At 60.1% G+C, this 110610-nt stretch carries 113 protein-coding genes, 1 tRNA gene, 4 pseudogenes and 1 other annotated feature (1 of these 119 only partly in view); of the genes and pseudogenes, 59 read left to right on the forward strand and 59 right to left on the reverse strand.

Going from position 1 to position 110610, the window contains the following annotated elements; genetic code table 11:
• The coding region (locus WNZ15_RS15070; protein ID WP_342893824.1) for an XRE family transcriptional regulator at positions 1 to 303 on the forward strand (303 nt) is incomplete at its 5' end.
• A 130-nt stretch (positions 304 to 433) separates the two neighbouring features.
• On the opposite strand, the pseudogene WNZ15_RS15075 reads toward WNZ15_RS15070, so the two are convergent.
• Positions 434 to 1674: pseudogene (locus WNZ15_RS15075) on the reverse strand (site-specific integrase).
• 173 nt (positions 1675 to 1847) lie between these two features.
• Between WNZ15_RS15075 and WNZ15_RS15080 the strand changes: the two are divergent.
• Together WNZ15_RS15080 and WNZ15_RS15085 are read left to right on the forward strand one after the other, a co-directional pair.
• A complete protein-coding gene (locus WNZ15_RS15080) occupies positions 1848 to 2195 on the forward strand; it encodes a hypothetical protein (protein ID WP_342893825.1) in 348 nt (115 codons plus the stop codon).
• 41 nt (positions 2196 to 2236) lie between these two features.
• Complete coding sequence (locus WNZ15_RS15085; protein ID WP_342893826.1) at positions 2237 to 2995, forward strand: DUF1612 domain-containing protein; 759 nt, start codon at positions 2237 to 2239, stop codon at positions 2993 to 2995.
• 55 nt (positions 2996 to 3050) lie between these two features.
• On the opposite strand, the gene WNZ15_RS15090 is transcribed toward WNZ15_RS15085, so the two are convergent.
• From WNZ15_RS15090 to WNZ15_RS15110, 5 genes are all read right to left on the reverse strand, one after another.
• On the reverse strand, positions 3051 to 3440 hold the full coding sequence (locus WNZ15_RS15090) for a WGR domain-containing protein (protein WP_342893827.1): 390 nt from the start codon (positions 3438 to 3440) through the stop codon (positions 3051 to 3053).
• Position 3441: 1 nt separating this feature from the next.
• Entirely contained in the window at positions 3442 to 4083 is a 642-nt protein-coding gene (locus WNZ15_RS15095) for a LysE family translocator (RefSeq protein ID WP_342893828.1), read from the reverse strand.
• 188 nt (positions 4084 to 4271) lie between these two features.
• Complete coding sequence (locus tag WNZ15_RS15100; RefSeq protein ID WP_342893829.1) at positions 4272 to 5228, reverse strand: hypothetical protein; 957 nt, start codon at positions 5226 to 5228, stop codon at positions 4272 to 4274.
• A 233-nt stretch (positions 5229 to 5461) separates the two neighbouring features.
• The gene (locus WNZ15_RS15105) at positions 5462 to 6538 is read right to left on the reverse strand and encodes an iron-containing alcohol dehydrogenase (RefSeq protein ID WP_342893830.1); all 1077 of its coding nucleotides are present in this window, start codon (positions 6536 to 6538) and stop codon (positions 5462 to 5464) included.
• 11 nt (positions 6539 to 6549) lie between these two features.
• Positions 6550 to 7326: a phytanoyl-CoA dioxygenase family protein gene (locus WNZ15_RS15110; RefSeq protein WP_342893831.1), complete on the reverse strand. Its 777-nt coding sequence runs from the start codon at positions 7324 to 7326 to the stop codon at positions 6550 to 6552.
• 185 nt (positions 7327 to 7511) lie between these two features.
• Between WNZ15_RS15110 and WNZ15_RS15115 the strand changes: the two genes are divergently transcribed.
• From WNZ15_RS15115 to WNZ15_RS15130, 4 genes are read left to right on the forward strand one after another with little or no spacing between them, the layout of a single operon-like run.
• Positions 7512 to 8129: a CDP-alcohol phosphatidyltransferase family protein gene (locus WNZ15_RS15115; RefSeq protein WP_342894358.1), complete on the forward strand. Its 618-nt coding sequence runs from the start codon at positions 7512 to 7514 to the stop codon at positions 8127 to 8129.
• 9 nt (positions 8130 to 8138) lie between these two features.
• Positions 8139 to 9719 carry a radical SAM protein gene (locus WNZ15_RS15120; protein ID WP_342893832.1) on the forward strand — a complete coding sequence of 527 codons (1581 nt, stop codon included), beginning with the start codon at positions 8139 to 8141 and terminating at the stop codon, positions 9717 to 9719.
• Positions 9628 to 11031: an isocitrate lyase/phosphoenolpyruvate mutase family protein gene (locus tag WNZ15_RS15125; protein WP_342893833.1), complete on the forward strand. Its 1404-nt coding sequence runs from the start codon at positions 9628 to 9630 to the stop codon at positions 11029 to 11031. The genes WNZ15_RS15120 and WNZ15_RS15125 overlap by 92 nt, the downstream gene beginning before the upstream one ends.
• Before the next feature lies 1 nt (position 11032).
• Positions 11033 to 12145, forward strand: coding sequence for a thiamine pyrophosphate-dependent enzyme (locus tag WNZ15_RS15130; RefSeq protein ID WP_342893834.1), 1113 nt, complete (start codon positions 11033 to 11035; stop codon positions 12143 to 12145).
• Here the strand turns inward: WNZ15_RS15130 and WNZ15_RS15135 are convergent.
• From WNZ15_RS15135 to WNZ15_RS15145, 3 genes are all read right to left on the reverse strand, one after another.
• Entirely contained in the window at positions 12135 to 13424 is a 1290-nt protein-coding gene (locus tag WNZ15_RS15135; protein ID WP_342893835.1) for an ATP-grasp domain-containing protein, read from the reverse strand. The genes WNZ15_RS15130 and WNZ15_RS15135 overlap by 11 nt on opposite strands.
• A gap of 371 nt (positions 13425 to 13795) precedes the next feature.
• On the reverse strand, positions 13796 to 14770 hold the full coding sequence (locus WNZ15_RS15140) for an oligopeptide/dipeptide ABC transporter ATP-binding protein (protein ID WP_342893836.1): 975 nt from the start codon (positions 14768 to 14770) through the stop codon (positions 13796 to 13798).
• A complete protein-coding gene (locus WNZ15_RS15145) occupies positions 14767 to 15750 on the reverse strand; it encodes an ABC transporter ATP-binding protein (protein ID WP_342893837.1) in 984 nt (327 codons plus the stop codon). The genes WNZ15_RS15140 and WNZ15_RS15145 overlap by 4 nt, the downstream gene beginning before the upstream one ends.
• A 159-nt stretch (positions 15751 to 15909) precedes the next feature.
• On the opposite strand from WNZ15_RS15145, the gene WNZ15_RS15150 reads away from it, so the two are divergent.
• The 5 genes from WNZ15_RS15150 (at position 15910) to WNZ15_RS15170 (ending at position 21078) form a co-directional block, all read left to right on the forward strand.
• Entirely contained in the window at positions 15910 to 17421 is a 1512-nt protein-coding gene (locus WNZ15_RS15150; protein WP_342893838.1) for an ABC transporter substrate-binding protein, read from the forward strand.
• A gap of 90 nt (positions 17422 to 17511) precedes the next feature.
• Positions 17512 to 18465: an ABC transporter permease gene (locus WNZ15_RS15155; protein WP_342893839.1), complete on the forward strand. Its 954-nt coding sequence runs from the start codon at positions 17512 to 17514 to the stop codon at positions 18463 to 18465.
• Entirely contained in the window at positions 18462 to 19304 is an 843-nt protein-coding gene (locus WNZ15_RS15160) for an ABC transporter permease (protein ID WP_342893840.1), read from the forward strand. Before WNZ15_RS15155 ends, WNZ15_RS15160 begins: the two co-directional genes overlap by 4 nt.
• 105 nt (positions 19305 to 19409) lie before the next feature.
• Positions 19410 to 19646, forward strand: a complete 237-nt coding sequence (locus WNZ15_RS15165; protein ID WP_342893841.1) for a hypothetical protein — start codon at positions 19410 to 19412, stop codon at positions 19644 to 19646.
• Positions 19647 to 19734: 88 nt separating this feature from the next.
• Positions 19735 to 21078 (forward strand): ThiF family adenylyltransferase, encoded by a 1344-nt coding sequence (locus tag WNZ15_RS15170; RefSeq protein ID WP_342893842.1) that lies wholly within the window; start codon positions 19735 to 19737, stop codon positions 21076 to 21078.
• Positions 21079 to 21311: 233 nt separating this feature from the next.
• On the opposite strand, the gene WNZ15_RS15175 is transcribed toward WNZ15_RS15170, so the two are convergent.
• Positions 21312 to 22343: a hypothetical protein gene (locus WNZ15_RS15175; RefSeq protein ID WP_342893843.1), complete on the reverse strand. Its 1032-nt coding sequence runs from the start codon at positions 22341 to 22343 to the stop codon at positions 21312 to 21314.
• Between the two features lie 17 nt (positions 22344 to 22360).
• Complete coding sequence (locus tag WNZ15_RS15180) at positions 22361 to 23578, reverse strand: CoA transferase (RefSeq protein ID WP_342893844.1); 1218 nt, start codon at positions 23576 to 23578, stop codon at positions 22361 to 22363.
• Between the two features lie 35 nt (positions 23579 to 23613).
• Between WNZ15_RS15180 and WNZ15_RS15185 the strand changes: the two genes are divergently transcribed.
• Entirely contained in the window at positions 23614 to 23865 is a 252-nt protein-coding gene (locus WNZ15_RS15185) for a MoaD/ThiS family protein (RefSeq protein WP_342893845.1), read from the forward strand.
• On the opposite strand, the gene WNZ15_RS15190 is transcribed toward WNZ15_RS15185, so the two are convergent.
• From WNZ15_RS15190 to WNZ15_RS15220, 7 genes are all read right to left on the reverse strand, one after another.
• Positions 23862 to 24656 (reverse strand): HesA/MoeB/ThiF family protein, encoded by a 795-nt coding sequence (locus WNZ15_RS15190; protein ID WP_342893846.1) that lies wholly within the window; start codon positions 24654 to 24656, stop codon positions 23862 to 23864. The two genes, WNZ15_RS15185 and WNZ15_RS15190, sit on opposite strands and share 4 nt — an antisense overlap.
• Positions 24641 to 25096, reverse strand: coding sequence for a SufE family protein (locus WNZ15_RS15195; protein WP_342893847.1), 456 nt, complete (start codon positions 25094 to 25096; stop codon positions 24641 to 24643). The genes WNZ15_RS15190 and WNZ15_RS15195 overlap by 16 nt, the downstream gene beginning before the upstream one ends.
• Positions 25097 to 25116: 20 nt before the next feature.
• Entirely contained in the window at positions 25117 to 26241 is a 1125-nt protein-coding gene (locus WNZ15_RS15200; RefSeq protein WP_342893848.1) for an anhydro-N-acetylmuramic acid kinase, read from the reverse strand.
• A 24-nt stretch (positions 26242 to 26265) separates the two neighbouring features.
• Positions 26266 to 27243: a radical SAM/SPASM domain-containing protein gene (locus tag WNZ15_RS15205; RefSeq protein ID WP_342893849.1), complete on the reverse strand. Its 978-nt coding sequence runs from the start codon at positions 27241 to 27243 to the stop codon at positions 26266 to 26268.
• A 116-nt stretch (positions 27244 to 27359) separates the two neighbouring features.
• Positions 27360 to 28379: a DegT/DnrJ/EryC1/StrS family aminotransferase gene (locus tag WNZ15_RS15210; RefSeq protein WP_342893850.1), complete on the reverse strand. Its 1020-nt coding sequence runs from the start codon at positions 28377 to 28379 to the stop codon at positions 27360 to 27362.
• A complete protein-coding gene (locus WNZ15_RS15215; protein WP_342893851.1) occupies positions 28376 to 29575 on the reverse strand; it encodes a hypothetical protein in 1200 nt (399 codons plus the stop codon). Before WNZ15_RS15215 ends, WNZ15_RS15210 begins: the two co-directional genes overlap by 4 nt.
• Positions 29576 to 29989: 414 nt before the next feature.
• Complete coding sequence (locus WNZ15_RS15220; protein WP_342893852.1) at positions 29990 to 31054, reverse strand: N-acetylmuramic acid 6-phosphate etherase; 1065 nt, start codon at positions 31052 to 31054, stop codon at positions 29990 to 29992.
• 55 nt (positions 31055 to 31109) lie between these two features.
• Between WNZ15_RS15220 and murA the strand changes: the two genes are divergently transcribed.
• The 3 genes from murA to WNZ15_RS15235 are packed head-to-tail and all read left to right on the forward strand — an operon-like array spanning position 31110 to position 34099.
• Positions 31110 to 32369 (forward strand): UDP-N-acetylglucosamine 1-carboxyvinyltransferase, encoded by a 1260-nt coding sequence (gene murA, locus WNZ15_RS15225; RefSeq protein ID WP_342893853.1) that lies wholly within the window; start codon positions 31110 to 31112, stop codon positions 32367 to 32369.
• Between the two features lie 32 nt (positions 32370 to 32401).
• Entirely contained in the window at positions 32402 to 33262 is an 861-nt protein-coding gene (locus WNZ15_RS15230) for a BadF/BadG/BcrA/BcrD ATPase family protein (protein WP_342893854.1), read from the forward strand.
• Positions 33263 to 33304: 42 nt separating this feature from the next.
• Positions 33305 to 34099 carry a GntR family transcriptional regulator gene (locus tag WNZ15_RS15235; protein ID WP_342893855.1) on the forward strand — a complete coding sequence of 265 codons (795 nt, stop codon included), beginning with the start codon at positions 33305 to 33307 and terminating at the stop codon, positions 34097 to 34099.
• Positions 34100 to 34405: 306 nt separating this feature from the next.
• Here the strand turns inward: WNZ15_RS15235 and WNZ15_RS15240 are convergent.
• Positions 34406 to 34744 (reverse strand): annotated as a pseudogene (locus tag WNZ15_RS15240) (DDE-type integrase/transposase/recombinase); the annotation flags it as partial.
• A gap of 56 nt (positions 34745 to 34800) precedes the next feature.
• Between WNZ15_RS15240 and WNZ15_RS15245 the strand changes: the two are divergent.
• The 3 genes and pseudogenes from WNZ15_RS15245 to WNZ15_RS15255 all read left to right on the forward strand — a co-directional run bounded on the left by WNZ15_RS15245 (position 34801) and on the right by WNZ15_RS15255 (position 37711).
• Positions 34801 to 35980 (forward strand): annotated as a pseudogene (locus WNZ15_RS15245) (IS3 family transposase).
• Positions 35082 to 35198: a sequence feature (AL1L pseudoknot), on the forward strand. (Overlaps the previous pseudogene by 117 nt.)
• Positions 35981 to 36025: 45 nt before the next feature.
• Positions 36026 to 36265, forward strand: a pseudogene (locus WNZ15_RS15250) (transposase); the annotation flags it as partial.
• Positions 36266 to 36712: 447 nt separating this feature from the next.
• Positions 36713 to 37711: an aldo/keto reductase gene (locus WNZ15_RS15255; RefSeq protein ID WP_342893856.1), complete on the forward strand. Its 999-nt coding sequence runs from the start codon at positions 36713 to 36715 to the stop codon at positions 37709 to 37711.
• Positions 37712 to 37822: 111 nt separating this feature from the next.
• Here the strand turns inward: WNZ15_RS15255 and WNZ15_RS15260 are convergent, their stop codons facing one another.
• Both WNZ15_RS15260 and WNZ15_RS15265 read right to left on the reverse strand, forming a co-directional pair.
• Positions 37823 to 40003, reverse strand: a complete 2181-nt coding sequence (locus WNZ15_RS15260) for a glutamine synthetase III (RefSeq protein WP_342893857.1) — start codon at positions 40001 to 40003, stop codon at positions 37823 to 37825.
• A gap of 325 nt (positions 40004 to 40328) precedes the next feature.
• Complete coding sequence (locus WNZ15_RS15265; protein WP_342893858.1) at positions 40329 to 40616, reverse strand: DUF1330 domain-containing protein; 288 nt, start codon at positions 40614 to 40616, stop codon at positions 40329 to 40331.
• Between the two features lie 99 nt (positions 40617 to 40715).
• On the opposite strand from WNZ15_RS15265, the gene WNZ15_RS15270 reads away from it, so the two are divergent.
• Positions 40716 to 41606, forward strand: coding sequence for a LysR family transcriptional regulator (locus tag WNZ15_RS15270; RefSeq protein WP_342893859.1), 891 nt, complete (start codon positions 40716 to 40718; stop codon positions 41604 to 41606).
• Between the two features lie 28 nt (positions 41607 to 41634).
• Here WNZ15_RS15270 and WNZ15_RS15275 read toward each other — a convergent pair whose 3' ends face one another.
• The 5 genes from WNZ15_RS15275 to WNZ15_RS15295 all read right to left on the reverse strand — a co-directional run bounded on the left by WNZ15_RS15275 (position 41635) and on the right by WNZ15_RS15295 (position 44016).
• Entirely contained in the window at positions 41635 to 42087 is a 453-nt protein-coding gene (locus WNZ15_RS15275; RefSeq protein ID WP_342893860.1) for an isoprenylcysteine carboxylmethyltransferase family protein, read from the reverse strand.
• 6 nt (positions 42088 to 42093) lie between these two features.
• Entirely contained in the window at positions 42094 to 42438 is a 345-nt protein-coding gene (locus WNZ15_RS15280; RefSeq protein WP_342894359.1) for a nitrile hydratase accessory protein, read from the reverse strand.
• A 4-nt stretch (positions 42439 to 42442) separates the two neighbouring features.
• Positions 42443 to 43099, reverse strand: coding sequence for a nitrile hydratase subunit beta (gene nthB, locus WNZ15_RS15285; RefSeq protein WP_342893861.1), 657 nt, complete (start codon positions 43097 to 43099; stop codon positions 42443 to 42445).
• Positions 43096 to 43725 carry a nitrile hydratase subunit alpha gene (gene nthA, locus WNZ15_RS15290; protein ID WP_342893862.1) on the reverse strand — a complete coding sequence of 210 codons (630 nt, stop codon included), beginning with the start codon at positions 43723 to 43725 and terminating at the stop codon, positions 43096 to 43098. Before nthA ends, nthB begins: the two co-directional genes overlap by 4 nt.
• 93 nt (positions 43726 to 43818) lie before the next feature.
• Complete coding sequence (locus WNZ15_RS15295) at positions 43819 to 44016, reverse strand: hypothetical protein (RefSeq protein ID WP_342893863.1); 198 nt, start codon at positions 44014 to 44016, stop codon at positions 43819 to 43821.
• On the opposite strand from WNZ15_RS15295, the gene WNZ15_RS15300 reads away from it, so the two are divergent.
• Positions 44015 to 44506, forward strand: coding sequence for a hypothetical protein (locus tag WNZ15_RS15300; protein ID WP_342893864.1), 492 nt, complete (start codon positions 44015 to 44017; stop codon positions 44504 to 44506). The genes WNZ15_RS15295 and WNZ15_RS15300 overlap by 2 nt on opposite strands.
• Positions 44507 to 44889: 383 nt before the next feature.
• Positions 44890 to 45390 carry a peptide-methionine (S)-S-oxide reductase gene (locus WNZ15_RS15305; protein ID WP_342893865.1) on the forward strand — a complete coding sequence of 167 codons (501 nt, stop codon included), beginning with the start codon at positions 44890 to 44892 and terminating at the stop codon, positions 45388 to 45390.
• Between the two features lie 119 nt (positions 45391 to 45509).
• Here WNZ15_RS15305 and WNZ15_RS15310 read toward each other — a convergent pair whose 3' ends face one another.
• Genes WNZ15_RS15310 through WNZ15_RS15335 form a run of 6 tightly spaced genes read right to left on the reverse strand, consistent with a single transcriptional unit; the run spans position 45510 to position 51400 of the window.
• Positions 45510 to 45815, reverse strand: coding sequence for a DUF3088 domain-containing protein (locus tag WNZ15_RS15310; RefSeq protein ID WP_342893866.1), 306 nt, complete (start codon positions 45813 to 45815; stop codon positions 45510 to 45512).
• The gene (locus WNZ15_RS15315) at positions 45812 to 46606 is read right to left on the reverse strand and encodes a polysaccharide deacetylase family protein (protein WP_342893867.1); all 795 of its coding nucleotides are present in this window, start codon (positions 46604 to 46606) and stop codon (positions 45812 to 45814) included. Before WNZ15_RS15315 ends, WNZ15_RS15310 begins: the two co-directional genes overlap by 4 nt.
• Complete coding sequence (locus tag WNZ15_RS15320; RefSeq protein WP_342893868.1) at positions 46603 to 47757, reverse strand: glycosyltransferase; 1155 nt, start codon at positions 47755 to 47757, stop codon at positions 46603 to 46605. Before WNZ15_RS15320 ends, WNZ15_RS15315 begins: the two co-directional genes overlap by 4 nt.
• Entirely contained in the window at positions 47754 to 48881 is a 1128-nt protein-coding gene (locus WNZ15_RS15325) for a glycosyltransferase family 4 protein (RefSeq protein WP_342893869.1), read from the reverse strand. The genes WNZ15_RS15320 and WNZ15_RS15325 overlap by 4 nt, the downstream gene beginning before the upstream one ends.
• 41 nt (positions 48882 to 48922) lie before the next feature.
• Entirely contained in the window at positions 48923 to 50143 is a 1221-nt protein-coding gene (locus tag WNZ15_RS15330) for a glycosyltransferase family 4 protein (protein WP_342893870.1), read from the reverse strand.
• A gap of 42 nt (positions 50144 to 50185) precedes the next feature.
• Entirely contained in the window at positions 50186 to 51400 is a 1215-nt protein-coding gene (locus tag WNZ15_RS15335; protein ID WP_342893871.1) for a glycosyltransferase, read from the reverse strand.
• Between the two features lie 230 nt (positions 51401 to 51630).
• On the opposite strand from WNZ15_RS15335, the gene WNZ15_RS15340 reads away from it, so the two are divergent.
• From WNZ15_RS15340 to WNZ15_RS15370, 7 genes are all read left to right on the forward strand, one after another.
• Positions 51631 to 54213, forward strand: a complete 2583-nt coding sequence (locus tag WNZ15_RS15340; protein WP_342893872.1) for an ATP-binding cassette domain-containing protein — start codon at positions 51631 to 51633, stop codon at positions 54211 to 54213.
• Between the two features lie 99 nt (positions 54214 to 54312).
• Positions 54313 to 54771 (forward strand): Crp/Fnr family transcriptional regulator, encoded by a 459-nt coding sequence (locus WNZ15_RS15345; RefSeq protein WP_342893873.1) that lies wholly within the window; start codon positions 54313 to 54315, stop codon positions 54769 to 54771.
• A gap of 86 nt (positions 54772 to 54857) precedes the next feature.
• A complete protein-coding gene (locus WNZ15_RS15350; protein ID WP_342893874.1) occupies positions 54858 to 55682 on the forward strand; it encodes an MBL fold metallo-hydrolase in 825 nt (274 codons plus the stop codon).
• Between the two features lie 252 nt (positions 55683 to 55934).
• Entirely contained in the window at positions 55935 to 57563 is a 1629-nt protein-coding gene (locus WNZ15_RS15355; protein ID WP_342893875.1) for a PAN domain-containing protein, read from the forward strand.
• 471 nt (positions 57564 to 58034) lie between these two features.
• Positions 58035 to 59252, forward strand: coding sequence for a helix-turn-helix transcriptional regulator (locus WNZ15_RS15360; RefSeq protein WP_342893876.1), 1218 nt, complete (start codon positions 58035 to 58037; stop codon positions 59250 to 59252).
• Positions 59253 to 59352: 100 nt separating this feature from the next.
• Positions 59353 to 60771, forward strand: a complete 1419-nt coding sequence (locus tag WNZ15_RS15365; RefSeq protein ID WP_342893877.1) for an adenylate/guanylate cyclase domain-containing protein — start codon at positions 59353 to 59355, stop codon at positions 60769 to 60771.
• A 105-nt stretch (positions 60772 to 60876) separates the two neighbouring features.
• On the forward strand, positions 60877 to 61644 hold the full coding sequence (locus WNZ15_RS15370; RefSeq protein ID WP_342893878.1) for an SDR family NAD(P)-dependent oxidoreductase: 768 nt from the start codon (positions 60877 to 60879) through the stop codon (positions 61642 to 61644).
• Positions 61645 to 61704: 60 nt separating this feature from the next.
• On the opposite strand, the gene WNZ15_RS15375 is transcribed toward WNZ15_RS15370, so the two are convergent.
• Positions 61705 to 62094 carry a VOC family protein gene (locus WNZ15_RS15375; RefSeq protein WP_342893879.1) on the reverse strand — a complete coding sequence of 130 codons (390 nt, stop codon included), beginning with the start codon at positions 62092 to 62094 and terminating at the stop codon, positions 61705 to 61707.
• 87 nt (positions 62095 to 62181) lie between these two features.
• On the opposite strand from WNZ15_RS15375, the gene soxR reads away from it, so the two are divergent.
• The gene (soxR, locus tag WNZ15_RS15380; protein WP_342893880.1) at positions 62182 to 62655 is read left to right on the forward strand and encodes a redox-sensitive transcriptional activator SoxR; all 474 of its coding nucleotides are present in this window, start codon (positions 62182 to 62184) and stop codon (positions 62653 to 62655) included.
• 114 nt (positions 62656 to 62769) lie between these two features.
• On the opposite strand, the gene WNZ15_RS15385 is transcribed toward soxR, so the two are convergent.
• Positions 62770 to 63027 (reverse strand): YjhX family toxin, encoded by a 258-nt coding sequence (locus WNZ15_RS15385; protein WP_342893881.1) that lies wholly within the window; start codon positions 63025 to 63027, stop codon positions 62770 to 62772.
• A gap of 904 nt (positions 63028 to 63931) precedes the next feature.
• Between WNZ15_RS15385 and WNZ15_RS15390 the strand changes: the two genes are divergently transcribed.
• Entirely contained in the window at positions 63932 to 64234 is a 303-nt protein-coding gene (locus WNZ15_RS15390) for a phosphatidylglycerophosphatase (RefSeq protein WP_342893882.1), read from the forward strand.
• Positions 64235 to 64251: 17 nt separating this feature from the next.
• Here WNZ15_RS15390 and WNZ15_RS15395 read toward each other — a convergent pair whose 3' ends face one another.
• Both WNZ15_RS15395 and WNZ15_RS15400 read right to left on the reverse strand, forming a co-directional pair.
• Positions 64252 to 64494, reverse strand: a complete 243-nt coding sequence (locus WNZ15_RS15395) for a DUF6455 family protein (RefSeq protein ID WP_342894360.1) — start codon at positions 64492 to 64494, stop codon at positions 64252 to 64254.
• Between the two features lie 273 nt (positions 64495 to 64767).
• Positions 64768 to 64989 carry a hypothetical protein gene (locus WNZ15_RS15400; RefSeq protein ID WP_342893883.1) on the reverse strand — a complete coding sequence of 74 codons (222 nt, stop codon included), beginning with the start codon at positions 64987 to 64989 and terminating at the stop codon, positions 64768 to 64770.
• Positions 64990 to 65983: 994 nt separating this feature from the next.
• Here WNZ15_RS15400 and WNZ15_RS15405 point away from each other — a divergent pair.
• The 8 genes from WNZ15_RS15405 to WNZ15_RS15440 all read left to right on the forward strand — a co-directional run bounded on the left by WNZ15_RS15405 (position 65984) and on the right by WNZ15_RS15440 (position 74067).
• On the forward strand, positions 65984 to 67144 hold the full coding sequence (locus WNZ15_RS15405; protein WP_342893884.1) for a flagellar hook-length control protein FliK: 1161 nt from the start codon (positions 65984 to 65986) through the stop codon (positions 67142 to 67144).
• Positions 67145 to 67175: 31 nt separating this feature from the next.
• The gene (locus WNZ15_RS15410; protein ID WP_342893885.1) at positions 67176 to 67457 is read left to right on the forward strand and encodes an EscU/YscU/HrcU family type III secretion system export apparatus switch protein; all 282 of its coding nucleotides are present in this window, start codon (positions 67176 to 67178) and stop codon (positions 67455 to 67457) included.
• Positions 67458 to 67612: 155 nt separating this feature from the next.
• A complete protein-coding gene (gene gatB, locus WNZ15_RS15415; RefSeq protein WP_342893886.1) occupies positions 67613 to 69094 on the forward strand; it encodes an Asp-tRNA(Asn)/Glu-tRNA(Gln) amidotransferase subunit GatB in 1482 nt (493 codons plus the stop codon).
• A gap of 508 nt (positions 69095 to 69602) precedes the next feature.
• The gene (locus WNZ15_RS15420; RefSeq protein WP_342893887.1) at positions 69603 to 70283 is read left to right on the forward strand and encodes an amino acid ABC transporter permease; all 681 of its coding nucleotides are present in this window, start codon (positions 69603 to 69605) and stop codon (positions 70281 to 70283) included.
• Complete coding sequence (locus tag WNZ15_RS15425; RefSeq protein WP_342893888.1) at positions 70265 to 70990, forward strand: amino acid ABC transporter permease; 726 nt, start codon at positions 70265 to 70267, stop codon at positions 70988 to 70990. Before WNZ15_RS15420 ends, WNZ15_RS15425 begins: the two co-directional genes overlap by 19 nt.
• Before the next feature lie 41 nt (positions 70991 to 71031).
• A complete protein-coding gene (locus WNZ15_RS15430) occupies positions 71032 to 71820 on the forward strand; it encodes a transporter substrate-binding domain-containing protein (protein ID WP_342893889.1) in 789 nt (262 codons plus the stop codon).
• A 230-nt stretch (positions 71821 to 72050) separates the two neighbouring features.
• Positions 72051 to 73595: a glycosyltransferase family 39 protein gene (locus WNZ15_RS15435; RefSeq protein ID WP_342893890.1), complete on the forward strand. Its 1545-nt coding sequence runs from the start codon at positions 72051 to 72053 to the stop codon at positions 73593 to 73595.
• A 10-nt stretch (positions 73596 to 73605) separates the two neighbouring features.
• On the forward strand, positions 73606 to 74067 hold the full coding sequence (locus tag WNZ15_RS15440) for a GNAT family N-acetyltransferase (RefSeq protein ID WP_342893891.1): 462 nt from the start codon (positions 73606 to 73608) through the stop codon (positions 74065 to 74067).
• Positions 74068 to 74088: 21 nt separating this feature from the next.
• Here the strand turns inward: WNZ15_RS15440 and WNZ15_RS15445 are convergent, their stop codons facing one another.
• Positions 74089 to 74559 (reverse strand): DUF2147 domain-containing protein, encoded by a 471-nt coding sequence (locus WNZ15_RS15445; RefSeq protein ID WP_342893892.1) that lies wholly within the window; start codon positions 74557 to 74559, stop codon positions 74089 to 74091.
• Positions 74560 to 74677: 118 nt separating this feature from the next.
• The gene (locus tag WNZ15_RS15450; protein WP_342893893.1) at positions 74678 to 74857 is read right to left on the reverse strand and encodes a DUF2147 domain-containing protein; all 180 of its coding nucleotides are present in this window, start codon (positions 74855 to 74857) and stop codon (positions 74678 to 74680) included.
• Between the two features lie 471 nt (positions 74858 to 75328).
• On the opposite strand from WNZ15_RS15450, the gene WNZ15_RS15455 reads away from it, so the two are divergent.
• Positions 75329 to 75598, forward strand: coding sequence for a hypothetical protein (locus WNZ15_RS15455; protein WP_342893894.1), 270 nt, complete (start codon positions 75329 to 75331; stop codon positions 75596 to 75598).
• 120 nt (positions 75599 to 75718) lie between these two features.
• Here the strand turns inward: WNZ15_RS15455 and WNZ15_RS15460 are convergent, their stop codons facing one another.
• On the reverse strand, positions 75719 to 76378 hold the full coding sequence (locus tag WNZ15_RS15460) for a DUF930 domain-containing protein (RefSeq protein ID WP_342893895.1): 660 nt from the start codon (positions 76376 to 76378) through the stop codon (positions 75719 to 75721).
• Positions 76379 to 76701: 323 nt separating this feature from the next.
• Here WNZ15_RS15460 and WNZ15_RS15465 point away from each other — a divergent pair.
• Positions 76702 to 76791, forward strand: a tRNA-Ser gene (locus WNZ15_RS15465).
• 332 nt (positions 76792 to 77123) lie between these two features.
• On the opposite strand, the gene WNZ15_RS15470 is transcribed toward WNZ15_RS15465, so the two are convergent.
• Together WNZ15_RS15470 and WNZ15_RS15475 are read right to left on the reverse strand one after the other, a co-directional pair.
• Entirely contained in the window at positions 77124 to 77837 is a 714-nt protein-coding gene (locus tag WNZ15_RS15470) for an N-acyl homoserine lactonase family protein (RefSeq protein WP_342893896.1), read from the reverse strand.
• Positions 77838 to 77916: 79 nt separating this feature from the next.
• Entirely contained in the window at positions 77917 to 78732 is an 816-nt protein-coding gene (locus tag WNZ15_RS15475; protein WP_342893897.1) for a helix-turn-helix domain-containing protein, read from the reverse strand.
• Positions 78733 to 78947: 215 nt separating this feature from the next.
• On the opposite strand from WNZ15_RS15475, the gene WNZ15_RS15480 reads away from it, so the two are divergent.
• Complete coding sequence (locus tag WNZ15_RS15480; RefSeq protein WP_342893898.1) at positions 78948 to 79589, forward strand: LysE family translocator; 642 nt, start codon at positions 78948 to 78950, stop codon at positions 79587 to 79589.
• A 101-nt stretch (positions 79590 to 79690) separates the two neighbouring features.
• Here WNZ15_RS15480 and WNZ15_RS15485 read toward each other — a convergent pair whose 3' ends face one another.
• A complete protein-coding gene (locus tag WNZ15_RS15485) occupies positions 79691 to 80737 on the reverse strand; it encodes a hypothetical protein (protein WP_342893899.1) in 1047 nt (348 codons plus the stop codon).
• Between the two features lie 46 nt (positions 80738 to 80783).
• Positions 80784 to 81266, reverse strand: a complete 483-nt coding sequence (locus tag WNZ15_RS15490; RefSeq protein ID WP_342893900.1) for a type III secretion system chaperone — start codon at positions 81264 to 81266, stop codon at positions 80784 to 80786.
• 441 nt (positions 81267 to 81707) lie between these two features.
• Here WNZ15_RS15490 and WNZ15_RS15495 point away from each other — a divergent pair, with 441 nt between their 5' ends.
• Positions 81708 to 82193, forward strand: a complete 486-nt coding sequence (locus WNZ15_RS15495; protein WP_342893901.1) for a DUF992 domain-containing protein — start codon at positions 81708 to 81710, stop codon at positions 82191 to 82193.
• A gap of 681 nt (positions 82194 to 82874) precedes the next feature.
• Here the strand turns inward: WNZ15_RS15495 and WNZ15_RS15500 are convergent.
• On the reverse strand, positions 82875 to 83804 hold the full coding sequence (locus WNZ15_RS15500; RefSeq protein WP_342893902.1) for a PRC-barrel domain-containing protein: 930 nt from the start codon (positions 83802 to 83804) through the stop codon (positions 82875 to 82877).
• 120 nt (positions 83805 to 83924) lie between these two features.
• Positions 83925 to 84110, reverse strand: a complete 186-nt coding sequence (locus WNZ15_RS15505) for a PLD nuclease N-terminal domain-containing protein (protein ID WP_342893903.1) — start codon at positions 84108 to 84110, stop codon at positions 83925 to 83927.
• Between the two features lie 209 nt (positions 84111 to 84319).
• Between WNZ15_RS15505 and WNZ15_RS15510 the strand changes: the two genes are divergently transcribed.
• Positions 84320 to 84490 carry a DUF1328 domain-containing protein gene (locus tag WNZ15_RS15510; protein WP_342893904.1) on the forward strand — a complete coding sequence of 57 codons (171 nt, stop codon included), beginning with the start codon at positions 84320 to 84322 and terminating at the stop codon, positions 84488 to 84490.
• Positions 84491 to 84543: 53 nt separating this feature from the next.
• Here WNZ15_RS15510 and WNZ15_RS15515 read toward each other — a convergent pair whose 3' ends face one another.
• The 4 genes from WNZ15_RS15515 to WNZ15_RS15530 all read right to left on the reverse strand — a co-directional run bounded on the left by WNZ15_RS15515 (position 84544) and on the right by WNZ15_RS15530 (position 87661).
• The gene (locus tag WNZ15_RS15515) at positions 84544 to 85848 is read right to left on the reverse strand and encodes a DUF2254 domain-containing protein (RefSeq protein WP_342893905.1); all 1305 of its coding nucleotides are present in this window, start codon (positions 85846 to 85848) and stop codon (positions 84544 to 84546) included.
• 41 nt (positions 85849 to 85889) lie between these two features.
• The gene (locus tag WNZ15_RS15520; RefSeq protein ID WP_342893906.1) at positions 85890 to 86774 is read right to left on the reverse strand and encodes a formate/nitrite transporter family protein; all 885 of its coding nucleotides are present in this window, start codon (positions 86772 to 86774) and stop codon (positions 85890 to 85892) included.
• Positions 86775 to 86888: 114 nt separating this feature from the next.
• A complete protein-coding gene (locus WNZ15_RS15525; protein WP_342893907.1) occupies positions 86889 to 87443 on the reverse strand; it encodes a sigma-70 family RNA polymerase sigma factor in 555 nt (184 codons plus the stop codon).
• On the reverse strand, positions 87440 to 87661 hold the full coding sequence (locus WNZ15_RS15530) for a NepR family anti-sigma factor (protein WP_342893908.1): 222 nt from the start codon (positions 87659 to 87661) through the stop codon (positions 87440 to 87442). Before WNZ15_RS15530 ends, WNZ15_RS15525 begins: the two co-directional genes overlap by 4 nt.
• A 189-nt stretch (positions 87662 to 87850) precedes the next feature.
• On the opposite strand from WNZ15_RS15530, the gene WNZ15_RS15535 reads away from it, so the two are divergent.
• Positions 87851 to 88648, forward strand: a complete 798-nt coding sequence (locus tag WNZ15_RS15535) for a response regulator (protein WP_342893909.1) — start codon at positions 87851 to 87853, stop codon at positions 88646 to 88648.
• Positions 88649 to 88805: 157 nt separating this feature from the next.
• Here WNZ15_RS15535 and WNZ15_RS15540 read toward each other — a convergent pair whose 3' ends face one another.
• Complete coding sequence (locus WNZ15_RS15540) at positions 88806 to 89003, reverse strand: CsbD family protein (protein ID WP_342893910.1); 198 nt, start codon at positions 89001 to 89003, stop codon at positions 88806 to 88808.
• 157 nt (positions 89004 to 89160) lie between these two features.
• Between WNZ15_RS15540 and WNZ15_RS15545 the strand changes: the two genes are divergently transcribed.
• Positions 89161 to 90963, forward strand: a complete 1803-nt coding sequence (locus tag WNZ15_RS15545) for an HWE histidine kinase domain-containing protein (protein WP_342893911.1) — start codon at positions 89161 to 89163, stop codon at positions 90961 to 90963.
• Between the two features lie 121 nt (positions 90964 to 91084).
• Here WNZ15_RS15545 and WNZ15_RS15550 read toward each other — a convergent pair whose 3' ends face one another.
• From WNZ15_RS15550 to WNZ15_RS15560, 3 genes are all read right to left on the reverse strand, one after another.
• A complete protein-coding gene (locus tag WNZ15_RS15550) occupies positions 91085 to 91291 on the reverse strand; it encodes a hypothetical protein (protein ID WP_342893912.1) in 207 nt (68 codons plus the stop codon).
• A gap of 120 nt (positions 91292 to 91411) precedes the next feature.
• Positions 91412 to 91921 carry a DNA starvation/stationary phase protection protein gene (locus WNZ15_RS15555; protein ID WP_342893913.1) on the reverse strand — a complete coding sequence of 170 codons (510 nt, stop codon included), beginning with the start codon at positions 91919 to 91921 and terminating at the stop codon, positions 91412 to 91414.
• Between the two features lie 40 nt (positions 91922 to 91961).
• A complete protein-coding gene (locus WNZ15_RS15560) occupies positions 91962 to 92174 on the reverse strand; it encodes a hypothetical protein (RefSeq protein WP_342893914.1) in 213 nt (70 codons plus the stop codon).
• A gap of 651 nt (positions 92175 to 92825) precedes the next feature.
• Between WNZ15_RS15560 and WNZ15_RS15565 the strand changes: the two genes are divergently transcribed.
• The 3 genes from WNZ15_RS15565 to WNZ15_RS15575 are packed head-to-tail and all read left to right on the forward strand — an operon-like array spanning position 92826 to position 94711.
• Positions 92826 to 93161 carry a DUF883 domain-containing protein gene (locus tag WNZ15_RS15565; protein WP_342893915.1) on the forward strand — a complete coding sequence of 112 codons (336 nt, stop codon included), beginning with the start codon at positions 92826 to 92828 and terminating at the stop codon, positions 93159 to 93161.
• Positions 93161 to 93580: a hypothetical protein gene (locus WNZ15_RS15570; protein WP_342893916.1), complete on the forward strand. Its 420-nt coding sequence runs from the start codon at positions 93161 to 93163 to the stop codon at positions 93578 to 93580. Before WNZ15_RS15565 ends, WNZ15_RS15570 begins: the two co-directional genes overlap by 1 nt.
• Before the next feature lie 51 nt (positions 93581 to 93631).
• Positions 93632 to 94711: an AI-2E family transporter gene (locus WNZ15_RS15575; RefSeq protein ID WP_342893917.1), complete on the forward strand. Its 1080-nt coding sequence runs from the start codon at positions 93632 to 93634 to the stop codon at positions 94709 to 94711.
• 458 nt (positions 94712 to 95169) lie between these two features.
• Here WNZ15_RS15575 and WNZ15_RS15580 read toward each other — a convergent pair whose 3' ends face one another.
• On the reverse strand, positions 95170 to 95460 hold the full coding sequence (locus tag WNZ15_RS15580; RefSeq protein WP_342893918.1) for a hypothetical protein: 291 nt from the start codon (positions 95458 to 95460) through the stop codon (positions 95170 to 95172).
• A 190-nt stretch (positions 95461 to 95650) separates the two neighbouring features.
• Here WNZ15_RS15580 and WNZ15_RS15585 point away from each other — a divergent pair, with 190 nt between their 5' ends.
• Together WNZ15_RS15585 and WNZ15_RS15590 are read left to right on the forward strand one after the other, a co-directional pair.
• Complete coding sequence (locus WNZ15_RS15585; protein ID WP_342893919.1) at positions 95651 to 96628, forward strand: amidoligase family protein; 978 nt, start codon at positions 95651 to 95653, stop codon at positions 96626 to 96628.
• Entirely contained in the window at positions 96625 to 97350 is a 726-nt protein-coding gene (locus WNZ15_RS15590; RefSeq protein WP_342893920.1) for a gamma-glutamyl-gamma-aminobutyrate hydrolase family protein, read from the forward strand. The genes WNZ15_RS15585 and WNZ15_RS15590 overlap by 4 nt, the downstream gene beginning before the upstream one ends.
• An 82-nt stretch (positions 97351 to 97432) precedes the next feature.
• Here the strand turns inward: WNZ15_RS15590 and WNZ15_RS15595 are convergent, their stop codons facing one another.
• The 4 genes from WNZ15_RS15595 to WNZ15_RS15610 all read right to left on the reverse strand — a co-directional run bounded on the left by WNZ15_RS15595 (position 97433) and on the right by WNZ15_RS15610 (position 100516).
• The gene (locus WNZ15_RS15595) at positions 97433 to 98254 is read right to left on the reverse strand and encodes an amidohydrolase family protein (RefSeq protein ID WP_342893921.1); all 822 of its coding nucleotides are present in this window, start codon (positions 98252 to 98254) and stop codon (positions 97433 to 97435) included.
• Positions 98251 to 98682 (reverse strand): RbsD/FucU domain-containing protein, encoded by a 432-nt coding sequence (locus WNZ15_RS15600; RefSeq protein WP_342893922.1) that lies wholly within the window; start codon positions 98680 to 98682, stop codon positions 98251 to 98253. The genes WNZ15_RS15595 and WNZ15_RS15600 overlap by 4 nt, the downstream gene beginning before the upstream one ends.
• Entirely contained in the window at positions 98672 to 99724 is a 1053-nt protein-coding gene (locus tag WNZ15_RS15605; RefSeq protein WP_342893923.1) for an aldo/keto reductase, read from the reverse strand. The genes WNZ15_RS15600 and WNZ15_RS15605 overlap by 11 nt, the downstream gene beginning before the upstream one ends.
• A gap of 78 nt (positions 99725 to 99802) precedes the next feature.
• The gene (locus WNZ15_RS15610; protein WP_342893924.1) at positions 99803 to 100516 is read right to left on the reverse strand and encodes a GntR family transcriptional regulator; all 714 of its coding nucleotides are present in this window, start codon (positions 100514 to 100516) and stop codon (positions 99803 to 99805) included.
• Positions 100517 to 100623: 107 nt separating this feature from the next.
• On the opposite strand from WNZ15_RS15610, the gene WNZ15_RS15615 reads away from it, so the two are divergent.
• The 6 genes from WNZ15_RS15615 (at position 100624) to WNZ15_RS15640 (ending at position 107450) form a co-directional block, all read left to right on the forward strand.
• Positions 100624 to 102150 carry an altronate dehydratase family protein gene (locus WNZ15_RS15615; protein WP_342893925.1) on the forward strand — a complete coding sequence of 509 codons (1527 nt, stop codon included), beginning with the start codon at positions 100624 to 100626 and terminating at the stop codon, positions 102148 to 102150.
• A 42-nt stretch (positions 102151 to 102192) separates the two neighbouring features.
• Complete coding sequence (locus WNZ15_RS15620) at positions 102193 to 102948, forward strand: SDR family oxidoreductase (protein ID WP_342894361.1); 756 nt, start codon at positions 102193 to 102195, stop codon at positions 102946 to 102948.
• A 35-nt stretch (positions 102949 to 102983) separates the two neighbouring features.
• Positions 102984 to 104510 (forward strand): sugar ABC transporter ATP-binding protein, encoded by a 1527-nt coding sequence (locus tag WNZ15_RS15625; protein WP_342893926.1) that lies wholly within the window; start codon positions 102984 to 102986, stop codon positions 104508 to 104510.
• Positions 104507 to 105511: an ABC transporter permease gene (locus WNZ15_RS15630; protein WP_342893927.1), complete on the forward strand. Its 1005-nt coding sequence runs from the start codon at positions 104507 to 104509 to the stop codon at positions 105509 to 105511. The genes WNZ15_RS15625 and WNZ15_RS15630 overlap by 4 nt, the downstream gene beginning before the upstream one ends.
• Positions 105512 to 105583: 72 nt before the next feature.
• Positions 105584 to 106528 (forward strand): ABC transporter substrate-binding protein, encoded by a 945-nt coding sequence (locus WNZ15_RS15635; RefSeq protein WP_342893928.1) that lies wholly within the window; start codon positions 105584 to 105586, stop codon positions 106526 to 106528.
• A 67-nt stretch (positions 106529 to 106595) separates the two neighbouring features.
• Positions 106596 to 107450, forward strand: coding sequence for a fumarylacetoacetate hydrolase family protein (locus WNZ15_RS15640; RefSeq protein ID WP_342893929.1), 855 nt, complete (start codon positions 106596 to 106598; stop codon positions 107448 to 107450).
• A 314-nt stretch (positions 107451 to 107764) separates the two neighbouring features.
• Here WNZ15_RS15640 and WNZ15_RS15645 read toward each other — a convergent pair whose 3' ends face one another.
• On the reverse strand, positions 107765 to 108328 hold the full coding sequence (locus WNZ15_RS15645) for a PAS and helix-turn-helix domain-containing protein (protein WP_342893930.1): 564 nt from the start codon (positions 108326 to 108328) through the stop codon (positions 107765 to 107767).
• A 94-nt stretch (positions 108329 to 108422) separates the two neighbouring features.
• On the opposite strand from WNZ15_RS15645, the gene WNZ15_RS15650 reads away from it, so the two are divergent.
• On the forward strand, positions 108423 to 109748 hold the full coding sequence (locus WNZ15_RS15650; protein ID WP_342893931.1) for an acetylornithine deacetylase/succinyl-diaminopimelate desuccinylase family protein: 1326 nt from the start codon (positions 108423 to 108425) through the stop codon (positions 109746 to 109748).
• Positions 109735 to 110610: the 5' portion of an ABC transporter substrate-binding protein gene (locus tag WNZ15_RS15655; protein WP_342893932.1), read on the forward strand. Its footprint extends 609 nt past the window's final position; only the first 876 of its 1485 coding nucleotides appear in the window; its start codon is at positions 109735 to 109737; its stop codon lies beyond the right edge, outside the window. Before WNZ15_RS15650 ends, WNZ15_RS15655 begins: the two co-directional genes overlap by 14 nt.

Genomic DNA, 110610 nt, shown 5'->3' on the forward strand with positions numbered 1-110610 from the left:
GAAATTGCTCGTGCCCATCATGGCCTCCTTGCCTCAAATTTAGGAAAGAAGGCGTCTACAAATCTAGGGGCTATTCAAGCAAAAGAGCTCACACAAGTGCAACTCGCAAAGACGCTGGGAATTCGGCAAGCCACTGTTGCGCAGATGGAAAAGCGGAGCGATCTGATGCTGTCAACGTTGCGAAGCTACGTCGAGGCAATGGGCGGAAAGCTCAAGCTGTCGGTGGAATTTCCGAACCATGAAGCTTTGGTTCTCACTGGCTTGGGGGATACGGAAGACTTGAAAGCGGCAAAGGAAGCCTGACAAGTTTCATTTTGGTTGCTGAGCCGTGTGGAAAGTGTGCGCCCGCATATCTGCCTCGTCCCCGGCGGATGCACCCACCGGCCTATAAGCTCCTTGTCTGGTCGCATTGCAATCACACATCTTTATCCGCTCACCCCAGCATTCTGGCAGACCGCCTTCGGCTTCGGCCGGCATCATTGTAATAGGACGATGCCTGGGCGAGGGAGCGGTGGCGGGACTGCTGCATGGCATCCTGAATGGGAATCGCGCGGTTCGCGGCCTCTGTCAGGAAGCCGGAGCGCAAGCCATGGGCACTGAAGTCCTCAGGGTTCAGCCCGGCGCGGATACAGCGGGCCTTGACGATCGTATTAACCGACTGGGGTGTCAGATTTCTGGTCTTGACGTTGCCCCAGCGGTCGATCGCCCGGAACACGGGTCCTTCGGAAATTCGCGCCGCATCCAGCCAGATCTCGAGGGCCTCGACGGGCCGGCCGATCAAATGCACCGCGTTGTCGTGGGAAGAATCCTCCGTCTTGGTGCGGCCGAGCCGCAGGCTGGCGGCTGCAGCAGGTCGCTGCCCGGATCGTTCGGATCCGCGGGCAGGGGATCCTCCGAGGCGATCTGGGTCAGCCGCAAGCCGGACAATTCCGAGCGCCGCCGGCCGCCGGAGGCAAAGCCGACGAGCAGCAGTGCCTTGTCGCGCAAATCGACGAGGCAGGGCGCGGCATAGTCCATGCCGTCGCAAGTCGCCAAAAGGCGTTCCAGGAGATCGGCCGTCAGTGCCTTTCGGCTCTTTCTGGCTTTGGGCTGGTCGGCGACGCGGATGGCAAGGCGCAGGGCCGAGCGCACGTCGGGTGCGGAGAAGTCTCCTTGAACCCCGCGCCAGCGATGCAGCGTCGACCAGGAGGCCAGCCGCCTCTGCACCGTTGAGACAGCATGCGGGGGCCGGAGGCCCACCGTATTTTTTGGAATTCTGAGGAGCTTTTGGTCTTCCAGGGTGCCGGCAACGTCCTCGGGCATGCCGTGAGACGGGTCAGACCTTTTTTTGTCGGGGTCCCACAGGTGATGGGCAATGAACTTCAGGATCAACGGCACCGGGGCAGGCCAGGGGAGGTGCTCACCGGTTGCCGCAACGCACCAGCCTTCCAGATAGGAACAATCGGAGGTGAGGGCCTTGAGGGAATTTTCGCCGATGCCTTCGCTTGCCAGATGACGCAGAGTGGCGATGTCCTCCTCGCCGAGCAAGGCAGCCAGCTGGTCGGTGCGCTCCGGCCCGGCGAGCGCCGGCAGGATGGCAGCGAGCGCATCAAGGGATTCTATCTTTTCGTTCAGAGCCGCATCGCAAACGGCGCCCGGGTCGACCTCGGGGGCGATCAGGGGGCTTTCAGTCATGGGCTATCGGGCTCCTCCGGGAGTGTCATAGCCCGATTTTTAACATGCGGCATTCAAAACATCTAATCATCGATAATAGTTACTTATCATTGGCTAGAAAGGCACATGATGAGGTATCCAAGTAATGAATTTTTTCTGCTTGTTACTTATCGTTGTCGAAGTATCATCAGCCGATGTCAACACCTTATGACCTCCGCAAGCTCCTGAAGTCTCTCAGCTGGCTCGATCTCGCAGACCCGCTCGATCGCGCCGGCCGCGCCCTGGCGCGGGCTGACGAACGGCTGCGGCGCACGCCCTCGCTTAACGATGGCGTGCGCAGCCGCTCGCACCTGTTCGACACCTGCGCCTCCATGGCGCTCGACGGCGACCTGGTGCATTTGGAGGATCTGGTGCTGCACGACGCCGGCACCGACCGGCGCGCCCCGACCCACGAACTGACACGGGCAGCCAGACTTCTGGCGCTGCGTCGCCGCATCGACCGGCAGCCTCCGAAAAATTCCTCAGCCGCAATGGCCTTCTGATCCTGATCGGCCGGCAGGCGGACAGATTTGAGGATGAAGATATGCGGGTCCGCTTGGTGGGGCAGGGGAGGAAGCTCTCCACACAAGCGGAAGACGACGTGGAACAGGAAAAGAATTTGCTCGCCGAGATCGACACCGTCCTGGAACGCTCCCGGCAGCTGGCGCAAGGAACCGTCCCGGCGTCACACCTTTCGACGTCCCGAAATGCCGTCAATCCTCAATCTCACAACACGGAACTATCCGATCGGCACGACCACCTGGACGCCTGGCTAGCCGTCCTGACCGAGGCCGGAACGCTGAAATTACCACCGGTTTTGACTTCCGCGATATTGCTCGATGCTTGGCAGTTGCTGCAGCCGTTGGATGGATGGCCGGAACTCGGCCGCCTCCTGTCGGCCGCCTATCTGAAAATGGAGGTGGCGACGTCCCATCTGCCGGTCCTGTCCGCGGGCCTTCGAAAATCGCCGATCCGCTGGCGCCGAAAAGACCCGTTCCAGACACGTGTCTCCGGCCTCCTGATCGGTTTCGAAACCGCCGCCCGAGAAACCATGGACCAGTTGGATCGGCTATCGATTGCCCAGGGACAATTGGCACGACATTGCCAGTCTTGCCGAAGCCACTCCAGGCTTCCGGAGTTTGCTCAGATGTTCCTGGAAAGCCCCTTGGTGACCATTCCCATGGCCCGCCAGAACCTCGGCGTTACCGCCGCCGCCGTCGACCGCAAGATCCGGCAGCTCGGCACCGCGCTTCAGCGCGAGCTCACCGGCCGTAACAGATACAGGGCCTGGGGGATTCTGTAACGGGTCTCATGCGGTGGGGAGGTAGCGCCAATAGGCCTGGGACCAGGTCACCGTCTCAAGCCGGACGGTAGCTGCGCATGTGTTTTTGGGCTGCCAACTTATGCTGGTGTGCCTGCGCTGACAACGCATCCGCGAAGAGATCCAGGCGAGACCGGCCCAATGTTCCCACACGCCCCCAAGTCCGGCGCACAGCAAATTCGCCGAACAAGCTTGGCTCCACCGATAGGTGATAGTACCGGTTCATATTCCGGTCGGGATCCACGCGTTTGAGGAGAATAGAGGCGTCACCAGGTTGCATGGCACCAGTGTCGCGGATCTCCAAAAGGCGGTCCAATGAATGATTGGACTCGAAGTTCGCGAAAGGATTCAAAGAGTTGATAGAACCATATTTTCTCGACGAGATATATGCACAACGCAGCAACACTTTAATGACGCTGTTCTTCAATTTATTGCTTCGAAACAAGAACCCCCGCACCCAAGATCACGAAAGCTCCCCCGGTAAACCTTTCCAGCAACTGCCGTGCTTTTGGTCGTACCAACCTATGTCGCAAACTTGACGCAGCAACGGCATACGATCCGTGAACAACAAGTACGATCAGGAGAAGCGTTGCAAACAATACGGCGAATTGCGGTGCAAGCGTCGAAGAGCGATCCAGAAACTGCGGAAAAATGGCCGACAGGAACAGGACTGACTTTGGGTTCGAGGCGGACACTATAAAGGCCTGTCGCATCAGCGTGATGGGAGCAGGAGCCTTGCGGCGTGTCTCTGCGTTGCTCACGAAGTCCGAAATACTGGCCGACGCTAAGCTCCCTCGAATGATCTTGACGCCCATCAAAATCAAATACATTGCACCGACCGTTTTCATGATTGCGTAGAGCACTGGTTGAGCCTGCAGAATGGCTCCGATGCCAAGGGCAGCCAGGCAGGCCACCAGAAACAAGCAAACAAGGTTTCCCGCGACGGTCCATATCGCATTCTGCCAGCCATACCGAAGGCTATGCGTCATGACGATCAGCACATTGGGACCGGGAGAGATTGCCGCAACCAATACGGCGGCAACGTATAAGGGCCAAGTCTCAAGTGTCATCGAAATGATCCGGTTATGGCTTTTAGCTGGCCCGTTCCGGGCATGGGAAAGACAGGGTCGGCTTGGTTCGATGGACGCGCCCAACCTTCAAACCTATCCGGAAAATTCTTCTGGCCGTGACCCGTTTCTCAAGTCTTTGCAACCCGGCTGGGTTACCTGGCATTTGCCGCCCTGGCCCATTGTCAGGGTCAATTTGGCGGCATCGTCGACGGCTGCATCGATCTGCGTGGACGCGCATACATCATTGAAGCGATGAAGCCCGTGGCGAATATCACGGCGGTAGCCGGGTATCCGAACGTTTCGGCGATTGCTCCGCCGAGCAAACCTGCGGAGAACATGCCGATATTGATCATCAGGAACTGGAACGCGAACACTTCCGTCGACCTGTCATGATCGGCGGCTTGAACCACGGACGCCTGGAAAAACAGGAACACGTATTCAAAAACGAAAATGAGGATCGCGTAGACGACGAAGCCGGACAGCGGCTCCCAGGTTTGCGAAACCCCGATGAGCGCCAAAAAGACCACCGTGCTTGCCGGAAGCACAAACCGCGTCACCTCCAGTTTTCTGTCGATCAGCATATAGAACAGGGCGCCGGCAATGGTGACGGCTGCCACCAATGACTGAAGCAGACCGACCACGGATTCGTCGCCCGACCATTGATCGACAGGCAAGCCGACCCTCGCAACATTATGAAAGCCTTGCACGAGGGCGCAGACACCAAGCAGGCCCACGAGCGCCCTTGCCAGGGGAATGTTCGTCGTCACATGGGACCAGACACTCCTGAGTTGTGAGGCTGTGGACGAGGATGGTGGAATCGATGTCTTGAGATCTTCACGGGGAAGGGACGCCGTGACAAGCAGTGAGGCGAACAGGAACACCAGGGTGCAAAGCGGTAGCAAAACGCCTGAGAACCCGGCGAATGTCGTCGCGAACACCACACCTCCGAGCGCACCTCCGATGAACTGACCGGTGGCGCTGAACGAGTTGACTTGGCCGATTAGTCGCGGTCGGACAAACCGTTTGATGATTATCAGCCGTGCAATCTTGATGACCGACTCGGCGGTGCCCACGACAACGGCGAGGAAGAACGGACCATAGACATTCATATCCAACAGCAGGACGGCCTGAAATCCGATGATCACGCATAAGGCGAAGCCGACGATCTTTCGCGCTGCGTACAATTTGAACAACCGGTTGATGTAGCCGAAACCAAAGATCGGCCCGATCCATTGAAGGCTGAATATGGCGCTTGCCAGAAAGACGGATCCGTATTGCTGCATGACCGAGTAGCTGCACCAGACATATATCGAGACCGTGGCCGTGATGGTGAGCACGTTTATGAACCAGAGCTTGATTGCGACGGATCGGTCTCCCATCACCCCCCCCCCATCATTGCCGAAAGGTCCCCTGGAGTGATGGGGACCATGGCATTGCTCAAGCGCTCCATGTTGACAGCTTCCACCATCTCGGCCCCATGCAGCCGCCGGAGCTCGTCAAATCTTCCACGCAGCGTGCTGTCCACGCTGCTTACGAGGCCTTCCCACTTTTCCAAAGGTCTTCCATGACCAAACGAGGACAGGGTCGACTTGGCCGCCTCCTGCTCCTGCAGCCAACGCAAGTAAGGGCTCATGGTGGTGGCGACCGCTAGACCGTGCGGGACGCCGTACTTGCTTGAAAGCAAGTAGGACAAAGCATGCGGGACCGTCGTGCGCGTGATCGCGATGGCTCTGCCCGCCAGGTTGGCCGCCCTGACCATGCGCCGCTCGGCCACATCGTCTCCATCAATCGCACCGGGGAGCGCTGAACAGGACAGCATGAGTGAGCGGACGGCAAGCTGTTCGCTTTCGGCACAGCGTCGCTTCGAGAGCAGCGATTCAATCCCTTGGCAGACAGCATCCAGTCCCGCCGCAATTTTCACGTTGCGGCTGGCCGATTGACAAAATCTGTGGTCAAGAACTGCGACTTCAGGCAGGAGACGCGGCACGTCAACGGATTTCTTCGAACCACCGACATAGAGGACGGAAAAAGGCGTGGCTTCCGCGCCGGAGCCGAATGTCGTGGGCACCGCCAGCAAGGGAATTTTGCCGGTCGTGTCTTCGGCGCGCCGCACATGTAGCAGTAGCTCCTGATGCGTGCCGGCCCAAAGCGAAACCAGCTTGGCAAGATCCAGAACCTTGCCGCCGCCGACCGCAACGATGACCCCTGGCGTTTCTCCTTCGCACGCTCTGTGCCAGACTACATCATAGGCATCGGCCGTCGGCAGATCAGCCGTGATCTCGATGAACTCAACGTGCAATCCGGCATGATTGGCCAAAAAATCACGGGCAACCGACGCGGAAAACGACGTCCCGGTGATGATCACACATCGCCGATCGCGCGCGATGGCCGCGGCTTCATCGAGCATGGTCCATGGATTGGGGGCTCCCAAAACGAGTTTCTGACGGATTGTCATGGGGATTGCGACTAGAATGCGAATACGCGGAATTCAAACTCATTTCCGTTTCGCTTCTCGGCAAAACTGCGTTCTTTCTCGTCGTAATACGCGGACCGGATGTCTCCCTGCTTCACACGGGCGAACGTGAAGAGCAGGTGTACGGAATTCTGATCGCTCTGATTGTCCAGCGTCTTGTGCGGTGCCTCGCTGTCCAGCAACACCGCGTCCCCTTGTTCGGCCACGAGGGCGGTTGGCTTGAGCGCTTGAAAAACTTCTTCGCTCATACGACCTTTTTCATTGGAGAAGCGTCCGTCATTGTGTGCTCCGGAAACGACTTCGAACCCGCCGCGATATGGATCGGATGGATGCAGAAACAATCCGATCGAGACAAATCGATCGGCAAACTCCTCCCAGCCGGCAGCGGAATCCTGATGCGGCGCATAGCCCTTGCTGCCGGCGTAGCGGATGTTGACCTTGTCCTTGAAAAGCTGAACCGGGCCTCCCAGGAATGCTTCCGCATCCGCTACGATCCGTGCACCCAAGCCCGTCTTTTCTATCGTAGGTAGTGATTCCCACAGTCGTTCGATCCTCACCAGGCGCCGATCACCTTCATTGTCGGTTCCAAAAAAATACATGCATTTTTTGAATTTTTGGGGATTGTTCGACAAAATATCAATATCATTCAAAATAGATTTCGCTATTTCTCCATCAAAATAGTTTTTTAATTGAGTCCATCCAATATTTTTTGCATTTACAATTGATATTCCATCTGAGAATTTTTGATACTCTGCGGTATAGGCGGTCATTATGTTGTCTCCATACTATTTTTTTAGATAGATTTATTTTCTGTTGTCTTTGACCTGTTGGGCCCGCGGTCAAGCGTTGCCGAAATTTCGATTTATCAAACATGTAAAAAATATTGTTGCACTCGTCAATAAGTTGTGCTCGCTTAACGGGAGATTTTCATTTACAAAACCAAGGCGACATAACTTTGCCGGCTACATTCCTCACACGCTACGTCGACCGGGCGAACTCTCTGACCGCCGCGAATGCGGCTCTGGGTATACTTGCGATCAGCGCGGCTCTGGGAGGGTGGGTCTCCTTGGCGGCCACATTGATCGTCATTGCGGCAAGTCTCGACCACATCGATGGGTGGATCGCCCGGAGATACTGCGGCAATGACAGGGAAGCCCGACAGTTTGGAGGTCATCTCGATACGCTGGCGGATGTCGTCGATTTTTCACTTGCGCCGGTGATCCTGCTTCTGGCTGTTTCGGGCCTGACCTGGATCACGATTTCTGCTGCGGTGTTTTTCGTGCTGACCGGAATTGGGCGGCTCGCACATTTCGAAATCGTAGGGGCCGAGGGTGGTCGGCGATACATTGGTCTGCCCACAACATATGCCGCCTATCTCCTCTGCTTCCCCGTTGTCCTGACCGCGTTCGGTTTCCTGCCAGCGGAATTCCTGCCGGCTTTCTACGTGGTGGCCGGCGCATTGCAGATTGCGAATGCCACAATCATCAAGCCCCCCTATTTCATCACCGTGCTGTTTATGCCTGCAGCCTATCTCACGGCATTGGTCGTCGCGATATCACTGAAACAGGTTTGAGGAAGAAAAATGGTCGCCCGTGTCAATGACTTACGCCGCTTGTATGTCGATCCCAACGAAACTTCGAAGGTGAACTATACCGGGTTCCTGGAGAACACGACCAAACCGGAGCACCGAAAATATCAGCGTGTCATGCTGATTTCACCACCGGCCACCCTGTACAAGGGGGATCTGCCACGTTGCACATACCCGCTTGGTCCAGGCTATATTGCCGCGGTTCTCGAAAAGCATGGATATGACGTAGAGATCCTCGATTGCCTTGTCGAAGGCTATTACGAGTCCAGGCCCGTGGTCGACGACCCCAATTTTGTCACATACGGCATAAACCAGGATGAAATCGAACGGCGCATACGGGACTTCTCACCGGATGTGGTGGGTGTTTCGAGTATATTTTCCAACCAGTCGGACGCGGTCGCCGAGGTGTTTCGCGCAGCAAGGCGCGCTGCTCCCGATGCTGTCACGACAACTGGTGGTGCTCATGCCCGCTACTTTCCGCACAATTACATTGAGGATTTTGAACTGGACGCGGTGTTCCTGAGCGAATCCGAGGCTACGTTTCTGCAATACATGGAGCATCTGAACGGGAACCACCCGCTCGAGGCGATCGAGAGCATCATCGCAATCGATGCCGACAAGAACATGGTGGAAAGTTCGGGTATGGCGCTCATTCGCGACAAGCATCGCAACGCCAATGGGTTCTGGGCGGAAATCGACCACATTCCCTTTCCGGCCTGGCATCTCTACAACATGGAGGAGTATTTCCGGATCGGTGCCTATCAGTCGCCCTACACGGTCGGAGATCGTGTGGCGCAGATCTACACCAGCCGCGGCTGCACGGCAAAATGCACCTTCTGCACGACCACGAATTTCTGGGGCGGCAAGTTGCGGCGCCGGAGCCCGGAAAATGTCCTGGAAGAGCTTACGCAGCTCCAATCCGCTTATGGCATCAACGAGTTTCATATCCAGGACGACAACATCACCAATGACAAGAAACACGCCAAGTTTCTGTTTGAGCATCTGAAAGAGATGAATATGCCATGGTGCACGCCGCAGGGAACGGCGTTGTGGCGCATGGATGAAGAACTGCTTGAATTGATGGCGGAATCAGGATGTTACCAGGTCACCTTCGCCATCGAAAGCGGCGTGCAGCGCGTTCTCAACGATCTGATCAAGAAACCGCTGGATCTCGACAAAACGACACACCTGATCCGCCATGCGCGGTCTCTCGGCATGTCGACACACGGGTTCTTCATCATCGGCATGCCTCCAATGTTTGGCAATTCGGGAGAGACGGTGGAAGAAATGTGGGGGTCTTACCGGTTTGCCGAGGAAGCCGGATTCGACAGCGCCTCCTTTTTCACCGCGACGCCGATCGTCGGGTCCGTCCTCCTCTCGGAATGCCTGCGGCAGGATTTGATTGCCAAGGACACCCCACTTTACAGGATGTCCTACAAACAGGGGCTGATCGATGCGCCGGGCCTCTGGGAAGGCGCTGAAATTGCCGCTCTGGCCGCAAAATTCAACAAGGATTTCAACGCAACGAAAAAACGGGCCAGCGCCCGGAGAGATTGGACAGAATTACAATACTGAGGGAAACCAAGTGACTCAATCAATGGTCTACGTCGGAATGGTGGGCGACATGCTTCACGCCGGCCACATCAATATTGTCACCAAGGCCAGGGAACTCGGCCAAGTGATTGTCGGTGTCCTGACGGATGAGGCGGCCGCCAGCTACAAGCGCGTGCCGTTCATGAAGTACAAGGAGCGGGCGAAAGTCGTTGAAAACATTGCCGGCGTTGCCCGCGTGGTGCCTCAGGAAACCCTCAGCTACAAGCCGAACCTGCTTGAATACAAACCAAAATTCGTTGTTCACGGCGATGACTGGAAATTCGGAGACAAGGTATCCGTCGCGCGTCAGGAGGTTGTCGACACCCTGAAGGAATGGGGTGGGGAGTTGATTGAGGTACCTTATACGACGGGCGTGTCTTCGACGTTGTTTCATCAGGCGCTGGAAGAGCAGGGCGTCATGGCCAGAAACCGGCAGGCCCGGCTCCGCCATCTTTTCGAAGTCAAGGATTGCGTGCGGATCATTGAAGCGCATAGCGGTCTCGCCGCGCTGATTGCTTCCAGAACCAGAAGCTCGAACAAAACCTTTGATGCCCTGTGGCAAAGCAGCCTGACCGACGCCACTCTTCGCGGCAAGCCCGACATCGAGATTGTCGACAACGGATCCAGGCTGTCGACCATCAACGAGATCTTTGAAGCCTCGACTTTGCCCCTGATCTACGATGGCGACACGGGAGGCTTTCCGGAAAGAGTGCATCAACTTGCCCGTTCGCTCGATCGGGCAGGCGTTTCCGCGCTGTGCCTGGAGGACAAGACCGGCGTCAAGCGCAATTCGCTTTACGGACAGGAGGCTGGACAAAAGCAGGCCCCGATTGAGGTTTTCTGCGAGCGTATCCAAGCTGCAAAAGCCGCCTCGGGCGTCGGCGACATGATGTTCATCAGCAGGATCGAGAGCCTGATTCTCGGCGAAGGGCAGCACCGTGCGCTGGAACGAGCGGAGGCCTATCTGGATGCGGGGTCAGACGCCATCCTCATTCACTCCACTGCCAAGGATTCCTCCGAAGTTTCGGACTTCAGCCGCGAACTGAGACGGCAGGGTCATAACCAACCCTTGCTCGTCGTGCCGACCACCTTCGCGAACACACCGATCACTGAACTGGCAGACGCCGGCATCAACGGTGTCATCTATGCCAACCAGCTCTTGAGGGCTGCCTATCCCAACATGGTTCAGGTGGCTAAGGAAATCCTGGACTACGATTGCTGTCCTGACCAGATTTCGGCGCGTTACCTGGCGAGCACGAAGGATATTCTTGATCTCATTCCGGTACCCCGCTGACATGAGCCTTGTGGAGCTTCTGAAGGACACTGGACACAGGTTTGTGTCGGGAGTGCCTGACTCAACGCTGAAAGCGTTGTGCTTTGATCTGGCGTCGTGTGAGAAATTTTCGCATGTTCCTGCCGCGTCCGAGGGGGCAGCGGTGGCGATGGGCATCGGAAATTGGCTGGCAACGGCCGAACGACCGCTTGTCTACATGCAGAATTCGGGACTGCCTAACGGCCTAAATCCCTTGCTTTCCCTGTCTTCGACGGCCGCATTCGACGTACCCATGACGCTTGTCGTGGGCTGGCGGGGGAAGCCCGGTCACAGTGATGAACCCCAGCATCGCCTAGTCGGTGAGCATACGGCGCAATTGCTGCGAACCGCCGAATTCTTCATCGTGCAGATCGACAGGCCGCTCGATCAAGGGTTGAGCCACCAGATCCGCGAGGCCTTGAACGAGAAGAGCAGAGTGGCACTGCTGGTCAGCCCGGGAGTGAAACTCTCACTTGGAGCTCCAGCGCAACCTACGCCCGTCGTCAGTCCCCGCATCAGCAAAACAGCCCTTTTGTCGCTGCTGCTTGAGCTGCCGAAACAGAGCCACGTCCTTGTGGGAGGCATCGGCCACACGTCCCGGCAATTGCTGAAACTGCGCGGTGAACGAGGTGAAGATACATCCCTTGATTTTCATTGTGTCGGCGGGATGGGATTTGCCTCCAGTGTTGCAGCTGGCATCGCTCGGTCTTCGAAGTCTGCCCACGTCATTTGCCTTGACGGCGACGGCTCCTTTCTCATGCACGGAACCAGCGCGTCGGCGTTCGCTTCGACCGCAGGCGTGCGTCTCACGCATGTTGTGCTCGCAAATGGCGTGCATGCGTCGGTCGGTGGGCATCCTGTCTGTTCGGCCCAGATCGACTATGACGCGATCGCCAGGGGGGTTGGATATGACCGTGTCACAACAGGCACGTCCTTGGAGGTCATCAGATCGGCAGTCGAAGCGGGGCCAGACCTGCGGCGTCCGCAATTTTTGATCGCCCATGTGGACAATGGAGACGTGACAAGCCTGCCGAGACCGGCAATAGCCCTGCCGGAAGCCGCGCGCACCTTCCAGGAACTGAATTTCAAACACTGATCCTGGCAATCTTCATGTCCAGATAGTGTTCCAGCCTTTCGAGGAGTTCCGATGTGCACCGGAGCGCCTCCGCACCATCGGGCGCCCGAAGGGCAAGGAACCCCAAAATGCTGAAATTCCCCTGAAACCGGGGCAGTGTTTTGCCCGATGAAATTGCCAAGGTGTTTTTGGTGATCTGGTAGTTCGACAAAAGCGCCGTGACACGTTCCTCCGCATCGTCCGGCATTCTGCCTCCTTCAGGCGCGCCAACGGCAATCACCGCGCCGCCGCCATTGTCGAATACGGGCATGCGGTCGGGCTCAACCGCCTCCAAATGAAGATTGATCAACAGTTCGTAGGGATCCATCCCTGTCAATTGTTCGAATAGAATGGGCGCTATGCCGCCCATCATGCGCGGGTTGATTTCGACGAGTACAGGTCCTTCAGACCCCAGGATGAATTCTACATGATAGATCCCAACCTTTAGGCCGACGGCATTGAAGACGGACTGAAGATAGTCCTTCGTCTCGGCCTGAACGGTGGTGGACAACCCGGAAGGCATTGCAGCGGCGACTTCGATCAAGGGATCATGCACGGCGCGTTCTCTGCGTGCCGTGGTCAGAAGGTGAACCCTGCCTTCGACGGCCAGGATCTCGGCGGAGTAAAGCGGGCCGTCGATATAGGACTCAACGACAAATTCCGAACTCACAAAGCGTTCCATGCCGGGCGAAACCCTGGTGCTGGCCGAAGCGGCGTCGAAGAACCGCCGGAGGTCTGCTTCATCGCGGACAATTGCGGAGGCTTCTTTCGCGACCCCGCGGGTGGGTTTTATGACGGCCGGGAAACCGACCGTCCTCAGGGCCCGTTGCGCGCTGTCAAAGTCAGATGCCTTCGCAAATCGCGTCGAACGGATGCCGTGTTCGGCAAGCACTTCACGGCACCTGCTTTTGTAGACCGCCTTGGCAAGCGCCTCCGGGTCATCATATCTGGTGTGGAATGTCCGGGCCATTTCAGCCGTCGGGATGACTGCCAGCTCAGACGTGGTCAATATCGCGTCGATGGGCTGCTCTTCGTGGATTTTTGCAATCGTCGCCTCAAGGCCGCTTTCGGCATTCGCGATGTGATGGATCTTGCCCCGGTCTCCAAGAAACGCACCGAGTTTGCTCATGGGCATTTTCATCATGGTGAGCAACGACAAGTCCTCCGGTACAATCAACGTCACCTGGTGCCCAAGTCGTTCGGCAGTTGTCAGGGCGTTCAGTCCGGTTGCGGAGCTGTCGATGAAACAAATGTGTGCCATTCGGCGTTTTTCCTTCAAAAATTGCTTTTGGTGTCCGAAAGACCAAACCGGCTATTCCGGGGACAATCACGGACCCAACATTGCACGCTGCACCATTTTCGAAGGTTGGTGAACAGCTATGTTGCAGCTACAGGTTTAAATTTCGTTGGGTGTGTCAAAACTGCAATCTTCCGGGGAAACAGGACCGGTTGACCAAGATTTGCAGCTCTTGAGCGTGAAACGGACGGAGGCGCGATCTGTCCTCATTCGGTCATTGGATGGCGGGACCAGCAGGTGAAGACCGGGCCGACACCTTTCAGGCATCACCGCGAAGGGACACGCGCCAAGCATTGAACACTGCGAGCCGAAATAGCGGGAAGAAAGCTTGTCGCTCAGGGCGTTGTCAGCGCGAAGTGACAGGCACAGGCGCGGTCTGGAAACGCGTCTCCGGGCACGTTCTTAAGCTCCGGTCGTTCCGACCGACATCGATCGCGAACCTCATAGCATCGCTGATGGAACAAGCAGCCGTTCGGACGGTTCGCTATATCGGGAACGTCGCCTTCCAGAACGATCCGTTTTTCAATTTGGTTCTTACTGATTGACTGGCCGGGAAGGTTGGGAATCGCGGACAGCAGAGCCTTCGTGTAGGGATGGGCTGGCGCGTCGAAAATGGCGGCCGTCTCGCCAAGTTCCACCAGTTTTCCGAAATACATGACGCCGATCCGGTCGCTGATATGCCGAACCACGGAGAGGTCGTGACTGATGAAAACGATCGACAGGCCGAGGTCGCGGCGCAGTTGCGAAAGCAGGTTGATGATTTGCGACTGGATCGAGACGTCAAGCGCGGAAACCGCTTCGTCCGCGATAATGATTTTGGGACTAACCGCAAGTGCGCGCGCGATCGCAATCCGCTGGCGCTGACCGCCGGAAAACTGGTGCGGGAGCCGCTTGGCCGCCGACTGGGGCAGGCCGACGAGATCAAGAAGCTCCCTTACGCGCTGTTCGCGGCCGGACATGCCATGGATCACCAGCGGCTCCGAAATGATGGTCCTGACGCTGTGGCGCGGATTGAGCGAACCGAAGGGGTCCTGAAAGACCATCTGTATTTCGGACCGCATCTTTTTGAGCGCCCGCCCGGATAGGGTTACCAGATCGGTTCCGTTGTACCATATCTCTCCGGCGGTCGGCGTATCGATCCGCATCAGGGAGCGACCCAACGTGCTTTTGCCGCAGCCCGATTCGCCGACGATGCCAAGAACCTCGCCCTGCGCCAGATCGAAGGACACACCATCGAGTGCGAGGACTTGCCCGTGTGAACGGGATGGATAATGCTTGACCAGATCGCGAACGGACAGAAGTGCGGTCATGTGGCGGGGTTCCAGCAGTATGCGCTGTGGTCGCCGCGCTGAACTTCGGGCGGTGCGCTGTCCCGGCATTTCGGCAGGGCGTGGCTGCACCGATCCGCGAAGGCGCACCCGGGCGGACGCTCGCCGGGAGGCGGCACCATGCCGGAAATTGCCGGAAGCAGCCCGCCGGGCCGGTTGGCCGCAGGAACAGTGCGGATCAGCGCTTCGGTGTAGCGGTGGAGCGGATTGGTGAACAGATCCCCAACTGGCCCTGTCTCGGCAATCCGCCCGGCATACATCACAACCGCCCGGTCACAGGTTTCCGCCACCACACCAAGGTCGTGCGTGACAAGAATACAGGCCATGCCGAAACGCTTGCGCATCGCGGTAATAAGTTCGAGAATCTGGGCCTGGATCGTTACATCAAGCGCCGTTGTCGGCTCATCGGCGATAAGGAGCGCTGGTTCGCAGGCAAGAGCGATCGCAATCATGACGCGCTGTCTCTGTCCGCCCGACAGCTGAAACGGATAGCGGGCGAGCTCCTCGTCCCGGGACGGCAGGCCAACCAGTTCGAGAAGCTTGCGGATTTCCTGTGTGCGCTCCCGGCTTCCCATGCCCCGGTGGGCTGCCAGAACTTCACCAATCTGCTCTCCGATGGTCATGATCGGATTAAGCGATGTCATGGGTTCCTGGAAAATCATCGAAATGCGATTGCCGCGAATTCGGTTGAGGGCCTTTTCGTCCAGTCCCGTCAGGTCCTCGCCGTCGAAGCGAATCTCTCCTTGTGTCACGCGGACCGCGTGGGAGGGCAGGAGGCCGAGAACGGACAGGGCAGTGACCGTCTTGCCGCATCCCGACTCTCCGAGCAGGCCGACCATCTCTCCTTCGCGCACGTCCAGGGTCAACCCTTCGACGAGTGAGGCGCTCGCCGTTTCCAGATGGAGTCCTTCAATTTGAAGTAGGGGGTGATTTTCACAACCGGAGTTTGCGGATACAGTCACAAGATAGGTCCTGCCTTACGGGTCGTTTTGCATCTTGTTTTACGAGCTTTGGTCAACTTGTACTAAATTGGTTCCATTGACAATGCCCTTTTGATGGTAAATGGTATTCATGTGGACTGCAATTTGATCAATTACGCTGGTAATGTTTGGGAGGTTCAGATGGTGACAATCGTTCGCAAAATGACTTTGGCTTGCAGCGTCGCGCTTGTCGGCCTTCTTTCCGCGCCTGTGCATGCCGAGCCACTTCAGATTGCAGTGGTAGGCTCTCCATCGGGGCTTGATCCGCACATCGTGACAGCCTTCACGTCCTTTCAAATCATTGACGGCACGATTTATGAAGGCCTGACGGCACTTGATGAAGAGCTGAACATCGTTCCGGGCCTTGCGACGGGATGGGACATTTCGGACGACAAGAAAACCTACACATTTACCCTGCGCGACGGTGTCAATTTCCATACCGGCGGGGCCATGACCTCCGAAGATGTGGCGGCAAGCCTCAACCGGGTGCTGAACAAGGAAACCGGGTCTCCGCTGGCAAGCCGTCTGGCGGCCGTCGAAAGCATCGAGACACCGGACGAAAACACGGTGGTGCTGAAGCTGTCGGCGCCCTCCGCGCCGCTCCTGTCTTCGCTGACATCGATTGCGGTGGTTCCGGCCAAATATGCCGGCGATACGGAAACGCTGCAAAGAACTCCGGACGGGACCGGACCGTTCAAGATGGCAGGCTGGAAGCCGAACGTTGCCATCGAGCTTGTCGCAAACACGGATTACTGGAACGACGCTGCGCCTAAACTGGATGGTGTCACCTACAACATCGTTCCGGAAACCGCGACACGACAGGTCGGCTTGAACAGCGGCCAGTATCAGATGCTGCCCAACATCGACGGCCTGACCGCAATGCAGTTCAAAGGGCGGCCCGGCATCAAGACGCAGGAAACGCTGGAGTTGGCTTACTCGCTCATCGGGATCAATGTCACACGCCCGCCGTTCGACAATCCGAAAGTGCGCGAAGCCATCAATTACGCAATCAACCGTGAAGACATCGTGGCCGCCGCCCTGTTCGGTGCAGGCGTCCCGGGTGGTCCTCTTTCACCGGCACTCACCAACTATGCGACGCCGATCAGCGAGTTTTCCTGTTTCACGACCAGCGCGGACAAGGGCAAGGAACTGATGGCGGAGGCGGGCATCGAAACGCCAGTCGAGGCAACCCTTCTCGTGCTGCCGCGCGACAGCACCAAGGCGATTGCGCAGGTCGTACAGCAGGCGCTCAAACCAATCGGTATCAATCTCAAGCTCGACATCCCCGAAATCGGACAATTTGTTCAGCAATGGAAGAATTCCGACTTCGACGCCTTCGTGTCGCTGAACTCAGGCACCATCGAACCGGATGACTATTTCTACCGCACGTTCCGTTCCGACGGATCCACCAACGTCTTCAAGTACTCCAATGCAAAACTTGACGGGTTGCTGGATGCCGGCCGGGAGGAAACCGACCCGGCGGGACGCAAGAAGATCTACAAGGAAGTTCAGTCCGAACTGGCTTGCGACGGACCGGTCATCTTCCTGACCTACGGCCAGATCTACACGGCCATGCGTGAGGATGTCGAAGGCTACAAGATCAGCCCCAACCGCTCGTTGCGATCCCTGGCAACAACCTATGTGGCCGACTAGGAAAACAACTTCCTTGGTACGAAAGGCGTGGCGCCTAAGGGCGCCACGCAGCGTCTCGTCCCGCATGAATGAGCGAACCGGGCAAAATCTATGACGATCCTTAGACGCTTGCGTGGCCGGCTGATTGATCTCCTCGTGGTGATCACTGGCGTCTCAATTCTGGTATTCGCCTTCATCCGGATGATACCCGGTGACGCCGTGGCCATCATGCTGGGTGCGAATGCGGAAGTTACCGAGGACCGTATCGAGGCCCTGAGGAACCGTCTCGGGCTGGATCTCCCGATCCATGAGCAATACTGGAACTGGCTAACCGGTGTTCTGCAAGGGGATTTCGGCGTTTCGATCTGGACCGGGCGACCGGTGATCGAGGAGATCGCCGGACACGTGTGGCCAACTCTTCAGCTCACGTTTCTGGCATTGCTGACGGCAATCGTTCTGGCAATTCCGCTCGGTATCCTGATGGCAAGAATCCGGGGAAGGCGCGGAGAAGCCTTTGTTCAGGCGGGCTCGGTGATTGGGCTGACAGTGCCGCCATTCTGGCTCGGAATCCTCATGATCCTGGTGCTCTCGACCCTGGCTCCCAGCCTTCAGCTGCTTGGATATGTCCCTTTTGGCGAGGATCCGCTGGGCAATTTGCAACGCCTGTTTCTCCCAGCCTTCGCACTCAGTCTCCCCATCCTGGCAAATCTGGCTCGCCTGTTGCGCTCGACCCTGCTGGAAGCCATGCAGCAGGATTACATCCGCACGGCAAGAGCGAAGGGGTTGCCGACCCGCCGCATTTTCTACAAGCACGCGTTGCGCAATGCCATCATTCCTTTCGTCACCAGTGTGGGCATCATGGCGGGCTACCTTCTGGGCGGGGCAATCGTCGTCGAGCAGGTCTTTGCGATCCCCGGACTGGGGCGCCTGATCCTTGGAGCAATTTCGGAGCGGAATTATCCGCTCCTGCAGGCCTCCATTCTACTCGTCACCTGTACCTTTGTTCTGGTGAATTTCACTGTGGATGTAATCTACACCCTTATCGATCCGAGGATCTCCGAATGAGCGGCGGCACACTCCTTCGCAGGGACCCACCCCGGATACGGTTTTCGCTCTACAACGTGTCCCTCGTCCTGGTCGTGCTGATTGCCATTGCGGCGATCTTTGCCCCGGTGCTCGCCCCTTACGACCCGCTCGGTCAGGACATATTGCAAAGACTGAAGGGGCCGACCGGCGCACATTGGCTTGGAACGGACGAACTCGGGCGCGATGTCTTGTCCCGGATCCTTTTCGGGCTGCGTTCCTCTTTGACCATTTCAGCCGGAGCGGTTGCTGTCGCCCTGTTTTTCGGAAGCATTCTCGGGCTGCTTGCTGCTTACTACAAGGGCTGGGCCGACCGCATCATCATGCGTTTGATGGACGTCCTCTTTGCCTTTCCGGTCATGTTGCTGGCAATTGGCGTGATCGCCCTGCTCGGACCGGGTGGATTTCCGACGGCCATTGCGATCGCAATCGTCTACACGCCGATTTTCGCCCGCCTGCTGCGAGCTCCTGCTCTTGTCGTTGCGACCAGCGACTATGTCCTGAGTGCCCGTTCCATCGGCGCCTCCGACCTCAGGATCATCGTCTTCCACATTCTTCCCAATATTGCGAGCGTCATTCTTGTGCAGGTCAGCCTGCTTCTGTCCTCCGCCATTCTGGTGGAGGCGTCTTTGTCGTTTCTGGGACTGGGCACCCAGCCGCCGGTACCGTCGCTCGGAATGATGCTTTCGGAAGGACGCAATTTTCTTTTCCTCGCTCCGTGGCCGGCGGTCTTTTCCGGTCTCGCAATTCTGATCGTGGCATTCGCTCTCAATCTGTTCGGAGATGCATTGCGGGACGGACTGGACCCCCGTCTGAAGTAACGGCACGGCCGTTAGCGTGACCCGCCCGACCGGTTCGCAGGCTTTCCGGAACGGCGCGCAGCCCTGGCAACAGAACGCTGGGTCAACTCTGGAAGGAGGTAGCAGATGACAGATATGCTCGAAATCACAGTGAATCGGCGCCGCTTTGACACCAGGAATGGCGTGACTCAGGAAATGACCACCGCCGACATCGCCGGACTGGCCGGTGTTCCCGCGCAGAATGCCGTTGTCGAACAGGAAGGTGACCGCAACGAACTTGTTCTTGTGCCTTGCGACACCCGTCTGGAAATTACGACTGGAATGCACTTTCTCGTCACGCGTCACTTTGTGATGGGCGGATAGGAACGGTTCCGACCCCGCGTGCTGCAGCCAAATTCTCCGGGTGTCAGTGGCGGTCGTAATACACAAACCTTTCAGGAAAAGAGGCGGAATGTCTCCTAAAGTCATGGTGCGGCTCGGACGGCCGGAATTGAATGCCCTGACCGATTATCTTGCCGCAACGGCGCAAGGGCAGTCGTCGCTCTCCTTTCGTTTTGCCGAAAGCGTAGCGGCTGGTCAGCGGATCTATACCTGTGCCGGTCGGCAATGTGCGCCCGAGGCAGCGTTGCTCCACGGACAGGTTGATCTGGTCCCGGAGGAAACGTCATTCGAGGAGGTCTATGGCCGCTGGGGGCGCACCGAGGCGCCGCGCGAAGGGGACTTCACGGTCAGGCTGCTCGCTGCGTCGACACCCACGCAAATCATCGAAATTGCGAGCGAGGTCTGGAACGGTACGCGTTGGCAGGCGGTCGACGCGATTTTTCTGGAAGGAATGCCAGGAGCCCGGCTCTGGCTGAGCGGCAGCCGGCCGGCTGATCCGGAACTTCCACCAGAACGGGTGGCCCGGTTTACAAGTTCCTTTGGCGTTGAGGCCTATCAGCGCCTGCGCCGCTCGACGGCTGTGGTGATCGGTGCCGGGGGGACCGGGTCTGTCACAATCCCAACGCTTGCCCGGGCCGGGGTAGGCAGAATCGTGATCGTGGATTCAGACCACATCACACCCTCCAATCTGGAGCGCACCCATGCCTCATTTCCCGAGCATGTCGAAGCGGAAACCCTCAAAGCTGAACTTGCCCGGGACCATGTCCGAAACATCGATCCCGACATCGATGTGATTGCCTATGAAGGACGGCTGCCGCAACCCGAAATCGTCGCCGAAGTCATGAGTGCAGACATCTTGATCGGCTGCACCGACCAGCACACGAGCCGGATTACGCTCGCCGAAATGGCCCGGCGCTATCTCGTTCCCGCTATTGACTGCGGCGGCTTGATCGAAGGGGCGAACGGCCGCGTCACCGGACAGATCATTCAGCTTGTCGTGTTCCGGCCGGATGATCCCTGTCCGGTGTGCCGGGGAATGGTCGATCCCGTGCGGGTCCGGCAGGAGCTTATGTCACCGGGAGAGCGTCAGCGGATCAAGGATGCGGCCGGAGACGGAGATGTGCCGCCGGAAGCGCATGAAGTCCCACAGATCGACACGGTGGGCTACATCACGACCGTCAGCGGCACCCTGGCTGCGGGCTACGCCATCGGAATGCTTACCGGCCGGTTCGATCCCCCCTTCGAGCGCATGCAGATGAACCTGGTTGCCGATTGCCTGGATGTCACCAACCGTCCGCAAGGGCACAGTCCGGACTGCAACTGCCGAATGGTGCGCGGACTCGGAGACGGCGGTGCGGTGCAGGCACACTTTGCTGTGCCGGATCACTGGAAGCCGGCGCGTCTGCTGGATTAGGCCATCGTGACCAATTGCCGATTGGCAACACTGCGGGACAACGGGTGGTTTCCGCGTCTTGCGTCGTCAATCCGCTTGTGCCGGGCAGGCAGCCTGCTTGTCGCGCTTTTCCTTGCAGCTCTTCGTCGTTTGTGGAGCCATGCCTATCAGGGTTAGGAGGCCACATGCCCGAGGGTATGAGCGTCTTCCAAAATGATCGGAAGACGTCCGGGGCTTTGCGGCACCTGCTCCCGTCAATTCCTGCCGGCTGAAGCGTCCGTCATCTCCGCATCGAAACACTGCCTCAGGTACTTCAGGGACCTGCATTGCGCGTAGTTGTCCGCATAGTTGTCGCCCTTGCCCGGGTCCACTTCCAGAAGCAGAGTGGTTGGGGCACTGCCATTCGCCAGCTGTTCCGGCAGGGACTGAAACGGAAGATTGCCGGTTCCAAGCTCCAGTCCTTCCGATGTCAGCGACACCTGTGGCAGGTCTTGCGGGAAGGGGGCGGCCAGTAGGTGACTGTCGCTGATGTGCAGCCATGGCATGGACGCGTCCAGAAAATCAAACGGATGGAGCCGGTTGGCGCGGTCCAGGTCGTCCTGCGTTATTCCGGTAAAACGCGGGTCGGTATCAAGGTCCGACACGTCCGCCTTGAGCCGGTTAAACAGATTACAGGACAAGGTGGCATGCGCCACGTCTATGAACGGTTCCACATTCGCGATGGCGTTAGCGGCCATGTCGGCTCTGAAAGCGGCCACTTCCCAGGGAAAGAAGTGGTCGATGGGGCCGGCAAGGTAATCCCCTCGTTTGCAGGAAGCCAGAAAATAGAATCCCATGTTCTCCACCAGGAGCGTGATGCCTGGTGCCTGTCGGGCAAGGCTGCGTACCGCGGCGTTGAAGCCTTCTGCCGCCTCTACCCGGTTGCTGCGCGCGGGAGCATCGCCAAAGACCATGCCCCAGTAGCGATGCATCACGATCTTTTTGGCACCGCATCGGTCCGCAAATTCCAGGGTGACGGCGACCTGATCGTGGTCAAACGCCGCGCGCGTGACAAGGTTGACGTCCTGAAACGGAATATGGACTGTCAATTCAGCGCGCCCGAAGGTTTGCTGCAGTCGATTGAGGTTCGCAAGGCACTTTTCCCGGCCTGCCGAATCATAAAGATCGCGCGGCCCGAACGTATGAAGCTCAAGACGCAGAGGCAGCTTTTCGCGAGCCAGAAACCGTGCCCTGCCTTCGAGCTGCGCGTAGTCGATCACGGCCCCTTTGAGGGCGAAGGAAACCATTTCGTCGTCCTGTCGGTTCATACAAATCCGGCGTTCAGCGCATTCTGGATGTCATCTTCGGGCATTCCCAGCCAATCCGAAAGCACTTCGGCGGTATGCGCGCCCAGTTCCGGAGGACCGCGATGGACATCAGGAGGGGTTGCCGACATCTTGATGGCGGGGCCGGGTACCGGAACCGTTCCTGATCGCGGGTGCGGAATGTCCACCACCTGCCCGCGGTGAACCACCTGCGGGTTTTTGATCACATCGGCAATCGACGACACGGGCTCGCAGGGGATGGCGGCGTCATGCAGAAGCAGGAGGATCTCGTCGCCATCAAGGCCGGCTCCCCAGGCGTCGATGATTTCCTCCAGCTCCCTGACGTTTCTGTTTCTCACGATCGGATTGGAGAACCTCGGATCCGAAATCAGCTCGGGCTGGCCGATGACATGCGCAAACCTGTCGAAATGTTGACTGTTTCCGGCAACCACATAAATCCATCTGTCGTCGCGGCTCTTGAAACAATGGGACGGCGAAAGATACCGGTCCCTGTTGCCAAGGCGCGTTTGCTGCTCGCCAAGCAGCACCGATTCCCCGATTGCGGTGGTGAGCATGGACATGGCGCTGTCCATCAGGGTGGCCTCCACGATCTGGCCTTTGCCTGTTTGGTGGCGGTTTTCAAGGGCGGCGAGGGCGCCAATGGCACCATAAAGTGCGGTTGAATAATCGGCGACGAAAACACCTGACATCGTCGGCGGCCCGTCCGGTTGTCCGGTCAGCGTCATCAGACCGCTATGGGCCTGCGCAGCCCCGTCGAAACAGGGGTGCGAAGCCATCGGGCCTTCCTGACCGAACCCGGTGATCCGGACCAGGATCAATCCGGGGTTGACGGCAGAAAGGTCCTCGTAGCCGAGCCCCATTTTCTCCAGGGTTCCGGGCCGGAAATTCTCGACCAGGATGTCGGCCCTGGCGGCGAGCTGCCGAAGGATCTTCTGCCCCTCCGGATTGCGGAAATCGACGGTGAAGCTGCGTTTGTTCCGATTTGCTCCCAGAAAGAACAGCGTTTCCCCGTCCACCATCTCGCCTACCCGGCGTCCTTCTTCACCGCCGTCGACCCGTTCCACCTTCACCACGTCCGCACCGAGATCACCGAGGATCTGCCCGCAAAACGGCCCGGAGATGTAACGTGACAGATCAAGAACCTTCAAGTTCTTCAGAGAAGATTTCCGGTTTTCCGTGTTGAAATTCTGATTCATTTTGATACTTTCTATACGAAAGAAGGAGTTCAGACATGAAAATTAAATACCGGTCATGGCTAAAGAGTGTAACAGGAACAGATCTGGATGATATTATACTCCCAAAGAGTGTTGAAACAGTGGCAGATTTGGCAAATTTCCTTTCATCTTACTATGAAAATGCTTCGGCTGTGTTTGAGCTTCCTGAGGCTCTTCGCTATGTCATCGACCGTCGCTACGTCGATCCTTCCCACAGGGTCACAGATAGCGACAGTGTTGAGATTTACCCTCCTGTCACTGGCGGCTAACTGTTTACGGCGCGTCTTTCTTCCTCGCAGGCACTGGCGCACGGGCACGCGCCACGCCTTTCCAGGGCAATCTCCTCGGTTCGTGCCGACAGGGCGTCATAGACGAGAACACGGCCGGAGAGACTGTCTCCCATTCCGATGATTTCCTTGACTGCCTCCATGGCCTGCAGTCCGCCGATGACAGCAAGAACAGGCCCCGCCACACCAATCTGCGAGCAACCGGGGGTCAGGTCGCTGCCGGGCGAGCGCGGATAAAGGCAGTTGAAACACGGGTGGCCCGCGCCCTTGTAGGGCGTGAATGTGGTGATCGTGCCGTCGGTGATCTGCGCCGCGCCGCTCACAAGGGGGATTTTAGCCTTCCGGCAGGTCAGCGCGATGGTCTCACGGGTAGTGAAATTATCGGTGCAGTCGACGACGAGGTCATATTGGGCGATCAACGAGTCCGCGTTGCCTGCATGAACAGGAAAAGTGTGTTCCGTCACCAGCACATGCGGATTGGAGCGGCGCAGCTTTTCAGCAGCGCTCGCGACTTTCGGCCGGTCCAGATCTTCGATGCCGTGGATGACCTGGCGATGCAGGTTTGAGCCTTCCACATAATCTCCATCCGCTATGCCGATCGCTCCGACACCGGCAGCAGCAAGATACAAAAGCACGGGTGCTCCAAGGCCACCTGCACCGATTACCAGTATCCGGGACTGTTTCAGCCGCAATTGTCCGGCCTCACCCCATCCTGGGACGATCATCTGCCGGACGTAATGCCGGTTCTCCTCCTGCGTCAGCTTTGTTTCCATGTCCCGGTTTCCTTCACTTCGTCGGCATGCTCACAGGCAAAGGCGTGTACGTGCTGAAGCAGCCGATAGAATCCGTTGGCCCGGCTTGGCGCCAGCAGATCCAGCAGTCCGGCATCACGCAGCATGGACGGCGGACAGGCCGCGGCTTCCTCCGGTGTCCGCCCCTGGTAGTAACCTTGCGCAATCGCCAGCAATCCACGGACAATTCGAGCATCTGAATCGGCGGCGAATAGGATGCGCCCGGACTGCGGATCGTGTGACAGCAGCAACCAGATTTGCGATTGGCAGCCGTGAAACCGCGTTTCCTCATTCTTCAGCTCCGGGGCAAATGGAGGCAGGCGATCAGCCATTTCCAGAAGGGCGACAAGGCCTTCGTTCCAGTCCGAACCCGAGGCAAACTTTGCCTTCAGGCTGTCGAGGTATTCCGGTATTGTGTCCATCGCCAGCCGTCCACTCCCTGTCAGGCCGCCACCTGCGAAGCCAGCTGCCCTCCAGTAATCGGTTCCTGAACACCCGTAGTGAGCGGAAAGCTGATCGGCATGCCGAGTTTGGATCTGACGGCCAGAAAGGCAAAGCATTCGGCTTCGACGGCGTCGCCACGCAGGCCGACGCTTTCCGCCGGTACGATCTCCGCACCGGTGCGCTTGCCGAGTTCCCTCATCATGTAGGGGTTCTTGCGCCCGCCGCCGCAGACGATGATGCGCTTGGGCCGCTTCGGCAGCAGGTCGAGTGCCTTGCCGACCGAGCCAGCCGTGAACGCAGTCAGGGTTGCCGCGCCATCCGCCTGGTCGAGTCCTTCAGCCATCGATGCCGAAAAATCGAAACGATCCAGTGATTTCGGATAAGGCGCTGCAAGGAATGGGTGCTCCAGCAATTTTTTCAGCCGGTCTTCGTCAACTGTGCCGCTTGCGGCCGTTTGACCGTCGACGTCCATGTCTTCGCCTGAATGCTCCATGATCCAATCGTTGACCGGTGCATTGGCAGGACCGGTGTCAAAGGCAATCATTTCATCGCCGTCGCACCATGTCAGGTTGGCAACACCACCAAGATTGAGGATGGTTGTTTCGCCTCCTGTATGGATCTTTTTCAGCATTGCCTTGTGATAGATCGCGGAAAGCGGTGCGCCATGTCCTCCGGCATCCATGTCGGCGGAGCGAAAATCATAAACGACGTCGGTTCCTGTGATCCGCGCCATCAGATTGCCGTCGCCAAGTTGCCGGGTATGGCCGCGCTTGCCGCTCTCCGGTGCCGCATGCAGCACCGTTTGGCCATGAAAGCCGATCGCGGAAATGTCCGAGGACGTGTACCCGTGCTTGTCGAGAAATTGATTGACGGCCTGTGACTGTGCCTTGGTGAGGGCGATTTCCGCCTCGCGGAAGATCTCAGGCTCCGGGCCTTCGAAACGCCACTTGAGTGCTGCTTCGAACGTTTTTCCGAGCAGGTCGCGAATGTCTGTCGGGTAGGGGGCCAGTTCCCAGGGCCCGAACGCGTCGATTTGCGTGCCGTCGGTGCGGATCATGGCAATATCAATGTATCCGTCGAGGACGGTCCCGGTCATAAGGCCAATTGCCCAGACTGACTTCATATCAAGCTACTCCCAAGACGATGATCAGGCTGCGGCCCGATCGTTTTTAAGATGTTGCGGGAAAATACGCCCCGCCGGCTTTCGGCAAGAGCTGCAATGACTGACGGCGTTCCGGCCGTGATCGGCAAGGCGACAGCGGAAAGCAAGGGCACTTGCCAGGACCCGGTCGACACCATCTGTCAGAAGGTTGCCGATCACACCGGCAGCTCCGTGGCTGATGACGCATATCGACACGTCACCATTTGGAGCCACGCAGAAGACGTGTCCCGCCCAAAAGCATGGCAGTTGCGGGACCGGCAGATAAGGCAGCACCTCTTCGGACAGCATTCTGTCCAGTGTACCGTCGCTTTCCAGATTGTCGATCTTGTCAATGGCCTGCTCGGCTCCGCCCGGCAGCAGCGGCTTGACCTTCTCGTGTTGGTCCACCCGATCCAGCAGCTCGAGGAAATGCGGGTCATATTCTTCAAGAGGTTCACCCAAATCGATCTGGTACACACCAATGGTCAGATCCGGACGTTCGTGGGCGCGCTCCAGCAATGTTTCAAGTCCACGCAAGGTCTTGTCGAAATTGCCTTCTCCACGGTTCAGGTCGTGAGACAACCTGTTGCCGCCATCGAGCGACACGAAGATCTTGTGACTGAAGGGGACGGACAGGATCTGCTCCACGCGTTTGGGCGTCAGCATTGTGCCGTTGGTGTGCCACTGGACCTTCACTTGTGGCATTACATCCGCAACCACCTGCAGGAGTTCATTGAAGCGGGGGTTCATCAGGGGTTCGCCGCGCCAATTCAGATGGATGCTCTGCACATCCACCGCGCTGCTTGTCTGGAGGTCGGAGAGCATTTGATGGAGCTCCTCCGGAACCATGTCCGTCTTGCCATGGCTTTGCTTGGTGTAGCAAAGGCGGCACGCAAGATTGCAACGGTTCGTGGGATCGAGCCAAAGCCAGACCGGTGATCCTTTGACCGAAGCATCGGTCCTGTCCAAGACGGATACAGACATATTCACCTCCTCGTGAACGCAGTCAGTCACAATGGACTTTTTGCTATCCGGCCTTCGCCTTCAAGCCGTTCATCGCAACTTGACGAATATAAGACCTCTACAGTGCCAATTGCGGCTTATGGTTGTATTTCCGGGTAGTAGATCGGCACACACCAGTGATTGGCGGCGATCCAGTCCGTGTTTGGCAGTTCGTCATTCGTTTCAAAGATTCTGTGGCAAGGCTCCTGGTAGACTTTTCCTGTCGAGCGTTCGATCGGATCGAACACAATGTATTTGTAGTAGCCGCTGGTCATGCCGTCCGGCATGTGAACGCGATTGGGAAAACGAGGGTCCAGGTGTTCACGTGCGTAAGCATTTTTCCAGGCGACAATATCCGCAAGGCGTCGGGTCTGAACCACGCCGAGTGCCGCGGTAAATTCATGCATTCTATGGTTCATTCCCTGAATGCGGTACCGCGATCCACGGCCATAATCCCGAAAGGAACGGGCGTGTTTGATCAGGTCTTCATTCGCGCTGACAACCATGCCGCCTTCGCCGGTCGACAAGGTCTTGGTTGGGTAGAAGGAATAGACGCCGAGATCCCCGAAGCTGCCCGCATGACGGCCGTTCCATTCGGCTCCATGGGCGTGTGCGCAATCTTCCAGCAACCAGATTCCGTTTTCCCTGCAATAGCGGGTGATGATGTCGATATCGAAGGCAATATGGCCGCCGACATGCACAATCCAGGCCGCCTTTGGCCTGTGCCGTTCCGCCTTGGCGATAAAATCCTCTGCCGATCCGCAAAGATCCGTGCGATTGCAGTCATAGTAGACAACGCTCGCGCCGGACTTCTGCGCGGAGCGGGGTGTGGCCAGAAAGGTATTTGACGGACAAAGAACCGTTTCGTCGGCAACGCCGATAAAATCCAGCGCAGCAAGCGCGCCGCCGCTCCAGTTGTCGAAGGCAATCGCGTCGCGTCCGCAAACGTCTCCCCAAAGCTGTTCGAATTCCCGCGTTTGGTCGCCATCGCTCCAGCGGTTTGAGTGCAGCACCTTTTTCCAGCGGTTCAGAAGGTCTTCTTCGTCCCGGCCGTCGAACGCAACGGAAAAGGGGAGGGGAGTGAGATCGGGGTGTGGTCTTGAATCAGCCAGGCTCATAGCAGAATATCCTCCCTGTCCTGACCGAACAGCTGTGCCCCGTCGTTACGGGCATGGATCTCGAACTGGTTGGCTGCATGCTGTCGTGCGGCAAGTAGATCATTGAAAAACATCAGAAAACTGCTTCCGCTATAGAGCGCCGCAGCCCCCGCCGCCCGGTAGAGGGCGGCTGCCTGTTGAAAGCAGTTTTCAGTGATCCGGGTGGTGTTGAGCCGGGCGCGCCGGCGAAAGGCGAGATCGTCCGCGTTGCCTGGATTTCCGGTGTTTGCCAGTGTCGCCAGGTCGTGCTCCATCCCGCCGTGAAGGGCCTGCAAATCAGCGTCGACGGTTCCGCACAAAGCACGGACATGAGGATCCTCCGCTATCCGCTGCGCCATCATCGACGTTCTGTCCCGGTTCCGCTCCAAGAAGAGATCGAGCATGCCCTTCAGTCCGCCAATCGACGCGGAGGAGATGGAGCGGAAAAGCAGCTGAGGCAAGGGCAGCCTGAACAGTGGGCCTGTGTTTATCTCAAGCCCTGGAGCGGTGCCATGGAAGCGGTCGATATGCGGCAGGAACCTGTGGCCCGGAACCTCGACCTCCTCCACGCGGATCGCATTGCTGCCTGTCCCACGCAGGCCAACCACATCCCAGTCGGGCAGAACGGTTACGTCCTTGCGCGGAACCAGGCAACCACCCGCGACCTGCTCACCTTCATTCTCAGCAAACGCGCCGAGAACAAACCAGTCCGCATAAGCGGCGCCACTGGAAAATCTCCAGAAACCTGACAATCTGTAGCCGCCGCCGGGGCTCCTCGTCAGCCGTCCACCGGGCATGTTGGAGGAGGCGATGAGCGCCTCTTCGTTGGTTTGCCATAGCTCTGCCTGGGCTTGCGGACTGAACAGCGCGGCGTGAAAGGCCGCTACGTTCATGTTGGACATGACCCATGCGGCGGACATATCCGCTTCCGCCAGTGCGATTTCAATTTCAAAGAGAACTGGTGCCGGCATTTCAAGGCCACCGAAGCGCGCAGGCCGGAGCACTTTGAAAAATCCGTAGCGGACAAAATCCGCAATGGTTTCCGGGGAAAGTTGGCATGTCACTTCGTCGCCCGGCTTACGGGAGTGCAGCTTCGACTGCATGGCCCTTGCTGCCGCGAGAAGCGTTGCAGGTTGAGACAGCATGTCGGCCTGAAACTTCTGGGGCGAACTCGACACACAGACCTCCGGATAACCAGTGATTGATATTGGTTCCTATGTGGTATTATAACCAATTCAAAGGTCGATTGCAATTTATCAGTGAGAAAATTTTGATTCGCGCACCTATTGCGCGAATTTTCACACTTGGCGACTGCCGGAGGGTCTTTGAGTGCCGCCCGCGCCGAAAAGCAGAGTGCTGTTAGCTCTGAACAGGTCCGTTCAAGCGTGGTTGATCAAAATCGCCTTCCACGGTTTTGCGCAGGAAGGAGCGGTTCATCTTCTGAAGCGCGGGTCTTGCCCGATGCGACGCTCAAGCCTTCGCGCCCGCCTTCATCACGGGTCTTTCTGGTTCGATCAGGCAGATTGCAGGGCACACTTGCGCCCCGGCGGAACAGACCGACGTCGATGTCACCGGTCGTGGTCGCAGTGATGTCAGTCTTCGCTCAGGCCCAGGTGTTTTAGCGCCTTTCGCAGATCGCGATGTTCGCTGTCGAGAACCGTTGCAGCCTTTGCGAGATCGGCGCCTTTGGCGGTGAGGATGGCCAATTTGATATCGTAATTTGTTTGCCCCAGCACTTTTGCGGCCGTCTCAGGATCGCATCCTGCAATATCCTCAACGATCCTGATCGCCCTGTTCTTGAGCTTGGCGTTGGTGACACGCATGTCGACCATGCGCCCCCGGTAAACACGACCCAGTTTTGCCATGACGGCCGTCGAAATGATGTTGAGGGCAATCTTCTGACTCGATCCCGCAGCCAGCCGGGTCGATCCTGCGAGTACTTCCGGCCCGGTTTCGAGCAAGACAGGAAGGCTGGCGCTGGTCAATACGGAAGTGCGATCATTGTTCGAAATGCCAATTGTGAGACAACCCGCCTTATTTGCGGTCTCCATGGCAGAAAGTACAAAGGGGGTCGTGCCGCTCGCGGCAAGGCCAATAAACACATCCTGCGGGCTTGGATTAAGCGCGCGCAAAGCGGCTTCGCCAGCGTCCCGGTCATCTTCCGCGCCTTCCTGTGCTGTCACGAAGCTGTCCTGGCCTCCTGCAAGTAGCACGTGCATTCGCTCGTGTGGCCAGCTGAATGTCGGATCCAGTTCAACCGCATCCAGCAGGGCCAGTCTGCCGGACGTGCCGGCACCGCAATAAATCAGGCGGGCTGTCGGGTGCGCCAGACGACCGGCAATGGCGTCAATGGCGGCCAAGATGGAGTTGGAGGCAGTTCTGACGGCCTCAAATGCTCGGTTCTGGTTGTTCAACAGAACGTCGAACATTTGAGAATCCGCCAGTTCTTCCAAAAAAATTCCGTTGGAAGAGTTTAATTCCGTGGCGAGATTCTTGGCAGCCATGTCCGTCAACTCCCTGTATTCAACTAATACCAAAATATAACCAATGATGCGAATTTTCACCATAGATGAAAATTGACGGGATGCAATCTGCGAAATTTGGCAGTAATTGGCCGTTTTTGTGAGGCAGCTCAAAAGAGTATTTAAATTGGACATTAGTTGGATCTAATTCTAAAGTTGCTTAAGTCTGTCGCTAACCCGTGAGGGACATGTGGAAAAACTTGTCATTAGAGGTGGGGCCAAACTAGCCGGAACAGTTCAGGTGGCAGGTGCGAAAAATGCAGCGTTGCCTATTTTGGCCGCTTCGATTTTGAGCGACCAGAACGTTGACCTGTCCAATGTTCCAGACGTGGCCGACGTCCATTCCATGATCGAGCTGCTTCAGTTTCATGGCGTGGGCAGACCTGTTTTGCACAACGGTCGCCTGAGCTTCAGCACACGCAGCCTTACCGGTGCCGACACGCCCTATGACATTGTTCGCAGAATGCGGGCGTCGTTTCTGGTTCTGGCTCCGTTGGTGGCGCGTTTCGGTCACGCACGGATTTCCCGGCCTGGTGGTTGTGCCATCGGCACACGGCCGGTCGAACTGCATCTGGAGGTGATGGCAACCCTCGGCGCCGAGATCGCCCAGGAAGAGGGATACATCATTGCGCGCGCGAAGAAGGGGCTGAGTGGCGGCAGATGCGCCTTGAGTTTCCCATCGGTCGGCGCGACCCATACTGCTCTGATGGCCGCCGCCGGTGCTTCGGGAGAAACGGAAATCGTGAATGCTGCCCGGGAGCCGGAAATCGTCGACCTTGCGGCTTTTCTAACCGCTATGGGCGCACAGATCGAGGGCGCGGGAACGCACCGGATACTCGTCCAGGGCACACAATCCTGGCGGGATGCAAGGCATGTGGTCGTCCCGGACAGGATCGAGGTTGCCAGCTATCTGATTGCCGCTGCCATGACCGGTGGAGAACTGGAAGTTGTCGGCGGGCGCCTCGAGCATCTGGGCGCCACCTGCCGGTTGCTGGAATCCGCCGGATTGTCGATCATCCCAAGCGACCGGGGTCTGATTGCCAGGCCGGCTGGCCGGCTGAAAAGCGTGGACCTCACGACAGAACCATTCCCGGGCTTTCCAACGGACCTGCAGGCCCAGTTCATGGCGATGATGTGTCTTGCAGACGGCGTTTCCGTCGTCAGGGACAGGATTTTCGAGGCACGTTTCATGCATTTGCCGGAACTGCAGAGACTGGGAGCGGACATACGCCAGGAGGGGGCCATGGCAATCGTGCGCGGAGTGCCGGAGCTTCGCGGAGCCGAGGTGATGGCGACCGACCTGCGGGCGTCCATGTCCCTGGTGCTGGCCGGCCTTGTCGCGAAAGGTCAGACAGTTGTTCACCGGGTCTACCATCTGGACCGCGGCTACGAAGATATTGAGGGAAAATTGCGCCGTTGCGGGGCGGACATTGAACGGGTGGCTGCATGACCGGACATGCCCGCGGAGGCGCCCCTTTATACATGGCTGTGGATGGTGGAGGAACGGGATGCAGGGCGCGCCTTGAAACCGCTGACGGCACTGTTCTGGGCCGCGGTCTGGCCGGTCCTGCCGCGACCCGAATTGGCTTTGAGGCCTCCTGGGAGGCAATACGCACCGCCTATTCCAACGCATTTTCGGAAGCTGGTATGAGTCCCGCAGAAGCGCCCCCTGTTCATGCCGGGATCGGAGTTGCCGGTTTCAAGCGCCCCGGTGCGGCACAGGCACTTGCAGCTCAACCGCACCCGTTTGCTTCGCTGCAGTTTGCAGGCGACAGTCAAATTGCGTGTCTGGGGGCACATAACGGCGCTGATGGCGCTATCGTGATCATCGGCACGGGAAGCTGCGGACTTAGCTGCGTCGATGGAAAGTGGGTACAGGTCGGTGGGTACGGATTTCCCATCTCAGATGAAGGAAGTGGTGCTTTTCTTGGTCTGTGTGCGATTCAAAGCGCCCTGCAAGCGTATGATGGCCGCCAACAGAAATCCGCACTGCTCACGGACGTGCTCAATCGCTTCGACCACGATCCGCTCAAGGTGGTGAGCTGGATGGACAGCGCCACGGCAACGGACTACGCAAGCTACGCACCCATTGTTGTGCGCCATGTGGATGACGGCGAACCAGCGGCCAGACGCATCATGCAGTCCGCGGCTGCCAAAATTGACCTCATATGCAGAGCGCTGCTGGAAACAGGCGCTCCACGTCTTTCGCTCATCGGCGGGCTCGCCAGCGTGATTGAAACCTGGCTTGCCCCTGATCTGAGGCGGCGCCTGAAACCTCCGCTCGGAGACCCTCTTGACGGTGCGTCCCTATTGGCAGGCCGGCCCGCGATGTTATCAGAGTAACTCGCGCAACAGCTTTCATTAAAAATAACCAAGGCAAAAAGAATGACTACGAACCGGTCGGCGGAAAAACTCATCTCAAGTCTGTCAAAGATTTTTGAGGAGCAAGGGCCAATCGACGACGCCAAATCGACGCCGCGGTATATCCAGCTGGCAAACTGGATAAGGCATCTGATTTCAGACAGCTATTGGGTCGGCGGGGACGCATTGCCTCCGGAGCGCGAACTGGCTTTGACCACCGGGCTCTCCAGGATCACCATCCGCAAGGCTCTTGAGCTTCTCAGCAAGGAAGGGCTTTTGCAGCAGAGGCAGGGGTCCGGTACGTATGTGCATTCTCCGGAGATGCGAATTGAACAACCGCTGAGTGCCTTGAGCAGCTTCAGCAACGATATGGAGTCAATTGGCCGAACACCGTCGGTGAAATGGATTACCCGCGACATACGGTTTCCATCGCCCACGGAGAGCATGATCCTTGGAATGTCCCCGGACGAAAAAATACTGAGGCTGCACAGGCTGAGGCTCGCAGAAGGCCAACCGCTGGCGATAGAATTGGCAGTGGTGCCCGTCAGCATAATTCCGGAATTAGACCAGATAGGCAATTCCCTTTATGACGCGCTGAAGGCGGTGAATTGCATGCCGGAAAAGGCGCTTCAGCGCATGCGTGCCTGCTGTGTACCGCGTTTCGAAGCGGAGCACCTGAACTGCGCGGAAGGAGATCCAGTATTGTATATCGAACGGGTCTCCCATCTTGGAACCGGCAAAGCCGTTGAGTACACCCGTTCCTACTACCGTGGAGATCGATACGACTTCTTGGTGGAATTAAACGTACCGAACGAGTGAGGGGCAGTATTTGGGGTTCCGCCGGGACATTCTGAACTGATGCAGTGGTATTCCCCACCTGACGCTGGGGAATCGCATATGGATTTTCGGTTTGTTTGTTTTTCTGGGTTGCGTGATTTGAGCAAATCGATTCTTGCACTGTTTCTCTTTGTTTATCGGCGAAGGTGGCATGGATCGGTTTACCGATTGCTACAGTGAGCGGTGACGTCCCCGGACGTGGTGTAGCTTTGGGTGGTCATCGGGTTTCTCGGGGGCTTGTCGCAAGTTTAGTCGGCAGACAGACCTCTCCCATTTTGGGAGCTATTTTCAAGTTTCGTTAACTTTTTCAATTCCGAAGAGCATCGCAAACAGATCGTTCTGTTCGCGGACGCTCCACTGACCGGTCAAGCCGAAGCCCTTCCTGAGCCACAGCATGGCTTCAAAGCCGGCGATGGATTTTCTGGCTGAGTTGAACGAGCGGAACCCGCCGACCTTCGGCATGTTCTTCTTCACCCTGAAATGATCGCTCTCGATACCCTGTTGCAAATGCTTGGTCACATAGTGCACCGGCTCCGGAATAAGCAGGCCGCCGTCAACCGCGTCCTCAATGGCCGGAGGAAAAGTACCGGCGCCATCGGTGCCGATTTTGCCCGGTGACAGTAGCGGGGTGAACCGCGCCCGGTTTGCCGGAGGCTTCAACTCCTGAGTAGGATGAAGCCACAATGAGCAAGACAACCAACAAATACTCTCCCGAGGTCCGCGAGCGTGCGGTGCGGCTGGTGCAGGACAACCAGGGCCAGCACAGTTCGCGCTGGCAGGCGATTATGTCGATCTCCGCGAAGATCGGCTGTTCGGCGCATACGCTGAATGAGTGGGTGAAGAAGGCAGAAGTCGACAGCGGCAAGCGGGCGGGTGTCCCAACAGATGTCGCCGACAAGATGAAGGCGCTGGAGCGGGAGAACCGCGAGCTGCGCCAGGCGAACGAGATCCTCCGCAAGGCATCGGCTTATTTTGCGATGGCGGAGCTCGACCGCCGGTCGAAGTGATGGTGTCATTTATCGACATGCATCGCGCGGAGCATGGGGTCGAGCCGATCTGCACTGTCCTGCCGATTACCCCTTCCACGTATTATGAGCACCTGGCGAAGCGGGCTGATCCGGCCCGGTTGTCGAACCGTGCCCGGCGTGACGAGGTATTGCGGCTAGAGATCCGGTGGATTTTCGAAGAGAACTGGCGGGTCTATGGCGTGCGGAAGGTCTGGCGGCAATTGCAGCGGGAAGATTTTGACGTCGCTCGCTGCACGGTTGCCCGGCTGATGAAGAGCATGGGTATTCAAGGCATTGTCCGGGGTAAGCCGCACAAGACCACGGTGCCCGACAAGAAGGCGCTATGCCCGCTGGACAAGGTGACCGGCAATTCCGTGTGCCCGCGCCCAACATGCTCTGGGTCAGCGATTTCACCTATGTTGCCACCTGGAAAGGGTTCGCCTATGTCGCCTTCGTTATCGATGCCTATGCCCGCAAGATCGTTGGTTGGCGTGTCAGCACCTCGGCGCATGCCGGGTTCGTTCTCGATGCTCTGGAGCAGGCTGTTCACGAGCGGCGGCCGACAAAGGCGATGGGTCTTGTTCACCACTCCGACCGCGGCAGCCAATACCTGTCGATCAAATACACAGAGCGGTTGGGAGAAGCTGGTATCGAGCCCTCTGTCGGCAGCGTCGGAGACAGTTACGACAATGCCCTGGCCGAGACGATCAACGGCTTGTTCAAAGCCGAGGTCATTCACCGCCGCGGCCCATGGCGCAATTTCGAGGCAGTGGAATACGCAACACTCGAATGGGTGGACTGGTTCAACAACCGTCGTTTGCTTGAGCCTATCGGGAACATTCTGAATAGCCCCTAGATTTGTAGACGCCTTCTTTCCTAAATTTGAGGCAAGGAGGCCATGATGGGCACGAGCAATTTCAGTGATGATTTCAAACGGGACGCGGTGGCGCAGATCACCGAGCGCGGCTATCCGGTCGCGGAGGTGTCGAAGCGGCTGGGCGTGAGTCAGCACTCGCTCTACGCGTGGAAGAAGAAGTTCTCGAAGCCGGCGGATCCCGGCAAAGCCGATCAGGCTGCGGAGATCCGACGGCTGAAGCAGGAACTGGCGCGCGTCACCGAGGAGCGTGACATTCTAAAAAAGGCAACCGCGTACTTCGCCAAGGATGGAAAGGGACGGTTTCTCGACAACATCTTCATCGAGCGGCTGTGGCGCACGCTCAAATGCGAGTGCGTTTATCTGCATGCCTGGGAAACCGGATCGCAGCCCAGGGTCGGTGTCCGAAAGTGGGTGGACTTCTAAAACCGGAAGCGCCCGCACTCAGCCCTTGGCGGCAAACCGCCTGCCGTGGTCTATTGTCAGCGCAACGAACAATACCAACCCCCTCTCGGTGATGTAAACATCACCTGTTGGGCAATGGATCAGCAGGTGCAGAGAGTAGCTTAATTTACGCCAGAACCTGTCCAACAAATGGGGAGTAGCTCAGCAGATAAAACCCGGCCACCAGGATTCTCGGATCCAGCCCTTTCAGGGATCAAGGCAATGAATTAAGAATGAATTCTTCAGATTTTCCAACGGGGTGAGGGCAAAATGGAACAACGCAGACTGGGCGCAAACGGGCCGGAGATTGGCGCGATCGGCTATGGCGCGATGTCCTTTTCCGACATGTACGGGCCGACGAACGAGACGGAGAGCCACGCCGTCCTTGATGCCTGCCGCGATCTGGGTGTCACGCATCTGGACACGGCCAATGTCTACGGCATGGGGAAATCGGAAAACGCCATCGGGAGCTATCTGAAAGCCGATCCGGGCGCGCGGGACGAATTCGTCGTCGCGACAAAGGCGACGATCACCCGCGATCCGGACGGCAACCGCGGCTTTGACAATTCGGCTGAGCATCTGGAAACCGAGCTGGACAAGTCGTTGCAACGGCTCGGGCTGGAATGTGTCGACCTTTTCTACGCCCATCGCCGCGATCCGCGCTTCACGCCCGAGGAAACGGCGGCCAATCTTGGCCGGCTGGTTGAAAAGGGCAAGACCCGCGCGATCGGTCTATCGGAAATCGCGCCCGCGACCCTGCGGCGCGCCATGACAGCCTTTCCGATCGCCGCCGTGCAATCGGAGTATTCGCTGTCAACGCGGGCGCCCGACCTCGGACTGGTGCAGACCTGTGCCGAACTCGGTGTCGCCATGGTAGCCTTCTCGCCCGTGGGCCGCTCGCTGCTGACGGACACCCCGATCCCGCGCGAGCGGATCCCCGATCTGCCGTTCCTCAGCGCGAACCCGCGGTTCACGGAGCCGAACCTGACCGAAAACCTGCGCATCATGGAAGGCTTCCGCAAGCTCGCGGCAGAGATGGGCACAACGGCGGCGGGTCTGGCGAATGCCTGGCTGCTGAGCCGTGGGCCGCATGTGATCCCGATCCCGGGAACGCGGTCGGTGGATCACTTGCGCGAGTGCATCTCGGGCGCGGCCCTCAGCCTCACGGCAGAGGATCTGGAGCGTATCGAGGCGGTGCTGCCGGTCGGCTGGACCCACGGCGACCGGTACTCGGAAGCTCAATGGGCCGGACCCGAGCGGTATTGCTGAAACGAACCTTGCCCTGAGCAAGGAACCAAGATCCGTTCTCAAGACGCCTCAGACCGCCTTTGAAACCTGCCCGGCATACGGCCGGACAGGCCCGATTTTACATGCCATTTCCTACCGGATGAACAGCATTTCCTGATAGGTCGGCAGGGGCCAGAGGTCGTCGGCGACGAGGGTTTCCAGGGCGTCCACAAAGCCGCGGACTTCCAGCATTTTCGGCAGCACCTTGTCCTTGATCATGAAGCAGTGGGCGGAAACGCTCTCCGCGTCATGCTCGCTGGCCTTCAGGGCCTCCAGCTCCGCAACGGAGTCCTGAAGTTTCTTGATCAGGCCGGTCACCTTGGTGATCGTGTCATGGTCGGCCTCGATGCCGAGCGCTTTCAGGTCGACCAGACTGGATGCCAGTTCGCCCTGGTAGCGGACCGCCGCCGGGAAGACCATCGTCTTGGCCATTTCCACGACCAGGTTGGATTCCACATTCACGCTGGCGACATACTGCTCGGCATAGACCTCGTAGCGCGAATCCAGTTCGCGTTCCGACAGCACGCCGTATTTGGCGAAGAGGTCGGTGTAGGTCTGTTCCTTGAGGACGCCAAGGGCATCGGGCGTCGCGACGAGATTGGGAAGGCCGCGCTTTGCCGCTTCGACCTGCCATTCATCCGCATAGCCATCGCCGTTGAAGACCACGCTCGAGCAGTCCTGCCAGACGGACTTCACGTAGGCAGCGACAGCCGCGCCGAGCTTTTCCTGCGTGCCGGTGTCGGCAGCTTCCAGCGCCGTTGCTGCTTCGTCGAGCGCTTCGGCCATGATGGTGTTCATGGCGACCATCGGCCCGGCGATGGACTGGTTGGAGCCAACAGCGCGGAATTCGAAGCGGTTGCCGGTGAAGGCCATCGGGCTGGTGCGGTTGCGGTCGCCGGAATCCTTGGGGATCTGCGGCAGCACATCGACGCCGATGTTGAGCGGCGTTTTCTTCGAGGTCACCGGGCTGCCGTTGACGATGGATTCCATCACCTGGTTGAGTTCGGTGCCCAGGAACACCGACAGGATTGCGGGCGGTGCCTCGTTGGCGCCCAGGCGGTGATCGTTGGAGGCGGAGGCGACCACGTTGCGCAGCAGCTTGGCGTGCTTGTAGACCGCCGAGATCATCGCGGCGCAGAAGACGAGGAACTGCGCGTTCTCCGCCGGTGTTTCGCCGGGGTCGAACAGGTTGCCGGCCTTCGGCGAGCCCATCGAGAAGTTCACATGTTTGCCGCTGCCGTTGACGCCGGCGAAGGGCTTTTCGTGCAGCAGGCAGGTCATGCCGTATTTCTGCGCCACCTTCTTCAAGGTGGTCATGACCAGTTGCTGGTGATCGGTTGCGACATTGGCCATTTCATAGACAGGGGCCAGCTCGAACTGGCCGGGCGCGACCTCGTTGTGCCGTGTCTTGGCCGGAATGCCGAGCTTGAAGCACTCGCGCTCGACCTCGAACATGAAGGCCTGCACCCGTTCCGGGATGGCGCCGAAATAATGGTCGTCGAACTCCTGGCCCTTGGGCGGGGGTGCGCCGAACAGTGTTCTGCCGGCGGCCAGCAGATCCGGGCGTGCGTAGAAGAAATTGTTGTCGACCAGGAAGTATTCCTGTTCCGCACCGGCCGACGATGACACGAACGGGCCGTCGGTGCCGAAGAAACCCAGCACCCGCTGCGCATGTTTGTTGAGGGCCTGCATCGAGCGCAATACAGGCGTCTTCTTGTCGAGCGCCTCGCCGGTCCAGGAGACGAAGGCCGTCGGGATGCACAGGGTCGTCCCGTTGGGGTTCTCGATGATATAGGCCGCGCTGGTGACGTCCCAGATCGTGTAACCGCGCGCCTCGAAGGTCTGGCGGATACCGCCGTTCGGAAAGGACGACCCGTCAGGCTCGCCCTGGATCAGCGCCTTGCCGGCGAAGGTGCCGATGGTGCCGCCGTTGCTGTCCGGATCGAAGAAGGAATCGTGCTTTTCGGCGGTCAGGCCGGTGAGCGGATAGAACACATGGGCATAGTGGGTGACGCCCTTGGAGATCGCCCAGGTCTTCATGGCCTCGGCGACGGCATCGGCGGTGTCGATGTCCAGAGGCTTGCCGGAGGTGATGGTGTTCTTCAGCGACTTGAAGATCGCCTTGGGAAGGCGCTGCTCCATCTCGTTCAGGCTGAAGACGTTCTGGCCCCAGACGCTGCTGGTCGGGCTGGAGGCGAAATCGAAACCGGATTCCACCGGCGGTGTCGATGTGATCGTTGAAATTGCGCTCAGACGCGCTGCGTTTCCGCTCATGCTGGTCCCCAATACGGCTTTTGACATTGAGAGAAAACGCAAGTTTTGTGCCACGTCAGGATGGGCAAAACGGGGGTCTTTCGGGCCCGTCTCCGCAAAGCCGCCTAAAGAATGGACACGGGCGCAGTGCGCTGCCTTGGGAACAGGCAGGCGGGGGGCAATCCGGGCTTCAGTCCCCCCGTGAGGGAGTGCGGCCGCATATGACCGGACAGGCCGATCCGGATGGCGTGTCATGGGGCATACAGTCAAGGCGTCCCCCAGGGTTCGGCTTTGCTTGCCCGGGGGAACGCCGGTCTAAGCGGTCATGTGCCGCCGCGCAGGCGCCTCAGCCCGGCAGCACCACGATCGTCGACTTGCCGCCGGTGTTGCGCAGGGCATGAATATCGGCAAGGTCCGGGTCCGCGCGCCAGGCCTTCGCGGCGTCCGCGTCCGGGAAGGACAGCAGGGCGGCAACGTTCGGGGTTTCAAAGGCAGCTTCCAGAACCAGCGGTTCCGGGTCGGCGGCGACGACACTGCCGCCGTGTTTGGCAAGCGCTTCGGCGGCCTTCTCGCGATAGGCCAGAAGGGTCTCCTTGTCGGTGACGGTGATCAGGGCGAGGGCTTGAACGGGCATGTCGAATTCTCCTTCGGTTTCGATATGCGAACACTAGCCGGGATGGGGCATGCGAAAAATTCTTCAAATATGTAACACCCATGTGCAAATATGCACAGCATGGATAACTGGGATGATTTGAAATTCGTGCTCGCCATTGCCAAGGCGGGCAATGTGACCCGGGCGGCGCGCACGCTGAGCGTGACGCATTCCACCGTCTCGCGCCGGTTGTCGGCGCTGGAGGACCGGCTCGGCACGCGGCTGTTCGACCGCTTGCCCGACGGTTTCCGGCCGACCGCGGCAGGGGACCTGGCGGTTCTGGCGGCAACACGGATGGCCGCGGAGCTGGTCGATCTCGACACACGGATGACGGCGCGGGACGCGGACCTGGAAGGACCGCTCAGGGTGACCGCCGCGCAACTGATCTATCAGGTCCAGCTTGCCGACATCGTCGCCCGGTTCAAGGAACAGCATCCGCAGATCGACGTGACCATGAACGCGGCCAACGAGATCCTCAGCCTGCACCGGCGCGAAGCGGATATCGCCGTGCGCGTCACCGACAAGCCGGATGAGACCCTGTTCGGACGCCGCGCCACCGGCCAGAACCGGTGTTTTTATGTGTCGCGGGAATTTGCCCGCCGCCACGGGGACGCGCTGGTGGAGACGGCAACGTCCCGGCGCGTGCCCTTTGTCGCGTTCAAGTGGTGGGGCAACAAGGTGCCGAAGGAACTGCGCGCGCGCTTCCCCAATGGCGAAGTCGCGACCGTAACCGACGATATGGTCACCAAGCACGCGGCGGTCCGGGCGGCCATGGGGATCGGCCGGCTGCCGTGTTTTCTGGGGGACATGGATCCGGACCTGATCCGCCTGCCGGGGGTCGAGCCGTCACGCTATTTCGACATCTGGATCCTGACCCATCCGGACCTGAGGAACGTCGCCAGGATCCGTGCCTTCCTGAGGTTCGCCGCCGACGCCTACAAGGCGCGCAGCGGACTTTATCTGGGCGAATGATCCTGTCTGGCCGCGACCGGACATGGCATCAGATCCAGCGCCGGACCTGCGCCCGGTAATCGTCATAGGCGTCGCCGAAGAGTTTGCGCAGGCTGTCTTCCTCGGGCCTGATCTGGAATTCTGTCATGTACCAGACGAAACCGGGCACGATCGCCACCGCTGTCAGCGTGCCGAGATACAGGGCCAGCGCCATCAGCAGGCAGGCGAGGCCGAGATACATCGGGTTGCGGCTGAAGCGGAAGATGCCGCCGCTGACCAGCGTGGTCGCACGGTCCGGTGCCATCGGATTGAACGTGGTCTTCTTCTTCACAAACGCCCTGACCGCCTGAAGGGCCGGGACCATCCCTGCAAGGGCGAGCAAGGCCGCTGGAACCAGCCTTCCGGGCGCTGCGACATTCAGCACCGGCAGCAGCCAGGCTCCGGCGGCCAGCAGGCCGGCAGCGATCAGGAAGACGGCGACAGGGGGAACCTTCAGATGCATGATGCCTCAGATCTTTTCAAGTTCGATTGGCTGCCCGTGGGGTGTCGCGCAGGCGGCCCTGTCCCAGGCAGTCCTGAGATCGGCGAGTTGCCTCGGACCGGCAACGCCCTTTGCGGTCAGCAGCTTTTCGAACGCGGCCAGCCAGTGGTCGTAATAGCCGGTCAATGCGTCGCCGCTGTCGTCCATCCCGTCAAGCGCCAGTTCCGCTCCGAGTGCCTCGGCCCATTCGCTCCAGGAAAACACGCCGGCCTGATGGGCCTTGACCGTCATGGCAAAGACCCGGGCCTCCCAGGGGGCGCTGAACACAGGCCCGCCGTCCTGGTCCAGCGGCAGGCGTGGCGGCACGGGCATGTCGTCAGGCAAGGTCAAGGTAAGGCTCCCACAGATCGAGGCGCAGGCTCAGCGCCGGGTCGCTGTCCGGGCCCCAGATATCCCGTCCCTTGAAGGTGACGCCGTAAAGCCAGGCGGGCTGTTCGCCTTGTCTGTGGGCATTTGTATCCGGAAAGACATGCACACCGTGAACCGCCTCGACACTGCCGACGGCATCGCGGGCGTAGCGCGGCAGGCGCGTGTGGTGTTCGGGATGCATGCGCCTGGTCCGGACCCTGTCGCCGACACGGTAACGGGCCGGCTGGTGTTCGGGCCGGTCGACCGCCGCGCCTTTGGCCAGGACATTTGCGACATCTTCGGCCTTCAGCACCCGTTTGACCTGTTTCGGCCCGACCAGCACCTTGCCCTGTTTCAGTTCCTCGTCGGTGACGAGGCCGTGGGTCACGACCAGCTTTTCCAGTCCCTTGGCCCAGATCTCGTAATAGCTTGCCGACAGATATTCGGCCGGAGGCAGGGATTCCCGCGCAAAGCGCGAGGCGTCCAGCGTCCAGGCTCCGGTCGCGCCCATGGCCAGGGTCACCGCGAAGGCGCGCTCCTCCCAGCGTGCATGGAAATTCAAGCCGTCGTCCCGTTCGATCGGGCCGAACCCCATCTGACCGCCGAGATCCTGCGCGCCGTTCATGCCACCGGCTCCTTCGCGCGTGGATCGATGGCAAGGCCGGTTCCGATCATGCTGTCCCGGGTGACCAGGCCGGCCAGCCGCTCCTCGTCCCAGTCCCCGGTGCCGGGCGGGCGTTCCGGTATCACCAGGTAGCGGATTTCCGCGGTCGAATCCCAGACCTTGATGTCCTTGCCCTCAGGCAGTTTCACGCCGAATTCGTCCAGAACGCCGCGCGGGTCACGCACCGCGCGCGAACGGTAGGGCGCGGATTTGTACCAGACCGGCGGCAGGCCGAGCACCGTCCACGGATAACAGGAGCACAAGGTGCACACGACCATGTTGTGGGTGGTCCCGGTGTTCTCCACCGCGACCATGTGTTCGCCCTGGCGCCCGGTGAAACCGAGTTCGGCAATCGCTGCCGTGGCGTCGTTCAAAAGTCTGTCCCGGTATTCCGGGTCCGTCCAGGCCTTGACCACCACGCGCGCGCCGTTCTTCGGACCGATCTTCGTCTCGTAGGTCTCGATCAGCGCATCCAGGGCGGGCGGGTCGATGTAGCCCTTTTCGCTCAGAAGCGTTTCCAGCGCCCTGACGCGCAACTCGATCTCGGAAAGGTTGGAATGATCGTGGTCGTGGTCATGACCGGACATGGGCGGCTCCTTGAACTGGGCGTCTCTCATATGAGGATGCGGCCCCGGTGCTGTCAATTGAGGGAGCGGCTGTCGAGACAAGAACGGCCTGATTCAGCTCAGCATCGGCATGCGGGCAAGAGAGCTGCTGCGCGCGCGCGCGACCGTCCGGTCCTGCTGCACGGCAATCACGCGATATGAACCGCGTTCACGTTGAGGAGATCCGCTCTTATGCAACGGGACCGGCGTGCATATCTGCCGCAGCGAAGATATCGCAACGACCTGTCCCATGAAGGAAGTCAGAACGTCCATGTCCATAACACTCCGAAATCTCATCCTTGCCGGCCTGGTGGCTGAAATCGCGTTCGAGGTCTATGCCTGGTTCATATCTCCGCTCATTTTCGGGGTGGTCCTGCAGCCGGCAAATCTGATCGTTGCATTGGCGAACCTCGGCCTGGGTGTCAGTCTGCCTTACTGGATCGGATTTCTCGTGCATTTTTGCGTCGGCGCCATCGGATTTTCCGCCTTCGTGCTTGTGACCCACATGATCACCAGGCTGAACCTGGTCCTCGCGGGCGCGGTCGCTGGTGTGGTCCTGTGGTTCGTCGCGCAGGGCCTGCTTGCGCCATTGGTCGGCCGCACATTCATGATGGGCTTCGGGGCCTATACCCAGTCGTCTTTTGTCGGACATGTCGGCATGACGCTGATCGCCGGGTTCGTTCTTTTAAAGCTGCGCCCCGCGGAAGACCGTAAGCTGGCGGAAGGTCTGGGCGGCACATCCAGGGCGGACGGGTCGATGTGACCCTTTTCGCTCAGAAGCGTGTCCAGCGCCTGACGCGCAGCTCGATCTCGCAAGGGTCGGAATGATCGTGGTCGTGGTCATGACCGGACATGGTCGGCTCCTGTTTGCCGATTGGACTTCATATGAGAACGGGACGGCTGTGAATTCATGGCTTGTGTCGATAGCAACTTGCGAGTGCCCAGCCCGCAGCTCCGTCCCGGACTTGATCCGGGACCACTTGGACGAGCCCAGCTCAAGACCGGGGATGCCGGGTGGAAAACGGCCGTAGCCCAACCTTCCGCACTTTCCCCGACTCCTTTGGGGGAATCTCTGACAAGCCGTTTCCCAGCGCGGCCATCTGACGGCACACTCGTCGCCTTGAGATATCTCGAAGGAGAACGGTGGTGAGGATCGGGCTCGGCGGCGGGTGCCATTGGTGCACCGAGGCCGTCTTTCAGGCAATCGCCGGCATTTCGAACGTGGACCAGGGCTTCATCCGCTCCGATCCGCCGGAGGACGCATGGTCCGAAGCCGTGGTCGTGACCTTCGATCCGGCGGCACTGCCTCTGGAGGTTCTGATCGAGATCCATCTCCGAACCCATTCCAGCACCTCCCGCCACAAGCTGCGCGGCAAATACCGCAGCGCGGTCTATGTCTATGACGCCGGCACGGGGGTGAAGGTCGGCCGTATCCTGCGCGACCTGCAGCACGGCTTCGACGAACCGCTGGTGACCAGCGTGCTGACGCTCGCCGACTTCAAGGCCTCTGACGAGCGCTTCCGCAACTATTTCGCAAACGGCCCTGAGCGGCCTTTCTGCAAAAGCTATATCGATCCCAAACTGGTGCTGCTCAGGCGTGAATACGGCAACAGGCTGCGCGCAGTGCAGGTTGAGGCGGCAGAGTAATTTCGGAATTCGTGACGAATTCTGGAACCGGCTTTCCGATGCTCCCTCCGGCCAATTCTGTCCTGACCGGTCGGGGTCTGCGCTTCGCCACGGTGAGGGTGCCTTGGACGGAATTTGGGCTACGGATGCGGGTGCGGAAATCCATGGCGCTCGGTGAGGGCCGTCAGGATGGCGTCCTTGTCGTTGATGAACCCGCCTTCTGAGAGAACCAGCACCGGCAGGCTCTGATTGTCTTCGCCAAGCAGGTTCACCAGTTCACCCCGTGGTATCGGCCAGGCAATCCGGCGGACATTAAGCCTTGCGCCGAGGGCGGGACAGGAAGCGAGAACACCTTCCATCAGTGCACAGTGCCAGCAATAAAAGGTCTTGCCCGGATAGTCCGGATCTTTGAACCCGGGAGCGAGCAGGAAAAGCGTGTCCGTCATCCTGTGGCCTTCTCCGGAGGTCCGCCGGCGTGCTCCGCGAACAGCCCCTTCACACCCGGCCAGTCCGCGCCCTCATGGTGCGCGGCAATCGCCAGAAATTCCCCGAGAAATTCAAAACAGCCGTCGTCATGCACCAGATGGTGGGTCAGCAGGCCGAGCGGCTCGCCATCGGTGTTGCGCCGCCGGGTCATCTGCAGGTCGAAGCGCAGGCGGGCGCTTTCCCAGCCGATGAAACGGACATCCTTTTTCCACTTGATGATGTCAACATGGGACTGGACCTGATGGGCCCGGGGGAAATTGAACCAGGTAAAGCTTGAGAGGCCCGTCAGGCCGATGTCCGGCAGGCGGCGGGAGATCTCCGGGGCGATCCGGTTCCAGGGAGGTACCATGGCGGCGATGAACCTGTCACCGAACAGATCCGTTAGCCGCGCCTTGCCGTCGGAAAGCTGTACCATCAGGTCGGCCGGATCGCGCCTTGTGCCGAGTTCGGCCGCCTTTTCACCGAGATCCTTGCGCTGGAAATTCCGATGCTGCCAGCCGTGCTGCAGAACCAGCGCATGCGGTTCATCGGCGAGCCGCTCCGCCAGCGTCTGCGTCGCGGTTTTCGGAATGACGGCGAGGGCGATGTCGACCTGGTGCCGGTTGGCGAGCTCCAGCATGCGGTCGAGGGCAGGCGTCGGCTCGATGGCATCGTCGTCGCGCCACCAGAACCGCACCTTGCGGCCGCGCTCGGCGAACCAGTCGAGATGGCGGGTCAGATCGTCCCGGAACCGCTGGAGGTCGGAGGTCATGACTGTCTGTCTTGCAGGTCGGCGAGCAGAACGCGAGCACTTTCTTCAGCCCCGCCCAGCCGGACGGCATGCGTGCTGCGGGGCAGGGCGAGGGCATCGTCGATTGCCGCCGCCAGCCGTTCCGGTGTCAGGCCCGTTTCCGGCGTGACAATTGCCCGGCCATGGCGGGCAAGGGCATCGGCGCGCTGGGTCTGCTCGGTCTCGTTGGCCTGGGCGAACGGCACGAAGACGGCCGGGACACCCGCGACCAGAATGTCGAGCACGGTGTTGTAGCCTGCCTGGCTGACCGAAAGACGCGCGTGTTTCAACAGCTCCGGGAAGTCCTTGCGGGCCCGTTCGACAAGGATGCCCTCCGCCGCGCTCTGCCGATAGATGGCAAAGGCGTCGTCGGAAATGTCGTGCCCGATCAGGACCCGCCAGGGCGTGTCCTCCGCCCGTCTGGACAGGGGCCTTGCGTCAAGCACCGCCGACAGCAGCGCCCCGGCAACGGCGCCGCCGCCGCAGGACACGATCACCTCGTCCGCGCCGTCGCGGCTGCCGAAAACCGGACGCGGCGCACCGCCGACATAACCAGTGTAGCGCACCAGGTGATCAACGTCGTCGGCAAACGGAAAACTGTCGGCCAGAGCGATGAAGTCCGGATCGGAATGGACCAGGATGCGGTCGTAGTATTTCAGCGCCTGGTCGGCCATCCAGCGCTCTTTCCAAAGCTCCTTCTTGCGCACCAGGATATCGCGGATGGACGTGGCGATCAGCGGAGGTCTCGACCGTGCCCTGGCTGTATCCAGCAGCGGTGCCAGTTCGAAATCCAGCTGGCGCCGCCCGAACGGATAGGTCTCGGTCAGGAGCAGATCGTAATCCTGTTTCTCGAAAGCTTGAATCGATGCATGAACCCTGGCGGATTTCCAAGCATCGTCAACAGCTTCACCTTCCAGTGTGACAAGCTGCTTGAAGGCGGCGTCCGGACTTTTGCAGGCCGGCAGCTCGATCACGTCCAGCGGGCCGGTGTCCAATGTCGGCGGGATCCGGTTGCCGCTGGCAAGCGTCACCTCGACGCCGGAAGCCGCAAGCGCCTTGCCGATGCCTGCTGCCCGGACCACGTGGCCGGTCCCCAGCAGATGCTGCACGTGAATGAAGGCTTTCAGGCTCACGACTTTGAGGCCTCTCTGCGCCGGGCATGGTTACGCACCGCCTTTTCCGCGAGGGCTTCCAGCCGGGCCGCTCCCGACGACAGACTGTGCAGATCGAGAATATGCTGCCGCGCGGCGGAGCCAAGCCGGTCGGCGAGTTCCGGCTCTTCCAGCACGCGGCGCAGGTTCACCGCAAGCGCGGCGGCATCGCCTTCCGGCGACAGCAATCCCGTTTCTCCGTCGCGGACGATGTCGGGAACGCCGAAGGTGTCGCCAGCGACGACGCCGAGCCCGGCGGCCTGGGCTTCCAGCAGAACCAGGCCGAACGCCTCCCGGATGGCGGGCCACACCAGAAGATCGTGACGGGCGTAGAGCGCCGGCAGGGCGTCTGGTGAAAGCGCGCCGAGAAAGGTCACCCTTTCGGGCGGAAACAGTCCGCGCACACGGTCCAGGACCGGTCCGTCGCCGGCAATCGTCAGATGCCAGGGCAGAGTGCGAACCCGCTCAAGAGCATCGGCCAGGATTTCGTAGGACCGCTCCTTGTCGCCCGCGCGCATCATGCCGACGGCCAGCAGCTTGAGGGGCAGGGCCGCCAGCGGCTTGGCGGCGGTCGAGGCCTCAAGATACGGCTCGGCATCCAGAAAGGGCAGCAGAACCGACAGGCGCTGGTGCGGCACGACCTCCGCAAGGCATGCGGCGTCCGCATTGTGAATTGCCGCGACCGCGTCGGCGCGCTCCAGGGCGCTGTCGGCTGCGGCAAAGCCCAGGGCCCAGTCACCGGTGCGGCGTTTCGGAGCGCGGCTGGCTTCCACGATCGCATAGGGCAGGTCGAACCGGTCCGCCAGCGCCGGTCCAATCCAGTCCGGTGCCTTGTGATAGAGATGATAGGTCAGGATGAGATCCGGCCGGTAGCCCGTCCGCTCCCAGTCTCCTGCAATCCGCTCCGCTTCCTCAAGCGCCTGCGTCCGCACCTGCGCCTGGATGGCGTCGCTGCCGTCCTTGCGCCAGGACCGGAAGCGGCTGGCCACCGTAACGTCATGGCCGATGCTTTCAAGCGCTTTCACGATGAGGCGCCCCATGGTGCGGTCACCGGAGGGAACGGGGTGGTCCAGGGGCTTCATCGGCGCGGTGAAGGCGATTTTCATGGGCATCCCGGGGGTCTGCGGACATTCAAGACGAGAGGGCGTCACAGCACCTTGCGGAATTTCTCCGCGAGGCGGTCTAGGCCGGGGTCGGTGGAAAACTCCGAGCGGACCCGCTTTGACGCCGCCAGGCCGTATCTTTGCCGTTGGTCCGGGGACCGGATCAGCCGGGTCATGGCGCTTGCCAGGTCTTCGGGCGCTCCCGGTTCGACCAGCACGCCGGTCTCGCCGTCGACGATCAGTTCGGGGATTGCCGATACCCTGGTGGAAAGACAGCACAGGCCCATCGACTGGGCTTCCATGAGCACGTTCGGCAGACCGTCCCGGTCACCGGTCCTGGCAAGCTTGGATGGCAATACGAACAGATCGGCCTCCCGGCAGGCGGCGATCACCTCTTCGCGCGGCTGCGCGCCCCGCCAGGTAATCCGTCCGGACACCCCGAGCGCATCAGCCTGCGTTTTCAGGGCGTCCGACAGCTCGCCGCCGCCGATATGGGTGAAGGTCCAGTCGAGATCGGCCGGCAGCCTGGACAGGGCCTCGAGCAGATCGTCATAGCCTTTCTTCTCCACGGCGCGGCCGACGGAGACCAGGCGCACGGGGGCGCCGCTTCCATCCCGGGTGGACGGAGTGCCGGACGGCTCTGGGAACCCGGAGAAATCGAGACCGTGATAAAGCAGCTCCACCTTGGCCGGGTCGTCGGCGAGGCCTTTCAGGTGCGCGGCGTTGACGGCGGTGCAGGTCACGCCCCAGGCGGCATCGTTGATCTTGGTCCTGAGATCCCACTCCGGACTGGTCCAGATGTCCTTGGCATGGGCGGAAAAGGACCAGGGCAGACCGGCAATGTGCGCGGCGTACCGAGCCGCCGAGCAGGGCGTGTGCAGGTAGTGGGTGTAGATCCAGGTGATGTCGTCGGGAAGTTCATGGGCGAACACGCAGCCCTGGGCCCAGCGCCGTTGCCGGTCCGCGTTGGACTGGCGCGCGAAATCGGCATCGAACTGCGCCTTGGCATCCTGGTAGGTCGGCTGTTTTTCAGCCCAGCGCCTGGCGCGGGCAACGCGCGCGGGATCGTCCCTGACATATTCGGGCAGATACATCACGTCAGCGGAAATCTGCCGGTGAAGGTCGTGGATGAACGGATCGTATGGCTTGCGCAGGGCAACGATGAGAACGCCGATGCCGCGCCGCTCCAGCCCAAGGATCTCCTGAGCGATAAAGGTTTCGGACAGGCGCGGGTAGCCTTTGACGACGATGGCAACTCGGGACATTGCTCAGCTCTTGAACGGGGGAGGGGTGCTTCCGGCGAGGTCTCAGAAATTGACAAGCTTGCGGCTGGTCACCTGTTGCTCGTCGAAGATCTCTCCGACGCGCGTTGAGATGATTTCGAGGCCGCCGAGAAGATTGTCGACACCGGCAGAGGAGGGCGATGCCATTTCCGGCAGGTCCGACAGGGCCTTGGCCATCAGGTCGGGGTCGGGATAGCGGTCGATCGGCAGCACCTTGAGCAGCCCGCTCTGTTCCGCGCGCTCCGCCCGGATCGCCTGTTCCCGGCGCGGGACAACGCGCGGGACCATCAGCGTCGGCTTGTCGAAGGACAGGATCTCGCAGAAGGTGTTGTATCCGCCCATGCCCACGATCGCTGTGGCATTGGCGAGGTACGGCTCGATCTGCGGCGTGAAGCGGATGATCTCTACGTCCCGAAGATGCTCGGCCCGTTCGCTGAACTGGGCGGCGGCCGCCGCGGGCATGAACGGTCCCAGCACGATCAGCGCCGGAAACAGGGGGATCTGCCGCGCTTCGTAAGCGCGCATGACCCAGTCGACCATTTCCACGCCGTCACCGCCACCGCCGGGTGTGACCAGAATGTAGGGCTCTTCGTCGAACGGGGTCGGCGCCGGCAGGTCTTGGGCGGACTTGGGCAATTCGCGGCGCAGGAACCCGGTGTAGCGCAGTTTGTCTTGCACGGAGCCCGGCAGTTCGATCCCCTCGACCGGATTGCAGATGTCCTGCGGACCGTAGACCCAGATGTCGTCATAAAGGTCCCGAAGCGCTGGATAGACGTTCTTCCGGTCCCATTCCTCCTTGAGGATTTCGGGATCGTCCATCACGTCGCGCAGTCCGAGCACCAGACGGGTGTCGGTTTCCCTGAGCGCCTCGAGAGTCGGCAGCACCTCGCCGCGCAGGCCGAGCGGTTCCTTGTCGACGATGAAAATGTCGGGATCGAAGACCTTGGCCGTGTGTTCGATGATGGAGGACCGGATCGCGAGGGTCTGGTCGATGTTGATATGCAGCGACAACGGCGTGTACTCGCCATTGCGCAGCTTGATGACCCCCGGGATGCGCACAAAGTCGACGCGGGACCGGAATTCGAAACTGCCGATGATCGGCGACCCGGACAGGATCAGAACGGACAATGTGTCGAAGTCACCGACGAGCGACTGCGCGATTGCGCGGCACCGCCGCAGGTGACCGAGTCCGAAGGAATCATGGCTGTAGATGAGGATCTTAGGCGTCTTTGAACTCATACTGCCCCTGAATTTGTAAACCAGCCTTGCGAGGCTTATGTCTCAATTGATCGGGTTTTGTCACGCGCGGATATGTCTTGACACGGAACTATCGACAAGGAACGGTCTGCGGACCCTTTCAAAGTGGTTGTTGCAAATGCTAATCCTGGCTGGCGCCTCGTTCTCTGTTTGCTAATATACCAAATATGATCTGCTTGCATATGTTTGATCCCTATCTGTTTGGATGACTGATGGAAAAGAGCCTTTTCGGTTTTATTTGGAAATACAGTGCCAGGCAGCAGATCTTCATTCTCATGGTCACCGTGCTCACCTATCCGGTGGTCTATGTTTTGCTGGAATTGCCGAAACTCATCGTCAATGACGCAGTTCAGGGTGCCAATTTTCCACGCGCTATACTTGGCTTCGATTTCGACCAGATCCCGTATCTTGTTCTGCTGTGTCTGACCTTTCTTTTTCTGGTTGTCGTTTCCAACAGTCTGAAGTTTTACCTGAACGTCTACAAGGGGCGCCTGGGCGAGCGCATGCTGCGGCGTTTGCGGTTCGAACTGTTCCAGCGGGTCCTGCGCTTCCGGTTGCCTCATTTCAGGAAGGTGAGTTCCGGCGAGATCATTCCCATGATCACGTCGGAAGTGGAGGATGTCGGAGGGTTTATCGGCGAGGCCTTCGCGCTTCCTGCCTATCAGGGCGGCATGCTGGTTGTGCAGATCGGGTTTATCTTCATGCAGGACCCATTGCTGGGCCTGGCCGCGATCAGCTCCTATCCCATTCAGGGTTATGTCATTCCTTACTTGCAGAAGCGGGTCGTCATCCTGTCGCGCCAGAGGGTGCGCAACGTCCGCGTGATTGCAGACAAGGTGGGCGAGAGCATTACCGGCGTGGCGGAGATCCATGCCAACGACGCAGCCGCCTGGCATTCGGCCGACATATCCGAGCGTCTGTATGAGAATTTTAGGATCCGCTACGAGATCTTCAACCGGAAGTTCCTGATCAAGTTCCTGAACAACTTCATGAACCAGTTGACGCCGTTCTTTTTCTATCTGATCGGCGGGTATCTGGTGATCGAGGGCAATCTGAGCATCGGAGCGTTGCTGGCGGTTATCGCGGCCTACAAGGATCTTGCCGGCCCGTGGAAGGAGCTTCTGTCGTACTACCAGATGACCGCCGACGTCAGCGTCAAGTATCAGACGGTCGTCGAGAATTTCGATCCGCCGGACATCTATGGCGCGGAGCGGCTCACCGCGGATGACAAGGTCCAACTCAGCGGCGATCTGAAGTTCGACAATGTGAGCTTTTCAGGTGGCGCCGCCGGCCAGGAGGTCATGGACATTTCACTGACCGTTCCCGCGGGGACCGCCAGCGCGATTGCCGGGCACGACGGCTCCGGGCGATCGGAAGTGCTGCAGCTTGCAGCGGGGCTGGTGTCGCCTTCCTCGGGCAAGATATGCATCGGGGACCACGATCTCGACAAGCTGACCGATTCGACGCTTGGCCGCGAGATCGCCTATGTCGGCGGTGCCGTGCATGTGTGGACCGGAACCATCCGCGACAATCTCTATTACGGCCTTCGGCACAGGCCTCTTGTTCCACCCGAAAGAACGGGCGAGGACCTCAGGAACTACAATCGCCGTATCAGCGAGGCGAAGCTCACCCTCAATCCCGTCTACGATCTCGACGCCATCTGGGAGGATCTGCCGGCCGCGTCGGTAGAGAACGAGAATCAGCTCGATCAGAAGGCTCTTGACCTTCTCAAGGCGGTGAGACTCGACAATGATATCTACCGCCTCGGCCTGCAGTCGCGCTTCGATCCGTCGCTGGACGACGGCTTCGCCGACAAGATCCTCACCGTGCGCAAGAGCCTGGCGGACCGGATCGCCAAGGAACCCTCGCTGAAGGGCCTCGTCGAACTCTGGCACCGTGACAAGTTCAACGCCAGTGCGAGCCTTGCGGACAACCTCTTCTTCGCTGTGCCTTCCGACCCGGAAATCACGATGGACCAGGTGCCGGACCTGGAGGACGTCAAGGCCTTCCTGTCGGAAACCGGCTTCGACAAGAAACTGCAGAAAATCGGCCTGAAGATCGCCGAAACCATGCTGGAGCTGTTCTCGAACGTTTCCGGCGACAGCGGTCTTCTGGGGGCCTACTCCTTCATCACGCTGGACGAAATTCCCGATTTCGAGCGCATCGTGCGGGTCGCGAAGTCGGGGCAGCAGCGCCCGGGCCTGAGTGACGCGGACCGGTCCCGGCTGACCGGACTCGCGTTCAAGCTTGTTCCCGCCCGTCACCGTCTTGGTGTGATGGATGATGACCTCAAGGCGGAAGTCATCGAGGCGCGCAAGCGGTTCCTGGAAGACGTGGTCAGGAACAACGACAAGTTCGTTGCCTTCGATCCGGACGTTTACCTGCCGCCGCTGACGATCGAGGACAACCTGATCTTCGGCCGCGCGCGTGTGGATCGCCGGGACGCGCGCCGGCGCATTGACGATGTCATCCGGGCGATCGTTGAGGAGACCGGGCTGCGTCAGCCGATCGTGTATGCGGGCTTCGGCTACCACGTCGGTGTCGCCGGATCCAGGCTCTCCGCCGGGCAGCGCCGCCGCATCGCCCTGGTGCGCGGTCTTCTGAAAAACGCGAAAATCACCATATTGGATGATATCGCCACCGGCATGACGGAGGAAGACAAGGTCCTCCGCGACAGCCTGAGGCAGATCTTGTCCGGTAGAACTTTCCTGTATGGCACGTCCAACGCCGAAATCGCGGCGGAATTCGATCAGTGTTTCGAATTGGACCAGGGACGGATTTCAGACAAAGGATAAGATAATGGCGGCAACAATGGACGGGCGGCAGCCCTTTGCGAATTCGCTCGGCAAGGACCGATCGAATGGCGTGACACGGCAATTGCTTTGGAGGACGACATGACCCTGGAAACCGAGGTTGAGGCTCTTCGCAAGGTCCCTCTGTTTCACGGAATTGACGAAACCAAGCTGCGGCTGCTGGCCTTTATCAGCGACCGCACCGAATATCCATCGGGCGAGCGCTTGTGCTCTCAGGGAGAGGAAGGCGATTGCGCCTTCATCATTCTGGCCGGCGATGCCGACGTGCTGGTGCAAACGCCCGAGGGCGAGAAAAAGGTCGCTCAGGTTTCCGAAAATTCAATTGTTGGCGAAATCGCAATTCTGTGCGACGTACCAAGAACCGCCACACTGGTTGCTGCGAACAACATGGATGTTTTGACCGTCTCGAAGGACGACTTCTTGAAACTTCTGAAAGAATTTCCGGATATTTCACTTGAGGTGATGCGCACCCTTGCATTGCGGCTTGAAAGGACAACCCGGGACCTGGCCGATGCGCGCCGTGGCGCCTCCAGTGGCTGAGGCACGCGACGTTCAGTTTTGGAACGATCAGCTTTTGGACGTCTAATCCGGTTCCGCCGGACCTCCGTTGACCCAGGGAGTAACATGTGACCGAGGAATTTTGGCTTCGTTGCTGGGGCGTCAGAGGATCCACTCCGACGCCTGGGTCAAGCACACTGCGCTATGGTGGCGAAACCTCCTGCTTCGAGATCCGGGCGGGGGACGCGCTGGTGCTCGTGGATTGCGGCTCCGGAGCCCGCAATCTGGGTATGGAACTGTGCAGCAGCAAGACGCGCTCCTTTGATCTGCTGTTCACGCACACGCATCTTGATCACATCTGCGGCCTGCCATTTTTCAAACCCGCTTACGACCCGAGCTTCGAGGTAACCGCCTGGGCCGGTCATTTCCAGGATGGCACCAATCTCATCGATATTGTCAGCCGGATCATGTCGCCGCCGATCTTCCCGGTCGCCGCCAAGACGCTGAAAGCCGTTGAGTTCAAGTCGTTCACCGCCGGGGATACAATTCCCCGGCAGGACGATCTTGTGATCCGCACGACGCGGCTCAACCACCCCGGTGGCGCCTGTGGTTACAGGTTCGAGTTTCACGGCAAATCCATCTGCATCATCACGGATCACGAACACGGCGATCCGGAGATCGACGCAGCGCTGCCGGATTTCGTCCGCGACTCGGATGTCATGATTTATGACGCCATGTTCACCGATGACGAATACCGGACCTTCAAGGGCTGGGGGCATTCCACCTGGCAGAAGGCCGTGCAACTGGCAAAAGCCGGCAATGTCAAAACGCCGGTCCTGTTTCACCATGATCCGCGCCGCTCCGACGACGAGCTCGACGAGATCGGCCTGGCCGCGCAAAATGCCTATCCGGGCATGCTGGTCGCCAGCGAAGGCATGGTCCTGCGGCCGTGAGCCCCTTGTCCGCGCTCTCAGTGCGTTCAGATCCAGACCGACGGGCCTCTCCGCAAACCGTGACCGCCGCACCGTCTGCCTGCCGCGACCATCAGGCAACAATAACGAAAATCGTGCGGGCGTGCCGCCCGGCCACGGACAGGCACTCACCAGGCTCAACACGCCTGCGTCTGGTTTGCTTTGCCTTCCATTTTGGCGGAATTTCCTGTTCGATGGCCACATTGCCGATTCTGAATTTCAAAAGGACCCGTCATGCGCCGTTGGGGTGTGAGAAGATCAGCCATTGTCATCGGAGCGATCCTGGCCTTGCCCGCAACCGTTTTCGCGGCCGAAGTCCAGCCTTCGGATGTGGCAGGGTGCGACTTTCATCTGCGGGGACCGATAACCGAGGGGGATCATCTCAAGCTTGATGGTGTTGGGGGAAGTTACCAGGGGAGAGTCTTGTGTCTGGACAGTCCAGGGGGCAGCCTGCTGGAGGGCAAGAAGCTGTTCGACCGGATCTGGGAAGCGAATATCCGAACCCGAATAGTGTCTGGCGAACGTTGTGAATCGGCCTGTTCCCTGGCGTTTCTGGGAGGCAGCGTGACCCAGGGAACCGCGGTGATCCACTTGCGGGACAGAAAGCTGGATGCAGGTGGCACGCTTGGTTTCCACGCCCCCAGTCTGGACTTGCCGGCAGGGGGAAGTTTTTCCGGCAAGCAGATTGAGCAGGCGTTCGAGATCGCCCTCAAGGCGGCCGAAAACTTCTTCGAAATCAAGGTGACGAAACGTCATGGCGTCAGTCCCATGAATGACTTTCTCTACCACAGGATACTAACGACCCGACCCAGCGACATGTATCGGCTGACGTACATCGGGGATGCCGTTCTGTCAGACATCGCCCTGCAGGGGCTCACCTATCCGGAGCACATAACAGCCGCCGAGATCCAGAACATTTGCGACAACACATTCGCCTCGACCAGATCTGAAGCGCTGCTCCGGAAGGGGCCTCTGAAAGAGCAGTTCCGGGAAGCGCTTGCAGGCGATGGCGAGTCGGAAATGGATCGCAGAGCCGTGATCACAAGGACGGGAGATGAAATCGAAGGCAAGGCCTATGGCTACTATAGCCCGTCCAAATTCGGAAACCTTGGCTGTCACGTCAGGCTCACGGACGGCTGGTCAACGTATATCGACGAATACGAGGACAGCTACGGGATAAGCGTATCGTTTTACGGCTATTCGGTTGGCCAGGATTTCAATCCAGAGCCAAACAATGGACGTGGTTCCGGCACAACTGTTCCACCGTGGTTCGTTTATCATCCGTTGACGCCTATTTCCTCGGCCAGCACAGCCGGCGGCTCTGTTGGGGAAAGTCCGCGCGATGCAGATGTGAAAGTGACCGCGGTTTCAGACCGAAGGCCGGCAAGCAAGTATCGACGCTTTGTCGGCGCGGATTTGCCGGATGGGGACTTGTTCACGGCCAGGAAACTGTCGCCCGACCAGTGTATTGATCTCTGTGCTGAGAAAGAAGGATGTTCCGCGGTGACGTATGATCGATGGAACCGGTATTGCTTTGCGAAGAATGTCTCTCGAAGTGCTGGAAAGCTGTATGTCCAGGCAAAGTCAGATACCTATGTCTTGCAAAGCGAAACCCGGCACATTTCTGTGTCCGATTCAAAAATCGAACTTAAACGGCGTCGGGGAAAAGCTTTTGTCGGGGAGCCGAACTACCGCGCTTCCGGGGTTTCTTACGAACAATGCAGACACAAGTGTGGCCTGGATAGAAGCTGCCTGGCGTTCAATCACGTACCCTCAAGGCGGTCTTGTGAATTCTTCCACGAACCTCCCGAGTACTTTTCTAAAAACGGTTATCAAATCGGGGTAAAGCAACAGGTTCGCTGACGCATTTCCCTTCGTATCGACCCAATTTATGTTCAGAATGACCGTCAAAAAAGTTCGGGCTTCACGGAGCGAAACGGGCAAACTGGCGGATTTATGCCAAAGGGTGTTGGGTATGACCCATCTGGTAGGCCATTTCCGTCTGTCGGCGGGGCGCCTTGTCCTGCGATACGCGTCTGGTGAAAGGTCCTCCGGACGCGGTCAGGTCAGACACAATCAACACTCTTCGGCATCAGGCTCCGAACAATTAAAAAAAGGGCGGCCAGAACGGCCGCCCAAAAAAACACTACTCTTAAAAAATTGACCGTCTGCCGGGTGCAGGAATGCGGGAATTCCTTGAAGTGCATCCGGAAAGCATCCAGTCGAAACTTGAAAGAACGTTACGGCTGAATACCAAATACGATCAATAGTTGTTTACAGGGTGTATACGTTAAGTGCATGGTCCATTTGGACTAAAGGACGACAAATTTACCGGTGGAGGAACTGGGTCGCGTTGATGTCCGGGTGAAGGAACAAAGGCCGCTGGGGGGTGGTGTGGTCGTTGCCGCTGAAAAATATATACACTTGTCGAACCTGGCGGTTTCTGCCGCCATGGATCCGGGCCGGTGGCAGAAATTTCTGGATGAACTGAGCCAGGTTCTGGGGACGCGCATCTGCACGCAGTTGATAGGATACGACCATCTCACCGGAGCAGCGCCGCTCGCCTTCAGCTCCGGGTATGATCCCCATATCCTGGAACTCTACGAAAACTTCTATGCCGACAAGAACCCGTTTGCAGCCAGTTTCCCGAATTTCCCCACCGGTGAGGTCATGTCCTCGCATCAGCTCTGCCCACCGGACATACTGAAGAAAACGCCTTTCTATGCCGATCTATTGGCCCCGAGCGAGGACATCACCGGAGGCGGCGGATCCATGCTCGCGTCCGATACCAGCAGGATGTTCCTGATCGGCGGCAACATGCGCGCGAAGGATCGCGACAGATACGAAACCGATTGGCTCACGCTGTGCCGCAAGCTCGCGCCGGTCATCCGGCAGTCTCTCGAAATCAACCGCACGATTTCAGGTCTCTCCTTTGAAAAATGGGCGTCCGAACAGCACTTGCTTGGAACAGGTACGGCGATACTCGTGGTCGATTCGTCCCTGACGGTCCACTATGCCTGCGCCGAGGCGCACAAGATGCTCGCCAGGGGTACGCCGATCGGCAGCGGCTTCCAGCGCCGCCTTCAGTTCCGGTCCTCGCAGGTTCACAGCGAGTTCGCGGCGTTTGTCCGGCTGCAGTCGAAAGACGCTTTCAACATTTTCAGGAACTGGCGGTTTGAGGATGACAGCGGACAGCGATGGGCCGGCCGGACAATGGCACTGAATCTGACGGATCTGGATGAAATGCCTTTCGGTACTTTCGTGACCAGACCCGATTCCGGTGTCCTGCTGGCGCTCAAGCCGGAACTCAGCCGAATGTCCTTTCAAGATCTTGTGAGACAGGTGCTTGCACTGAGCCAGGCGGAAGCCGTCACAGCGATGAAGCTGGCGGACGGCCTGACACCCGCCGAGATCGCCCTGGACCGCCAGATCAGCATTCATACCGCGCGCAACCAGATCAAGTCGGCTCTGGCCAAGACCGGGTGCCGGCGTCAGAGCGATCTGGTTCTCAAGGTGGAACAACTGCGTCTGCACGGCACCCGTCCGGCCTAGCCCGTCACACTCACAACCGGTCACTTTCGCGCGGGGTTCTTGCGCAACTTTGCCGGCCGGAGGAAACTCCGGTCACGTTTTGTCTTTTTCCGGCGCCAAGGTGGCCTTCTTGCTGAATACGGTTCGATATATCCTGCGCGGCGGGCCGCCCGAAACCGGGCTTCCAGACCGTGTGCGGGCCGAAATACGCGCCAGGGAAGCATCCTCGGAGCAATTGATCGGCTGGGTGCAGCTGGGTCTGGTCCTGTTTTTCGCCACCCTTTACGCCATCGCCCCCAGGGCCGAAGGTACCGCCGGTTTCAATTTCGTGCCGTTCGCTCTGGCAGCCTATTTCCTGTTCACGGTGACACGGCTGCTGCTGTCCTATCGCTTCGAGCTGCCGCAATGGTATCTGCTGATATCGATCGGGGTGGACATGGCGCTGCTGGTCGGCCTGATTTTTTCCTTCCACATCCAGTACGGACAGCACCCGACCTTTTACCTGAAGACCCCGACGCTGATGTATGTCTTCATCTTCATCGGTCTGAGGGCCTTGCGTTTCGATCCGCGGTTTGTCCTGACAACCGGGCTGGTTGCCGTGGCGGGCTGGCTCGGGCTGGTCTTTTATGCGGTGCTGGCGGACATGGACCATATGCGGGTCACCCGCAACTACGTCGACTACCTGACCGGGAACACCATCCTGATCGGCGCCGAGCTCGACAAGACGATGGTCATCCTGTCGGTGACCGTGATCCTGTCGGTTGCGCTCTACCGGGGACGCTCGATGCTGTTCGAGGCCAGCAGGGATCAGGCCGCGGCGATGGACCTGCGCCGGTTCTTCGCGCCGGAAGTGGCTGCGTCCATTACCGGCGCCGACACGGAATTGCAGGCGGGGGAAGGCAGCCAGAGGGAGGCTGCGATCCTTTATGCCGATATCAGGGCCTTCACCTCGACTTCCGCGGCGCTGTCCCCGGAAACCGTCCTGGCCGTGCTGGCGGAATATCAGAACATGGCCGTCGAGGTGATCAATGACGAGGGCGGCCGTGTCGACAAGTTTCTCGGCGACGGCATCCTGGCCACCTTCGGCGCGGTTCATGCCTCCGGCACCTATGCGGCGGATGCGTTGCGAACGGCTCAGCGTCTGGTCAATTGCACGGAAGCGGAGCAGGGGCGGTTCAGAGCCGCAGGCTGGCCGGGTCATCTTGAAATCGGGGTGGCCGTGGCCGCCGGGCCTGTCACCGTCGGCGTGATCGGGTCGAAACACAGGCTGGAATTCACGGTCATCGGCGATGCGGTCAACAGGGCAGCCAAGCTGGAAGATGCCAACAAGGTGCAGCAGTCCAGGGCGCTGACCGACAGGGTCACCTACGACCTTGCCTGTGCCCAAGGCCTTGGCAATCCGCTGGTCGAAGCGCGCCCCGGCGCGCAGGTCGCCGGTATCGACACGCCGGTCGACCTGATTGTCCTGGCTGGAAAGACCCCGCTGCCGCCCGTGCCGCCGAGTAGTCCGGCCGCTGCGCACCCATCGGGAAAGTCTTGACCGGGCGGTCAATCTCGGTCACTTTGCGAACTTGATTGACCTAATCGTCAAAAAGAAAGATTAAATCCATTTTTTTCAATGGATTACATTGAATGGGAGGCTGACTTGAAACTGGATTCTACACTTGCTGCCATCGTGACAGGCGGCGCTTCCGGCCTTGGCGCCGCAACTGCGCGCATGCTGGCAGCCGAGGGCGTCCGGGTGACCCTGTTTGATCGGAACGCAGCCCAGGGCGCAGTTGTCGCTGATGAGATCGGCGGCGTCTTCGCCGATGTCGACGTCACCGATCAGGCCAGTGTCGAAGCCGGGTTTGAAAGCGCGCGCAAGGCTCATGGCCAGGAACGTATCCTGGTCAACTGCGCCGGGATTGCCCCGGTCGCCAAGACCACGTCCCGTGGCGAGGCGCATCCCATGGACATGTTCGAGAAGGTGATCGCCGTCAATCTGGTCGGCTCCTTCCGCTGCATCTCGATTGCCGCGACCGGCATGGCCGCGCTCGATCCGGTCACGGAGGACGGTGGCCGCGGCCTGATCGTGTCGACGGCGTCCGTGGCCGCCTTTGACGGCCAGATCGGGCAGGTGGCCTATGCCGCGTCCAAGGCGGGTATCGCCGGCATGACGCTTCCTGTCGCCCGCGATCTGTCCCGCTCGGGCATCCGTGTGATGACCATCGCACCGGGCATATTCGAAACGCCGATGCTGCTCGGTCTGTCCCAGGAAGTGCAGGACTCTCTTGGACAGCAGGTGCCGTTTCCCTCTCGCCTCGGCAAGGCCGCCGAATACGCGCAACTGGTCCGGTCCATCTGCGAGAACGACATGCTGAACGGCGAAACCATCCGGCTGGACGGCGCGATCCGCATGGCGCCCCGATAACCTGTGGCCGGCGGCGGACCGGCGAAGACCGCCGCCGCCCGCTTCGGGTTTGAACGGGCTTCAGCCGGCATAACTCACGATTTCGAATTCGATGCCGTCGTCGTCATGGAAATAGAAGCGGCGGCCCGGTTCGTAATCGCCGTGGTTCTTGGTTTTGTATCCACCCTTGAGAATGCGCGCTTCCGTGGCATCCAGATCGTCGACGACAATGGCGACGTGGTTGAGGCCGCCACGGGTGTGATAGCTGACGGCATCCGACGCTGCAGTCCGTCGGGCAGGCGTATAGGCAGCGATATAACTGCTGTCGTTGCCGATATGGTAGGTGGTGCCGCCTTCGAGACTGTCGCCCTTCCAGCGGACCTGCCATCCGAACCAGTCCTCCAGCCGTTTCGCCGTCGCTTCGGGGTCGCTGACGGTCACGTTCACATGTTCCAGAAACGCAGTGGTCATTTGGTGTCCTTTCAAAGATTGACCTTGTTGGGACACTGGAGATAATTGCTCAAGTAAGGTTGAGGTCAAGAGCGGCGGGACGAAAAAGTGAAAAGGGTACTCAGAGGCACCGATCCCCTGACCATCGGCGAACTGGCGGACCGGACAGGACTGTCCGTCTCGGCGATCCGTTTCTACGAGGAAAGGGGCCTTGTGCATCCGGGCCGGAACGCGGGCGGCCAGAGGCGGTTTCTGCGTGCCGACATTCGCCGGCTGTCCTTTGTCCTGGTCGCGCAGGAATTCGGCTTTTCCATTGCGGAGATCGCGGAGCAACTGAAACGCTTGCCCGAGGGCAGGGCGCCGACCAAGGCGGACTGGACAAGGATCAGCCGGGAGTTCCGGTCTCATCTCGACCGTCGCATCGAACGGATGACCGCGCTTCGGGACAAGCTGGACAGCTGCATCGGCTGCGGCTGCCTGTCCATGAAAACCTGCCGGCTCTACAATTCCGGAGATGCCGCCGCCAGAAAAGGCCGCGGTCCGCGCTATCTGCTGGGCGACCGGCCGGAAGTCGAAACGTGACAACCGGCCCCCTGGCGAGGGTCGGGTTGTCGATCGATCTTCGGGAGCCGGAGCATCGCGTGTTCCAGAGAACACAGGATGCTCCGGGCCAGGGGTCCCGGGGTCAAGGGGCCGTCAGCGGTTGTCCAACTGCGAGCGGACCCGTTTGAGACCCAGTTGCGTGATGCGGTAAGGGCCGCTGTTTCTCGACGAGATATACCGCTTGTATTTCAGTTTGCGGAACAGCCGCAGGGAACAACCGCCCCAGAACCAGCCTTCACGGGTAACGGTTTCATGGGAAATGGCACGGCCGTCCTCGTTTTTCTCCACGAGGATATAGCCGCCTTGAGCCAGCAGGTGCAGGACCCGTTGCTCGGCTTTGGAAATGTCCATTGATACTGAGATGCCTGAATTTGGATGCACGCCAGCAGTCACCGCAGCAAGACGCATGCGGTGCTGATTTGCATTTCACCCGGCTGAATTCAGCCGGGGCTTATCGGGACTCTTGCAATCCGCGCATAAAACCTCTCAGTGGATGAAAAGGCGATTAGCATGCGGGGGCGGGCACGGCAACATTCCGGCAGCCCGGGGCAGGGTGCTTTCCGGTGAAGTGTTGCAGAAAGGTTTCTCACCGGGCGTCGTTGAGCCGACGGCCCGGTCAAGCGGACCACGCTCCGCGATTCGTTCCGCCGGCAAACGGCACGGATCCATCAGATGCGGCATTATCGGGATTTTTTGAAGTTAACTGCGCTCGGCCGGCCAGTAGCCGCTATCCGGGTCACGGGAGATGGCCACGGCCCTGACATCTCTGGAACTGCAGGCTGCGCAGGTGAGCGCCTTGCTCAGGTCCGAGACCCTGCGGTCTCCGGAAAAACGGGAGCTGTTCAAGTAGCGGAAACGTCCGCAATGGTTGCAAAGTATCGCAAGCCGGCGGTCGGTCTCGCCCACCAGGTTAACCGTGGGGTCGTCGGGTTCAATATATGCAAGTAAAGTCATGTATTTTAATCTAGCCGAGCAAATGTCATGGAAATTCGAGCGATGCGTATTATTACGCCTTCTTCGTTTATAATATCACGATATCGAGGCTGGTAAAATAGTTAATTAATACATGACTATCCATTCAGGTTGTTTGTGCCCGGAAATAATCAGAAATACTTGCTCGGGATGTTGGAGTGCAGTTGTTTGCCCGTTTTCGCAGTTTTCAAGCTGACAGCATGGAACCATATGCCGCGTCTCGCGCCGGCCGGCAGCGGACAAAACCCTCGCAATTTCATACGACCGGCGCTATGAGAAGCCCATGACATGGCTTTCAGACACATGGTTGGACCTGATCGGATTGTCCGGTCTGCTGAACCCGTTTGCGCTCCTGATCGGCGCTTACCTGGGCTGGCGCGCCGACAGCGCCCGGAAATTGTGGATCGCCGGATTCGCGGCGGCTGCGCTGTCGCTGATTCTGGATGCGGCCACCGGCCTGCTTCACTTGCCGCAGCTTGTATCCCAGGACGCAGGCGCGCTGGCGATGTTTCCGTTCCGGTTCGCCGGTGGGGGGCTCATGTCCGCTCTGGCATTCTGGCTCAGCCGCCGCCGGAAGCACGGCTGACGCCGGCAAGTTCGGGCTCAGTTCTGCAGCCAGCTGTTGAACAGCGCCGCATTCGCGCATTCGGGCAGGACCTGCCCGGCGCCTTGCGGGTGATCCCGCAGCCAGTTGCGGCAGGACTCCGTTGCCGTGCAGTGCATGCATCGAAAAGCGGCGGAATTCGACACCGACCCTGAATGGGTTCCGGGGGGGCTGTCTTTCATGGCGTCGATCGTCTTGAGCATCCTGCCCATCAGTTCGGCGCGCTCGTTGAGGCGCTCCATCCAGTTCACGCTTCATCTCCTCCTTGCGGTACCGGCCTGTTTCTTCTTTGGCGCCTTGCTTGTTCTGCCGCTGGCCGGATGGCCGATCCGCCCACTTTGGTACGGGCGGCTCCGGAATGCCTTGATCAAGGTCAACTACAGCCTTCCCTCTGGGCAGGCATTAAGAAACCAGCCATACTCGGCCTTTATGATTTTGTAACCCAGCGCCAGAGAACGAAACCTCCGCACCGGATGAGAGGGAATGGTTGAAACGATCAGCGCAACGCCGCTGCCTCAGGGATCCGGTGCCGGATCCGCCGCCCAATTGCTCGAGCCCGGAACGGAACTCAAGGCAAGGGTCGAGAGCAATCTTCCCGGTGGCGTCGTCCGTCTCGCGACCGCCGATGCCAGGATCGACCTGCGCATCTCCACGCCCCTGCCGGCCAATGCGGAAGTCACCGTCACGGTCTCGGGCAGCAGACAGCAGCCGGCTATCCTGATCAGGACGGAGGCCACGCCTGCTCCTTCCGCGCAGCCGGCCCCGCCTCAGGGCCAAAGTGGTCAGCCCCTTCAACCGGCAATCCAGTCTGCCGCTGGCCAACCCTCCCAGGCCGGTGCGGCGAGCGCGGTTGTAAGGCCCGTGCCTCCAGGGGCGCATCTTGTTCAGATTCTCTCCGCGGGCACGGGGCCGCAAGACAGCGCCGCCCGCCCGCCCGCCACTTTCCCGACCGCCACCTTCCCGGCCGCCCCCCTCCCAACTGGCGGCCCCGCGGCCGCCGCGTCTCCCGGGGCGGTGGCTGCCGCCGGGCAGGCCGGCGTGCCGACAAACGCGCCGTCTTCCGGCCAGACTCCGCCATCGGGCGCACTTCAGGCGTCTGCGGACACTGGCCTCCGGCAAGCGGGGCCAGGATCTCCCCGGTCATCGGCGACCGGGCCTGCGACGCCCCAGGCGGGGGCTTCAGGATCACTGCAGGGGCAGGGCCCCGGCAACACGCCGGGGACACCGCCAACGGGGGCCGGATCGGTGCCCGCCGGCTCGCCGGCTCCGGGCCAACCGTCTGCCGCCGGCCCGGCCGCATTGCCGGTTTCACAGCTTCCGGCCGGCCAGCAGGGCGCAGCGCTTCCGCCCGGAGCGTCTCAAGCGGCGACGCCTGCAGGCGTCCAGGGCCCGCCGGGTCCGGCGGGCCCCTCTGCACCGGCGCTCCCGTCCGGTGCAGCGGGAGCGCAGTCGGTTTCCACCGCGACAGGCGGAGCAGCCGGTACCGCACCACTTGCAGCAGGACCGGTGAGCCACGGCACGGCAGCGCCGGTTGGCCAGGGCAATGCGGTCACAGGACAGGCATCCGGGCCGGTCGGTGCCGCGGTTCCGGGCAGCGGTGCGGCCGCCCCGTTCCAGGGGGCGGCGGCTCAGGGGCCGATATCTGGCTCCGGCGCCAAATTTCCGGCACAGCCGTTGCTTCCGACGGGGGCCGCAACACCACTTGCGGCAACCGGGACACAAGGATCTCAAATGCCCGGCACCCCGGCACCGGGCACAACGACGGCGTCACAGACAGCGGCTTCGGCAAGCGCCGCCGCTGGTGCCTCGCAAAAGGCGGCGGCGGTTCCTGGCGGGCCGGGAGCCTCTCCGGGGGCAACCCAGACAAGACCTTCGGCGGCAGGTGCCTATCCGCAGCTTGCCGGATCTGCCGTTTCCACGCCCTCGGCCGGTTCTGTCGCGGCAGCAGGTTCGCAGGGTCCCGCGAGCGGGATCGCGGGCGGGCTGCAGCAGGCCCTGTCCGAGCAGCAGGCGGGCCTGACCGGACTGTTTGCGCAGGTCGGCAGCCTGATGAGCGCACAATCGGCGGGAAAGGTTGCCATGCCGGACACAGTGGTCAAGGCCATGCAGCAGATCCTGGGATTGCGGCTGAACGCGTCCAGCCCGCCGACGGCCACAAGCCTGCAACAGGCCGTGCGCCTCTCGGGCCAGTTCAGGGAGGCGCAACTGGCCCAGCCGGGAAGCACATCGGCCGGCATGCCGGATCTCAAGACCGCGCTGCTGTCCTTCAAGTCGCTGCTCCAGCAGCTCGGCGCGCGCTCGGAAATCGTCCGGCCCGCCGGGCAGCCGCCGGCTCCCTCCCGGCACACCTCGCCGCAGGGACAGCCACCGCAGCCGTCCGGCGGATACTGGGCCGGCGCGGCGCCGCAAAACCTGCAGGCCCTTCTCAAGGAGACCAACTCGGCACTTGCCCGCCTGCGCATCACCCAGCTGACGAACACCGGCCTCACGCAGGACAGCGGCCCTCAGTCCGCATCCAGGCCCATGGATCTGGTCCTCGAAGTGCCGCTGGCGCTGGGACAGGAGACGGCGATGATGCAGATGCAGGTCGGCAGGGATGGCGCCGGCAACCAGGAGGACGGTGAAGAGGATCCTGCCTGGCGGTTACGGTTCGCACTCGATCTGACCGCGACCGGTCCCCTGGAGGCTGCGGTCAGTCTGCGCGGCGGTGGCACCTACGCCAGCCTCTGGGTCGATCGCAAGGAGACGTTCGACATGCTCAATGCCGTCAGGGACACGATGGAGGCCGCTTTCGCCGATGCCGGTCTCGATCTGCAGGAATTGCGGCTGATCCGGGGGCTGCCGCCCAAGACCGCGGCCCTTTCCGGGGCCAGGGTGGACCGGCAGTCTTGAGGGGGCGGCAGTCCTGAAGGGAGAGGAACTCGTGAGCAGCAAGGAAACGGGCAAGAAACTGGCGGTCGCCCTCGGTTATGAAAACGAAGGCGCGCCGGTGGTCACGGCCAAGGGAGCGGGGACCGTTGCCGAACAGATCGAACGGCTTGCCCGGGAAGCCGGCGTTCCCATCGAGCAGAACCCGATGATGGCCGAAGCGCTTTCCCAGATCGAAATCGATCAGGAAATCCCGATGGAACTCTACCAGGCGGTTGCGGTCCTGATCGGTTTCATCATGCGCACCGGTCAGGCGCAGCACCCGCCATCCGGGTGAAAGCTGTCACTCCGCGCAAGGAAACCCTTGCGGGCCAATCAATTCCCGATTAGGTCATCAGACTGCCAATCATTCGCGCCGCAGCAAGTCCATACGGGTCGCCGCCGTCTTGCCTGCCGGGCATGAAATCGAAACGAACAGGATTTTTGACGACCATGACGCTTGTCGACGTACGCACACCCGATCCGAAGAAATTCATCAAGGGCGCGACCGGCGATTGGGAAATCGTGATGGGTCTGGAAGTCCACGCCCAGGTGACTTCCGAAGCCAAGCTCTTTTCCGGTGCCTCGACCGAATTCGGCAGGGATCCCAACGACAATGTCAGCCTTGTGGACGCGGCCATGCCGGGCATGCTGCCGGTCATCAACGAGGAATGCGTGCGCCAGGCGATCCGCACCGGTCTTGGCCTGAAATCGGAGATCAACCTGAAATCCGTTTTCGACCGCAAGAACTATTTCTATCCGGATCTGCCGCAGGGTTACCAGATCTCCCAGTTCAAGCAGCCGATTGTCGGAGAAGGCAAGATCCTGCTCGACATGCCGGACGGACAGGTCGAGATCGGTGTCGAGCGCCTGCATCTCGAACAGGACGCCGGCAAGTCGCTGCACGACCAGCATCCGTCCATGTCCTTTGTCGACCTGAACCGCTCCGGCGTGGCGCTGATGGAGATCGTCTCCAAGCCGGACCTCAGATCCTCTGACGAAGCGAAGGCCTATCTGACCAAGCTGCGCACGATCCTGCGCTATCTGGGCACCTGCGACGGCAACATGGATCAGGGCTCCATGCGGGCCGACGTCAACGTGTCCGTGCGTCGGCCGGGCGGCGCTTTCGGCACCCGCTGCGAAATCAAGAACGTCAACTCGATCCGCTTTGTCGGCCAGGCGATCGAATACGAGGCCCGGCGCCAGGTCGCGATCCTGGAGGATGGCGGTTCGATCGATCAGGAGACCCGCCTGTTCGACGCGGTCAAGGGCGAGACCCGGTCGATGCGCTCCAAGGAAGAAGCGCACGATTACCGCTATTTCCCCGATCCGGACCTGTTGCCGCTGGAATTCACGCAAGGATTTGTCGACGAACTGGCGCAGCATCTGCCCGAATTGCCGGACGACAAGAAAGCCAGGTTCGTGAGCGATTACGGCCTGAGCGCCTATGACGCCGACATTCTGGTCGCCGAAAAGGCCTCCGCCGATTTTTTCGAGGATGTCGCCAAGGGCCGTGACGCCAAGCTCGCCGCAAACTGGGTGATCAACGAATTCTTCGGCCGCCTGAACAAGGAAGGCCAGGACCTTTCCGAAAGCCCGGTGTCCGCCGACCAGCTCGGTGCGATCGTGGATCTCATCAAGAACGGCGTCATTTCCGGAAAGATCGCCAAGGACCTTTTCGAGATCGTCTGGACCGAGGGCGGCGACCCGGCGAAAATCGTCGAGGACCGCGGCATGAAACAGGTCACTGACCTGGGCGCGATCGAAACCATCGTCGACGAGATCATTGCCGCCAATCCGGAAAAGGTGGAGCAGGCGAAAGACAAGCCGGGCCTTCTGGGCTGGTTCGTCGGCCAGGTGATGAAACAGTCCAAGGGCAAGGCCAACCCGCAAGCCGTCAACGATCTGTTGAAACAGAAGATCGGTCTGGAGTAGGAGGGAGCCGGGAAGGTACTGTCTTCCCGAAGCCTTGCTGACAACCATGCGGCTTGAGGACGTGCCTGCGGATTTGGTCTGCCGGCTTCCGGTGCAGTGAGCCCTTTGACGCGTGCCGCGTCAGATTGAATTCAGAAAACCGCCCGAACGCATTTGCAATGCAAACGCTGCCTCTGGCGTCTTACTGCATCCAGGAAACCGCTTAAACGCAACACGCAACAGCCCGGGCGTCGAGGCCGTTGAGGTACCTGGACCATATCTCCATTTGCCGGCTTCAGCCTGGCAGCAACCGCTGCGGTGCGGCGGGGGCAGGGTTTTTGGATGGGAATTGCCTCCTGCTTAGCCAATGTGCCACCTGCCTGAATTGCAGGCACAGCGGCCCGCGCCGGCGTCCGTTCAGCCGCCTGAACACCTGAATTTCATTTGGCACGGGAGTTGCTGATCCTCCGGACAAGAACCGGGGGAAATGCCTGTATGGCGAAAACTGGAATTGCATTGGCGGGCAGCGATGGCCAGCCTTAGATTTTTTGAAATTTACCGGAACCCGGACTACCTCTGGCTGCTGGCCCAGGGCGCGCTGGTCAGCGCCGGTCTGACGGTGGCCGGCGGTGTCTGCGGGTTTTTATGCGCGATCCTTCTCGCGGCCGTCCGGCACTACAGGGTCCCGGTTCTCTCCCAGGCCGCGACTGCATATGTCGAGTTCATCCGGAACACGCCGCTGATCGTGCAGATGTTCTTCATCGCGTTCGGCCTGCCGATGCTGCTTGGCTACCAATGGCCGTTCTGGGCCCATGCCCTGCTGGCGCTCAGCGTCAATTTTTCCGCCTATTTCGCCGAAATCCTGCGTGCCGGCCTGACATCGGTCGCCGACGGTCAGATTGAGGCATCCGACGCACTGGGGCTGCCGCGCTGGTTGTGTTTCCTGAAAATCAGCCTGCCGCAGGCAATCGCGTCCATGTACCCGTCGCTCAACAGCCAGTTCATTTTCCTGTTCCTGACGACCGGTGTGATTTCGGAGATCGGCGTGACCGATCTTACCTGGGCGGGCCTTTACATCGACAGCCGCAGCTTCCGTTCCTTCGAGGTGTTCTTCACGCTGACCGTGATCTACGTGCTGATGTCGCTGATGTTCAAAAGCATTCTGGCACTCCTTCACGACCGGCTGTTCAAATGGAAGGTGGTCCGGTGAAGGAAATGTTCGTCGCCCTGCTTGGCAAGCCTTTCGGCATCGTGCTCTTCCAGCTTCTGGAGGCGACCCAGTTCACGATCTATCTCTCGCTCGTCGCCTTCCTCGGCGGCGGCCTTATCGGACTGGCGGTCACGGCGGCCCGTGTGTCGCCCCTTCGGTATCTGCGGCGGATCTTCACGGTCTACACCTGGTTGTTCCAGTCGGTGCCGCTGCTCATGCTCCTGTTTCTGCTCGGGCTGGGCGTGCCGCATCTTTTTTCCGTTTCCGTCGATCCCTGGTACGCCGCCGGCGTCGCCCTGACGCTTTACACCAGCGCCTATCTGTCGGAAGTCTGGCGCGGTGCGATCACCGCGGTTCCGACCGGCCAGCACGAGGGCGGCAAGGCACTGGGCCTTACCTTTCCGCAGATCATGGTTCTCATCATCCTGCCGCAGGCGTTTCGTCTCGCGATCGCGCCGACCGTCGGGTTCATGGTGCAGATCATCAAGGGAACGTCCCTTGCCTACATCATCGGTTTCCATGACCTGATGACGGTCGGCAAGCGCTGGGCCAACTCGCCTGTCCCGGGCACCCAGCCGTTCGTCATCTATCCGATCATGGCGATGATCTACTTCTCGCTCTGTTTTCCGTTGTCCTTGTGGAGCCGGCGTCTTGAAGAGCGTCTGGGGTCCACAACGTCCAGGGGCGGGGCAGCCGCTGCCGCCTGACCGAATCGCGCATGAAAAACATCTTTAAGGAGGGTCGCGCAATGTTGAAGAAATCAGTGGAATTGCTCGCGGTGGCGGTTTCCGCCGCGTTGATGCTGGCAAGCCCGGCATCGGCGGAGCTGAAGGACATTCTGGAAGCTGGAACGATCAAGATCGCAACACCGGAAAACTTTCCGCCCTTCGGCTCGCTTGGTGCTGATGGCGAATACGAAGGTTACGACATCGACGTCGCCAGGATGATCGCGGAAGACCTGGGCGTCGAACTGGAACTCGTTCCAGTGACCTCCAAGCAGCGGATTCCGTTTCTGGACACCGACCGGGTCGATCTGGTGATCTCGACCCTGGGGGCCAATCCGGAGCGCGCCAAGTCGATCTGGTTCTCCCATGCCTACGCCCCATTCTTTTCCGGTGCCTTTGCGAAGCCGGACGTCTCCGTTGACACAATCGCGGACTTTGCCGGCAAGAAGATTGCCGTCACCGGGGGAACGCTTGAGGATCTCGCGATAACCGAAGATGCGCCGGAGGGCGCGGAGATCATCCGCTTCGGTGACAACGCCGCGACCATCGCAGCTTATGTCTCCGGCCAGGCGGATGTGATCGTGACCGGAAACATGGTCGCTCTCGGCATTGCAAACGAAAATCCGGATTACAATCTGGAGAACAAATTCATCATTGCGAACTCGCCGTCCTACATCGGCGTGAAGACCGGCAACATCGATCTCCTGCAATGGGTCAATGTCTTTGTCCTGCACAAGAAGCTGAACGGCAAGCTCGACGGGCTGTCGAAGAAGTGGCTGAAGACCCCGCTGCCGCCGCTGCCGGCGCTCTGACGCGCGAACGGCCGAATTTCGACAGGCCAATGACTGATGCAGCGCACGGCGGACGATCCGCCGTGCGTTTTCGCATTCGCGACCTGCATGCCACCGAATGGACCGGTGCTGAATGAAGGTCCGCCGAATGAACGGGTCATGATGCTGCGGCGCCAAAATCTCCTGTCCGGAATGTCAAAAATCAGAACACCGAGGGTTACAGGCAAGCGGAAATTTTGTATCCCGAACCCATGACACCGGAGACAGAAACCGCACGCACCGATCAGACACCGTTCTACGCCACGCCGGCGGGCGTCTGGGCCATCGTTGCGCTGTGGGGACTGTCGCATCTCCTGCTGCGCGCGCTGGCAACGCCTGTGCTCGGCACCGACGACATGTTCGAGACCGTGCTGGTCCAGACGCTGGAGCCCGGCTACATGCTGCGCCAGCCGCCGCTCTACGAGTGGTTGCTGTTCTCCGCCCAGCAGGTCTTCGGCCCGGGCATCTGGTCGGCTCTTTGCGTGAAATACAGCCTGATTTCGGTTGCGGCGCTGTTCCTGTTCCTGATCGCCCGCAAGGCGATATCCGATCCGCGCCTTGCCGCGCTCTGTGTGTTCTCCTATTCGCTCTACTATCAGTTCGGCTGGAACCTGCATGAAGGCGTGACCCATACGGTCGTGCTGACCACTGCCTGCGCGGCAAGCGCGTTTTTCTTCATCAAGGCGCTGGAGACCGGACGGCTCGGCTTCTATCTGCTCTTCGGCCTGGCCGCCGGCACCGGACTGCTGGGAAAACACTCCTATCCTCTGTTCGTGCTGGCGCTGCTGCTGGCCGCAATGAGCGACCGGGTCTGGCGCAAACGGCTGCGCGTCGCCGGGCTGGCTCTGGTGCCGCTGGCGGCATTGCTCGTCTACAGTCCCTACGCCTTCTGGATCCTGAACGATGGCCTGACGCTGCTGGCCTCGGTGTCCGACACGATGGGCGTGAGCGCCGGAGAACCGCACGCGCGGCGGGCTGCACAGGGGCTGGGCAGGCTCGCCTTCGGGCTGATCGGCTTTTCCGTGCCGCTGGTCCCGCTGCTGGCCCTGCTGTTCTGGCAGCGGTATCTGGGCCGGAGGCATGCCGCGACCCCTGCGGTGTCTGATGTCGCCCGCTTGTGCGGGCGGACGGTCCTGGCGATGATCGTCCTGACGGCGGTCCTGATTGCCGTGACAGGCGCGACTTACGTGAAGGAGCGGCACATGCATCCGCTCCTGCTGTTGCTTCCCGTCTTCCTGTTCGCCGATCTGGAGCGCTTTGCGTTCAGGCGTCACTGGCGCTGGCTTGGTGCTGTCGTGCTGGCGCTGGTCGCTGTTGCCTTTCTGGCCCGGGTGCCCGGCATTGCCGCGCCGGACCGGTTCTGGTGCGGCGGCAAGTGCCGGCACATGAAACCCTATGCGGATCTGAAGGCCCCCCTGGCGCGGCTCGGAGCGGCGGATGCGACGCTGATTGCCGATGACGGCTATACCGGAGGTAACTTGAGAGTTCTGTTTCCCGGTGCCCGCGTGGTCACCAAGGCGATTGCCGCCAGAACCGCACCGCGCGACAAGTGTTTCTTCATCTGGGAGGAAGGCGACGCGGCGCCCGCAATCCCGGCAGCGCAGCGCTATGCCGGCAAAGCGTTCTGGGACGCCGCAGCGCCGGTATCGAGCGTTTACATGACCGGCGCCTGGCCGCATCTGTGGAAGGCGCCGGACTGGCGCACGACCTGGTGGGGCGTTGCCGAATTGTCCGCAGACGACCCGATATGCCGGTAGGAGACACAAGGTGAGCAATCCGATCCGGATCGAAAAAGCGCAGCCCGGCCAGCTTCGGCAGATTGTCGGCATCATCAATGCCGGGGCGACATCGGTCCGCAAGGACCGTGAGTTCTCCGACTGGCAGGACTACCGCGCCGCTTTCGATGCGCTGCGGAGCGCGCCGGAATGCGATATTTACGTTGCGCTGAACGAATACAACGAAGTCGTCGGTACCTTCCAGATCCACTTTCTGAAGGGCATCGCCTTCAAGGGCCGTCCCCGGGTGGAACTGGAAAGCGTGCACGTGCGCGCCGACCGGCAGGGCGCCGGTATCGGGCGCGCGATGATGGCTCATGCCGAAACGCTGGCGCGCGCGGCGAATGCCTGCGTCATCCAGCTGACCTCGAACAGGGAACGCGAAGGATCGCATCCTTTCTACAGGAAGCTCGGCTACGACCAGAGCCATCTGGGCTACAAGAAAATGCTCTGACGCTTCGAAGCAGGCGACGTGTCAGTTCACCTTGCGCCAGGTTTCCTTCTCGCAGACATTGAAGACGACGCGCACGCACCCCTGAACCTGCAGGGTCGAGGTCCCGGTCTTGCGCAGCGTCGCATTGGCGCTGAAGCCGCGGCGTGGATCGTAGACCCGGCCCGTCCATTTTCCTGATACAGGCTTGAGCCGCCAGAGCACCTTGAGACCGAGGACCTTGCGGGCTCTCTTGGAGTGATCCTTGTTCTTGACGTCGGGTGTCGATCGCACCGTGTAGCCCTTGGGCGCCTTGAAATCGACGATCCGGCCGCAGGGCACCTTGCCGCAAGGGGCGATCTTGATGACCGCGCCGGCAGGCGTCTTCCAGTTTCCGGTGATGTCCGGGGCCGCGAGGGCCGGACCGCCCGCGGGCAGCAGCAGTGCCGCAACGAGGGCGGCGAGGGCCGGTCTCGGCAGTCGGAATTTCAGTTCAGGGATCGAAAGGCCGTTCATTCCAAGAATACCCCGCCGCAGTGCTGGTCAGAATTGCAGGTCGATTTCTGACCGGCAAATGCGACAGAGCCATGGCCGGATCATCGGGAATCGGCGACGGAAGGGGTTTTCCCGGACTTTAATCGACCCGGCTCCAGGTCTCGCCCTTGCAGATGAGCCCGCCCATGACACAGCCCTGCAGCTTCAGCCGGTCCGTCGTGGTCAGTTCGATGAAGCCGGTATAGGTCTTGCCGTCCTCGGCGTTATAGACCTTGCCCTTCCACTGGTTGTCCTTGCCGAGCGTCTGCAAAGCCGTCACCCCACGTCATGTCCGCAACTTTCACGCCGGCTGCGTCCGGTCCGTATGAAAGGAACTGCGCGGTCTCGCCGGAGAGGCCTTAACAACAGGACTTTGACCATGGAAAAGAATCCATGGTGAACAGAGTGTTGAGGAGCCTTGTCAAATTTTCAGAGAAGGTGATTGATTTTAAAGGTAAATCCGAAACCTTATGATTACCGTCCTGTAAATTTCAGGTTTGTTTAAGTGTTTGTTGGCATTGCGTTAAACGTGATTTTTAACGGGCCTTTTAACTGCTGCTGATGAAGTGTGTCTCAGGAAACGACGGGGAAAGCTTCGCAAAAGCTTGGGTTTCTTAGATCAGCTTGTTTGCGGGTGTGCGCACCCGGCAACGGACAACCGATCGTCTTATGGGGAAGGGGCATCCCACCTGCGGCCAGAACGGCCCGGGGTGCTCCGGTAAGTCAGACAGAGGATGAAAAGGGGAGCAACATGGCTCGTTTTGAAGTGCATTCGGCCGACATGGCCAGTTTTGGTGAAAAGCCGGTCACGGCGGATATCCTGTTCCAGATGGGTCTGGACAGTGCCTGTGGCCGTCACGGCGCGACCGACCTGGTGACCGCGCACAAGTGGTTCAACATTGCCGCGCTCAAGGGAAACCGGGATGCCGCCCGCTACCGCAAGGAAATCTCCTGCGAAATGGACCCGTCTGAGATCGCTGAAGCCCAGCGTTCGGCTCGCGAATGGCTGTCGATGCATTGATCCGGAATGGGGCTGCCGGCCAAACGGCATCTCAACCCGGAGCAATCACCTGACGCGGCAGCGTGAAACGTCGCTGCCGCGTCCACCAGGCATGTTCGGCATGAAGTGCCGGGCCCGAGACTAATGAACCGGAGCCAGTCCGTGGTCGTCCCAGAGCGCCCGGTCTATCGGTTCCCCCAGCGCGTATTCGAAGCCGGCGATCGCGCGGCCGCCTGCGTCCAGGCGGCACCTGTAGGCAATCTCATACCAGACCCGACTGCTGCGCACAGCGCCGGCGGCGACATGAACCGTGTTTCCCTTCCGGGTGGCGTTTCTGAAGGCGTGCGGCGCGAGCCGTGTCGGCCGGAACCCCGGCCTGTCCCTGCGCACCTGTTCCATGGCTTCCAGGGCGCAGATCTGTTCCGTCTTGTCCGCGCCCGTCAGGGAGGCGAGCGCGACGCTGGCCTGGCGCGAGCGCGGGTCGCTCATCACGGCGCCGGCCAGCAGCGTGGTCGCCGTGACCCAGGTCCGGCTGGACTGAGCGGATATCGAACCGCGTCCGCTCGCAGGTGGCCGGGTGAGGGAGGCGGTCCCGGGCTCCGCCGGATACGGCCGCGCCCCGGCGAGGCCGGCTGCCGGATCGGGTGATGGATCGGGTAAAGGCCGTACGAGACGGTCCGTCACGATTTCCACCGAAACGGTTTCCTGCGGCACCAGCTCGGGGGGCGGCGGACCGCTGCGCCACAAGGAGGCATCGGTTGCCACGGCGAAAAGCGCAAGATGGAGCCAGAGCGCGCACACCCAGGAAAACCGTTGTGCGACAAATCGGGTCAGGGGCGCGGTGGGATAAAGACTTGAGATCGCGGGGCTCCGATACCGGTCCTGATCGAAGAAGTCGCCATCGCTGCAGATGAGTGCGGCTGAATTGTGGACCGGGCAGGGCCTGAACGATTGTGGAACGACGGCTGGAGCGGCAATGGAGCCCTGTCAGGAGACTGTTCCGCCGGACCGTTCCCGGATTGCGACCATGCCGGCCCGTGTCCTGGCGGCGCAATGGGGAAAACGGACGCCCCGGGAAAAAACGCCTTGAACTGCGAGGCTTTTGTTCGTAAACGGGCTTTACCGGAGAGGTGGCCGAGTGGTCGAAGGCGCTCCCCTGCTAAGGGAGTAGGCCCGGAAGGGTCTCGAGGGTTCGAATCCCTTCCTCTCCGCCATTTTTCATGAAACGATAGCGTTTCCGGTGCACCGATCTGCATAAGATCGAGAGTTCCGCGTTCTTCAAAATCAGTTTTACAGCATCCAGTTTAGCCAACGTGCGCATGTTGGGCGGTTACTGTTCCCATCAACCAGAGGTCTCGTATGCGGACAACGCTGACGCTTGTCCAGAAAGTATCAACGTCAACTTTGTTCCTCATCCCTGAATTCACAGGCGCAGCCCCCCGAGCATGCAGTCTTTTGCCCAAAGGTAACCAGCTACGAAACGTTGTCGTCCATGCCCTCTAGCGATGGTGTTTTCCAGCTTGGTGTGGCTGCGGCACCAGCGCCGCTATTCATAGAACCTTGGAGAGTGCCGCAGTGTAGGCCATTGCTGGGCGTCATGCCCATATACAACGACTGCTGCTTCCCTTTTTGCGACATCCGATATCTTCTGAGTGCTGAGGCGAATGGTCGGCTCGTCGTCCATATCGGTGATATAGATGATGCGTGTTTCTGCATCTGCCATCGAACTGTGCATGACGGCGTCTGCGGCGAGCAACACATTGCCGGTGAGCGGAAGACGCACAAGAATGGACTGATGGCCAGGGACATGCCCGCTGGTTTCCAGCAGCTCCACGCCGGGAACCAGTTCTACATCGCCGTCAATGAGACGATACCTGAGCGAGGGATTGTCCCAGGCAGCTCGGTTGGCTGCAAAGCGAGGATGGCCGCTTTTGGCCAAGTCGTAGTGTTGACGTTGAATGACAAATTCGGCGCTCGTGAATAGATCGTGGTTGCCGGAATGGTCATCGTCAAGATGTGTGCAGACAAGGTAGCGGATATCTGACGGCTGAAGACCAATTTCCTCGAGACGCGCAATCACGGTATCTTCCGGCTTGATCTCGACCGAAAGTCCAGGCGGATTTTGAGGATCATCAACTGCGGATAGAGGCCAACCGGAATCAACGAGTATATTTGTCCCGTCAGCAGTTTGAATCAGATAACCCGGCACCGGCACGTCACCGGGCTGCATGGTGCCGAGATGAAGCAAATAAAGACGCATATTTTACCCTTTTCCATTGCGAGATTGGAGCTTTGCCCCAAATGGCGAGGGCTGTATTGAAGAAATGGGACAATTGACTTCAAAAATAATATGCGATGCCAGACAAAGGATTGTTTGTGCCGAAGTGTTCGGTTAGTTGTGTCCGAGCCGTGCGAGAGTAGGCTCCAGGGGTCACACCCAGTCGCCGTCGCCAACTTCTTGTCTGATGTGCCTGGTCGCTAAATCCATTTTTGGAATCGCCAGATCCGGCCTGAACACTCTGTAAGCTCGAATGCAACCGCTCCAGGCTCGCGAGTTCCTTTGGTCCAACTCCAAGATGTCTCTGGAAGAGGCGGTTAAGCTGCCGACGATCTACTTCAGCGAGCTTTGCTGCCGTCTCGACTGTTTCTCCACGATGCAAAGCGTGGTGTGCCATAGCGATCTGCCTGCTCTCCGGAACAGCTTGAATATTGCTCAGCCGGGAAATCAGCCATTGATCCAGAACCCCCGCGATTCGTAGGGGCGTAAGAGCTGCACCAACGCTGCTTTTTAGGGATTTTGCCGGACCGTCACCTGTGACCGCGCCAAGATCAAGCAACCTGTCGGCACTGGACGGTCCCGTGTGGGAAAACAGCCGTACAAGGCCCGATACTGTCAGCATCACCATGACGAAGTAGGTGTCTGACCATGAACACCAAGAACGGTTTTGAGACTGCAGCCCCAGCAATGCCACGTCCGGAACCAAGCGTCCGTTTTCCTCCGAGTTGGGGCGCCCTATGTTGACTGACAAAACCGCATAGGGAACCGGACTGGTTCGGATCATGGCTCCGGCATGGTCTCCCGGTAGGTCTTCAACAAACCAATAGCCCTGAACCAGGGTGGCAAGGTCCCGGGCAGGAGGAAGAATTTTGAACATCAAACCTCTGCTCTGTTCAGCGCCTTCAGAAGTTTTCGCTTTTTGATACCGAAGTGCTCGCCCTCATAATAGTCGGAATTCAACATAGGCAGGAAGACGATGCCGAATTCCGAAAGGGGAGGAGCTCCGGTTGCCGGGACGCCGGCCTGAAACCGGTGTGGACATTTCCTGCTTCGGAACATATAGTGAACATTTGACAGTGTCTGGAGATCGAGATGCAGGATTTCAGTTCCTATCTGCCCGGGATTTTTCTCGCGTATTCTGCCTTTCTTCTGGCGATTGCGAGTCCCGGCCCTAACATTCTCGCGGTGATAGGCACGTCGATGGGGATCGGACGCCACTCCGGAATTTCACTTGCGCTGGGAGTTGCCAGCGGTTCGTTCACCTGGGCGCTTCTGACAGTCTTCGGGTTGTCGGCGATCCTGGCGGCCTACGCGTCGGCACTTTGGGTCATCAAGATCCTCGGCGGGGCCTATTTGCTGTGGCTCGCCTTCAAAGCGCTGAAGTCCGCCGCGTCCAGACATGATATCGAAGCCAGGGAACTGGCCGGAGGGCGGCGCACGCCGTCCGGGTATTTCAGGCGCGGATACGTCATCCAGATGACCAATCCGAAGGCCGCCCTGGCCTGGATCGCCATCATTTCTCTTGGGTTGCAGAAAGGTGCGCCGCTTTGGGTCGGCGCCGCGATCGTTCTTGGCACCTTCCTGCTGTCGATTGCCATCCATGTGCTCTACGCGGTGGCCTTTTCCACCCCTGTCATGGTCCGCCTTTACGGCAAGTCCCGCCGTGTCATCCAGGGCGTTCTGGGAACCTTTTTTGCTGTTGCGGGTGTTCGCCTGCTGACTGGCCGAAGCTGAGCCGGATCGCGTCAGGGTGGGCAAAAGTGGACAGGCAACAGAAAGGCCGCAGCAGATGGGTCCACGAGGGGGACGCGATCCGGCCCCCGTTCAATCCGGTATCAGTCGGCTTCAACGACCAGTTTGAGGTCCGTTCTGGCCTGCTCGATTTTTATGCCAGGCGGGGTCGTCATCATGTCCAGGAGCATCGTGATCGACCGCAGGTGCAAACTGGTTGGATCCAGTGAAAAGGATCCGTTTTCGCCGTTGAAAGTGGCGAGATTCAAGGATGTGTACGCGCTGATTCTGTACGTCCCGTCATCGAGCGACGTGACACTGTATTCCGTGTGCGTGCTGCCTGGGTCCCCCCCCGCGCTCATTGCCGGCAGCAGGTCCGGGTCTTGACATTCGATTGTCATGAAATCCGCGAAGAGCCCCTGGTGCGTGAGTGCCGTGACAGCTCCTATATGATCTTCCCGAATACCCGCTTCGGCCAACTGGTCAAACAGGGAAGGCCCATTGTCATTTGGTGCTCCCGGACCGGCCAATCGGGTCCCGTTGATATGGTAGGGAGTGTTCCTGTTGGCATCCAGGACAAACTGGTGATGGACGCCCGGTTGGCCGGAGGGGGTGCTTGCGGGACCTGTGGTGCGATTGTCGCCGGGGACTTCAAGAGAAGCCAGATGAGCCTGCAGAACTGTACCGATCTGTTGCTTCATTGAATTCCGCTGGTCAGTATTGAATTCGCGAAAATTCAGGTCTCCGTCGGCCATGGGGAACTGGCTTGCCAATTCCGCCTGCTGCGCCTTGTGCCTGTCAACCTGTTCTGCCACCAGTCCGAATTCTCGCAGCGAAACACCGTGTTTGGTATTCAAATGATTGCTTGCACTGCCGTTCGTGAAGACTTGCGACCAGATCTGCTCGGCCTTGTCTGCCCCGAGTTCGTTTTTCAATGATTTGAAAAGCGCTGTACCCGCAGCTTCCTTCTTTGCCATCCGCTCTTCGGCTGCTTTCCCGCCCGAGCGATTGAACTTTTTGGAAACATAGAGCAGCTTCTCGTCGGAGAAACGAAGCGACTTGTTTCCGCCGTGTGATCTGCGCGTTTCTTCGATGCTCGTTTTGAGCTGATCGAAAGTCGGCGGTGGCTGATTGCTGATGATCGGGCACATATGAAGTCCTTGAAGGTTATTTCAGTGAAGCGAAAACCGGCCGCAGCTAGATGCGCAGCCACTCCGTGGGCTCGGCCACGGCTGCGGCAGCTTCGCCGCCATGTGTTTCCTGCCCTTGCCAGGTGACGATGATGGTCGACCAGATCTCTTGCAAGTTGCGGAAATTCTTGAGGGCTTCGAGGAACACCTGCGGCGGGATATCCGTGTCGCCAAGGTCCACTGTCAGGGTCACATCGCCCTCCGCGCCATCGAGCCCCAATCGCATCCCGTCCGCCGTCATGCTTTGCTCATTGGCAAGAAACAGCAGTTTATAAAGGGCCTCCCTGCGGTGCCCGGGCAGGGGGGCGACGGGCGCCGTCAAAAGAAAGGAACCGGTCTTTTCGACCGGGACGAGAAAGCAGGGGGGCCCTGTTTCAAATTCGAGCACCCAGATTTCGGGATCGCGGCACGCCGTTGCGGCGCCGGACCCCATAAGTCTGAAAGTTTCACTGCACAGCAGGTCCAGTTTTTCAGCTCTCGAACTGTTCATGCGGGTATCCCTTCGCCGCCGCGCGCTCTCGTTGTCTGTCTTTAGCGTTCCTGATCTCACCTGATTGTCACAAATAGCACATGCCTCTGGTGTTCCTGGCCAGGACCGCACACCGTTGACAGGCGCGGGACAGAGGCAGAGCGCTCTTCTGCCGGGCCGGCGCCAGGGGAGGCGGCTCTGGCCGTCAGACACTCCGCCTGACATTGAGGCCCGCCATTACGCCAGGGGTCGGAGGATTTCGCAGCGCAGGCGGCTCGGCGCCGCAGTGCCCTGTCGCTGGAAAGTCCGCAGCCTGTCGGTCCTCGAAAAGAATTATTTGGAACCGCCGACCCGTCCGGCCGTTCTCTCAACATCGAATGCGAGCCTGTCCGGCTTGCCTGACGAGCACCGAACAGCCGCTCCTTCGAACGGCTCGGGTGGTATCAACTCAAGGAGAATTCCATGAAACGTTTTGCGGCAATTGCACTGGTCCTGTCCGGCACCACCATGCTGGCAGCACCCGCCATCGCGCAAGACAAGGGGCCGGGTGTCAAGATCGGCACGCTGACCTGCGCGCTGGTTCAGGAAACCAATTTCATCATCGGGTCGAAGGCGACACTGAACTGCAGCTACGATCCGGCCACGGGTGGCGACATTGCCCGGTACACCGGCACGGTCCGCGATTTCGGTCTGGACATCGGCACGACCAGTGAAGCGACCCTGGTCTGGGGCGTCCTGGCCCCCAGCGCGGACATGGAGCCGGGCGCGCTTGAAGGCGAATACGGCGGCGTGACGGCCGGCGCCAGCCTGGGCGCGGGCCTGAAGGCCAACGCTCTTGTCGGTGGCTTCGACAAGTCCGTTGCCCTCAACCCTGTCAGTCTGGAAAGCCAGACCGGCACCAACCTGACATTGGGTGTCAGCCATCTGACGCTGACCTCGGCGAACTGACACTCACGACCTGAAAGCACCAGGAAAGGCCGGTCTCGCGACCGGCCTTTTTGCCGTTCAAGTCCTGGCCCCGACAGTAAGGCCAGAGAGAAGCCGTCATGTCCGGGGCAGAGGCCTGCCCCGCCACACCCCGGGTGGCCTTCCCCGACTAGATCGGGGATCCAGTCGCGCTTTTAGCGTGCCACCTTCCGGTTCGCTGCGAGGATGGATCTGCCCGGTGGGACTGGTGATCCGGATGTCCTTGCAAACTGCTCTGGAGATGAATGGATCCCCGATCAAGTCGGGGAAGGCACCGTGGGGAGAGGCCTCTTTTGGAGAGCTGGGGGGCACAAGCAATCAACGCTGTTCGAAAGAGATGGCCTGGCCACACCCCGGGTGGCCTTCCCCGACTAGATTGGGGATCCAGTCACCCTTTCAGCCTGTTACATTTCTCTCTGCTGCGATGATGGACCTGCCCGATGGGACTGAGATCCGGATGTCCTGGTGAATTGCTCTGGAAATGAAGGGATCCCCGATCAAGTCGGGGAAGGCGCCGAGGGGGGTAGGCCTCTTGCGGAGAGCTGGAAGGCACGAGCAATCCAGGAGGGAGGGCGGCTGAACCGCATCGGCTTCAGCAACAGAAACGGGCCGCTTGCGCAGCCCGTCTCGTCAGTTCTCGTCTCGCCCCCCGTGGGGCGCGATTTACCTGGTCAGCGTGAGGCTGTCCGGGTTCTGCTTGTAGGACGCCGCTTCGAACGTCTTGGCGTTTTCCAGCTCTTCCTCGGTGAAGGGAGCCGTCACCAGCAGGTCGCCGTTCTCGGTTTCGAACATGCGCAAGCTGTCAAAGGACACGGCGACCGGCTTTTCACCGAAGCCGAGGAACCCGCCAACATCGATGACCACCGCCTCGGCCTGACCGTCTTCACCGATCAGGATCTGCGCGATTTCGCCGATATTGTTGTCCTGGCTGGTGTAGACGTCAGCGCCGATGAGGGCTTCGGTCGACACGGTTCTGGCGTCAACCTGCGTGTTCTCCGCAGTCCAGTTGCTGTTGACCGCTTCGTCGATACGCTTTTTGGCCGGGTCGATCGCTTCCTCGCGGACCGTCTCGTAGGAGTTCTTCGCGCCGTTCGAGATCTTGTTCATCTCGTCGCGAACGGAAGAGGTCGACATCCAGTCAGGAATGTAGTCGGGCCGTTCGTACGATTTGGCGTTTTCCAGCTCTTCGCGGCTGGCATCGCTGACAACCATGAACTGGTCGTCGCCTTCAGAGGCGAAGGACAGACGGGAGAAGTCGAGTGCGACTTCCTTTTCCCCCAGGCCCAGGAACCCGCCGACGCCGACGATCACGGCGCGGACGTTGCCGTCGCGGCCAATGATGACGTCATTGATGTCGCCGATTTCCTCGGCTTCGTCGGTTTCACCGGTCATGACGGCCTTGCCGATCATGTTGGTGGCCAGAAATCCGGTGGTCGCATTCGGTGCGAGGGTGTGGACCTCGAACTCATAGAGACCGGAAGCCTGCGTGTCGCCGGCTTCCGCGCCGGTGTTCACGGTCGTGTTGCTCTGGGCAATGGCGCCGGTCGCAATCGTGGCAACGAGAGCAGTAGTGGCAAGAAGTTGGAGAATCATGAACTTATTCCTTTCGTGATTTTATTCGAAAGTCGTGATTACATTTGGTAAACTTTTGGAAGTTTGTTTTGTTCCAATAAAAAACGCGCCCGGAGGCGCGTTTTTTATTATTGCCTTTGTTTAGGCTAACTGGCTGGAGCCGCGCGGGCCGGCGATGAGCCAGACGATGAAGCCGACGACCGGGAAGATCAGGATGCCGAGGGTCCAGAGCAGTTTGGCTCCGGTCGATGCGCCACTCTGAAAGATTTTCAGGATGGCGTAGATGTCGAGAATGACGACGAGCAGTCCGAGAATTCCATATTCCATGATCACGTATCTCCAATTGATAACTGTGACGAAAACGGAGTTGGTGTAGAAAAAGTTCCGAAATTAATGAAAAAAACAGCGCGCACGACGCGAAAGATGATCAGGCGTCAATCAAATGAGACGTGCCTGACGAGAAAATAAAAAAATAATGAGGAACTCATTTGCCAAAGCCGCGTTTCCCGGACATGCATCTTATAATGGAGGTTTCTATGCTTTCTTGGGCTTTGTTCTTTCTGGTGGTTGCTTTGATCGCCGCTGTTCTTGGATTTGGTGGAGTTGCCGGCACGGCCGTGTCGATCGCCAAGCTGATCTTCGTCGTCGCAATCGCCCTGTTCCTGATTTCCGCGGTGATGCACCTGGTCAGGGGCCGCAGGGCCTGACGGTCCCGAATTGACCGGACGTATTGAAAAAGGGCGCTCCAGGGCGCCCTTTTTTACGTGCTCTTTTTCCTGGTTGCTTTTCTTGCGGCATGAAGCCGGCCGGAGATCTGGGTCCGGTCCGGTCCGCTCTCGATCGAAAAGCGTGCATCCCGGGCGATGGCAACCAGATGCCGCCGCAGCAGCGGCAGATGTTCAGGCCTTGAAACCAGCGCCATTTTTTCCAGCGCCTGGATCAGGTGATCGAGCACCAGAATGTTGGTCTTGGCCGACTGGCGCAGCGGCCGCATCGCCGCATTGAGTATGTCGTGCACTTCCAGAAGATCCAGCCAGACACGCGGCGTGCCGTCCTTGTCGCTGAGCAGCGAACTCGGCGCGCCCCGCTGCAGGATCCCGGCGATGCTCGCGGACAGATGGTCGATCGCGCTGATCGCCGTATAGGCGTCGTTGATCCCCGGTGACAGCGCCCGCAGCGCGATCTCGACCATCAGGTGGACCGAGAACTGGATATCGCCTTCCGGCGCGCGCGCCTTTGAAACCTGGAACACGGGATGCAAAGCCTCCAGGTCCGGATCTTCGGCCCTGGTGCGCACTTCGGCGATCGGCATGCGTTCAATCACAAAGGTGCCTGGTGGCACCAGCACCTCGACGAAGCCGTCGATGGTCTGCGCAAATTCGATCAGCGCGTCACTGTCGATGAAGGTGACATAGCCACTGCGTTGGGCGACTGCTGGCCAAACCGGCAGATCCGGGATCTCGTCGCGGTCGTCGGGGGCCTCGCGTGGTTCACGGGTCAAGAGGCTATCAATGGAGCTGCGCAGGGAGGCCTGGATCCGGCCTATTTCCGCATCGACCCTGATGCGGCTGGCGACATCGTTCACGAAATAGACCAGCCAGAAGAAACTTGCGGCCGCGAGGGCGATCGAGGTGGCAACGGAGAAGCGCACTTCACGCCCGTCATCGACAACAAACAGGACCAGCAGCGCATAAAGGAACGTGGCTCCCAGCAGGCCGATCGTGATCTGGGTGGTGCGGTTGCTGGCGAAGGTTTCCAGAAGCCGGGGAGATATGTTGCCGGCGGCAAGCGTGAAAACGACAAGCGTCAGCGAATAGACAAGGCTGATCACCGACATCATCGCGCCGGCTATGGTCGAGAGGACGGACCGGGCGCCTTCCGCGCTGATCGTGTTGTAGCGCAGGCTGTCGAAGGCTTTTGACAGGAGTTTCTGGTCGTCGACGACCAGCGCGAGGCAGGCCAGCAAAGCGCCCAGAAGGGCGATGCAGACGGGAATGAACAGGAATCCCTTGACCAGTTGCTGAAGCTTTTGCAGGCGGACATTGCCTTGATAGGCCAGTGGCATTTCGGGTTCTTTCCCTTGGGTCCAGAAGGCGTCCGGTCGGACTAGATTTCCTTGTTGACCTGGGCGTGTGCGACCAGCGCGAACAGCGCGGATCCGCCGACAATATTGCCCAGCAGCGTCGGCAACAGAAAGCCGGCGACGCCCTCGATCAGACTTGCATCACCGGTCCAGAAACTGAACACCGCCTCGACGGACCCGGCGACCACATGGGTCAGGTCGAGCGCTGCGATCAGCCAGGCCATCAGGAAAATGATCGCGACCTTGGAATTCTCGGCGCTTGGCAGCAGCCACACAAGCGTAGCCACGATCCAGCCGGCGACGATGCCACGCAGGAACATCTGGTCCGCGGGGATTTCCATCATGTGCCGGGAAAGCTCGGCGACCGCCGCATGAACCTCGTCCGTCACGAACAGACCGGAGGCGAGGGCGCTGCCGAAAATCAGGGTACCCACCATGTTGGCCGCGAACACGATGACCCAGAGCCGTGCGACCCGCAGGTAGGTCGTCCGCTTGCCGGTGCTGATCGCCGGAAGAACCGCCGTCAGCGTGTTTTCGGTAAAGAGCTGCTGGCGGGCCATGATCACGATCAGGAAACCGACGCCGTAGCCGAGGTTCTCGACAAGATGGCGCCAGCCCGTATCCGGCAGATGGGCGCGCAGCAAGGCCTCCGCCAGAACCGAAAACCCGATGGACAGGCCTGCTGCGATGCCCGACCACCACAGGTTCCTGGGCGCCCTGGCAAGTTCCTCTTCGCCTTCCTGACAGATGATCTCATAGACCACCGCAACTCTCAGCCGCAGCTTGTCGCCGACTTCAGCCAGGTCGTTGTCGCTGAGCCGTGTGCCGTCCTCCCGCAACCGCTCTTCCGTCAGATAGCTCTCGTTTTCGGCAATGTCGCTCACGGGGTGCTTTGGAGATTTGCTCACACGGCTGTCCTTTTGAAAAAAAAAAGCCGCGCGCCAGGCGCGCGGCTCAGTGTGCGGGGCAAAAGCTGTCGGATGCGGGACAAGAGCCGTCGGCAAGAAGAAACGGCAAGAAGATCAGAGGGACAGGGCTTCCTGGATCAGGGCCGCGGATTCTGCAGCCGCCACTTCGGACCGTTCGAACGCTTCGTTGCCGTTCATCAGTTCTTCCAGCCGCAGACGGGCACGCGATACACGGCTTTTGACAGTGCCGACCTTGACGTCGAGAATGCCGGCGGCTTCCTCGTAGGAGAACCCGCTCGCACCGATCAGGATCAGGGCTTCACGCTGGTCATCGGGCAGGACCTGCAGAGCGCTGAGAAAATCCTTGAGCTCAAGATGTCCGGCCTGCTGGGGCTTCGATTCAAGGGTCGCCGCATGTTCACCATCCGGATCGGCGACTTCACGCTGCATCTTGCGTCCGACCGAATAATACTGATTTCTCAGGATCGTGATCAGCCATGCCGTGAGGTTCGTGCCCTCGGTGAACTTGTCCTTGTTGGCGATCGCCTTGGCCAGGGTTTCCTGGACGAGGTCGTCGGCGCGATCTCTGTCCCCGCTTATGGACCGCGCGAACGCGCGCAATCTGGGGATGATATCGACCAGATCCTGTTTGAAACTGGCGTTGCTCATTTTGAGGTCTCCTCGCCGGTTTCCTGGTCTTCCTTGTCGCTGTCATCCAGCGCGGAAAGCAGATCAAGCATGTCGGAGGGAATATCCTCGAGAAGAGCCTCGTCGTAGACCTTCTTGAGCTGGCTTCCGATCCAGTCTTCCTTGCTGTTGGCTCCGACGGTGGGCTTGATGGTACCAAAATCGGTTGCCGCCCGATTTGGTTGGGATTTATGTGCCATGGCGTATTCCTAAACGTCTGGTATGGGGCGCTGTCCTTGAAATCTGACTGTAAACGCCACGCGGAAAAAAAAGTTCCGTCGGCGTGGAACTTTTTTTTTGCTCGCGCATTTTCAGCCTATTGGGGCGTTAAACGCCAACAGCAATGGCCGCGAACAAGCGGTGTCACGTTGAGGAATTCCTACATGTCCATGAGCCTTTCCCAAGAAATCGCGCCTTTGTTGCCTTACCTTCGCCGCTACGCGAGAGCATTGTCCGGTACACAGAAAAGCGGCGATGCCTACGTTCGGGCCTGTCTGCAGGCGTTGGTGGCGGATCAATCCATAATCAGCACTGACGACGGCGTGAAAATCGGATTGTACCGTCTCTTCCACGTGTTGTGGAATGCCACCGTCATTCCGCCGGTGACCGATGGCGGGTCTGCCTCGATCTTCGAGCAGACCGCCCAGCAGCGGCTGTCCAGCATGGCGCCGGAAAGCCGCCAGACATTGCTCCTGTCCACCCTGGAAGGATTTTCCATCCCGGACACGGCCCGCATCATCGACCGCAGCGAAGACGAGGTTACCCAACTCATCAAGGACGCCATTGATGAGATCGACCGTCAGACCAAGACGGAGGTCCTGATCATCGAGGACGAGCCTCTGATTTCGATGGATCTCACCCATATTGTCGAATCGCTCGGTCATTCGGTCACGACCGTTGCCCGCACCGCAAGCGACGCGATCGCTGCGGCGAAAAACAAGGCGCCGGGGCTTGTTCTGGCCGACATCCAGCTGGCGGACGGGTCCTCGGGTATCGACGCCGTCAAGGAGATCCTGTCCGAGATGTCCGTCCCGGTTATCTTCATCACTTCGTTTCCCGAGCGGCTGCTCACCGGCGAACGTCCGGAGCCGACTTTCCTGATCACCAAGCCGTTCAATCCCAATACGGTCAAGGCCGGGATCAGCCAGGCGCTGTTCTTCAAGGGTGCGGACGCGGTTGCCGCCTGAGGCGGCCACAGCTGAACGCGAGCCGACGGTGCGGTCTGCCCCGGTGTGACCGGCAGCATCGTGCCGACTGAAGTCCGATAGTCGGAACGAAGATCTTGCTTGAAAAAAAATTATTGAAACGGTGGGAGAGAAGGCGGGCATTGCCCGCCTTCCTCTGTCAGTTGCTGGAAAGCCAGCTGTCGATTTCCTGCTCCGCTTCATCGCGGGTCTTGCCGTACTTCTGCTGGATCAGGCCGGCGAGTTCGGTGCGGCGGCCTTCGATACGGTCGAACTCGTCGTCCGTCAGCTTGCCCCACTTCGCCTGCGCCTTGCCCTTGAATTCCTTCCAGTTGCCTTCGATCTGGTCCCAGTTCATGGTTGAATATCTCCTTGATTTCGTTGACATCAGGGAAACGGTTCCAGACGGTGAAGGTTCCGGCAAAAATGTCGGCAATCAACAAACAGACCACCGTCCACAGCGTGGTCCGGAAGGGCGGGAATGACCGATCACCCACGAAGGGAGCCGGTGTGAGATGGCCGATCTTCTGACTTACCTGTTCGGCGCCGCGTCGTTCATCCCGCATGGCTATTGCCTGCTCTGGCGGCCCGACCTGGTGGCTCTTCACGCGGTCTCGGACGTGCTGATTGCACTTGCCTATATCGCGATTCCCGTGGCGATGCTGACCTTCCTCCACAAGCGGCCCGATATTCGCGGAAATTCGCGCAAGATCGGCTATCTGTTCGTGGCGTTCATCCTGGCTTGCGCCCTGACGCATCTGTTTGATCTGGCGACCCTTTGGTGGCCTGCATACGGCACTCAGGGACTGGTCAAGGCGGTCGCCGCCCTGATATCCGCGGTCACAGCCGTGGTGGTCTGGCTGATGCTGCCGAAGCTCCTCGCGATCCCCTCCCTGCGCGACCTTGAACGGGCCAACGAACTGCTGGAAGTGGAAAACCTTGAGCTGAACACCGAAGTGGGCAAAAGCCGGAGCGAACTCAACCGGATCAACGACCGCTTCGAAAAGGCACTGACCGGGTCGAATATCTCCGTCTTCTCCCAGGACGCCGATCTGCGCTACACGTGGATTCACAATCCGAGATTCGGATTTGACCCGGGGGAGCTGACCGGCAAGAGGGACGAGGACGTGCTGCCGGCGGAAACGGTGGCCGAAGTGGTTCCCCTGAAGCAACGGGTGCTGGAGACCGGCGAATCCGCGTCGGCCTATGTCGCGATTGAAAACGAGGAAACCGGAACTGTCTTTCTCGATCTGATCGTCCACGCCACCCGGGACGCGGATGGCGTGACGGACGGTGTTCTGTGCACGGCCGTCGACATGACGGAAAAGCATCTTTACGAGATACGTCTTGCCACCATGGCCAGCCAGCTCGCCGATGCGAACATGCGGTTCGAAAAGGCTCTTTCCGGGTCGCTGATCACCGTTTTCGAGCAGGACAGCAATCTGAAATACGTTCACGTCGTCAATCCGCCTCCCGGTCTGACGGCCGAGTTCTTTCTGGGCCATTCGGATTCGGATCTTTTTTCCGAGGAAGACCAATTGCAGATGGTTCCGGCCAAGCAGGCCGTTGTCAGGTCGGGTGAAAGCAAGGTCATCGAGGTTGACGTGGACATCGACGGCGGCACGAGGAACTATCATGTCCGGCTCGATCCGGCCAAAGACGGCGAGGGCACCGTCACCGGTGTGATCGGAACAGCGGTGGACATGACGCAAGAGCGTGAGAACGAGCGCCAGATGCACCTCGTCATGCGCGAGTTGACCCACAGGTCGAAAAACCTTCTGGCGGTTATTCAGGCAATGGCCCGGCAAACGGCTGCGAGATCGGACACCACAGCCGATTTTGTCGACAGCTTTTCAGCCAGATTGCAGGCGATGGCGGCCAGTCACGACCTGCTCGTGTCGCAATCTTGGTCCGGTGCGGACATTGGCGAGCTGGTACGCGCCCATCTCGGCCAGTCCATCGATCTGGGCAGCTCCCAGATCAATATTCACGGCGACGCAAGAACGATCTCCGCCGACGCCGCGCAAAACCTGGGACTTGCCCTGCACGAGCTGACGACAAACGCGGCGAAATACGGCGCGCTTTCGGTTCTGGAAGGACATCTGGAGGTGTCGTGGGAACAGATCGGGGAGGTGATCCGCCTGACCTGGACGGAAACCGGCGGGCCGGAAGTGGTCGAGCCGAAGAGAACCGGCTTTGGCCGAAAGCTTCTGGAACGGCTGGTCGGGCCCTCCCTGGATGGAGATGTCACGATCATGTTCAAGCCGGAAGGGCTGAGCTGCGTGATCGAATTTCCGGCGCACCTCCTGGCAAAATGACCGGAGACGAATGATTGGCATCGGTGGCTGATCGCTGTATCTGACCACCTTGCCGTTCCAGTGGCCCGGCACTGCAGACCCGTTTGGACGGACCCGGTTCGGGGCCGGGTCGGGATCGGGTCTATCGGCGCAATTGCTTCAAGGCCGCATCGATCTCGCAAATCAACCGGTCGCGGTCGGCCTGACCGCGCGGTCCGTAGGTCGCATGGGACAGGGTCGCGCGCCATGTCTGGAGCGCCGTCCATTTCTGCGCTCTCGTCAGGCCCGGATCGTCCAGTACGCCGTAGGGAGATTGAAAGCCCGCAAATCTGTGAGGTACGCTGATCATGGCCTTGCTGCGCCTGCCTGGAATTTTGCGCAAGGGCCGCGCACCGCCGGATGCGGCATGCGGCCCTCGAGGTCGGGTCCTTGCCCTCGCTCTGCGCGGTTCAATCGGAGCTCCGCGCGGTCACTCGGCAATCAGGGCGCGCAACATCCATGCCGCCTTTTCGTGGAAGGCGATCCGCCCGGTCAGCAGGTCTTCCGTGACCACGTCGCTGTGATCGCCGGCATAGGTCGCCATGTCGCGCATTTCGGCGGCAATCATCTCATGACTGCGGACAAGATCCTGGACCATGTCATGGGCGTCCGGCAGACCGCCGGACGGCAGGCTGATGGTCAGGTTCAATTTGCCTTCATCGACATTGACCGGCGCACGGTGGCCGAGGGCGCGGATCCGTTCGGCAAGCTCGTCCGTTGCGGCAAACAGGTTTTCATAGTGGTTTTCCGTCAGATCGTGGATCGACTTGAACAGCGGGCCAACCACGTTCCAGTGATACAGATGCGACTTCACGGTCAGGATGTAGGTTTCCGCAAGGACCACGGACAGGTGCTTGGCGAGCTGTTCGCGCACGGCATCTGCGACGCCGGTTTTCAGGTCGTCGACTGCGGGGGTTTTGATATTCAGAACACTGGACATGGGATTTCCTTCTTTCTTTGAGGGGACCTGCGGCACGGGATCACTGGCTCGGCTGGGAGCCGGTTGCCCCTGTGCCGGGAGCGCTCTCGATGATGCCGAGATCCGGCAGGACGCCGGTCGTTTGAAGCAATGCAAGACAGGCAAAACCGATCACCACCAGCGCGATGCTGGCGACGAGGACAGCAAGAACCGGGCGGCCGCGTTCGGCCTGTCGCGCCTGCGTCGGGGTCCGTTCCGTTTCCTGGGTCTTCATGACGTTTGCCTTCCGGTTCGTTTCGAGCGTTGGATACGCTTGGTAAAGTTCCCTGAAGTGCTAAAGTTCCGGACAAAGGAACGAAAAGATCTTTTCCGAAATCGAAATAAACGAGGAGATGTATCCGAGAGCCTTCATCGGGTGTTACCTGGATTTTGCAGATATTCGAAACCGTTGTGCAAATTGTTTTCAAGGCTGAGTCAAAGGAATGACTTGCCGAAATTTTCCGCGAAGATTCGGATATTTCCGGAAACGTTCAAAAATTTCGGATATGTGGATTGTGATCTGAGTGGTCATTCATTTTTCGTAGGTCGCGAGGGACGGCGCGCTGCACGGCCCGCCTGGAACGGAAGGCGGTGCAACAACGGTCCACGGGCGCCAATGGTCACCCGGAAGCAGACTGATGAAGGCCGCATGCAAGTGGGCGGGCAGGATCTGATCGATGCCTTGCGGACTTGAAGCACGCGCGAAATGTGCGGTTGGCGGGCAGGGCGCCGGGAACCAATTGGACCTTCGACAGTTTACCCGGTGCGCCGCGCTTGACGCGGTCGCACCCCGGCAGAGCCGACCGACAGGATCGCCGGACACGAATTTCCGCCGTACCCGCTCCGTGAGCGGGCGGCCTGTCTCTCAACCCACTGGAGTGAAATGATGGCTACTGCAAAGACCGCAACCGGAACCGCCGCGAATGATTCCGTCAATGCGCATGACATCGAGGTGGATATCGAGCGCATCCGTGGTGATATCGCGGCCCTCGCCGGGTCCTTGAAGAAATACGGCGCCGGCAAGTCCGACGAATACAAGTCCCGCGCAGCCGCGGCCGGTGAGGATCTGACCAAGATGTCTCAGGATGCTCTCAGCGATCTTGCCGCCGAGCTCAAGGGATACGAGCGCGCCCTGACCAGCGAAGTCCGCCGCCATCCGCTGCAGGCCATCGGCATCGCCGCCGGCATCGGCTTTCTCGTCTCGGTTCTGGTGCGCCGCTGATGATGCGTGCGCTCCCGCTTGCGCTGTCCGCGGCCACACGGGACGTGCGCGGCGTCTTCCGCCGCGCCAGGCGCAATGCTGCCCTGATGCTGATTTCGGGCATCTGTTTCGGCACAGCTTATCTGGCCGCCCTCGTGGCGGCCGGGGCGTATCTGGCTCCGATTTACGGTCCGGTGATGGCCGCGCTCCTGATTGCGGCGTCAATGGCCGGGATCGGTATCGTGATCCTCGTTGTGCTCAAGGTGCTGAAGCACCTTGAAAAACGCAGGCACGCGCGCCGGAACGCCGCCACAAGGCTGTCGGCCGCGGCCGCCATCTCCATTCTGCCGCAGATTACCGGGTCCAAGGGTCTTCTCGTGGTCGCCGCTCTTGGCGGTCTGGCCTACCTGGTTGCCCAGGGGCAGGGCGGGGAAGAATAAAACATAATGTTGCCGCCAGCCGGCGCCGGTCAGGCGCCCAGGGAGCTACCGATGACACATCAGGCAGGCATGCCAGCAGATCGCGAAGCGCCAATGCCCCCGCAGCCTGCCTGGCCAATCACGGTCGATCCCGTTACAAGGGGCGCACTGGTCGTTCTTAGCGCGATTGCCATTGTCGCGGCATTGGATATCGGCCAGATCATTTTCGCGCCGGTCTGCCTGTCGATTGTGGTCGGCTCGATCTTCGGGCCGGCCGCCGACAGATTCACGCGCATGGGCGTGCCGACATGGATTTCGGCCATCGTCATGGTCGTCCTGTTCGTCCTGCTGTTGCTGACGGCGGGCGCAGCCTTCATGGTGCCCCTGTCCGACTGGCTCGACAAACTTCCGTTGATCTGGTCCCGGCTGCAGTCCCAACTGGTCAGCTGGCAAGGGTTCTTCAGCTCGGTCAGCAGCCTCCAGCAGGAACTGCAGAGCGCCATGGGCCAATCGGACAGCATGCAGGTCAGCGTCGACGACACCTCGGCGGTCGAAAGCGTGTTTTATTTCGCGCCCGCTTTCATCGCTCAGGTCATTCTGTTCCTGGCGAGCCTCTATTTCTTCATCCTGACACGGCCGTACCTGCGCCGGTCGGCCCTGGAGCTGTCGCCCGACAGCGACAGCCGCCGGAGTATTCACACAATGCTCAAGACCATCGAGACGCGGCTCACCACCTATCTTTTCTCGATCACGCTTGTGAACCTGGGGCTCGGGGGTGCCGTCGCGCTGGTGATGTGGCTGCTCGACGTCCCGTCTCCGCTGCTGTGGGGCATGCTGGCCGGCATGTTGAATTACGTCGTCTATGTGGGCCCCGCCGTCATGGTTCTGGTACTCACCTGCGTCGGTCTGGCGACCGGTACCACGATTGTCGCGATCCTGACCCCGCCGGCGGCCTATCTGTGCCTCAATCTCATCGAGGCGCAGCTCGTCACACCCACGGTGCTCGGACGCACGATGACGCTCAACCCCTTCCTTGTTTTCCTGACCATTGCCTTCTGGATCTGGCTCTGGGGACCGGCTGGCGGTTTTGTCGCCGTGCCCCTCCTGCTTGTGGCGGGGTCCATCATTGAAATCATGTCGGAGCGGCCTTGAAACCCGCTCCGGTCTCACCACTCACCCCGGCGGTACCGCTTCTCAGGCAGGCGCGGGCAGCCAGGGTGCATTCATTCTTGCCGCCAAAAAGAGTGTCCGACCTCTTTGAGGGCGGGTTTCAGAGTGTTCGCATGGATCTGTTCTCACCGGTGTCGTCCCCGCACGCAGCGAAGGTAACTTCCGGGGTCGGGGAACTGATGGGTATTCAGGGGAGCTTGAAGCCCGAAGCCGGCAGGGCCCGGATGTTCGTCTGCAAGCAGGCAGACCGCAGCTTTTACCGGGGTGCCTGGGAACCGTGTCCGGGCTTTCTCGCCTGACAGGGGCCAAGGTCAACGGAATTTGCCGAGATCGCGCAATCAAGCACGGTCCTCGGCAAATTTCGCTGGCCTTGCACCGGGCCGGCGCAGGCAAAACAGGTTGTGTTGACCATCGAGGCCTCCAGAGTCCGTGTATCAGTCTCAATAGGCCACCAAGTCAGGCGCGACGGGCCAGCCGGTGCAGGACGTCTTCTGGAAGCTTGCGACACAGCGCACCGGGCGTTCCTTGACATCGGACAGTTTGACCTTCAGGTCGCCCTTGCCGGTGGTCGCGGTTGCCTCGGCCATGGCGATCACCCGTTTCGAACCGGCTGTCGCGTCGACAGCGTCGTCGGACATGATGTCGACGGCTCCAAGAGCGCTTGCCATGAAGGCGGTTCCGAGTATCACCGGCGTGCTTGCAGCCAGTATGCGTTTGCGAAAAGTCATCATATCACTACCTCCACCCAGCAAACGCACGAGTTAAGAAAAGGTTTCAAAAAGTGCTTTCGGGCGGTGTTTTCCGGTGCCGGCTCGACCCTGAATTCCGGAAATAGCGCACCGGATTGCCGCCTGCCGTCGCCGCTTCTGTGGAACGAATCCCGGGGCGGACACGTTTGCCCCCTGAACAAGGGTGATCGTTATGAAACAGTCAGAACAGCATGAACTGGACACGGCGCGCGTGGAGGACACCTCCGGGCGCGCGTCTCTCGAGGACAGGCGCCGGGTCGGCGTGGAAGTCGAATTTGGCGGCATGAGCGCGCGTCAGGCCGCGGAAATCGTCCAGTACCACCAGGGCGGCGTTATCAACGAGATTGACGCTCATCGGTTTTCCGTCAAGGAGACGCGCATTGGCGGCATTCTTCTGGAACTCGACAGCAAGTATGTGCACAGCCCGCAGGAAGCCTCCGGCCTGGAGCGCCAGGTGCGCCGCATTGCCGGTGACGTGACCGGTTCCCTCGTTCCGACGGAACTCGTGACCGATCCCCTGCCGGTGTCGGACCTGCCGGAAGTCGACCGGCTGATCGTTCATTTGAGCGAAGCCGGCGCGCTCGGCACGCAGCAACCTCATCTTGCCTGCGGTCTTCACCTCAACATCGAATGGCTGGACCGGGACGTCACGTCCATCCTGCGCGTGCTTCAAGCCTATCTGCTGATGGCGCCGGCCCTGCGCGATGCTATCGACCTGGACACGACGCGTACTCTTCTGCCCTTTATCGGGCGCTTTCCCAAGGCCTATGAAGCCAGGGTGCTGGATCCGGACTATCAGCCCGATTTCCAGACCTTCGTGCGCGACTATTGCAAGTCGAACTCTTCGAAAAACAGGGAACTGGACCTGCTGCCGTTGCTCGCCTCCATTGACGCGGACGCGGTCAGGGAAGCCCTCGGGCACGAGCAGGAAGCCGTCAGGCCGACGTTCCATTACCGCCTGCCGAATGCGCGTCTTGGTGATCCCGACTGGTCGATCGTGGCGGAATGGAAGCGTTGGCTTACGGTGGAAGCGCTGGCTTCGGACCGGATGCGGCTCCGCGAACGCCTGTGCGAGTGGCGTGGCCGCAATGAATGGTCCGACCCCGTCCGGTCCATCCGGCAATTGTTCAATCGGGTGATGAGCCAATGAAACCCCTGATAGGTGTCTCCACCTCGGTGCGCGGCGGCTGGCGGTCGTTCCTGGCCATCCGTTTCGCCTTGTGGCGTGTCGGCGCGAAGGCCCGCCGGATCACGGCGGCAACGGCGCAAGAGGCCGACTTCGACTTTGACCAATTCGACGGACTGATCGCCGGCGGCGGCGACGACATCAGCGCCACGCTGTATGGCGGCGAACTGACGCCCGACGTGCGCCTGGACCCCGAGCGGGACGCGCTGGAAACCAGGCTGATCTCTGCTGCTGTCGAGCGCGGTATTCCGGTACTCGGGATCTGCCGAGGAGCGCAGATGATCAATGTCAGTTTCGGCGGCAGCCTTCACACCGACGTGTGGGAAGTGTTCGTCAAGGCTCCGAAGCTGAGAACGGTGTTGCCGCGCAAGAAAGTCAACATCAACCGAAGAACATGGCTGAGCGCCGTTCTGGACTGCAATCCCTGCCGTGTGAACGCGTTGCACCACCAGTCGGTGAAGGATCTGGGCAGGGGCCTGAAGGTGAGCGCCGTGGACGATTTCGGCATCATTCAGGCCATCGAGGGAACGTTCGAGACGCAGGTGATCGGCGTGCAGTGGCACCCGGAGCTGATGCCGTTTTCGCACAGCCAGACGGATCTGTTTACCTGGTTCGCGAACAGCGCCAGGAACCGGGTGCTGATCGAACAGCAGTGTGACCCCGGCGCCCTTCGGGAAGCCTGCTGAACCGGTGGGGGGCGCCGTGACCGCCTGCCCTGGCCAACTGCGCCAGGGTGCCGCTGCGGCCGCATTGCCTTGCTGCGGTTTCCTAAAGGTAGACGCGCGCCGCTGTTGCCCCCATCACGGCTTCCCGCTCGGACGCGCCCAGGTCTTGCAGAAGGTCATCTGTGATCCGGGCCCACTCATCATAGGAACAGGCCAGGGTGCAGACAGGCCAGTCACTCCCCCAGATCAGCCTGTCGGGGCCGAATGTCTCCAGAAGATGGCCGACATAGGGTCTGAGATCGTCAAGGGTCCAGTTGTCTCCGGCTTCCGTAACCAGTCCAGACAGCTTGCAAACCGTGGAAGTGTTGCCCGCAATGGTTTTCATGTCCGCTGCCCAGTCCTCAAAGTCTCCGTCTGCGATCCTCGGTTTCGATCCGTGATCCACCACCATGCGCAGGTCCGCATGCCGTTCGGCTAGGCGCAGCAGATTGGGAAGGTGCTGGGGCAGCGTAAGGGCATCAAAGACGAGATCGGCGTCAACGAGAGCCCGGTAAGCCGGGTCGAGGCGGGAGTGCAGCATCCAGTCCGGATCGGCGATGTCCTGGATCATCGGCCGCAGACCGACGAGCTTGGGGTCGCTGGCGAGCGCCGCGATCTGGTCGGGGGCGTCGGCGGCCTCGAAATCGGCCCAGCCGACGACGCCCTTGATGAAATCGTTCTGTCGGGCCAGATCCAGCAAGAACCGGGTCTCCGCAACCGTCGGAGCGGCCTGCACCAGAATGGTCCCCTCGATCCCGTGACGCTCCAGCAAGGGAGCCAGATCTTTCGGCAGAAAGTCCCGGTAGAGCGGAGCAAGCTCGGCAGTCAGCCAACCGTAATCCGCACGCGCAAGCTTCCAGAAATGCTGGTGCCCATCCAGCCTCATGGTTCGATGATGCCCTTTGTTAGGATGATATTGCCGTAAAGGCGCTGTTCTCCGGTCTGAACGACGGCAAAGCCCGAGCTGGCCATGTCGTAGAAAGCCTGCCGTTCCAGCGTGCCGATCCGGGCTGGCTTGTCGGCGACCTCGTCGATGATGGACTGGAACGCGGCCACGATTTCGGGAACCGCGTCCGGGTCGCCGACCACCTGCATCGTCAGGGCCGGCTCAGGCACGAACGTGTCCAGCGGCATCAGCGTGAGGACCGCCCGCAAGATGTCTGTGGCTGAAATGCCGTCCAGACGCATGCAGTCAGGACCGGAGCTTTCACCCGGAAAATTGGCATCGACGATGGCGATGCGGTCACCGTGTCCCATGGCCGCAAGCGTGTAGAGCAGGGACGGGCTGAGAAGAGGGGGCAGATTACGCAGCATTGGAAGCCTCATTGGGGAGCGGTGCATCCGGGCGGACAAGTCCTTCAGTGCGAAGGTCCGACCAGAACGCAGGTGGAATGATCCTGTGAAGGAGCGCGATATTGGCTTCCACCTCGGCGGCGTTGACCGCGCCGGGGATGACCGTTTTCACGCAAGGGTGACCGAGAACGAACTGGAGCGCCGCGGCAATCAGCGGCACCGAATGGGCCGCGCAGACCGCCTCGATCCGCCGGACCCGGTCGAGGATGTCGGGCGGGGCGTCCGCATAATTGTATTTGGCACCCTCAATGGCGCCCGTCGCCAGAATGCCGGAATTGTAGGGACCGCCCAGAATGATGCCGACATCGCGCTTCTCGCACAGGGGCAGAAAGCTCTCCAGAGCGTCCTGTTCCAGAAGCGTATAGCGCCCTGCCAGCAGGAAACAGTCGAAATCGGCAAGGCCGAGCAGCTTCTCGCACACCTGCCACTCGTTGACCCCGGCCCCGATCGCGGCGATCTCGCCGGCAGCCTTCAATTCGCTGAGCGCCTTGTAACCGCCATTGTCGAAGAGCTCGCGGACGCGGGCGTCGCTGGCTTCCTGCGAGCCTTGCGAGAACGCGCAAACGTCATGCACGAACACGATGTCCGCGTTGGCGACCCGAAGCCGCTCCCTGCTGGCCTCGTAGCTGCGCATGACACCGTCATAGCTGTAGTCGAAAACGATCCGCTTTTGCGGCACGTCGACAAACGCTTCCGGCGTCACTTCATCCGGCTCGCAATCGAGCAGCAACCGCCCGATCTTGGTGGAGAGCTGAACGGACTGCCGCCCGAAGCGTTCGATCGCCTCGGCAAAGCGCATTTCCGAGAGGCCAAGTCCGTATTGCGGTGCCGTGTCGAAATAGCGGATGCCGTGATTGAAGGCGGCCTGAAGCGCCGCCTGGGCATCCGCCTCTGCGACCTTCCGGTAAAGGTTTCCGAGCGGCGCGCCGCCGAATCCCATCACCGTCAGATCAAGTCTGCGGGCGGTTCTGGCATTCAGCCGACGCGTGGTCAGTGCGGTCATGAAATCTCCCTGAGCGGTTTCTATCTTTGTCTGTCCGCTTTTGCTTCGGACTTGCGTTTCGGGCCGGAAGGCCGGTTTTCAGTCAAACAGATCGGGCCGGCTGACCGCCAGCGGTTCCAGACGCGTTACCAGTTCGCTCAAGTGCATTTGCATGGCCTTGCGGGCGCGTTCCGGGTCATGATCGCGGATGGCTTCCAGAATGATCCTGTGTTCCTCATGAGCCTCCTGTGCCCGACCGCGCATCGGCAACAACAGTTGCCGGGCCCGGTTCACCTGGATCCAGCCGGTGGCCGCGAAGGCGTTCAGCTTCGGATAGCCGGTGAAGGAAAGGATGAGCTCGTGCATGCGCTCGTCTTCCCGGTAGAAACCCGTCTCGTCATTGTCGTCAAGGCAGAGCGCCTGAAGCCGGAGGTTCCGGGTCAGCTCCGCAAGCTGTTCTTCCGAGTGTTCCGCGGCCACCTTTGCCACGGCGGCCAGTTCGATCGCCTCACGCAGGAACGCGCCCTCGCGGATTTCCGACATCGAAAACTTGGTGACGCGCGACCCCGATTGCGGAACGACCTCAACAAGACCTTCGCCCGCAAGCCTGGTGATCGCCTCCGTGACCGGGGATCGCGACACACCGAGCTGTTCGCAGATCAGCTGCTTTTTCAGCGGCGTTCCCGGCGGCAGATCCATGGCCAGAATGGCCGTTCTCAGGGCCTCGTAAACACGCTGCGCCAGAGAACCGGACAATTTTCCGATGTCCGTAAGCGTGATTTCTGGAAGGTCTTGTTCGGGTGTCAGGGACATGACTATCTCGATTAGAATGCTAACATGTTAGTTGACACAGATAGCCTGTCAAGCTAATCCTGAGCCAGGAGCGGTGCTCGAAAAGCGCCGGACAGGGAGAAACTTTCGTGCTGCAGCCTCATGCCAACTCGATTCTTCTCAACAACGAGGACAACATCGTTGTCGCGCTTCAGGATATAGAAGCGGGGACAAAGGCGGCCTTCGTGGAAGTGCCGCTGCCCGGACAGATCCAGCGTGGCCACAAGATCGCGCGCTGCCCCATCGCGGCCGGTGAAAACGTCATCCGCTACGGACAGATCATCGGGCAGGCGAAATGCGACATCGCCCCGGGCGCGCATGTTCATGTTCATAATCTTGGCATGGGCGATCACAGTCAGGACTACCAGCACGCCGAGGCCTCGGTTCCTCTCGAGCCGATCGCTCAGGAGCGGACCTTTCAGGGATACCGCCGGGCAACCGGGCGGGTCGGTACGCGCAACTATATCGGCATCCTGACCTCGGTGAACTGCTCCGGGTCGGTTGCGAAATTCATCGCCGAGGCGGTGGAAAAATCGGGTCTCCTGGACGCCTATCCGAATGTCGACGGCATCGTGCCGATCGTGCACGGCACCGGCTGCGGCATGTCCGGCAAGGACGAAGGTTACGCAACCCTGTTCCGGACCCTGTCCGGATACGCCCAGCATCCCAATTTCGCGGCCATCCTGCTGATCGGGCTCGGCTGCGAAGTCATGCAGATCGCCGATCTTGTCGGCGACCGCAAGATCCGGCCGGACGGCGATCTCAGGTACATGACGATCCAGCAGACCGGCGGCACCCGCAAGACCATCGAGGCGGGTCTCGAACATATCAAGGATCTCGCGGAACTGGCCAGCAAGGCCGTGCGCACGCCGGTGCCGGTGTCGGAGATCACCGTCGGCATGCAATGCGGCGGCTCGGACGGCTATTCCGGCATCACCGCCAACCCGGCGCTGGGCATTGCCTCCGATCTTCTCGTGCGCCACGGCGGCACCACCATCCTGTCCGAGACCTCGGAGATCTATGGTGCCGAACACCTTTTGACCCGCCGGGCGGTGTCCGTCGATGTCGGCAGGAAACTGATCGATCGTGTGCGCTGGTGGGAGGATTACACCGCCCGCAACGGCGGCGAGATGGACAACAATCCGTCTCCCGGCAACAAGCGCGGCGGATTGACGACAATCCTGGAAAAATCCCTCGGCGCGGCGGCCAAGGGCGGCTCGGCACCTCTGGTCGATGTCTACAAGTTCGGCCAACCCGTTGACAAGAAGGGCTTCGTCTTCATGGACAGCCCCGGTTTCGACCCCTGTTCCGTGACCGGCCAGATCGCTTCGGGCGCCAACATCATCGTGTTCACGACGGGACGCGGCTCCGTTTCCGGATACATGCCGACGCCCTGCATCAAGCTTGCCACCAACAGCGAGATGTACGGCCGCATGTCCGAGGATATGGACATCAATTGCGGCGATATCATTTCGGACAATGTCAGCCTCGAGACCAAGGGGCAGGAGATCTTCGACAGGATCGTCGCGGTGGCCTCGGGCGAGAAATCCATGAGCGAAGACCTCGGCTTCGGCGGTGTCGAGTTCGTGCCCTGGCAGATAGGCGCGGTGATGTAGCGCGCCTGCATGAAGACAATGTCCGCATAGGGTATCGGGAGGATTTCAGTGCGATTGAATAACAAGAACATTCTGGTCTCGGCAGCCGGTCAGGGCATCGGTCGCGCAAGCGCGATTGCCTGTGCACGGGAAGGCGCGAGAGTCTTCGCCGTCGATATCAACGAGGCGACTCTGGCAACCCTTGTTGAGGAGTGCCCGGAGATCCAGGTCCACAAGCTGGATGTGTGCGACCGCGGCCAGATCAACGCGCTGGCTGAAAAGCTGCCGCAACTCGACGGTCTCTTCAACTGTGCCGGCTTCGTTCACCACGGCTCGGTGCTGGACATCTCGGAAGAGGACTGGACCTTCAGTTTCGACCTGAACGTCACCTCCATGTACCGCATGATCCAGGCGTTCCTGCCGGGCATGCGCGAGCGCGCGAAGGTGCAAGGCACGGCGTCCATTCTCAACATGTCGTCGATGGCCTCTTCCCTGAAGGGCTTTCCCGTTCGCACGCTCTACGGCACCACCAAGGCCGCCGTTCTCGGGCTGACCAAGGGCGTGGCCGCCGATTTTGTCCAGGAAGGCATCCGCTGCAACGCGCTGTGCCCTGGAACCGTCGATACGCCATCCCTGCGAGGCCGGATCGCATCGGCGCCTGATCCGGTCGAGGCGGAAAAGAATTTCATTGCCCGCCAGCCCATGGGCCGGCTGGCCACCGTCGACGACATGACCCCGATGGTCGTCTATCTGCTGTCCGATGAAAGCCGGTTCGTGTCCGGACAGGCACTTCTTGTCGATGGAGGTGTCACCATCTAGGTGCCACATCCGTCGCGGTTTGGGAGGACTGCACGATGACAGACCTGGTCAGAATGACGGGGATCGAGAAACGGTTCCCGGGTGTTCATGCCCTCAAGAATGTCAGCTTCGACCTGGGTTCCGGCGAGGTCCATGCGCTCATGGGCGAGAACGGTGCCGGCAAGTCCACGCTGATGAAGATCCTGTCCGGCATCTACCCGAAGGACGGTGGCGAGATCCTGGTCAACGGCCGGGAGGCGGACCTCGACGGTCCGAGGGCCGCTCAGGACCTTGGTATCGGCATCATTCATCAGGAACTCAGCCTGATGAACGACCTGACGGTGGCCCAGAACATCTTCATCGGCCGCGAACCCCGTTTTAGGTTCGGCCGGCTGGACGAGGCCGCGCTCAATGCAAGGGCGGTCGAGATCTTCAAGTCCATGAACCTCAAGCTGGACCCGAGGACGGTCGTCGGCGAGCTGACGATCGCCCGGCAGCAGATGGTTGAGATCGCCAAGGCCCTGTCCTACCGCTCCCGCGTGCTCATCATGGACGAGCCGACCGCCGCCCTGAACGATGCCGAGATCGCCGAGTTGTTCACCATCATCCGGCGCCTGAAGGCAGACGGTGTCGGCATCATCTATATCAGCCACAAGATGGACGAACTGCAACAGATCGCCGACCGGGTGACCGTGATGCGTGACGGCGCCTATGTCGGAACGGTCGGGGCAAAGGAAACGCCTGTTGCCAAGATCATCTCCATGATGGTTGGACGAGATGTTGCCAGCGAACCTGTCGACATTCCCGATTTTGATAACGCGGAAACTGTTCTGGAAGTTCGAGGGCTCTCGCGGGGACGCGAGATCCGTGACGTCAGTTTTTCGGTCCGCAAAGGTGAGATCCTCGGTTTTGCCGGGCTCATGGGAGCAGGCCGGACGGAAGTCGCCCGCGCCATTTTCGGCGCAGATCGCCGGGACAGCGGCGAAATCCTCGTTCACGGCAAGCCCTGTGCAATCTCGCAGCCTTCCGATGCGGTGAAGGCCGGGATCGGTTACCTGTCGGAGGACCGAAAGCATTTCGGCCTGGCCACCGGCATGGATGTGCGGACCAACATTGCGCTGGCCAGTTTCGATCGCTTCTCGAGCCGGCTCGGTGTCCTTTCCGAAGAGGGCATGCGCCGAACGGCGCAGGATTATATCGGCAAGCTTGAAATCCGCACGCCCTCGGACAGGCAGGAAGTCCGGCTTCTGTCCGGCGGTAACCAGCAGAAAGTTGTTATCGCCAAGTGGCTTTTCCGCGATTGCGACATCCTGATTTTCGATGAGCCGACCCGCGGTATCGATGTCGGTGCCAAGTCGGAAATCTACAAGCTGTTGAAGAATCTCGCGAGCGAAGGGCGGGTGGTGATCGTGATCTCCTCCGAGCTTCCGGAAATCATGCGGCTCAGCCACCGCATCGCGGTCATGTGCGAGGGACGCCTGACTGGCATCCTGCCGGGCGGCGAGGCGACCACCCAGGAAGACATCATGCACCTGGCGACGCTTCGGGCGCCATCCATGCAGCCAGAGGGATATCCGCAATGACGGCCGTCAACACAAGTTCCACACCATCCTTTGCCGCCCGCCTGTTCGAGGCGGGCGCGCATCAGAAATTGCTGGCCTTCGCCAGTCTGGTGTTGCTGCTGATCGGATTTTCGATTGCCTCGCCCAACTTCATGCAAACTTCGAACATGATCGCGATCCTGCAGGCGACTTCGGTCAACGGCGTGCTGGCGGTGGCGGCGACGCTGGTCATCATCACGGGTGGTATCGACCTGTCGGTCGGAACTTTGATGACATTTTGCGCGGTCATCGCCGGAGTGGTCCTGACTAATCTGGGTCTGCCCCTGCCGCTGGGCGTGATCGCGGCCATTGCCGCCGGAGCCTTTTGCGGTTTGTGCTCGGGCACCTTTGTCGCGAAGATGAAGATTCCACCCTTTATCGCAACCCTCGGGATGATGCTGATCCTCAAGGGCCTGTCGCTGGTGATCTCCGGTACAAGGCCGATTTACTTCAACGACACACCCGGTTTCGACCAGATTTCTCTTGGATCCATCATTGGCGAAGTTGTGCCGTCCCTGCCGATCCCGAACGGTGTTCTGATACTCTTCCTTGTGGCCGGCTGTACCGCCTGGATACTGAGCCGGACCGTTCTCGGCCGCTATTGCTTCGCGCTTGGCAGCAATGAGGAAGCTGTGCGCCTGTCTGGCGTCAATACAGATCGCTGGAAAATAGCCATCTATGCGTTGGCAGGGTCAATTGTCGGCATTGGCGGACTGGTCATGGCCTCACGCCTGAATTCCGCTCAACCGGCACTGGGTCTGGGATACGAGCTGGAGGCGATTGCTGCCGTGGTGATCGGCGGGACATCGTTGTCGGGTGGCCGCGGCACCATCGTGGGCACCTTGATCGGTGCGCTCATCATGGCCGTTCTGACCAACGGTCTGCGCGTGTTGTCCGTCGCCCAGGAATGGCAGACGGTGGTGACCGGAGCAATCATCATTCTTGCGGTCTATGCGGACATGGTTCGCAGGCGGAAATCGTGAATCTACCAATCAGAAGAGGGTACCAAAACCCCACAAAACAAAGGTTTTATCCAAAAAATGAAGGAGAGGAATATGTTCAACAGGCGTCATATAATCGGGGCAGCGGGCGCGGTCGCGTTCATGCTGTCCGGCAACCTGGCCTCGGCCGAGGACAAACTCTACGTTCCGCTGATTTCGAAAGGCTTTTCGCACCAGTTCTGGCAGGCGGTGAAGATCGGCTCGGAGAAGGCCGCTGACGAATTCAACGTCGAGGTCACATTCGAAGGCCCGGACAACGAAGGGCAGGTGGACCGGCAGATCGATATGCTGGCCGCCGCATTGGCAAAAAAACCGGCTGCAATCGGGTTTGCTGCGGTGGACAGCCAGGCTTCAATTCCGATGTTGCGCAAGATCAATGAGGCCGGCATTCCGGTGATTGCCTTCGACAGCGGCGTCGACAGCGAAATTCCGGTGACCACGGCAACAACCGACAACGTCGCCGCCGCCGCGCTTGCTGCGGACAAAATGGCCGAAGCCATCGGTGGTGCCGGCAAGGTCGCGGTAATTTCGCACGACCAGACCAGCCGCACCGGCATCGATCGTGTGGATGGTTTTGTCGACCGGATCGCGAGCAACTATCCTGATATCGAAGTCGTATCGGTTCAGTATGGCGGTGGTGACCACTTGATTTCGACTGAAATCACCAAATCGATCCTGACGGCCAATCCCGACCTGAAGGGTATGTTCGGTGCCAACGAAGGTTCGGCTATCGGCGTGGTCAACGGTGTGAAGGAAGCCAAGGCTGATATCGTGATCATCGGTTTTGACAGTGGCGCGGCACAGAAAGAAGCCGTTCGCTCGGGCATCATGGCCGGCGCGATCACACAGAACCCGGTGGGTATCGGATATGAAACCGTGAAGGCAGCCGTCAGAACCCTGAACGGGGAAAGCGTGCCGAAAATCATCGATACCGGCTTCTACTACTATGACAAGAACAACATGGATGATCCCGAGATCGCTGCCGTGTTGTACGATTGATCGAATCGAAGACCTGTGAGCCCGGCCGTCAAACTGGCCGGGCTCCGTCCATTGAGGATAGCTGAAAATGAAATTGCTGCGATTTGGCGCACCCGGTCAGGAAAAACCCGGCCTTCTTGACGCCGACAACCGTGTTCGCGATCTGTCTGCCATTGTGCCGGACTTTTCGAACGATGCTCTCTTGCCGGAGAGCATCGAGCGTCTTCGCGGACTTGATATTTCGACTTTGCCTCTGGTTGAAGGCACACCCCAGGCGGACCTGCGCCTCGGACCCTGCGTCGGCGCCATCGGCAAGTTCATCTGCATCGGCCTAAACTATGCCGACCATGCCGCCGAGTCCGGCATGGATGTGCCTCCGGAGCCGGTGGTCTTCAACAAGTGGGCCTCCGCGGTCGTCGGTCCCGACGATGACGTCAGAATTCCGCGCGGCTCGGAAAAGACCGACTGGGAAGTCGAACTCGGCGTCGTCATCGGCAAGGGTGGATCCTATATCGACGAAGCCGATGCGATGGGTCATGTCGCCGGTTTCTGCGTCGTCAACGACGTGTCCGAACGCGAATATCAGCTCGAACGCTCCGGAACCTGGGACAAGGGCAAGGGCTGCGACACCTTCGGCCCGACCGGCCCCTGGCTGGTCACACCGGACGAGGTCGGCGACCACGACGACCTGGGCATGTGGCTCGAGGTGGACGGCAAGCGCTATCAGAACGGCTCCACGAAAACGATGGTCTACCGGGTGCCGTTCCTGGTTTCCTATCTCAGCCGCTTCATGAGCCTGCAGCCCGGCGACGTCATCTCCACCGGCACGCCTCCGGGCGTCGGCATGGGTCAGAAACCGCCCGTCTACCTGAAGGGTGGCGAGGTCATGAAGCTTGGCATCGACAAGCTCGGCAGCCAGACCCAGAAGGTGGTCAAGGCCTGAAGCCGATTGAAGGGCGCCGTGGCGAGACCACGGCGCTTTCGCCCGCATCATTGCCGGCTTCAGTGGCCGCTCCTGCGCAGGCAGGGCGGTTGGGCTGCGGTGTGACTCGTCCTCCGGCCCGGAAGCGCCGGCGCGCCTCACGATTGTCATCCCGGCCGCAACGAAGCGGAGAGCCAGGACCCGGGACACACCGAGGCCTGCAATGAGTTTCCGCGCGGATGACGAAGAATCCTGGGTCTCCATTTTCGCGGAGATGACACCTTGATACGCGGTAGCCCTTCAATGTGACCGCCGCCTCCCGCCGCGGATCTTCCTCACCAACCCGTGTTGCCGCTGCCATGCCCGGACAACCGTGCCAGCAGAACGGCGACGTTCTTCACCTGAAACTTCTTCAGGAGCCGGGCGCGAACGTCCTCTACCGTGCGCGGGGACAGCCCGAGCACCCGCGCCATTTCCTTGCTCGTCAGACCCTGGGAAAGAAGCAGCAGAACCTCGCGCTCGCGTTCCGTGAGTTTCGGACCTTCGGTCGCATTGTCGATCAGGGCAAAGCTCAGCACCGTGCGTTCGAGCGGGGCTTCCGGTGTCAGGGTGCGGGCACGGAACCGGCACCAGACCCGGGACCCGTCAGCCCGGCGCATCAGCCGCTCGTCGGTGTAGGGCAGGGACTGTCGCAGGGGTTCCAGGCCGATGTCCCGGATCTGGTGAAACTCCTGGTCGGTTCCGTAGAGCAGTCGAAAGCTTCGGCCGATCAGCTGATCCTTGCGGTAGCCGAACATGGCGGCGAAGGTCTGGTTGCAGGCACGGATGGTCCTGTCTTCTGTCAGGGCGAGCCCCATCGGGGCGTTGTCGTAAGCAAGCTGGTCGAGATCGATCGTCATGGCTATTGGGGTCACCGTGAAACTACGGTATTGGCACCGTAGGATGAGGGTAGCATAGTTTCCTGATGGTTTTGCCGATGGAGATGGCGCCGATATGCCGCTTGCAGACAGACTGATCCGGGAAATCGATGCCAGGCGCGACGATCTGATCGCCCTGACACAGGATCTGCTGCGCATTCCGACCTTGAATCCGCCCGGCGAGAACTACCGAGACATCTGCGAGTATCTCGGCAAACGCCTGCAGACGTCCGGCTTCGACATCGAACTGGTTCGTGCCCATGGCACCCCGGGCGACAGCGAAAAATATCCCCGCTGGAACGTGGTGGCCCGCCGCGAAGGCGGACGAACGGGTGAATGCATCCATTTCAACAGTCATGTCGATGTCGTCGATGTCGGCCTTGGCTGGACGAAGGACCCCTTCGGCGGCGAACTGATCGACGGCAGGATCTACGGCCGGGGCGCGTGTGACATGAAGGGTGGCCTTGCCGCCAGCATCATAGCCGCCGAGGCGTTCCTGGCGGTGTCGCCGGAGTTCTGCGGGGCGATCGAGATCAGCGGCACGGCAGACGAGGAATCCGGCGGCTTTGGCGGCGTCGCCTATCTGGCCGGCAAGGGCTATTTCAGCCCGGACCGCGTCCAGCATGTCATCATTCCCGAACCGCTCAACAAGGACCGGATCTGCCTTGGCCACCGGGGTGTCTGGTGGGCCGAGGTCGAGACCTATGGTGAGATCGCCCATGGGTCGATGCCGTTTCTGGGCGACTGCGCGGTCCGGCACATGGGGGCGGTCGTTGCGGAAATGGAAGACAGCCTGTTCCCCGCGCTTGCGCAAAAACGCACGGAAATGCCCGTGGTTCCGGAGGGCGCGCGCCAGTCGACCCTGAACATCAACTCCATTCACGGGGGGCAGACCGAAGGCGATGCCGACTTCACCGGCCTGCCCAGCCCCTGCGTCCCCGACAGTTGCCGCATGGTGATCGATCGCAGGTTCCTGATGGAAGAGAACATCGACGAGGTCGAGGCGGAGGTGATGGAAGTCCTGAAGACCGTCGAGGGCCGGCGCGACACGTTCCGCTATGACGTGCGCGAGCTGCACCGGGTGCTGCCGAGCATGACCGACAGGGATGCCCCGGTGGTGACCACGGTCGCCCGGGCGATCGAAAAGACGATGGGCCGGGAAGCGCAATATGTCGTCAGTCCCGGCACCTATGATCAGAAGCACATCGACCGGATCGGCAAACTGAAAAATTGTATTGCCTACGGCCCGGGCATTCTGGACCTGGCGCACAAGCCGGATGAATATGTGGGTGTGGAAGATATGCTCGACTCGGCGAAGGTGATGGGCCACGCGCTGATCGATCTTCTGGCCGGGGACCACGATCGGCCGAAGGAAGAAGGGGGAAGTCATGCGTTTTCGTAACATCGGACTGGGCATCATCAGTGCCCTGGCGTTGACCGCGAGCCAGGGGCTCGCGCATGCCAGGGGCGACATCGTCGTCGCCATGCAACTGGAACCGCCGCATCTGGATCCCACCAGCGCGGCCGCGGGCGCCATCGACTCCGTTCTTTATGCCAACGTCTTCGAGGGCCTGACCCGGTTTGGACCGGACGGCTCGGTCAATCCGGGCCTGGCCGCGAGCTGGGACATTTCCGCCGACGGCAAGACCTATACGTTCACCCTGCAGGACGGCGTCAAGTTTCACGACGGCACCGACCTGACGTCCGAAGACGTCAAGTTCAGCCTGGACCGTGCCCGGTCCGACGACAGCCAGAACGCCCAGAAGGCGCTTTTTGCCGGCATCGAGGCGGTGGAAGCGGTCGATCCGCTGACAGTCAAGGTGACCCTAAAGGAGCCGAACGGCAATTTCCTGTTCAATCTGGCCTGGGGCGACGCGGTCATCGTGGCCCCGGAAACCATCGGCGGCATCAAGTCCGCTCCGGTCGGGACCGGGGCCTTCAAATTCGCCAACTGGGTCCAGGGTGATCGGATAGATCTGGAGAAAAATCCGGACTACTGGGGCACGGCCGCCAAACTCGACAAGGTCACCTTCAAGTTCATCTCCGATCCGACGGCCGCCTTCGCGGCAGTCATGGCCGAGGATGTGAATGCCTTTGTCGGCTTTCCGGCGCCCGAGAATCTGCCGCAATTCGAGGCCGATCCGCGCTTCCAGGTTCTGGTCGGCTCCACCGAGGGCGAGACCATCCTTGCCATCAACAACAAGCTGCCGCCGCTCGACAACGTCAAGGTCCGCGAAGCGATTGCCCATGCGGTCGACCGTCAG

The organism is Roseibium sp. AS2, assembly GCF_038900065.1.
Taxonomy (GTDB): Bacteria; Pseudomonadota; Alphaproteobacteria; order Rhizobiales; family Stappiaceae; genus Roseibium.

What these genes read in the sequence shown, in the direction of transcription:
- WNZ15_RS15270 (WP_342893859.1), top strand. Translation starts at nt 40,716, where the DNA reads ATGGATAACTGGGATGATTTGAAATTCGTGCTCGCCATTGCCAAGGCG.
- WNZ15_RS15195 (WP_342893847.1), bottom strand. Translation starts at nt 25,096, where the DNA reads ATGGACACAATACCGGAATACCTCGACAGCCTGAAGGCAAAGTTTGCC.
- WNZ15_RS15590 (WP_342893920.1), top strand. Translation starts at nt 96,625, where the DNA reads ATGAAACCCCTGATAGGTGTCTCCACCTCGGTGCGCGGCGGCTGGCGG.
- WNZ15_RS15295 (WP_342893863.1), bottom strand. Translation starts at nt 44,016, where the DNA reads ATGGACGTTCTGACTTCCTTCATGGGACAGGTCGTTGCGATATCTTCG.
- WNZ15_RS15575 (WP_342893917.1), top strand. Translation starts at nt 93,632, where the DNA reads ATGACACATCAGGCAGGCATGCCAGCAGATCGCGAAGCGCCAATGCCC.
- WNZ15_RS15335 (WP_342893871.1), bottom strand. Translation starts at nt 51,400, where the DNA reads ATGAGTTCAAAGACGCCTAAGATCCTCATCTACAGCCATGATTCCTTC.
- WNZ15_RS15405 (WP_342893884.1), top strand. Translation starts at nt 65,984, where the DNA reads ATGCCCGGCACCCCGGCACCGGGCACAACGACGGCGTCACAGACAGCG.
- nthA (WP_342893862.1), bottom strand. Translation starts at nt 43,725, where the DNA reads ATGTCCGGTCATGACCACGACCACGATCATTCCAACCTTTCCGAGATC.
- WNZ15_RS15315 (WP_342893867.1), bottom strand. Translation starts at nt 46,606, where the DNA reads ATGACCTCCGACCTCCAGCGGTTCCGGGACGATCTGACCCGCCATCTC.
- WNZ15_RS15165 (WP_342893841.1), top strand. Translation starts at nt 19,410, where the DNA reads ATGACAGATATGCTCGAAATCACAGTGAATCGGCGCCGCTTTGACACC.
- WNZ15_RS15230 (WP_342893854.1), top strand. Translation starts at nt 32,402, where the DNA reads ATGGCTGTGGATGGTGGAGGAACGGGATGCAGGGCGCGCCTTGAAACC.
- WNZ15_RS15650 (WP_342893931.1), top strand. Translation starts at nt 108,423, where the DNA reads ATGCCGCTTGCAGACAGACTGATCCGGGAAATCGATGCCAGGCGCGAC.
- WNZ15_RS15170 (WP_342893842.1), top strand. Translation starts at nt 19,735, where the DNA reads ATGTCTCCTAAAGTCATGGTGCGGCTCGGACGGCCGGAATTGAATGCC.
- WNZ15_RS15425 (WP_342893888.1), top strand. Translation starts at nt 70,265, where the DNA reads ATGGAAGGTGGTCCGGTGAAGGAAATGTTCGTCGCCCTGCTTGGCAAG.
- WNZ15_RS15080 (WP_342893825.1), top strand. Translation starts at nt 1,848, where the DNA reads ATGTCAACACCTTATGACCTCCGCAAGCTCCTGAAGTCTCTCAGCTGG.
- WNZ15_RS15210 (WP_342893850.1), bottom strand. Translation starts at nt 28,379, where the DNA reads ATGAGCCTGGCTGATTCAAGACCACACCCCGATCTCACTCCCCTCCCC.
- WNZ15_RS15485 (WP_342893899.1), bottom strand. Translation starts at nt 80,737, where the DNA reads ATGTGCCCGATCATCAGCAATCAGCCACCGCCGACTTTCGATCAGCTC.
- WNZ15_RS15275 (WP_342893860.1), bottom strand. Translation starts at nt 42,087, where the DNA reads ATGCATCTGAAGGTTCCCCCTGTCGCCGTCTTCCTGATCGCTGCCGGC.
- WNZ15_RS15395 (WP_342894360.1), bottom strand. Translation starts at nt 64,494, where the DNA reads ATGGAGCGCCTCAACGAGCGCGCCGAACTGATGGGCAGGATGCTCAAG.
- WNZ15_RS15510 (WP_342893904.1), top strand. Translation starts at nt 84,320, where the DNA reads ATGCTTTCTTGGGCTTTGTTCTTTCTGGTGGTTGCTTTGATCGCCGCT.
- WNZ15_RS15345 (WP_342893873.1), top strand. Translation starts at nt 54,313, where the DNA reads ATGACCCTGGAAACCGAGGTTGAGGCTCTTCGCAAGGTCCCTCTGTTT.
- WNZ15_RS15490 (WP_342893900.1), bottom strand. Translation starts at nt 81,266, where the DNA reads ATGAACAGTTCGAGAGCTGAAAAACTGGACCTGCTGTGCAGTGAAACT.
- WNZ15_RS15120 (WP_342893832.1), top strand. Translation starts at nt 8,139, where the DNA reads ATGGTCGCCCGTGTCAATGACTTACGCCGCTTGTATGTCGATCCCAAC.
- WNZ15_RS15310 (WP_342893866.1), bottom strand. Translation starts at nt 45,815, where the DNA reads ATGACGGACACGCTTTTCCTGCTCGCTCCCGGGTTCAAAGATCCGGAC.
- WNZ15_RS15500 (WP_342893902.1), bottom strand. Translation starts at nt 83,804, where the DNA reads ATGATTCTCCAACTTCTTGCCACTACTGCTCTCGTTGCCACGATTGCG.
- WNZ15_RS15140 (WP_342893836.1), bottom strand. Translation starts at nt 14,770, where the DNA reads ATGACCGCACTTCTGTCCGTTCGCGATCTGGTCAAGCATTATCCATCC.
- WNZ15_RS15280 (WP_342894359.1), bottom strand. Translation starts at nt 42,438, where the DNA reads ATGCCCGTGCCGCCACGCCTGCCGCTGGACCAGGACGGCGGGCCTGTG.
- WNZ15_RS15340 (WP_342893872.1), top strand. Translation starts at nt 51,631, where the DNA reads ATGGAAAAGAGCCTTTTCGGTTTTATTTGGAAATACAGTGCCAGGCAG.
- WNZ15_RS15555 (WP_342893913.1), bottom strand. Translation starts at nt 91,921, where the DNA reads ATGTCCAGTGTTCTGAATATCAAAACCCCCGCAGTCGACGACCTGAAA.
- WNZ15_RS15545 (WP_342893911.1), top strand. Translation starts at nt 89,161, where the DNA reads ATGGCCGATCTTCTGACTTACCTGTTCGGCGCCGCGTCGTTCATCCCG.
- gatB (WP_342893886.1), top strand. Translation starts at nt 67,613, where the DNA reads ATGACGCTTGTCGACGTACGCACACCCGATCCGAAGAAATTCATCAAG.
- WNZ15_RS15560 (WP_342893914.1), bottom strand. Translation starts at nt 92,174, where the DNA reads ATGAAGACCCAGGAAACGGAACGGACCCCGACGCAGGCGCGACAGGCC.
- WNZ15_RS15630 (WP_342893927.1), top strand. Translation starts at nt 104,507, where the DNA reads ATGACGGCCGTCAACACAAGTTCCACACCATCCTTTGCCGCCCGCCTG.
- WNZ15_RS15525 (WP_342893907.1), bottom strand. Translation starts at nt 87,443, where the DNA reads ATGAGCAACGCCAGTTTCAAACAGGATCTGGTCGATATCATCCCCAGA.
- WNZ15_RS15220 (WP_342893852.1), bottom strand. Translation starts at nt 31,054, where the DNA reads ATGTCCAATTTAAATACTCTTTTGAGCTGCCTCACAAAAACGGCCAAT.
- WNZ15_RS15085 (WP_342893826.1), top strand. Translation starts at nt 2,237, where the DNA reads ATGCGGGTCCGCTTGGTGGGGCAGGGGAGGAAGCTCTCCACACAAGCG.
- WNZ15_RS15595 (WP_342893921.1), bottom strand. Translation starts at nt 98,254, where the DNA reads ATGAGGCTGGATGGGCACCAGCATTTCTGGAAGCTTGCGCGTGCGGAT.
- WNZ15_RS15390 (WP_342893882.1), top strand. Translation starts at nt 63,932, where the DNA reads ATGACATGGCTTTCAGACACATGGTTGGACCTGATCGGATTGTCCGGT.
- WNZ15_RS15300 (WP_342893864.1), top strand. Translation starts at nt 44,015, where the DNA reads ATGTCCATAACACTCCGAAATCTCATCCTTGCCGGCCTGGTGGCTGAA.
- WNZ15_RS15135 (WP_342893835.1), bottom strand. Translation starts at nt 13,424, where the DNA reads ATGGCACACATTTGTTTCATCGACAGCTCCGCAACCGGACTGAACGCC.
- WNZ15_RS15585 (WP_342893919.1), top strand. Translation starts at nt 95,651, where the DNA reads ATGAAACAGTCAGAACAGCATGAACTGGACACGGCGCGCGTGGAGGAC.
- WNZ15_RS15355 (WP_342893875.1), top strand. Translation starts at nt 55,935, where the DNA reads ATGCGCCGTTGGGGTGTGAGAAGATCAGCCATTGTCATCGGAGCGATC.
- WNZ15_RS15535 (WP_342893909.1), top strand. Translation starts at nt 87,851, where the DNA reads ATGAGCCTTTCCCAAGAAATCGCGCCTTTGTTGCCTTACCTTCGCCGC.
- WNZ15_RS15600 (WP_342893922.1), bottom strand. Translation starts at nt 98,682, where the DNA reads ATGCTGCGTAATCTGCCCCCTCTTCTCAGCCCGTCCCTGCTCTACACG.
- WNZ15_RS15205 (WP_342893849.1), bottom strand. Translation starts at nt 27,243, where the DNA reads ATGTCTGTATCCGTCTTGGACAGGACCGATGCTTCGGTCAAAGGATCA.
- WNZ15_RS15385 (WP_342893881.1), bottom strand. Translation starts at nt 63,027, where the DNA reads ATGGACATTTCCAAAGCCGAGCAACGGGTCCTGCACCTGCTGGCTCAA.
- WNZ15_RS15155 (WP_342893839.1), top strand. Translation starts at nt 17,512, where the DNA reads ATGACGATCCTTAGACGCTTGCGTGGCCGGCTGATTGATCTCCTCGTG.
- nthB (WP_342893861.1), bottom strand. Translation starts at nt 43,099, where the DNA reads ATGAACGGCGCGCAGGATCTCGGCGGTCAGATGGGGTTCGGCCCGATC.
- WNZ15_RS15265 (WP_342893858.1), bottom strand. Translation starts at nt 40,616, where the DNA reads ATGCCCGTTCAAGCCCTCGCCCTGATCACCGTCACCGACAAGGAGACC.
- WNZ15_RS15435 (WP_342893890.1), top strand. Translation starts at nt 72,051, where the DNA reads ATGACACCGGAGACAGAAACCGCACGCACCGATCAGACACCGTTCTAC.
- WNZ15_RS15605 (WP_342893923.1), bottom strand. Translation starts at nt 99,724, where the DNA reads ATGACCGCACTGACCACGCGTCGGCTGAATGCCAGAACCGCCCGCAGA.
- WNZ15_RS15110 (WP_342893831.1), bottom strand. Translation starts at nt 7,326, where the DNA reads ATGACCGCCTATACCGCAGAGTATCAAAAATTCTCAGATGGAATATCA.
- WNZ15_RS15375 (WP_342893879.1), bottom strand. Translation starts at nt 62,094, where the DNA reads ATGACCACTGCGTTTCTGGAACATGTGAACGTGACCGTCAGCGACCCC.
- WNZ15_RS15635 (WP_342893928.1), top strand. Translation starts at nt 105,584, where the DNA reads ATGTTCAACAGGCGTCATATAATCGGGGCAGCGGGCGCGGTCGCGTTC.
- WNZ15_RS15150 (WP_342893838.1), top strand. Translation starts at nt 15,910, where the DNA reads ATGGTGACAATCGTTCGCAAAATGACTTTGGCTTGCAGCGTCGCGCTT.
- WNZ15_RS15235 (WP_342893855.1), top strand. Translation starts at nt 33,305, where the DNA reads ATGACTACGAACCGGTCGGCGGAAAAACTCATCTCAAGTCTGTCAAAG.
- WNZ15_RS15430 (WP_342893889.1), top strand. Translation starts at nt 71,032, where the DNA reads ATGTTGAAGAAATCAGTGGAATTGCTCGCGGTGGCGGTTTCCGCCGCG.
- WNZ15_RS15455 (WP_342893894.1), top strand. Translation starts at nt 75,329, where the DNA reads ATGGCTCGTTTTGAAGTGCATTCGGCCGACATGGCCAGTTTTGGTGAA.
- WNZ15_RS15470 (WP_342893896.1), bottom strand. Translation starts at nt 77,837, where the DNA reads ATGCGTCTTTATTTGCTTCATCTCGGCACCATGCAGCCCGGTGACGTG.
- WNZ15_RS15200 (WP_342893848.1), bottom strand. Translation starts at nt 26,241, where the DNA reads ATGAAGTCAGTCTGGGCAATTGGCCTTATGACCGGGACCGTCCTCGAC.
- WNZ15_RS15565 (WP_342893915.1), top strand. Translation starts at nt 92,826, where the DNA reads ATGGCTACTGCAAAGACCGCAACCGGAACCGCCGCGAATGATTCCGTC.
- WNZ15_RS15185 (WP_342893845.1), top strand. Translation starts at nt 23,614, where the DNA reads ATGAAAATTAAATACCGGTCATGGCTAAAGAGTGTAACAGGAACAGAT.
- WNZ15_RS15255 (WP_342893856.1), top strand. Translation starts at nt 36,713, where the DNA reads ATGGAACAACGCAGACTGGGCGCAAACGGGCCGGAGATTGGCGCGATC.
- WNZ15_RS15445 (WP_342893892.1), bottom strand. Translation starts at nt 74,559, where the DNA reads ATGAACGGCCTTTCGATCCCTGAACTGAAATTCCGACTGCCGAGACCG.
- WNZ15_RS15180 (WP_342893844.1), bottom strand. Translation starts at nt 23,578, where the DNA reads ATGAATCAGAATTTCAACACGGAAAACCGGAAATCTTCTCTGAAGAAC.
- WNZ15_RS15095 (WP_342893828.1), bottom strand. Translation starts at nt 4,083, where the DNA reads ATGACACTTGAGACTTGGCCCTTATACGTTGCCGCCGTATTGGTTGCG.
- WNZ15_RS15570 (WP_342893916.1), top strand. Translation starts at nt 93,161, where the DNA reads ATGATGCGTGCGCTCCCGCTTGCGCTGTCCGCGGCCACACGGGACGTG.
- WNZ15_RS15530 (WP_342893908.1), bottom strand. Translation starts at nt 87,661, where the DNA reads ATGGCACATAAATCCCAACCAAATCGGGCGGCAACCGATTTTGGTACC.
- WNZ15_RS15105 (WP_342893830.1), bottom strand. Translation starts at nt 6,538, where the DNA reads ATGACAATCCGTCAGAAACTCGTTTTGGGAGCCCCCAATCCATGGACC.
- WNZ15_RS15610 (WP_342893924.1), bottom strand. Translation starts at nt 100,516, where the DNA reads ATGTCCCTGACACCCGAACAAGACCTTCCAGAAATCACGCTTACGGAC.
- WNZ15_RS15580 (WP_342893918.1), bottom strand. Translation starts at nt 95,460, where the DNA reads ATGATGACTTTTCGCAAACGCATACTGGCTGCAAGCACGCCGGTGATA.
- WNZ15_RS15495 (WP_342893901.1), top strand. Translation starts at nt 81,708, where the DNA reads ATGAAACGTTTTGCGGCAATTGCACTGGTCCTGTCCGGCACCACCATG.
- WNZ15_RS15260 (WP_342893857.1), bottom strand. Translation starts at nt 40,003, where the DNA reads ATGAGCGGAAACGCAGCGCGTCTGAGCGCAATTTCAACGATCACATCG.
- WNZ15_RS15475 (WP_342893897.1), bottom strand. Translation starts at nt 78,732, where the DNA reads ATGTTCAAAATTCTTCCTCCTGCCCGGGACCTTGCCACCCTGGTTCAG.
- WNZ15_RS15625 (WP_342893926.1), top strand. Translation starts at nt 102,984, where the DNA reads ATGACAGACCTGGTCAGAATGACGGGGATCGAGAAACGGTTCCCGGGT.
- WNZ15_RS15640 (WP_342893929.1), top strand. Translation starts at nt 106,596, where the DNA reads ATGAAATTGCTGCGATTTGGCGCACCCGGTCAGGAAAAACCCGGCCTT.
- WNZ15_RS15645 (WP_342893930.1), bottom strand. Translation starts at nt 108,328, where the DNA reads ATGACGATCGATCTCGACCAGCTTGCTTACGACAACGCCCCGATGGGG.
- WNZ15_RS15550 (WP_342893912.1), bottom strand. Translation starts at nt 91,291, where the DNA reads ATGATCAGCGTACCTCACAGATTTGCGGGCTTTCAATCTCCCTACGGC.
- WNZ15_RS15540 (WP_342893910.1), bottom strand. Translation starts at nt 89,003, where the DNA reads ATGAACTGGGACCAGATCGAAGGCAACTGGAAGGAATTCAAGGGCAAG.
- WNZ15_RS15420 (WP_342893887.1), top strand. Translation starts at nt 69,603, where the DNA reads ATGGCCAGCCTTAGATTTTTTGAAATTTACCGGAACCCGGACTACCTC.
- WNZ15_RS15175 (WP_342893843.1), bottom strand. Translation starts at nt 22,343, where the DNA reads ATGGTTTCCTTCGCCCTCAAAGGGGCCGTGATCGACTACGCGCAGCTC.
- WNZ15_RS15160 (WP_342893840.1), top strand. Translation starts at nt 18,462, where the DNA reads ATGAGCGGCGGCACACTCCTTCGCAGGGACCCACCCCGGATACGGTTT.
- WNZ15_RS15130 (WP_342893834.1), top strand. Translation starts at nt 11,033, where the DNA reads ATGAGCCTTGTGGAGCTTCTGAAGGACACTGGACACAGGTTTGTGTCG.
- WNZ15_RS15190 (WP_342893846.1), bottom strand. Translation starts at nt 24,656, where the DNA reads ATGGAAACAAAGCTGACGCAGGAGGAGAACCGGCATTACGTCCGGCAG.
- WNZ15_RS15325 (WP_342893869.1), bottom strand. Translation starts at nt 48,881, where the DNA reads ATGAAAATCGCCTTCACCGCGCCGATGAAGCCCCTGGACCACCCCGTT.
- WNZ15_RS15505 (WP_342893903.1), bottom strand. Translation starts at nt 84,110, where the DNA reads ATGGAATATGGAATTCTCGGACTGCTCGTCGTCATTCTCGACATCTAC.
- WNZ15_RS15480 (WP_342893898.1), top strand. Translation starts at nt 78,948, where the DNA reads ATGCAGGATTTCAGTTCCTATCTGCCCGGGATTTTTCTCGCGTATTCT.
- WNZ15_RS15515 (WP_342893905.1), bottom strand. Translation starts at nt 85,848, where the DNA reads ATGCCACTGGCCTATCAAGGCAATGTCCGCCTGCAAAAGCTTCAGCAA.
- WNZ15_RS15330 (WP_342893870.1), bottom strand. Translation starts at nt 50,143, where the DNA reads ATGTCCCGAGTTGCCATCGTCGTCAAAGGCTACCCGCGCCTGTCCGAA.